Source organism: Nonomuraea sp. LP-02 (assembly GCF_036289125.1).
GTDB lineage: Bacteria > Actinomycetota > Actinomycetes > Streptosporangiales > Streptosporangiaceae > Nonomuraea > Nonomuraea bangladeshensis.
This window is the reverse complement of sequence record NZ_JAXCLK010000001.1, coordinates 394352-509694: the sequence shown is the minus strand read 5'-3', so window position 1 is coordinate 509694 and position 115343 is coordinate 394352. Positions and strand designations below refer to the sequence as shown.

At 73.2% G+C, this 115343-nt stretch carries 93 protein-coding genes (2 of these 93 running past the window's edge); 41 read left to right on the top strand and 52 right to left on the bottom strand.

The annotated features are described in order from the left end of the window. Positions 1–84 carry the 5' end (the start) of a polyprenyl synthetase family protein gene (locus SMD20_RS02345; RefSeq protein ID WP_329574352.1) on the bottom strand. 939 nt of this gene lie to the left of the window's left edge, so the window shows 84 of its 1023 coding nt (coding positions 1–84); it begins with the start codon at positions 82–84; the stop codon falls past the left edge of the window. A gap of 70 nt (positions 85–154) precedes the next feature. Then, the gene (locus tag SMD20_RS02340) at positions 155–991 is read right to left on the bottom strand and encodes a TioE family transcriptional regulator (RefSeq protein ID WP_329574350.1); all 837 of its coding nucleotides are present in this window, start codon (positions 989–991) and stop codon (positions 155–157) included. Positions 992–1063: 72 nt separating this feature from the next. On the opposite strand from SMD20_RS02340, the gene SMD20_RS02335 reads away from it, so the two are divergent. Next, entirely contained in the window at positions 1064–1948 is an 885-nt protein-coding gene (locus SMD20_RS02335; RefSeq protein ID WP_329574348.1) for a phosphotransferase enzyme family protein, read from the top strand. Positions 1949–2088: 140 nt separating this feature from the next. On the opposite strand, the gene SMD20_RS02330 is transcribed toward SMD20_RS02335, so the two are convergent. From SMD20_RS02330 to SMD20_RS02320, 3 genes are all read right to left on the bottom strand, one after another. Then, entirely contained in the window at positions 2089–3687 is a 1599-nt protein-coding gene (locus tag SMD20_RS02330) for a solute symporter family protein (protein ID WP_329592400.1), read from the bottom strand. A gap of 17 nt (positions 3688–3704) precedes the next feature. After that, a complete protein-coding gene (locus SMD20_RS02325; protein WP_091082417.1) occupies positions 3705–4034 on the bottom strand; it encodes a DUF485 domain-containing protein in 330 nt (109 codons plus the stop codon). A gap of 103 nt (positions 4035–4137) precedes the next feature. After that, positions 4138–5358, bottom strand: a complete 1221-nt coding sequence (locus SMD20_RS02320) for a trans-sulfuration enzyme family protein (RefSeq protein ID WP_329574345.1) — start codon at positions 5356–5358, stop codon at positions 4138–4140. 11 nt (positions 5359–5369) lie between these two features. Between SMD20_RS02320 and SMD20_RS02315 the strand changes: the two genes are divergently transcribed. Next, entirely contained in the window at positions 5370–6365 is a 996-nt protein-coding gene (locus SMD20_RS02315; protein WP_329574343.1) for a LacI family DNA-binding transcriptional regulator, read from the top strand. A 58-nt stretch (positions 6366–6423) separates the two neighbouring features. After that, positions 6424–8610 (top strand): helicase-associated domain-containing protein, encoded by a 2187-nt coding sequence (locus SMD20_RS02310; protein WP_329574341.1) that lies wholly within the window; start codon positions 6424–6426, stop codon positions 8608–8610. Positions 8611–8618: 8 nt separating this feature from the next. Here the strand turns inward: SMD20_RS02310 and SMD20_RS02305 are convergent, their stop codons facing one another. The 5 genes from SMD20_RS02305 to SMD20_RS02285 form a co-directional block, all read right to left on the bottom strand. After that, positions 8619–10106 (bottom strand): sodium/solute symporter, encoded by a 1488-nt coding sequence (locus SMD20_RS02305; RefSeq protein WP_329574339.1) that lies wholly within the window; start codon positions 10104–10106, stop codon positions 8619–8621. After that, positions 10103–10543: a hypothetical protein gene (locus SMD20_RS02300; RefSeq protein ID WP_329574337.1), complete on the bottom strand. Its 441-nt coding sequence runs from the start codon at positions 10541–10543 to the stop codon at positions 10103–10105. Before SMD20_RS02300 ends, SMD20_RS02305 begins: the two co-directional genes overlap by 4 nt. Further along, positions 10540–11292, bottom strand: a complete 753-nt coding sequence (locus tag SMD20_RS02295; RefSeq protein ID WP_329574335.1) for a LytR/AlgR family response regulator transcription factor — start codon at positions 11290–11292, stop codon at positions 10540–10542. The genes SMD20_RS02300 and SMD20_RS02295 overlap by 4 nt, the downstream gene beginning before the upstream one ends. Positions 11293–11325: 33 nt before the next feature. After that, positions 11326–12507, bottom strand: a complete 1182-nt coding sequence (locus SMD20_RS02290) for a sensor histidine kinase (protein WP_329574333.1) — start codon at positions 12505–12507, stop codon at positions 11326–11328. Between the two features lie 69 nt (positions 12508–12576). Then, positions 12577–12981, bottom strand: coding sequence for an HIT family protein (locus SMD20_RS02285; protein ID WP_329574331.1), 405 nt, complete (start codon positions 12979–12981; stop codon positions 12577–12579). A 55-nt stretch (positions 12982–13036) separates the two neighbouring features. Here SMD20_RS02285 and SMD20_RS02280 point away from each other — a divergent pair, with 55 nt between their 5' ends. Together SMD20_RS02280 and SMD20_RS02275 are read left to right on the top strand one after the other, a co-directional pair. Further along, positions 13037–14563 carry an MFS transporter gene (locus SMD20_RS02280; RefSeq protein WP_329574328.1) on the top strand — a complete coding sequence of 509 codons (1527 nt, stop codon included), beginning with the start codon at positions 13037–13039 and terminating at the stop codon, positions 14561–14563. A gap of 7 nt (positions 14564–14570) precedes the next feature. Next, positions 14571–15167 (top strand): TetR/AcrR family transcriptional regulator, encoded by a 597-nt coding sequence (locus SMD20_RS02275; RefSeq protein WP_329574326.1) that lies wholly within the window; start codon positions 14571–14573, stop codon positions 15165–15167. On the opposite strand, the gene SMD20_RS02270 is transcribed toward SMD20_RS02275, so the two are convergent. From SMD20_RS02270 to SMD20_RS02255, 4 genes are read right to left on the bottom strand one after another with little or no spacing between them, the layout of a single operon-like run. Then, positions 15103–15588 (bottom strand): protease inhibitor I42 family protein, encoded by a 486-nt coding sequence (locus SMD20_RS02270; RefSeq protein WP_329574324.1) that lies wholly within the window; start codon positions 15586–15588, stop codon positions 15103–15105. The two genes, SMD20_RS02275 and SMD20_RS02270, sit on opposite strands and share 65 nt — an antisense overlap. Next, the gene (locus tag SMD20_RS02265; RefSeq protein ID WP_329574322.1) at positions 15585–16565 is read right to left on the bottom strand and encodes a YihY/virulence factor BrkB family protein; all 981 of its coding nucleotides are present in this window, start codon (positions 16563–16565) and stop codon (positions 15585–15587) included. The genes SMD20_RS02270 and SMD20_RS02265 overlap by 4 nt, the downstream gene beginning before the upstream one ends. Beyond that, complete coding sequence (locus SMD20_RS02260; RefSeq protein WP_329574320.1) at positions 16566–17615, bottom strand: DUF3618 domain-containing protein; 1050 nt, start codon at positions 17613–17615, stop codon at positions 16566–16568. Further along, positions 17612–17992, bottom strand: coding sequence for a phage holin family protein (locus SMD20_RS02255; RefSeq protein WP_329574318.1), 381 nt, complete (start codon positions 17990–17992; stop codon positions 17612–17614). The genes SMD20_RS02260 and SMD20_RS02255 overlap by 4 nt, the downstream gene beginning before the upstream one ends. A 309-nt stretch (positions 17993–18301) precedes the next feature. Here SMD20_RS02255 and SMD20_RS02250 point away from each other — a divergent pair, with 309 nt between their 5' ends. Both SMD20_RS02250 and SMD20_RS02245 read left to right on the top strand, forming a co-directional pair. Further along, the gene (locus SMD20_RS02250; RefSeq protein WP_329574316.1) at positions 18302–21253 is read left to right on the top strand and encodes a DEAD/DEAH box helicase; all 2952 of its coding nucleotides are present in this window, start codon (positions 18302–18304) and stop codon (positions 21251–21253) included. A 1-nt stretch (position 21254) separates the two neighbouring features. Then, on the top strand, positions 21255–22037 hold the full coding sequence (locus tag SMD20_RS02245) for an SWIM zinc finger family protein (RefSeq protein ID WP_329574314.1): 783 nt from the start codon (positions 21255–21257) through the stop codon (positions 22035–22037). 9 nt (positions 22038–22046) lie between these two features. On the opposite strand, the gene SMD20_RS02240 is transcribed toward SMD20_RS02245, so the two are convergent. The 3 genes from SMD20_RS02240 to ctaD form a co-directional block, all read right to left on the bottom strand. Further along, entirely contained in the window at positions 22047–22985 is a 939-nt protein-coding gene (locus tag SMD20_RS02240) for a diacylglycerol/lipid kinase family protein (RefSeq protein WP_329574312.1), read from the bottom strand. A gap of 59 nt (positions 22986–23044) precedes the next feature. Further along, the gene (locus tag SMD20_RS02235; RefSeq protein ID WP_329574310.1) at positions 23045–25792 is read right to left on the bottom strand and encodes an immune inhibitor A domain-containing protein; all 2748 of its coding nucleotides are present in this window, start codon (positions 25790–25792) and stop codon (positions 23045–23047) included. Positions 25793–26016: 224 nt separating this feature from the next. Then, positions 26017–27684, bottom strand: a complete 1668-nt coding sequence (ctaD, locus tag SMD20_RS02230) for an aa3-type cytochrome oxidase subunit I (RefSeq protein ID WP_329574308.1) — start codon at positions 27682–27684, stop codon at positions 26017–26019. Between the two features lie 182 nt (positions 27685–27866). Between ctaD and SMD20_RS02225 the strand changes: the two genes are divergently transcribed. After that, the gene (locus SMD20_RS02225; RefSeq protein ID WP_329574305.1) at positions 27867–29078 is read left to right on the top strand and encodes an aminotransferase class I/II-fold pyridoxal phosphate-dependent enzyme; all 1212 of its coding nucleotides are present in this window, start codon (positions 27867–27869) and stop codon (positions 29076–29078) included. Between the two features lie 48 nt (positions 29079–29126). Here the strand turns inward: SMD20_RS02225 and SMD20_RS02220 are convergent, their stop codons facing one another. Next, positions 29127–29696, bottom strand: coding sequence for a hypothetical protein (locus SMD20_RS02220; RefSeq protein WP_143082318.1), 570 nt, complete (start codon positions 29694–29696; stop codon positions 29127–29129). A gap of 52 nt (positions 29697–29748) precedes the next feature. On the opposite strand from SMD20_RS02220, the gene SMD20_RS02215 reads away from it, so the two are divergent. From SMD20_RS02215 to SMD20_RS02170, 10 genes are all read left to right on the top strand, one after another. Beyond that, positions 29749–31113 (top strand): FAD-binding oxidoreductase, encoded by a 1365-nt coding sequence (locus tag SMD20_RS02215; RefSeq protein ID WP_329574302.1) that lies wholly within the window; start codon positions 29749–29751, stop codon positions 31111–31113. Between the two features lie 180 nt (positions 31114–31293). Then, positions 31294–33456 carry a serine/threonine-protein kinase gene (locus SMD20_RS02210; protein WP_329574301.1) on the top strand — a complete coding sequence of 721 codons (2163 nt, stop codon included), beginning with the start codon at positions 31294–31296 and terminating at the stop codon, positions 33454–33456. A gap of 185 nt (positions 33457–33641) precedes the next feature. Then, on the top strand, positions 33642–35174 hold the full coding sequence (locus SMD20_RS02205; RefSeq protein ID WP_329592398.1) for an acyl-CoA carboxylase subunit beta: 1533 nt from the start codon (positions 33642–33644) through the stop codon (positions 35172–35174). Continuing rightward, complete coding sequence (locus SMD20_RS02200) at positions 35171–37066, top strand: ATP-binding protein (RefSeq protein ID WP_329574300.1); 1896 nt, start codon at positions 35171–35173, stop codon at positions 37064–37066. Before SMD20_RS02205 ends, SMD20_RS02200 begins: the two co-directional genes overlap by 4 nt. Continuing rightward, positions 37063–37836, top strand: a complete 774-nt coding sequence (locus tag SMD20_RS02195) for an enoyl-CoA hydratase-related protein (RefSeq protein ID WP_329574299.1) — start codon at positions 37063–37065, stop codon at positions 37834–37836. Before SMD20_RS02200 ends, SMD20_RS02195 begins: the two co-directional genes overlap by 4 nt. A 4-nt stretch (positions 37837–37840) precedes the next feature. Further along, the gene (locus tag SMD20_RS02190; RefSeq protein WP_329574297.1) at positions 37841–39529 is read left to right on the top strand and encodes an acyclic terpene utilization AtuA family protein; all 1689 of its coding nucleotides are present in this window, start codon (positions 37841–37843) and stop codon (positions 39527–39529) included. Between the two features lie 59 nt (positions 39530–39588). Further along, complete coding sequence (locus SMD20_RS02185) at positions 39589–40602, top strand: phosphotransferase family protein (RefSeq protein WP_329574295.1); 1014 nt, start codon at positions 39589–39591, stop codon at positions 40600–40602. Between the two features lie 102 nt (positions 40603–40704). Beyond that, positions 40705–40965 carry a hypothetical protein gene (locus SMD20_RS02180; RefSeq protein ID WP_329574293.1) on the top strand — a complete coding sequence of 87 codons (261 nt, stop codon included), beginning with the start codon at positions 40705–40707 and terminating at the stop codon, positions 40963–40965. A gap of 57 nt (positions 40966–41022) precedes the next feature. Beyond that, complete coding sequence (locus SMD20_RS02175; protein WP_329574291.1) at positions 41023–41874, top strand: helix-turn-helix domain-containing protein; 852 nt, start codon at positions 41023–41025, stop codon at positions 41872–41874. Positions 41875–41943: 69 nt separating this feature from the next. Beyond that, a complete protein-coding gene (locus SMD20_RS02170) occupies positions 41944–42210 on the top strand; it encodes a hypothetical protein (RefSeq protein WP_329574290.1) in 267 nt (88 codons plus the stop codon). Between the two features lie 6 nt (positions 42211–42216). On the opposite strand, the gene SMD20_RS02165 is transcribed toward SMD20_RS02170, so the two are convergent. The 5 genes from SMD20_RS02165 to SMD20_RS02145 form a co-directional block, all read right to left on the bottom strand. Further along, positions 42217–44088 (bottom strand): ArnT family glycosyltransferase, encoded by a 1872-nt coding sequence (locus SMD20_RS02165; RefSeq protein ID WP_329574288.1) that lies wholly within the window; start codon positions 44086–44088, stop codon positions 42217–42219. Further along, positions 44085–45260, bottom strand: coding sequence for a dolichyl-phosphate beta-glucosyltransferase (locus SMD20_RS02160; protein WP_329574286.1), 1176 nt, complete (start codon positions 45258–45260; stop codon positions 44085–44087). Before SMD20_RS02160 ends, SMD20_RS02165 begins: the two co-directional genes overlap by 4 nt. 24 nt (positions 45261–45284) lie before the next feature. Then, positions 45285–46634: a HAMP domain-containing sensor histidine kinase gene (locus SMD20_RS02155; protein ID WP_329574284.1), complete on the bottom strand. Its 1350-nt coding sequence runs from the start codon at positions 46632–46634 to the stop codon at positions 45285–45287. Then, entirely contained in the window at positions 46631–47329 is a 699-nt protein-coding gene (locus tag SMD20_RS02150; protein WP_329574282.1) for a response regulator transcription factor, read from the bottom strand. The genes SMD20_RS02155 and SMD20_RS02150 overlap by 4 nt, the downstream gene beginning before the upstream one ends. A gap of 62 nt (positions 47330–47391) precedes the next feature. Beyond that, positions 47392–48594 carry a cytochrome P450 gene (locus tag SMD20_RS02145; protein ID WP_329574280.1) on the bottom strand — a complete coding sequence of 401 codons (1203 nt, stop codon included), beginning with the start codon at positions 48592–48594 and terminating at the stop codon, positions 47392–47394. Between the two features lie 84 nt (positions 48595–48678). Between SMD20_RS02145 and SMD20_RS02140 the strand changes: the two genes are divergently transcribed. Then, positions 48679–49239: a TetR/AcrR family transcriptional regulator gene (locus SMD20_RS02140; RefSeq protein ID WP_329574278.1), complete on the top strand. Its 561-nt coding sequence runs from the start codon at positions 48679–48681 to the stop codon at positions 49237–49239. Between the two features lie 43 nt (positions 49240–49282). Here the strand turns inward: SMD20_RS02140 and SMD20_RS02135 are convergent, their stop codons facing one another. Continuing rightward, a complete protein-coding gene (locus SMD20_RS02135; RefSeq protein ID WP_329574276.1) occupies positions 49283–50797 on the bottom strand; it encodes a phytoene desaturase family protein in 1515 nt (504 codons plus the stop codon). 168 nt (positions 50798–50965) lie between these two features. On the opposite strand from SMD20_RS02135, the gene SMD20_RS02130 reads away from it, so the two are divergent. The 4 genes from SMD20_RS02130 to SMD20_RS02115 all read left to right on the top strand — a co-directional run bounded on the left by SMD20_RS02130 (position 50966) and on the right by SMD20_RS02115 (position 56561). Then, positions 50966–51892 carry a pseudouridine-5'-phosphate glycosidase gene (locus SMD20_RS02130; RefSeq protein ID WP_329574274.1) on the top strand — a complete coding sequence of 309 codons (927 nt, stop codon included), beginning with the start codon at positions 50966–50968 and terminating at the stop codon, positions 51890–51892. After that, positions 51889–52818, top strand: a complete 930-nt coding sequence (locus SMD20_RS02125; RefSeq protein WP_329574272.1) for a carbohydrate kinase family protein — start codon at positions 51889–51891, stop codon at positions 52816–52818. The genes SMD20_RS02130 and SMD20_RS02125 overlap by 4 nt, the downstream gene beginning before the upstream one ends. A gap of 82 nt (positions 52819–52900) precedes the next feature. After that, positions 52901–55270, top strand: a complete 2370-nt coding sequence (locus SMD20_RS02120; protein ID WP_329574270.1) for a hypothetical protein — start codon at positions 52901–52903, stop codon at positions 55268–55270. Positions 55271–55355: 85 nt separating this feature from the next. Beyond that, a complete protein-coding gene (locus SMD20_RS02115) occupies positions 55356–56561 on the top strand; it encodes an MFS transporter (protein ID WP_329574268.1) in 1206 nt (401 codons plus the stop codon). A 122-nt stretch (positions 56562–56683) separates the two neighbouring features. Here SMD20_RS02115 and SMD20_RS02110 read toward each other — a convergent pair whose 3' ends face one another. The 6 genes from SMD20_RS02110 to SMD20_RS02085 all read right to left on the bottom strand — a co-directional run bounded on the left by SMD20_RS02110 (position 56684) and on the right by SMD20_RS02085 (position 65891). Continuing rightward, entirely contained in the window at positions 56684–59767 is a 3084-nt protein-coding gene (locus tag SMD20_RS02110; protein ID WP_329574266.1) for a helix-turn-helix transcriptional regulator, read from the bottom strand. A 49-nt stretch (positions 59768–59816) separates the two neighbouring features. Continuing rightward, complete coding sequence (locus tag SMD20_RS02105) at positions 59817–60251, bottom strand: GNAT family N-acetyltransferase (RefSeq protein WP_329574264.1); 435 nt, start codon at positions 60249–60251, stop codon at positions 59817–59819. 66 nt (positions 60252–60317) lie between these two features. Then, positions 60318–61454, bottom strand: a complete 1137-nt coding sequence (locus SMD20_RS02100) for an acyl-CoA dehydrogenase family protein (RefSeq protein ID WP_329574262.1) — start codon at positions 61452–61454, stop codon at positions 60318–60320. 1 nt (position 61455) lies between these two features. After that, positions 61456–62361 carry a hydroxymethylglutaryl-CoA lyase gene (locus SMD20_RS02095; RefSeq protein WP_329574261.1) on the bottom strand — a complete coding sequence of 302 codons (906 nt, stop codon included), beginning with the start codon at positions 62359–62361 and terminating at the stop codon, positions 61456–61458. Next, on the bottom strand, positions 62362–64335 hold the full coding sequence (locus SMD20_RS02090; protein WP_329574259.1) for an acetyl/propionyl/methylcrotonyl-CoA carboxylase subunit alpha: 1974 nt from the start codon (positions 64333–64335) through the stop codon (positions 62362–62364). Positions 64336–64337: 2 nt separating this feature from the next. Continuing rightward, entirely contained in the window at positions 64338–65891 is a 1554-nt protein-coding gene (locus SMD20_RS02085) for a carboxyl transferase domain-containing protein (protein WP_435874957.1), read from the bottom strand. Positions 65892–65978: 87 nt separating this feature from the next. Here SMD20_RS02085 and SMD20_RS02080 point away from each other — a divergent pair, with 87 nt between their 5' ends. Beyond that, on the top strand, positions 65979–66578 hold the full coding sequence (locus tag SMD20_RS02080) for a TetR/AcrR family transcriptional regulator (protein WP_329574255.1): 600 nt from the start codon (positions 65979–65981) through the stop codon (positions 66576–66578). A gap of 137 nt (positions 66579–66715) precedes the next feature. Next, entirely contained in the window at positions 66716–67138 is a 423-nt protein-coding gene (locus tag SMD20_RS02075) for a hypothetical protein (RefSeq protein WP_329574253.1), read from the top strand. 52 nt (positions 67139–67190) lie between these two features. On the opposite strand, the gene SMD20_RS02070 is transcribed toward SMD20_RS02075, so the two are convergent. After that, positions 67191–68561, bottom strand: coding sequence for a hypothetical protein (locus SMD20_RS02070; protein WP_329574251.1), 1371 nt, complete (start codon positions 68559–68561; stop codon positions 67191–67193). A gap of 198 nt (positions 68562–68759) precedes the next feature. Here SMD20_RS02070 and SMD20_RS02065 point away from each other — a divergent pair, with 198 nt between their 5' ends. Continuing rightward, entirely contained in the window at positions 68760–70979 is a 2220-nt protein-coding gene (locus SMD20_RS02065; protein WP_329574249.1) for a thiamine pyrophosphate-dependent enzyme, read from the top strand. A 4-nt stretch (positions 70980–70983) separates the two neighbouring features. On the opposite strand, the gene SMD20_RS02060 is transcribed toward SMD20_RS02065, so the two are convergent. Then, positions 70984–71682 (bottom strand): M50 family metallopeptidase, encoded by a 699-nt coding sequence (locus tag SMD20_RS02060; RefSeq protein WP_329574247.1) that lies wholly within the window; start codon positions 71680–71682, stop codon positions 70984–70986. Positions 71683–71716: 34 nt separating this feature from the next. Between SMD20_RS02060 and SMD20_RS02055 the strand changes: the two genes are divergently transcribed. The 4 genes from SMD20_RS02055 to SMD20_RS02040 are packed head-to-tail and all read left to right on the top strand — an operon-like array spanning position 71717 to position 74967. Further along, positions 71717–72601, top strand: coding sequence for an amidohydrolase family protein (locus SMD20_RS02055; protein WP_329574245.1), 885 nt, complete (start codon positions 71717–71719; stop codon positions 72599–72601). 1 nt (position 72602) lies between these two features. Continuing rightward, positions 72603–73076 (top strand): nuclear transport factor 2 family protein, encoded by a 474-nt coding sequence (locus SMD20_RS02050; RefSeq protein WP_329574243.1) that lies wholly within the window; start codon positions 72603–72605, stop codon positions 73074–73076. A 20-nt stretch (positions 73077–73096) separates the two neighbouring features. After that, a complete protein-coding gene (locus SMD20_RS02045) occupies positions 73097–74215 on the top strand; it encodes a magnesium and cobalt transport protein CorA (protein WP_329574241.1) in 1119 nt (372 codons plus the stop codon). Positions 74216–74226: 11 nt separating this feature from the next. Next, positions 74227–74967, top strand: a complete 741-nt coding sequence (locus tag SMD20_RS02040) for a hypothetical protein (protein ID WP_329574239.1) — start codon at positions 74227–74229, stop codon at positions 74965–74967. A gap of 105 nt (positions 74968–75072) precedes the next feature. Here the strand turns inward: SMD20_RS02040 and SMD20_RS02035 are convergent, their stop codons facing one another. Beyond that, positions 75073–75876, bottom strand: a complete 804-nt coding sequence (locus tag SMD20_RS02035; protein WP_329574237.1) for a Clp protease N-terminal domain-containing protein — start codon at positions 75874–75876, stop codon at positions 75073–75075. A 93-nt stretch (positions 75877–75969) separates the two neighbouring features. Here SMD20_RS02035 and SMD20_RS02030 point away from each other — a divergent pair, with 93 nt between their 5' ends. The 3 genes from SMD20_RS02030 (at position 75970) to SMD20_RS02020 (ending at position 81734) form a co-directional block, all read left to right on the top strand. Further along, positions 75970–77169, top strand: coding sequence for a hypothetical protein (locus SMD20_RS02030; protein WP_329574235.1), 1200 nt, complete (start codon positions 75970–75972; stop codon positions 77167–77169). Between the two features lie 200 nt (positions 77170–77369). Next, positions 77370–78587, top strand: coding sequence for a hypothetical protein (locus SMD20_RS02025; protein ID WP_329574233.1), 1218 nt, complete (start codon positions 77370–77372; stop codon positions 78585–78587). 72 nt (positions 78588–78659) lie between these two features. Then, on the top strand, positions 78660–81734 hold the full coding sequence (locus SMD20_RS02020; protein WP_329574231.1) for a chromosome partitioning protein ParA: 3075 nt from the start codon (positions 78660–78662) through the stop codon (positions 81732–81734). Here SMD20_RS02020 and SMD20_RS02015 read toward each other — a convergent pair. After that, the gene (locus tag SMD20_RS02015) at positions 81727–82962 is read right to left on the bottom strand and encodes a citrate synthase (RefSeq protein WP_329574229.1); all 1236 of its coding nucleotides are present in this window, start codon (positions 82960–82962) and stop codon (positions 81727–81729) included. The genes SMD20_RS02020 and SMD20_RS02015 overlap by 8 nt on opposite strands. A 73-nt stretch (positions 82963–83035) precedes the next feature. Here SMD20_RS02015 and SMD20_RS02010 point away from each other — a divergent pair, with 73 nt between their 5' ends. Continuing rightward, the gene (locus SMD20_RS02010; RefSeq protein WP_329574227.1) at positions 83036–84259 is read left to right on the top strand and encodes a LeuA family protein; all 1224 of its coding nucleotides are present in this window, start codon (positions 83036–83038) and stop codon (positions 84257–84259) included. An 8-nt stretch (positions 84260–84267) separates the two neighbouring features. On the opposite strand, the gene SMD20_RS02005 is transcribed toward SMD20_RS02010, so the two are convergent. Together SMD20_RS02005 and SMD20_RS02000 are read right to left on the bottom strand one after the other, a co-directional pair. Further along, positions 84268–85575 carry an NAD(P)/FAD-dependent oxidoreductase gene (locus SMD20_RS02005; RefSeq protein ID WP_329574225.1) on the bottom strand — a complete coding sequence of 436 codons (1308 nt, stop codon included), beginning with the start codon at positions 85573–85575 and terminating at the stop codon, positions 84268–84270. Between the two features lie 89 nt (positions 85576–85664). Beyond that, a complete protein-coding gene (locus SMD20_RS02000; RefSeq protein WP_329574223.1) occupies positions 85665–86957 on the bottom strand; it encodes an MFS transporter in 1293 nt (430 codons plus the stop codon). Between the two features lie 95 nt (positions 86958–87052). Between SMD20_RS02000 and SMD20_RS01995 the strand changes: the two genes are divergently transcribed. Together SMD20_RS01995 and SMD20_RS01990 are read left to right on the top strand one after the other, a co-directional pair. Then, positions 87053–87688, top strand: a complete 636-nt coding sequence (locus SMD20_RS01995; RefSeq protein ID WP_329574221.1) for an HAD family hydrolase — start codon at positions 87053–87055, stop codon at positions 87686–87688. Between the two features lie 94 nt (positions 87689–87782). Next, positions 87783–88622 (top strand): class I SAM-dependent methyltransferase, encoded by an 840-nt coding sequence (locus SMD20_RS01990; RefSeq protein ID WP_329574219.1) that lies wholly within the window; start codon positions 87783–87785, stop codon positions 88620–88622. Between the two features lie 4 nt (positions 88623–88626). Here SMD20_RS01990 and SMD20_RS01985 read toward each other — a convergent pair whose 3' ends face one another. Genes SMD20_RS01985 through SMD20_RS01975 form a run of 3 tightly spaced genes read right to left on the bottom strand, consistent with a single transcriptional unit; the run spans position 88627 to position 94364 of the window. Then, positions 88627–89517: an NAD-dependent epimerase/dehydratase family protein gene (locus SMD20_RS01985; protein WP_329574217.1), complete on the bottom strand. Its 891-nt coding sequence runs from the start codon at positions 89515–89517 to the stop codon at positions 88627–88629. A 41-nt stretch (positions 89518–89558) separates the two neighbouring features. Next, positions 89559–93248 (bottom strand): AAA family ATPase, encoded by a 3690-nt coding sequence (locus SMD20_RS01980; protein ID WP_329574216.1) that lies wholly within the window; start codon positions 93246–93248, stop codon positions 89559–89561. Further along, positions 93249–94364, bottom strand: coding sequence for an exonuclease SbcCD subunit D (locus tag SMD20_RS01975; RefSeq protein ID WP_329574214.1), 1116 nt, complete (start codon positions 94362–94364; stop codon positions 93249–93251). Between the two features lie 107 nt (positions 94365–94471). On the opposite strand from SMD20_RS01975, the gene SMD20_RS01970 reads away from it, so the two are divergent. Beyond that, a complete protein-coding gene (locus tag SMD20_RS01970) occupies positions 94472–95971 on the top strand; it encodes an alpha/beta hydrolase family protein (RefSeq protein WP_329574212.1) in 1500 nt (499 codons plus the stop codon). Here SMD20_RS01970 and SMD20_RS01965 read toward each other — a convergent pair. Both SMD20_RS01965 and SMD20_RS01960 read right to left on the bottom strand, forming a co-directional pair. After that, entirely contained in the window at positions 95944–96903 is a 960-nt protein-coding gene (locus SMD20_RS01965) for an alpha/beta hydrolase (RefSeq protein ID WP_329574210.1), read from the bottom strand. The two genes, SMD20_RS01970 and SMD20_RS01965, sit on opposite strands and share 28 nt — an antisense overlap. Before the next feature lies 1 nt (position 96904). Further along, positions 96905–97765: a crotonase/enoyl-CoA hydratase family protein gene (locus tag SMD20_RS01960; RefSeq protein WP_329574208.1), complete on the bottom strand. Its 861-nt coding sequence runs from the start codon at positions 97763–97765 to the stop codon at positions 96905–96907. Positions 97766–97906: 141 nt separating this feature from the next. Between SMD20_RS01960 and SMD20_RS01955 the strand changes: the two genes are divergently transcribed. The 3 genes from SMD20_RS01955 to SMD20_RS01945 are packed head-to-tail and all read left to right on the top strand — an operon-like array spanning position 97907 to position 100538. After that, positions 97907–99424: an LCP family protein gene (locus SMD20_RS01955; RefSeq protein ID WP_329574206.1), complete on the top strand. Its 1518-nt coding sequence runs from the start codon at positions 97907–97909 to the stop codon at positions 99422–99424. A gap of 46 nt (positions 99425–99470) precedes the next feature. Then, positions 99471–99701, top strand: a complete 231-nt coding sequence (locus SMD20_RS01950; RefSeq protein ID WP_329574204.1) for a hypothetical protein — start codon at positions 99471–99473, stop codon at positions 99699–99701. 57 nt (positions 99702–99758) lie between these two features. Further along, complete coding sequence (locus tag SMD20_RS01945; RefSeq protein ID WP_329592396.1) at positions 99759–100538, top strand: ABC transporter ATP-binding protein; 780 nt, start codon at positions 99759–99761, stop codon at positions 100536–100538. A gap of 106 nt (positions 100539–100644) precedes the next feature. On the opposite strand, the gene SMD20_RS01940 is transcribed toward SMD20_RS01945, so the two are convergent. The 6 genes from SMD20_RS01940 to SMD20_RS01915 form a co-directional block, all read right to left on the bottom strand. Continuing rightward, the gene (locus SMD20_RS01940; protein WP_329574203.1) at positions 100645–101226 is read right to left on the bottom strand and encodes a hypothetical protein; all 582 of its coding nucleotides are present in this window, start codon (positions 101224–101226) and stop codon (positions 100645–100647) included. 322 nt (positions 101227–101548) lie between these two features. Further along, positions 101549–102547, bottom strand: coding sequence for a hypothetical protein (locus SMD20_RS01935; protein ID WP_329574201.1), 999 nt, complete (start codon positions 102545–102547; stop codon positions 101549–101551). Further along, positions 102544–103203, bottom strand: a complete 660-nt coding sequence (locus SMD20_RS01930) for a class I SAM-dependent methyltransferase (protein WP_329574199.1) — start codon at positions 103201–103203, stop codon at positions 102544–102546. The genes SMD20_RS01935 and SMD20_RS01930 overlap by 4 nt, the downstream gene beginning before the upstream one ends. 117 nt (positions 103204–103320) lie before the next feature. Next, the gene (locus tag SMD20_RS01925; protein ID WP_329574197.1) at positions 103321–104325 is read right to left on the bottom strand and encodes an enolase C-terminal domain-like protein; all 1005 of its coding nucleotides are present in this window, start codon (positions 104323–104325) and stop codon (positions 103321–103323) included. Positions 104326–104347: 22 nt separating this feature from the next. Continuing rightward, positions 104348–105733, bottom strand: coding sequence for an MFS transporter (locus SMD20_RS01920; protein ID WP_329574195.1), 1386 nt, complete (start codon positions 105731–105733; stop codon positions 104348–104350). A gap of 101 nt (positions 105734–105834) precedes the next feature. Beyond that, positions 105835–106575 (bottom strand): TetR/AcrR family transcriptional regulator, encoded by a 741-nt coding sequence (locus SMD20_RS01915; protein WP_329574194.1) that lies wholly within the window; start codon positions 106573–106575, stop codon positions 105835–105837. 106 nt (positions 106576–106681) lie between these two features. Here SMD20_RS01915 and SMD20_RS01910 point away from each other — a divergent pair, with 106 nt between their 5' ends. Beyond that, positions 106682–108130: an MFS transporter gene (locus SMD20_RS01910; protein ID WP_329574193.1), complete on the top strand. Its 1449-nt coding sequence runs from the start codon at positions 106682–106684 to the stop codon at positions 108128–108130. 59 nt (positions 108131–108189) lie between these two features. Here SMD20_RS01910 and SMD20_RS01905 read toward each other — a convergent pair whose 3' ends face one another. From SMD20_RS01905 to SMD20_RS01885, 5 genes are all read right to left on the bottom strand, one after another. Next, positions 108190–109338: a VWA domain-containing protein gene (locus tag SMD20_RS01905; RefSeq protein WP_442942581.1), complete on the bottom strand. Its 1149-nt coding sequence runs from the start codon at positions 109336–109338 to the stop codon at positions 108190–108192. Between the two features lie 11 nt (positions 109339–109349). Continuing rightward, on the bottom strand, positions 109350–111809 hold the full coding sequence (locus SMD20_RS01900; protein ID WP_329574189.1) for a DUF5682 family protein: 2460 nt from the start codon (positions 111807–111809) through the stop codon (positions 109350–109352). Next, positions 111806–112870: an ATP-binding protein gene (locus tag SMD20_RS01895; protein WP_329574187.1), complete on the bottom strand. Its 1065-nt coding sequence runs from the start codon at positions 112868–112870 to the stop codon at positions 111806–111808. Before SMD20_RS01895 ends, SMD20_RS01900 begins: the two co-directional genes overlap by 4 nt. Then, positions 112867–114264, bottom strand: a complete 1398-nt coding sequence (locus tag SMD20_RS01890; protein WP_329574185.1) for a DUF5691 domain-containing protein — start codon at positions 114262–114264, stop codon at positions 112867–112869. The genes SMD20_RS01895 and SMD20_RS01890 overlap by 4 nt, the downstream gene beginning before the upstream one ends. A 163-nt stretch (positions 114265–114427) precedes the next feature. Further along, positions 114428–115343 carry the 3' portion of an SWIM zinc finger family protein gene (locus tag SMD20_RS01885; protein WP_329574183.1) on the bottom strand. Its footprint extends 383 nt past the window's final position, so the window shows 916 of its 1299 coding nt (coding positions 384–1299); its start codon lies off the right edge, out of view; it ends in the stop codon at positions 114428–114430.

Genomic DNA, 115343 nt, shown 5'->3' with positions numbered 1-115343 from the left:
CTCGCGGAGCGCGGGTTCGAGCAGGCGGCGGCAACGTTCCATGGCCGCCGTGACGGCGGCGGCCGGGGGACGGCTGACGTTCAACTGGTGCTCCTCCCCCGGTCCGATGCCCTTCCAGGACCCTATGCCAAAAGTGACTAACGGCGCGTAGCGCTCACGTGGGCAGGGACAGGTACGCGTGCAGCTCGGCGGCGGCCGACAGCATGGCGCGGCCACGGGCCGAGAGGCGGTCACGCCAGCCGTCCAGGGCGGCCCGCAGGGGTTCGACGCCGCCGGCGGCGCGTACCTGCTCGATGAGCGGGGCGATCTGCTCCAGCAGGTAGCCGCCGCGCCTGAGCTGGTGCGCGAGCCGGGCGTCGCGTACGTCGGCGGCCGAGTAGACGCGGTAGCCGGTCTTCGGGTCGCGGCGCGGGCGGACCAGCCCGGCCCGCTCCCACTTGCGCAGCGTGGCGGGGCGCAGCCCGAGCCGGCGGGCCAGGGGGCCGATGAACGTCGCGTCCGGCCCGTGCTCGCCGGCAGGGGGCGACGTGGGGCCGGCCGGGGCGCGGGTGAGGTCGGCCGGGGCGCGGGTGAGGTCGGCCGGGGCGCGGGTGAGGTCGGCCGGGGCGCGGGTGAGGTCGGCCGGGGCGCGGGTGAGGTCGGCCGGGGCGCGGGTGAGGTCGGTCAGGGCGCGTTCCACCGCTTCCAGGGTGCGGCGGTCGTCCAGGAGCTGGGCGTGGCTCTCGTCGACGCGCCGCAGCGCCTCCTCGACCGCGCCCTCGTTCACCGCCCGCATGATCGCGGTCGCCGTCGCGTGCCCGTGGGCGGGCACCAGGGCGAGGAACGCCCGCAACGCCTGCGCGTGCCGGGGCGTGTAGGCGCGGTAGCCGGCGGCCGTCCGGTCCGCGGGCGGCAGGATGCCCGCCTCCTCGTAGTTGCGTACCGCCTGGGTGGACAGCCCGTGCCCGCGCGCCAGGTCGACCGGCCGCAGCCGACGCCCGTCTCGTGACACCGCCGCTCCTCGCGAGAATCCTCCATGAAAGCTCCGACGATACCGCCGGACGACGGCATGTAGGCTGGCGGGATGATCTTCGTCAAGACGCCCCTGACCCGGGAGATCCGCGAAGCCGTGGCTCTGACCTGGGGTGTCACGGGGGAGGGTGAGCGGTTGTACGGCGGAGAGGAATCCGCCGCGTACCGGCTCGACGGGCACGTCGTCCGCGTCGGCCCCGCGTGGCGGACCGCCGCCGAGTCGGAGTGGTGCCACGCGATCGCCCGGCACGCCGCCGCCGGCCTCCCCGAGGCCGTCGCCCCGCTGCCGACCGCCGAAGGCGCGACGGTCATCGTCGTGGACGGCCGCCCGATCTCCTGCTGGCCGTACGTCGAGGGCGCCTGGCCGGACTCCGACATCCCGGCCCAGCGCGCGGCCGGCGCCCGTCTGCTCGCCAGGCTGCACAGGTCCCTGGCAGGCTGCCGTCCCGGCCCGCGCCCGGTGCCCGCCTTCCAGGAGTCCGGCCTGTACGGCGATCCGCCCCAGGACGCCACCGAGCTGGACGACCCCGGCCTGGACCGCTGGCTGCGCGCCTTCCACGCCGCGCACCCCGTGCGTCACCCCCTGCACGGCGACTACTACGCCGGCAACACCCTGGCCAGAGACGGCCGGATCGTGGCGGTTCTCGACTGGGACGAGACCTTCGTCGGCGCCCCTGAGCTGGAGCTGGCCGCCGCCGCCCTGGAATGGGGCGACGACCTGAAAGGGCCGAGCGAGGAGTTCGTGGCCGCTTACCACGAGGAGGGCGGCACGGCGGCCCGCCTGGACGAGGAGTCGCTCGCCCAGCTCGTCAGGCACAAGCTCCGCAGGGAGCACGCCTACTTCCACAAGGCCATCCGCTCAGGGGTGGAGCACGACGAGGAGGACGCCGAATACCACCGCGTCCGGGTGGAGCTGTTCCACCGGCTGCGCCCCTGACAGCCCGCCGTCCAGCGCGCGAAGAAGGGCCCGGTCTCGTCACCGAGACCGGGCCCTTCGGTGCGGAGGGCGCCCGGGCGGGGGTGGGCGGCCTTCCGCGGAGAGGCGCCCTCAGGGCAGGAGGCGCCTCACGCTCGCGGTCAGTGCGGGTCGGCCTTCTCCGCGCCGACGCCGGTGAGGGAGCGGACCTCGATCTCGGCGTACTTGGCCTCGTTGTGCTCCTTGCTCAGGATCGTGCCGAGCCAGCCGCACAGGAAGCCGATCGGGATCGACACGATGCCCGGGTTGCTCAGCGGGAACCAGTGGAAGTCCACCGTCTTGAACAGGGACGTCGGAGCGCCGGAGACCACCGGCGAGAAGATCACCAGCAGGAGGGCGGAGACCAGGCCGCCGTAGATGGCCGCCACCGCGCCGGCCGTGTTGAAGCGCCGCCAGAACAGGCTGTAGAGGATGGCGGGCAGGTTGCCCGAGGCCGCGACCGCGAAGGCCAGGGCCACCAGGAACGCCACGTTCTGTTTCTGGGCGAGGATGCCGAGGCCGATCGCGACGGCGCCGATGACGAGGGCCGAGACGCGGGCCACCGCGACCTCCTGCCGCTCGCTGGCCTGGCCGCGCTTGAAGACGTGCGCGTACAGGTCGTGGGCGAAGCTGGAGGAGGAGGCCAGGGTGAGCCCGGCGACCACGGCCAGGATCGTGGCGAAGGCCACCGCGCCGATGAGCGCGAGCAGGATCGTGCCGCCGACCGAGCCGAAGATCTCCTCGCCGATCCGCTGGGCCAGCAGCGGCGCGGCCGTGTTGCCCGCCGGGTCGCCCTCGGTGATCGCCGTCTTGCCGACCAGGGCCGCCGCGCCGAAGCCGAGGACCAGGGTGAGCAGGTAGAAGACGCCGATGATGCCGATGCCCCACAGGACGGACTTGCGGGCGTCCTTGGCGGTGGGGACGGTGTAGAAGCGGATCAGGATGTGCGGCAGGCCGGCCGTGCCCAGCACCAGGGCGAGGCCCAGGCTGATGAGGTCGATCTTGCCGGCCAGGCCCTGCGCCTCGGTGCCGTACTTCAGGCCGGGGCTGAGGAAGGACTCCGGGTTGGCCTTGGGGCCGCTCGTCGCGGCGGCCTGGCCGAGCAGCGCCGACAGGTTGAAGCCGAACTTGCCGAGCACCAGCAGCGTCACCAGCGCGGCGCCGCTCATGAGCAGCACGGCCTTGACGATCTGGACCCAGGTGGTGCCCTTCATCCCGCCGAAGACCACGTACACGATCATCAGGGCGCCCACGCCGACGATCGTCCACACCTTGCCGGCCTCGCTGGTGATGCCGAGCAGCAGGCCGACCAGCGCGCCCGCGCCGACCATCTGGGCCAGCAGGTAGAAGATGCTGACCACGATGGTGGAGACGCCGGCGGCGGTGCGGACCGGGCGCGGGCTCATCCGGAAGGCCAGCACGTCGGCCATGGTGAACTTGCCGGAGTTGCGCATGAGCTCGGCGACCAGCAGCAGCGCGACCAGCCAGGCCACCAGGAACCCGATCGAGTACAGGAACCCGTCGTAGCCGGACAGCGCGATGATGCCCGCGATGCCGAGGAAGGAGGCGGCCGACATGTAGTCGCCGCCGATCGCCAGGCCGTTCTGCACGCCGCTGAACGAGCGTCCGCCCGCGTAGTAGTCGGCGGCGGTCTTGGTCTGGCGGCTCGCCCAGAAGGTGATCGCCAGCGTCGCGGCGACGAAGGCGAGGAAGAGGATCATCCCCAGGGTGGTGGAGCTCACTTCGTCTTCTCCTCGACCTCGTGGCGCAGCTTGTCGGCGATGGGGTCGAGCTTCTTCTCGGCGTGCCTGGCGTAGGCCCACGCGATCAGGAACGTGGACACGAACTGCAGCAACCCGAAGATCAACCCGACGTTGATGTCCCCGAGGACCTTGGTGGCCATGAACCCGCGCGCCCAGCCCGACATCACGACGTAGAGCAGGTACCACACGAGGAACGCCACGGTCATGGGGAACGTCCAGGCCCGGAAGCGGCGCTTCAGCTCCTGGAACTCACTGCTCTCCTGAACGGTTTCATAGACCGATGCGTCATGTTCTTGAGTCGTCACGAGACCTCCACTGTGATGCGGATCACGCTCAACGTAGGAGCGCAACGTACCCCGCGTGGAGGTCCCGGGAGGGGTTGTTCGCCGAGCCGCCGCCGAGCGGCGATTAGTTGGGGCGGGCCTGCGGTGAAAGGTCCTTCTCGCGCGATGAGCGGTCGGTCATCCCGTTCGCCCCCTTCAGCGCCTTCAGCGCCTGATCGAGATCGTTGATCAGGGTGTCGGCCGGTTCGAGGCCGACGGACAGACGGACGAGGCCGGCCGGGATGCCCATCGTGGCGCGTACGCTCTCCTCGGTGGACAGGGCGGGGGCGTTGACCAAGCTCTCGAAGCCGCCCCAGGACACACCGATCCTGAAATGCCGCAGTTTGTCGAGAAAAGTCGCGACCTGATCGGTGTCGTCCGTCGCCAGCTCGATGCTGAACAGGCTGGAGAACCCCGACATCTGCCGCAGCGCGATCGCGTGCCCCGGATGCGACGGCAGGCCCGGATGGTTGACCTCCCGCACCCCGGGATGGCCGGCCAGGAACCTCGCCACCGCGAGCCCCCGCTCCTGGTGGGCCGGCATGCGCACGGGCAGCGTGCGCAGCCCCTTGATCACCTTGGCCGCGTCGTGCGGCGACATGGCGGCGCCGTAGAGCTGGTACTCGGTCAGCGCGAGCGGCCTGATGAGCCGGGACGGACCGATGACGACGCCGCCGACCAGGTCGCTGTGGCCGCCCACGTACTTCGACAGCGAGTGCACCACCAGGTCCACGCCCAGCGTCAGCGGCTTCTGGAACAGCGGCGTGGACCACGTGTTGTCCATCACCGTCACCAGCCCGCGCTCACGCGCCCACGCCGCGACCTCGGCGATGTCCACGATCGCGTACGCCATGTAGGAGGGCGACTCGAAGTAGAGTAGGCGCGTCCGCTCCTTGATAGCGCTGTCACACTCCGCGAGGTCGCTCACGTGCGTATGCGTGACCCCGAACTTCTCCAGGTAGCGCAGGAACTGCGTGGTCGGCCCGTACACCGCGCCCAGCACCAGCACGTGGTCACCGGCCGACACCAGCGACGAGATCGTCGCCGCGATGGCGCCCATCCCCGAGCCGAAACACTTGGCCCGCTCTCCCCGCTCCAGCGCCGCGAGCTTACGCTGGGCGAGATCGACCGTCGGGTTGGTCCCCCGCCAGTAGACGTAGCGCTCGTCCTCGTTCCTGATGGCCTCGCCCAGCTCCCCGGCCGTCGCGAACGTGAACAGCGAGTTCTCGAACACCGGCGGATTGACCGCGCCCAGCGTCCACGGCTCGTCCTCGCCCAACCGGCCACAGATCCATTCATCATCCATGGGGGCAGAGTATGACAACGCGCAAGCCGACCATGGCCGACGTCGCCAGGCACGCGGGCGTGAGCCTCAAGACCGTCTCCCGGGTGGTCAACCAGGAGCCGCACGTACGGGCCTCGCTGCAGCAGCGGGTGCAGGCGGCCATCAGCGCGCTCGGCTACCGCCGCAACGAGGCCGCCGCCCGGCTGGCGCGGGGCGCGACCATGCTGACGCTCGGCCTGGTCATGGAGAACATCTCCAACGAGTTCTACGCGCGGCTCGCGGCCGCCGTGGAGGCCGCCGCGGCCGAGCACGAGGCGCTGGTCGTCTTCGGCTCGTACGAGGAGAGCCCCGACAAGGAGCGCATGCTCATCGAGTCCATGGCGGCGCGGGGCGTCGACTCGCTCATCGTCGTCCCGTCGGCGGCCGACCACGGCTGGCTGGCCGAGCACGCGAGCCTCAGGATGGTGTTCGTGGACCGGCTGCCGCCCGGCCTCGCGACGGCCGACGTGGTGGTGCTCGACGACGAACGGGGCGGGCGGGCCGCCACCGGGCACCTGCTGGCGCGCGGGCACCGGCGGATCGCGCTGATCTCCGACGACGACGGGCTGAGCTCCGTCCACGAGCGGGCCGCGGGCTACCGCGCCGCCCTCGCCGCGGCCGGGCTGCCGGTCAACGAAGGGCTGGTGGTGCACGGGGTGTTCGACCCGTGCCGGGTGGCGGAGGAGGTGGCGCGGCTGCTCGACCTGGCCGATCCGCCGACCGCGTTCTTCGCCGCCAACAACCGGGCGGCGATCGGGATCCTGCGGGCGCTGCGGGAGCGGCCGGAGCGGCCCGCGTACGTGGGGTTCGACGACTTCGCCCTCGCCGACGTCTTCAGCCCCGGGGTGACGGTCGTCCGCTACGACGTCCCGCTGCTCGCGCGCACCGCCGTGGACCTGCTGCTGCGTCCGGCGGAGGGGGCGGCCCGGCTGGTGAGGCTGCCCGTGGAGCTGGTCCCCCGCGGCTCCGGCGAGCTCCCGCCCCCCTGACCGTCCCGGGGGTGGGAATCGGCCGCGTTCTGTCGGCGATCCTCGCTAGTCTCGTGCCGTGCCGCGCACGAACGCCGAACTCACCACCCTCCTGGAGCACCGCCCGGAGCTGGCGGCGGCTCCTTCACTCGATGTGGTCGAACGCCTGCTGGCCCGGCCCGAGCCGGCCATTCCCGTGCTGCTCGGTCTCGACGCCGACTGCCACGTGGTCAGCCAGGCCGTCCAGGCGGCGGGCGGGGCCACGACCCGGGAGCGCCTGGCGGCGGCCCTGCACGACCCACGGGGCCGCCTCGGCGAGGTGCTCGCCACGCTCGCCGCCCACGGCCTGCTCACCCTCGACGGCCCTTCCGTGCGTTCCCCGCACCAGGCCGGCCTGTGGGCGCACCCGTTCGGGCTGGGCAGGCCGCTGCGCGAGCTGGCCGTCGAGCTGACCGCCGAGATGCTGAAGACGCTGGTGAGCGCGCACGGCGGCCGGCCCAGGGGGCGGAGGGCGGAGCTCGTGGCCGAGGCCGGGCGGCTGCTGGCCGACGGCGCGGCGGTCCGGGCCCGCGCCGCCCGCCTCCCCCGTCAGGCGGCCGACCTGCTGCGCACGATGGCGGCCGGGCGGCCGGTGCTGGAGAGCGAGCAGGTCCACTTCGGCTCCGGGGTTCGTACGCATCCGGTGCGACGCCTGGTCGAGGCCGGGTTCCTGGTGCGCGACGGATGGGCTTACGAGATGCCGCGCGAGATCGGCCTCGCGCTGCGCGGCGACGACTGGCGGCCGGCGCTGACCGGGCAGCCCGGCGTTCCCGTGCGCGAGGCAGTGCCGCCCGCCGACGGGGTGGGCGCCGCGCTGCGTGCGCTCGACCTGGTCGAGGCCCTGGTCGAGCTGGCCACCGACACCCCGCTGGGCGAGCTGAAGGCGGGCGGCGTCGGCACGCGGGAGCTGCGGCGGGCGGCTAAGGCGCTGGGCGTCACGGAGCAGGAGGTGACGTTCTGGCTCGACGTCGCCCACGCCGCCGCGCTGATCGCCTCCGACGGCGGCGAGCGGATGACCGGGACCACCCTGGCGGACGACTGGCTCGCCCGCTCCCCCGCCGCCCGCTGGCGGGTGCTCGCCGCCGCCTGGCACGGGCTGCCGCAGGCGGCGACCCACCGGGTGGTGGGGTGCTGCGAGGGGCACCTGGACCCGCTGCCGCCGCCCTACCCGTTCGAGTGCGGGGCGGGGGCGATCCGCCGGGCCGTCCTGGACACCCTCCGCACCCTGCCCGAAGGCGTGGGCGCGGCGGCGTCCGGGCTGATGGCGGCCGTCCACTGGCGCACCCGCGCCGCCGCCGAGTCGCCGCCGGCCGCCGAGTCCTTCGTGACGGCCGCTCTGCGCGAAGGCGACCTCCTCGGCCTCACCGCCGACGGCGCCCTCACCCACCTGGGCCGCACCTACCTCACAACCCCCGGCGCCTCCGGTGGGGAGCCGGAGCCGCTGGCGGCGCTGTTTCCCGTGCCCGCTCTCACCGTCACCCTGCAGAACGACCTGACCGCCGTCGTCACCGGCCTTCCCGCGCCCGCCCTGGCCGCCTTCCTGGGCTCGTGCGCCGACCTGGAGTCCCGTGACCGGGCGAGCGTATGGCGCTTCTCCGAGCGGAGCGTGCGGCGCGCCCTCGACGCGGGCGCCGACGCCGAGTCCCTGCTGGCGGGCCTGGCCCGGCACAGCGCGAAGGACGTCCCGCAGCCCCTGCGCTACCTCGTCACCGACGCGGCACGCAAGCACGGCACGCTCAAGGTCGCCGCCACCCCGTCGGTGGTGATCGCCGACGACGCGGCCACGCTCACCGGGCTGTGCCGCGCGAAGTCCCTGCGCAAACTCGCCCTCCAGCAGGTGGCGCCCACGGTCGCGCTGTCCGCCCGCCCGCCCGAGGAGACCCTGCGCCTCCTCCGCGAGGCCGGGCACGCGCCCGTGGCCCTGGCGCCCGACGGCACGATCAGGGCCGAGCCGGCCCGCCGGCCCCGGCTCCCCGTCGACGCCGAGCCCGCCCCCGACCCGGCCGCCACGGCCGCCGCCATACTCAAGGGCACCGCCACCGGCACCGCCGAGGCCCTGGCCCTGGCCGCGATGACCGGCGAGCTGGTCGTCATCGTCTCCCAGCGCCGCGAGCACTACATGGACGACCTCGCGATCGCCGGCGACGCGATCACCGGCTACTGCCACGACTGCGACCGCGGCCACACCTTCGACCGGGCCCGCGTCACCAGGGCCTACCTGCCTTAGGACGAGCCCTAGGAGGAGCGGGGCCGCCAGTCGCCGCGGTTGAGGTCCAGGTTCTCGGGGGTGTGCAGGCGGACCATGACGCGCGCCACGTTCGCCGGCACCCGGTGCGGGGTCAGGAACGACACCGCCACCATCACGACGAACGCGATCGGCACCGTCCACGCCGCGGGCTGGGCCAGCAGCGCCGCCGTGAAGCCGTCGTACGGCGCCCCCGTGATCGTGGCCAGCACCGCCCCGCAGGCGAGGCCGCCGCCCACGAGCAGCCCCGCCAGCGCCCCCGTCGTCGTGAGGCGGCGCCACCAGATGCCGAGCACCAGCAGCGGGCAGAACGACGAGGCCGCCACCGCGAAGGCCAGCCCCACCACGTCCGCCACCGGAAGCTGGCGCGCCCACAGTGCCAGGCCCAGCGGCACCACCACGGCCATGAGGGTGGCGATCCTGAACGAGCGCACCCCGCCCTTGAGCAGGTCCTGCGCGATCACCCCGGCCACGGACACGGTCAGCCCGGACGAGGTGGACAGGAACGCCGCGAACGCCCCTGCGGTCAGCAGCGCCGTCAGCAGGTCGCCCAGGGTGCCGCCGATCATCCGGGCCGGCAGCGTCAGCACGACCGTGTCGGTGCGGGTCAGGTCGGGGGCGTAGAGGCGGCCGAGCCAGCCGTACATGGCGGGCATCAGGTAGAAGGCGCCGAGCAGGGAGAGCACGACGAGCGTCGTACGGCGGGCGGCCCGGCCGTCGGGGTTGGTGTAGAAGCGCACGAGCACGTGCGGCAGCCCCATGGTCCCCAGGAACGTGGCCAGGATCAGCGAGTACGTCGAGTACAGCCCGTACTCCCTGCCCCCGCTGAGCGGCGTCTGCCAGGTGGCGGCGTCCGCGGCGCTCACCCCGGGCGCGCCGTTCGCGCGCCAGGCCATGAGCAGGAACACCAGCGGCACGGCCAGCGCCGTCAGCTTGAGCCAGTACTGGAACGCCTGCACGAACGTGATCGACCGCATGCCGCCCGACAGCACGTTCACCGCCACGACCAGCGCCACGAGCAGCCCGCCCGCCCACGGTGGCGCGCCGGTGATCTCCCGCAGCACCAGCCCGGCGCTCTGGAACTGCGGCATCAGGTAGAGCCAGCCGATGAGCACGACCAGCACGCTCGCCGTCCTGCGCACGGCCATGGACTCCAGCCGGGCCTCGGCGAAGTCGGGCAGCGTGTACGCCCCGGAGCGCCGCAGCGGCGCGGACACCAGCACCAGCAGCACCAGGTAGCCGCCGGTCCAGCCGACCGGCAGCCACAGCATGTCCACGCCGAAGGCGAGGATGAGCCCGGCGACGCCGAGGAAGGAGGCGGCCGACAGGTACTCGCCGCCGATGGCGGAGGCGTTCCACAGCGGGCTGACGGTGCGGGAGGCGACGTAGAAGTCGGACGTGGTGCGCGAGACGCGGATGCCGAACGCTCCGATGAGCACGGCCGCCACCACCACGACCAGCACGGCGGTGAGGCTCATCGGCGTTCGACCAGCTCGGCGAAGTGGCGTTCGTTGCGCTCGGCCTGGCGGACGTACAGCCAGGCGCCGAGGACGAAGGCGGGGTAGATGAGCCCGGCGAGCACCGCCCACGGGAGCGGCACGCCGAGCAGCTCGACCTCGCGCAGCTCGGGGATGAGCAGGAACAGCAGCGGCAGGCCGCCGACCACGCAGGCGAGTACGGTGCAGACGAACAATGCCAGCCGGAACTGGGTGCGCAGCAGGGAGCGCATGTAGACCTCGCCGAGGCCGGTCTGCTCGTCGATCTCGCGGGTGGCCGGATAGCGGGGGCGGCGCGCGGCGGCGGTGCGCGGGCTGGTCACGGCGGTCCGCCGGGGCCGCCGGCCGGGACGCGGCTCCTCCGCCGACGTTCCCGGCGTTCCCGTGGGTGTTCCTCCAGGCGTTTCTCCGGGTGTCATTCCGGGCGTCCCTTCCGTGCGCGCCGGACCAGCACGTCGCGCAGCTCCCGCGTGTGCCTGCGGCTGACCGGGATCTCGGTGCCGGCCACCCGGACCGTGCACCTGCCCGAGTCGATGTGCAGCTCGTCGATGTGCTTGACGGCCACGAGGTGGCTGCGGTGCACCCGGAGGAACCCGGCCGGGGCCCACCGTTCCTCCAGCGTGGCCAGCGGGATGCGGACGAGATGGCTGCCGGCCGCCGTGTGCAGCCGGGCGTAGTCGCCCTGCGCCTCGACGTAGATGACGTCGGCGCTGGAGACGAAACGGGTCACCCCGCCCAGCTCGACCGGGATCGTGTCGCTCTCGCCGCCTTCGGCGGCGGGCACGTCCGCCGAGACCGCGACGCGCCGGATGGCCTCGGACAGCCGCTCCGGCCGTACCGGCTTGAGCAGGTAGTCCTCGGCCTTGATCTCGAAGGCGTCCACGGCGTGCTCCTCGTACGCCGTCACGAACACCACCCGGGGCGGGTTGGCGAACTGCGACAGCAGCCGTCCGAGCACCACCCCGTCGAGCCCGCGCATGCGGATGTCGAGGAACACGGCGTCGATCGGCCGCCCGTCGGCGATGGCGCGGTCCAGCAGCCGCAGCGCCTGCGCGCCGTCCCGCGCGGTGGCGACCTCGCCGATGCGGGGGTCGGCGCGCAGCAGGTACGACAGGTCTTCGAGGGCGGGCAGCTCGTCGTCGACCGCGAGAACCCGGAGTTGTGCCATAGACAGTGATGAAACCGACAACAAAGATCAAGGTCAACGGGCAGAGACACCGGGGTGATATTTCGGCAATCTGATGTTGACCTTGGTGCCCGCCCCTTCGCCGGTCTCGACGACGAGGCCGTACTCGTCGCCGTACACCTGGCGCAGCCGCTCGTCGACGTTGGCCAGCCCGACGCCGCCCGCCGGGACGATCTCCCCGGCGAGGATGAGCCGCAGCCGGTCGGGGTCCATGCCGAGGCCGTCGTCCTCGACGCTGATGCGGCACTCGGCCCCCGCGTCCTCGGCGACGATCGTGATGCGGCCGACGCCGTTGCGGCTCTCCAGCCCGTGCCGTACGGCGTTCTCGACCAGCGGCTGCAGGCACAGGAACGGCACGGCGACGGGCAGCACCTCGGGCGCGATGCGGAGGGTGACCTGGAGCTGGTCGCCGAACCTGGCCCGCTCCAGGATCAGGTAGCGGTCGATGGAGCGCAGCTCCTCGGCGAGGGTGGTGAACTCGCCGTGCCGCCGGAAGGAGTAGCGGGTGAAGTCGGCGAACTCCAGCAGCAGCTCCCTGGCCCGCTCCGGGTCGGTACGGACGAAGGAGGCGATGGTGGTGAGCGAGTTGTAGATGAAGTGGGGGGAGATCTGCGCCCGCAGCGCACGCACCTCGGCCTCCATGAGCCGGGTGCGCGAGCGGTCGAGCTCGGCCAGTTCGAGCTGGGAGTCCACCCAGCCGGCGACCTCCTGGGCGGCGCGGACCAGCCCGGCCGAGGCGCTCTGGCTGTAGGCGATGAGCGCGCCGACCACCCGGTCGTCGGTGGTGAGCGGCACCACGACGGCCTGCCTGATCGGGCATTCGAGCAGGTCGCAGTCGAGGGTGAGCACCTGGATGCGGCCGTCCTCCAGGGTGGCGGCGGCGTGCTCGAAGGCATGCTCGGCGTGGTGGTCGTCGCCCTCTCCGTCGTAGACGAGCAGCCGCTCGGCGTCGGCGATGGCCAGGGCGGGCGAGTTGAGCAGGGCGCGCAGGTGACGGGAGGCCCGCTCGGCGCCGTCCTCGGTGAGCCCGGCGCGCAGCGGCGGCGCGGCCAGTGAGGCGGTGTGCAGGGTCTCGAACGTGGCCCGCTCGGCCGGGCTGGTGCCCAGCTCGCGGCGGCCCCGGAGCACGCGCCAGAGCACGATCGCGGGCACGCCCACGAGCACGGCGACCACGGCGCTGCCGACGACGTACTCCACGCGGCCGAAGCCTAGCCGAGGCCGGAGCCCAAGCACACAGGGCCCGCGCACACCGGAGGGGCCGGCGGCTCAGAGCGCCGCCGCGACGCGGGCGGCGTACGACTCGGCCTCCTCGGCGGAGTCGTATTTCGTGCGGGGCCAGAAGAAGCCGCGCAGGCCGTCCTTGCGGTGCCGGGGCACCACGTGCACGTGCAGGTGGGGGACGCTCTGGCTGATGCGGTTGTTCATCGCGACGAACGTGCCCCCGGCCTCCAGCCCTTCTTCCACGGCCCGTGCCAGGGCCTGCACCCGGGTGAAGAACGGCCCGACGTCGCCGAGGTCGGCCAGCGTCTCGGCGTGGACGCGCGGCACGACCAGCACGTGACCCTTGAAGACCGGCCGGGCGTCGAGGAACGAGACCGCCACGTCGTCGGCGTGCACCAGGTGAGCGGGCCGCTCGCCCGCGATGATCTCGCAGAACAGGTCTGTGCTCACGCTCCCGACCCTATCGGCTCGACATTTGGCGACAGGTCGTTGCTATCTTAGAGACATGGTGTCGCTAAACGAGCGGACCCGGCAGAGCTGGCTCCCCCTCTTCGTGCTCGGCGTCGGCATGTCGATGATCATCATCGACGCGACGATCGTGAACGTGGCCGTCCCCGCGATCATGGCCGACCTGTCCTTGTCGGCGACCGACGTCGAGTGGGTCAACTCGATCTACTCGCTCACCTTCGCCGCCCTGCTGGTCCCGCTCAGCCGCACCGGCGACGCGCGCGGCCGGCGGCGCATGTTCGCCTCGGGCCTGGTCGTTTTCCTGGTGGCCAGCGTGCTCGCGGCCCTGGCGGGCAGCGGCGCGCTGCTCATCGGCGCCCGCGTGCTCCAGGGCGTCGGCGCGTCGATGGTGGTGCCGATGACGCTCGCCATCATCAACTCTCTCTACGTCGGGCCGCGCCGCACGATCGCCTTCGCCGTCTGGGGCTCGGTCATCGGCGGCATGGCCGCGCTCGGCCCGCTGCTCGGCGGCTGGCTGGTGACCGGCCACGGCTGGCGCTGGGCGTTCTGGGTGAACCTGCCCATCGGCCTGCTCGTGCTGCTCGGCACGCTCAAGGTGCCGGAGTCCAAGGACCCGGACGCCCGCGGCTGGGACGTGCCGGGCGTGCTGCTGTCCGTCGCGGGCACCTCGGCGCTGGTGTTCGGGCTCATCGAGGGCCAGCGCTACGGCTGGTTCGCCCCGGCCGAGGGGCACACGATCTCGCCGATCCCGTTCGCGTTCGCGCTGGCGGCGCTGGCGCTCACGGCGTTCACGCTGGTCGAGCGGGCGCGGGCGCGGGCGGGCCGGCCGGTGATCCTGGACCTGTCGCTGCTCGCCATCCCCTCCTTCCGGTACGGCTGCCTCACCGCGATGATCGTCACGCTCGGCGAGTTCGGCATGATCCTGGTGCTGCCGCTGTTCCTGCAGTCGGCGATGGCGTTCACCGCGTTCGAGGCCGGCCTGGTCATCGCCTCGCTGGCGCTCGGGACGTTCCTGGCCGGCGGCGTGGTGCCGAAGCTCCGGCTGACCCCGCGCCTCATCGTCCGGCTCGGCCTGGCCCTGGAGGCCGTCGGCGCGATCGCGGTCGGCCTGTCGGTCTCCCCGTCGCTCGGTTACTGGACGCTGGTGCCCTGGCTCGTCCTGTACGGCGTCGGCGTCGGCTTCGCCTCGGCCCAGCTCCCGAACCTCACGCTGGCCCAGGTGCCGCCCCGCCAGTCCGGCGTCGCCTCCGGCCTGCAGAGCGCGATCCGCCAGCTCGGCGCCGCGATCGGCATCGCCGTGCTCGGCTCGGTGCTGGTGACCGGCCTCGGCTCGGCCATGGCCGACCGCCTGCCCGCCGACCCGGCACTCGGCAAGGCGGTGCGCGACAGCGCGGGCGCGGCCGTCGCCATGATCAAGGACCCGGTCAGGCACGCCGCCGCGGTGGCCGCCGCCGCCGACGCCACCCGCCGGGTGACCGTCTTCACCGGGATCGTGCTGTTCGGCGGGGTCGGGGTGACGCTGCTGCTGCCCGATACTGGGGTGGGACGACGCAAGGAGGAGTGAGACAGCGGTGCCGAGGATCAGCGCGGCCACGGTGGCCGACCATCGGGCGGGCCGGCACGCCGCGCTGCTGGCGGCGGCGATGGAGATCCTGGCCGCCGAGGGCGCGGCCGGGCTCACCCCGGCCGCCGTCGGGGCCCGGGTCGGGCTGGCCCGCTCCAGCGTCTACCGCTACTTCTCCTCGACCGCCGACATCCTCGCCCAGCTCGTCGAGGACGCGATCCCGCGCTGGGCCGGCCGGCTGGCGAGCGCGGCGGCGACCGGCGACGACCTGGAGACCCGGGTGCGCGCCTACGGCACGGTGACGCTGTCGTTCGCCGCGCATCCCGACTACGCGCTGCTGCGCGCCCTGAGCGCCGTGGACCTGCCGCCCGACTGCCGCGACCGGCTCGACCAGCTCCACGAGACGATGATCGGCCCGCTGCGCGAGATCCTGGCCGAGGCCGGGCACGACGACCCCGGCCTCGTGGCCCACCTGGGCTGGAACGTGCTCGGCGAGGGCCTGCGCCGGCTCGCCGCCGGCCCGGCCGACCCCGCCGCCGTCACCCGAACGGTGCTGGAGGTGCTGGTCCGCGGGATGTCGCCGGGCCCTCCTTCGTCACCGTGAGCGTGAAGACGGCCTCGCCCGACTCGCTGCGGCTCTGCTCGCTCTCCGGCGTCCCGCCGGTCCCGCAGCGCCAGCAGTCGTACAGCCTGACCTCGGTCGTGCCCGGCTGCTTGGCGTTGAACACGAAGTAGGTGGTGCCGCCCCCGCCGACCTGGTCGCTGTCGCCCTCGTGCTCCTGGCTGATGAACGACACCACCTTCGTGTCCGGCAGGGCCTTCAGCGACCAGCTGTCGCCCACCGACGCGTTGCCGGTCACCGCCAGCGAGAAACGCTGCCCGCTGCGCAGCTCCACCGGCACGGTGGCGCCCTTGGCGCCCTTGACCACCGTGCCGAGGTCGCTCACCGCCGAGCCGGCCCCGCAACCGCCGCAGGCGGCGAGCAGCAGCAGGCCGAGCCCGGCGGCGACCGTTCGAAGTGTCATTCCGGCAGGCTATCGGCCTTCGGCTCGTCGCGGGGCACGGCGTACGGCTCCCGCTCGGCCGGGCGTCCCCCGGCGATCGAGCGCTGCCGGATCAGCTCGGCGTCGAACTCCGCGCCGAGCAGCAACGCCATGTTCGACAGCCACAGCCAGACCAGGAACACCACGATCCCGGCCAGCGCGCCGTACGTCTTGCTGTAGGACGCGAAGTTGGCGACGTACAGGGCGAACCCGCCGGAGACGATCACCCACAGCACGATCGCGAGGATGCCGCCCGGCGAGATCCAGCGCAGGCCGGGCTGGCGCACGTTGGGCGCGGCCCAGTACAGCAGCATGATCAGCCCGGTGGCGACCAGCACCATGAGCGGCCACTTGAGGATGTCCCAGGCGAGCACGGCCGCCTCGCCGAGGCCGAGCGCGCCGCCGAGCGCCGCCGCGAGGTCGCCGGTGAGGGTGACGGCGATCGCGCCGACCGCCAGCAGCACGGTGGCCAGCAGGGTGAGGCCGATCCGCAGCGGGGTCGTCTTCCAGAACGGGCGGCCCTCGTCGATGTCGTAGATCGCGTTGCCGGCCCGGATGAAGGCCGCGATGTAGCCGGAGGCCGACCACAGGGCGACCACCAGGCCGGCGATCGCCACGGCGCTCGCGGCGCCCGCGCCGTTCTGCGCCGCCTCGATGCTCGTCACCATCAGGTCGCGCACCTCGGCGGGCACCAGCACCATGACGCCGGAGAGCTGGGCCGCGGCGTCGCCCCGCCCCAGCAGCCCGAACACCGACACCAGCACGATCAGCGCGGGGAAGATCGACAGGACCGCGTAGTAGGTGAGCCCGGCGGCGAGGTCCTGAAGACGGTCGTTCTTGAACTCGACGATCGTCCGCTTCAGCACCGTCCACCAGGCCCGGCGGGGGAACTCGCCCGGACCGTCGGGCACGCCGGCAGCGCCGGCGCCCCGCTCGGAGGCGTCTCGGGAAACTGTCACCTAGTTGCTCCGGAGTTTCATCAGGCGGCGCCGCGCGGCACGGGCGGCCGTGGGACGGCCCGTCAGGCATGTCTTGACGACGGCGTCCGTGATGATGCGGCCCTTCGTCAAGCGGCTGGTCGTCAGGCGGGCCTTCGTCAGGCGGGCCTTCGTCACGCGGCCCGCCATGTCGCCCCGCATCACGCGCTCCACGAGCGTGCGGCGCGTGGTCGTGCGGCGTCTCGCCATCCGCCGTACGACGAGGACGGCCACGGCCCCGGCGGCGACGGCGACGAGCAGCGCGGGACGCCGCCTCGCCTCCACGGCGACGGCCTTCACCTGCTCGGGTGTGTGGTCGCCGACCTGGCCGGCCATCTCGGAGGTCTTGTCCTTGATCAGGCCCGCGGTCTCGGTGGCGCGGGCCCTGACCGTCCCCGCGGCCTCGGACGCCCGGGTCCTCGCCACCTCAGCGGCCTCGGACGCGCGCTCCTTCGCCACGCCAGCGGTCTCGGCCGCCCGCTCCCTGGCCACTTCGGCGCGGCCCCTGGCCACCCCCGCGGCCTCGGCGGCGCGGGCCCTGAACGTCCCGGCGGCCTCGGCCGCCCGGTCCTTGGCCACCCCGGCGGCGTGGCTCGCCCTGGACTTCACGTCAGCCTTCTCCGCCAGTGCGCTGACCGTGCGACCCAGTTGCTCGCGGGTCTCCTCGATGTCCCTGCGCACGGCGGCTCTCCCGTCGTCATCGTCCTCGTCGGCGGCGCGCCTGCGGGTGCCGTGCTCGCGGCTGGTGCCGGTGGCGGCGCCGCGGCCGCTCCGGTTCACCTCCGGCATGGAACGTTCCTCCGCGCGCAGGCTCTCGATGGTCTCGGCACGCTCGTCCCGGATGGGCCCCTCCGGGATGAAGGTCTCGTGGCCCTCCCGCTCGGCCTCCGCCCGCCTGGCGTTCTCCGTCGCGCCCGGCCTGGTAAGGGGGACGTTGATGGACTCAGGCTCGGTCGGGGCGCCCACGGTGGCCCGGTGCGCGCCCACGTCGCCGGCGTGCTGCTCGCTGTATCCGGGATCCGTCTCGCTCATCGGTGTGCCCTCTCCTTGACCATGTCGATGTCGGCCTTGACGCTCGCGATGGTCTCCTCGGGGACCGGCGGCGTGGCCCGTTGCACCTGGTTCTTGCCGACCAGGCCCAGGACGGCGGCGACGACGAGCATGACGACGCCCACGACGGCGGCCGCCACCCACGCGGGCATGACCAGGGCGAGGAGCAGGATCACGGCGGCCACCAGCGCGGCGGCGCCGAAGAAGGCGGCCGTTCCGGCCGCCCCGAACAGGCCCGCGCCGAAGCCGGCGCGCTTGCCCTTCGCGGTGAGTTCCATCCTGGCCAGGCGGAGTTCGTCCTTGACCAGCCGGGTGACCTGTTCGGAAAGGTCACTGACCAGTTTCTGGGTGTCGCTCACGATCGTTCGCCTCCTCCGTCCGAGTGAGGCGACTACCCAGGCACTTGGCCTTCTATCACGCGCTATTTCCGCCTGGCGGACTTCAGCACGAGGTCAAGGACCTTCAGCACGGGATCCTTGGGCGTGTCACACCAGTTGTCGGGCTGCTTCGGCTTGTTCCACGGAGAGGGGAGCTCGCACGACGGAGCCTGCGGCTTGGGCCGTTCACACCACGATCCGGGATTACTGGTCATATTTCCACTTTACTCTTTCAGCAGCCGCTTATATAAGCGCGAACGATTTCCTGACGGGCGACGGTAATCTGCCCTGGTGCTGGTCGTACACGGGGTCTGGGCGGAGGACGGGCTCGCCTTCTGGGCGGAGGACGTCGAGGGCGGCGGGCCGGCGGCACGGAGCGGCCGCGGCACGGGCCCCCGCCCCCATCCCTTCGCCGCCCCGGCCGCCGCCGTCGCCGCCGCGCTCGGCCTGGACGAGCCCGCCGAGCGGACGCTGGAGTTGTTGCTCCCCGGCTCGGCCGCGGAGCCGTCGCCGTCGCCGGAGACCGGGCGGCTGGCCGCGACCGCCCGGCCCCGGCTGCGGCCGTGGCGGGTGCCCGCCGTCGTCCCGCCCGCCGCCACGGCGCTGCGCCTGCTCGCCGGACGGCCGGAGACGGCGACCCTGCGTCACTGGGCGGCGGTCGCCGACCTCGCCCGCGACCTCGTACGGAGAGGCCGCGTCCTGCCCCAGCTCGCCCTGGAGGCGGGCGGGGCGCGGGCCGTGTGGCGGCCGGTCGTCAACGGGGCCGACGGCGGCTACTTCCGCGAACTGGCCCTCGCCATGCCGCCCGCGTGCCGGACCGCCGGCGCCGAACGGCCCTCCGCCGGCGTGCTGCGCGCGGCCCTGGAGACGTTCGCGGACGCGCTGGTGCGGCAGGCGGTCACCGAGCCGCTGATCACCCGCCCCGCGACCCCCCGGGACCGCTGGCTGGCGGCGCTGACCGGTCCCGACCCGTCCTGCCCCGACGTCCCTGAGCTGCGCGCCGAGCTGGCCGCCTGGCACGACGCCGCCGCGGCCGCCGAGGGCGCGGCCCGCGTGTGCTTCCGCCTCATGGAGCCCGTCGGCGACCTGACAGGCCATGGCGAGGACGCCTGGCGGGTCGAGCTGGCGTTGCAGGCCGCCGACGACCCCAGCCTGTACGTCCCCGCCGCCGCCCTCTGGGCCGGTGAACGCGCCCCCGGCCTGCCCCCGGCCCCCGAGCGCGAGCTGCTGACCGGCCTCGGCCGCGCCGTCCGGCTCTACCCCGAGCTGGAGCGCGCCCTGCGGGTGCCGGAGCCGGCCGAGCTGGCCCTGGACACCGCGGGCGCGTTCGGGTTCCTGCGCCAGGCCGCGCCGCTGCTCCAGGCGGCCGGGTTCGGCGTGCAGCTCCCCCGCTGGGCGGGCCGCGCGAGGCTCGGGCTCAGGCTGACCACCAGGACCAAGACGCAGACCGCGGCCGTGAGCCAAGGGTTCGGCATGCGGGAGCTGGTCGACTTCCGCGTCGACCTGGCGGTGGGCGACGAGACGATCAGCGAGGAGGAGCTGGCCGAGCTGGCCCGGCTGAAGGTGCCGCTGGTCCGCGTACGCGGCCAGTGGGTGGAGCTGGACGACCGGCAGCTCAAGGCGGCCCTCCGCGCCGTGGAGGGCGCACGCGCGGGCGAGGCGGCGGCGGGCGAGATCCTGGAGCTGGTGGCACGGCACGACGGCGAGCTGCCACTGCTGGAGGTGGACGCCGACGGCGCGCTCGGCGACCTGCTGTCGGGCCAGGCCGAGCGGCGGCTGCGGCCGATCGCGACGCCGCCGGGCCTGGACGCGGTGCTGCGCCCCTACCAGGAGCGCGGCCTCGCGTGGCTGAGCTTCCTGTCGGAGCTGGGCCTCGGCGGCGTGCTGGCCGACGACATGGGGCTGGGCAAGACGGTCACCACGCTCGCGCTGCTGGTCCACGAGCGTCGCGAGCGGGAGGGGCCGGGCGCGCCGACGCTGCTGGTGTGCCCGATGTCGCTGATCGGCAACTGGCAGCGCGAGGCGGCCAGGTTCGCGCCCGGCCTGCGCGTCTACGTCCACCACGGGGGCGCCCGCGACGACGCGCTCGTCCGGGACGCCGACCTGGTGATCACCACGTACGGCACCGCCCACCGCGACCTGGAGGCGCTGAAGTTGCACGAGTGGCGCCGGGTGGTGTGCGACGAGGCCCAGGCCATCAAGAACAGCGGCACCCTGCAGGCCCAGGCCGTCCGCGCGATCCCGGCCGCCACCCGCCTGGCGCTGACCGGCACGCCGGTCGAGAACCACCTGGCCGAGCTCTGGTCGATCATGGAGTTCGCCAACCCGGGCCTGCTGGGGCCGCGCTCGCGGTTCCGCACGCGTTTTCAGGAGCCCATCGAGGCCCGCCAGGACGAGGAGGCCGCGCACGCGCTGCGCCGGGCGACCGGCCCGTTCATCCTGCGCCGGCTGAAGACCGACCGGTCCATCATCACCGACCTGCCGGAGAAGATGGAGGTCAAGGAGTGGTGCCCGCTCACGACCGAGCAGGCGAGCCTCTACCAGGCGGTCGTGGACGACATGCTGGCGAAGATCGACGACAGCGAGGGCATCGAGCGGCGCGGCCTGGTGCTCGCCACCATGGCCAAGCTCAAGCAGGTCTGCAACCATCCGGCCCACCTGCTGAAGGACGGCTCCCGCCTGGCGGGCCGCTCGGGCAAGCTGGCCCGGCTGGAGCAGCTCGGCGAGGAGATCCTGGCCGAGGGCGAGAAGGCGCTGGTGTTCACCCAGTACGCCGAGTTCGGCGGCCTGCTCCAGCCCTACCTGGAGCGGCGGCTGGAACGCCCGGTGCTGCTGCTGCACGGCGGCCTGCCGAAGAAGACCCGCGACCGCCTGGTGGACCGGTTCCAGAACGACCCCGAGCCGATGTTGTTCGTGCTGTCGCTGAAGGCCGCCGGCGTCGGGCTCAACCTGACGGCGGCCAGCCACGTCGTGCACGTGGACCGCTGGTGGAACCCGGCCGTCGAGGACCAGGCCACCGACCGGGCCTTCCGCATCGGGCAGCGCAAGAACGTGCAGGTGCGCAAGCTGATCTGCGCGGGCACCCTGGAGGAGCGCGTGGACGAGATGATCGAGCGCAAGAAGGCCCTGGCCGAGCGGGTGGTGGGCACCGGCGAGGAGTGGCTGACCGACCTGTCCACCAGGGAGCTGCGCGAGGTGTTCAGCCTGACGGGCGGGGCAGCAGGCGAGGCGGGGGCGAGCTGAGATGGCCTGGTTCGACGAGTACGACCACCGCGGCCCGATCCGGGTCGAGGGCGGCCTGCGGGCCCGCTCGAAGCGCGGCTCGATCGGCTCCACCTGGTGGTCGCGGCGCTTCATCGACATCCTGGAGCGCGTCTGCGACAAGGGCCGGCTGACCCGCGGCCGGGCCTACGCCCGCCAGGGCCAGGTCCTGTCGATCGACCTGGCCGCCGGGGAGGTCAGGGCGGCCGTGCAGGGCTCGCGGCCCGAACCGTACGACGTGGTGATCAGGATCGAGGCGTTCGGCGAGCGCCGGTGGGCCGAGCTGGAGGAGGCCATCGCGGCGCAGGCCGTGCACCGGGCCCGGCTGCTGGCCGGGGAGATGCCGCCGGAGATCGAGGAGCTGTTCGCGGCGGCGGGGGCCGACCTGTTCCCGCGCGACCTGGACATGGACTGCTCGTGCCCCGACTGGGGTTTCCCGTGCAAGCACCTGTCGGCGGTGCTCTATCTGCTGGCCGAGGCGTTCGACGACGATCCGTTCCTGGTGCTGGCCTGGCGCGGACGCACCCGCGAGCAGCTGCTGGGGTCGCTGGCCGCCGACGAGGGCTCCGGCGTCCCCGAGGTCGTGGACGTGCCGTTCGCCGAGCGGCTGGCCGACTTCTACGCCCCCGGCGCCACCGCCCATCCGCCCGAGCGCCGGCCGGCCGGCTCCCCGGCCCTGCTGCTGCGGGTCTTCCCGCCGCCCGGCGACCTGGGCCCCGTGCTCGCCCCCGCCTACGAGCGGCTAAGTGGCGGCCCGGACTCCTGAAGCGGCCGGTCAGCGGTCCTCGAAGGAGTCGGGCACCATCACGCGCACCCCGTTGGGCACCACGCGCAGCCTGATCGGGGTGCGCAGCCGCACCTCGCCGTCCACGTCGGCGGCCATCGGCGGATCGGTCTCCAGCAGCATCTCCCGGCCGACCACGAACGGCCCGCCCGCGAGGCTGCGCCAGCGGCCGGTGGTGGCGCGGAGCAGGGTCTCGCCGAGCAGGCGGAGCTTCTTGCCGGAGCCGAGCTGGTAGGCGACCAGCGTGCCGTTGTCGATGCTGATGTCCCTCGCCACCTGCCAGCCGCCGTGGAAGCGGCCGTTGGCGATGTTGAGCTGGTGGGTGAGCAGTTCGTGGCGCTGGCCCTCGACGGTGATGAAGGCGCGGAAGGGCCGGTGGCCGGGCAGGATCGTCAGCGCCGTCAGCGGGTAGGCGGGCCGGCCCAGCAGGCGCTTGAGCCACGGCTTGACCGTGCCCGCGACCTCCACCGACACGCCGAAGCTGGCCAGGTTGGCGAACGGCCGGTCGTCGGCCATGCCGAGGTCGATGTCGGCCACCTTGCCGGTGGCGAAGACCCGGATCGCCCCGGCCAGGTCGAGCGGCAGGCCGAGGCTGCGGGCGAAGTTGTTGGTGGTGCCGAGCGGCAGCACGCCGAGCGCCACGTCGCGGTGGGCGACGTGCCGTACGGCCGAGGAGAGGGTGCCGTCGCCGCCGCCGACGATGAGCAGGTCGGGGTTGGTCGCGAGCGCGGTGTCGAGCAGCTCGCGCAGGCGCTTGGGGTTGTAGACCGACAGCTCCACCAGGGGCTCGAAGCCCGACTCGTGGAGCTGCTCGATGACCTCGAAGTAGTGACGGCGACCCCGGCGCGAGCGAGTGTTGACCACCACGGCCACCCGGCGATCCCGCTGGATCGCCGCGGTGTGCTCGGCTTTGGTGCGCAAGTCGCTCATGGTCACTTATGGTAGGGCCGCCGGGAGGCCCCGGCGGCCCGTGATCTCCTTCTTCGGAGCTACTTCTTCGGCGGGACGACCTGGACGATCGCGCCCAGGTTGCCCGGCAGCGGGCTGATCAGCTTGAACTGCACGCCGAGCGCCTTGCCCTCGTCACCGGGGTTGCCGGTGCCGAGCACGGAGCCGGCGACCGCCTGGCCGTACAGCTCGGGGGCGGGGGTGCCGTCCGCGTGCACCGCGCGGGTGCTGTAGGACTGGTCGCCCTTCGACGGCACGACCGCCGAGGCGTCGAAGTCGCGGTAGGCCAGGGCGCCGTTGAGCAGCTCGATGCCCGGGTACCACGTCTTGGCGTCGGTGAAGGTGGTCACGCCCTTCTGCGCGGGGAAGTCCGTGCAGTAGGCGCTGAACGGCTCGTTCGCCGCCTCGATGCACTCCTTGAAGGGGTACGTCTTGCCGAACCCGAACGCCGCGTTGGACGTCTGCACGCGCCCCTGCAGGTTCTTGTTGGCCGTCGGGTCCTTCTCGGCCGCGACCCCGGTGCGGCGCAGCGGCTCGAAGTGGGAGTCCACGACCAGCAGGCTGCCCTTGGGGCCGAGGCTCGGCGGGAGGCGCAGGTTGTTGCCGACGGAGTTGTTGGTGTAGGTCGAGTCGCGGTACCACACCAGCAGGCCGGGCGCGTTGTACTTCACCTTCTGCACCTTCCACGAGCCTTCGCGGCTGTAGTCGGTGTCGTAGGTGTAGGCCAGGCCGTTGTCGAAGCCGTCGAAGTTGCGCCACTCGGCGAGGTAGAAGCGCTGCACCTCGCGCTCGCCGTTGTTGCGGGTCCAGCCCTGGCCGCTCGTGTTGGTGAACGTGCCGCCGGTGGCCTTCCAGCCGTTGTCGCCGCCCTCGACGTCGTCGCTCCAGACGGTCTCGCCGCCGTTGGTGAGCGCGAAGTCGTCGACGTGCCAGCCGCGCGGGGTGTAGGCGGCGTCGGTGTTGTACGTCAGGCGGAACTTGACGGTCTGCCCGGCGAACGCCGTCAGGTCGACGTAGTCGTGCCGCCACTGCTCGCCGGTGTCACCGGTGATGCCGTACTTCTTGCCGCCGAACGTCTTGAGGTTCTTGTTCGGGTCCGGGTAGCCGTCGGGCGTGGTGACCTCGTTGCCGGCCTCGTCGTACATCTTCTGCTGCGCCCAGGTCTGGCCGCCGTCGGTCGAGACCTCGACGAAGCCGAAGTCCCAGTCCTGCTCGATCTCGTAGTTGTTCCACATCCACAGCCGCACGTCGGAGCCGGACGGGACGGGCAGGTCACGGGTGAGCGAGACGTTGGCCCACTCCTGGTCGAGGTTCGTCCACCAGGCGTTGGAGCCGCTGTGCGGGGTGACCATCTCCAGCGGCTCCGAGGCCAGGTTGACCCGGACGCCGTCGGCGGTCAGCTTGGGCGTGCGCGAGGACTGGCCGACGGTGACGAGCTTGGCGGCGTCGCCGGGGTCGAACGTCTTCGGGTTCGCCCAGCCGAGCACCCACTTGTCCCACAGGCCCATGTGCGTCGGCATCGACTGGAAGATCGGGCCGGAGTGCGAGCCGCTGGACATCAGGTCCCAGAAGTCGACCGCGGAGCTGGCCGAGCCCGAGGTGTCGTACAGGTCGGGCAGGCCGAGGTCGTGGCCGTACTCGTGGGCGAAGACGCCGACGCCGGAGTCCTCGGGCTGCACGATGTAGTTGGAGATCTTCTTGTTGGTGCCGGGGACGGTGTAGCCGCCGGCGACCGCGCTGGAGTGGGCCCAGATGGCGTAGGTGCCCTCGGCGCCGCCGTCGGAGGACTTGTCCTTGCCCGCGTGCACCAGCACCAGGTGGTCGATGACGCCGTCGGGCTCCTGGAAGTTGCCGTCGCCGTCGGCGTCGGAGATGTCCTCGACGTCGTAGTCGGCCCACGGGAAGTTCGGCTGGGCCTGGGCGAGGGCGTTGACCGTGTCGATGGCGAGCTGCTGGGCGCCGACCTCGTTGCTCGGGTGGCCGGACATGTCCTGGGGCGCGCCGCCGCAGGCCGCGGCGCCGTAGTACGCCTCGGAGTGCGGGACCTTGATCCAGCCGACCGCGGAGCCGGTCACCGAGTAGGCGCCCTTCGACATCTCCTCGTACATCTTCTTCATCGTGAAGCCGGAGATGTCGATGCCGGGCTTGCCGTCGCGCGGGTCCTTGAGGTCCTTGCGCACGCGCTCGGTGATGCCCTTGTCGCTGTAGAGCATCTTGTTGAAGTGATCGGTGCTGAAGTCCTTGACCCAGAAGGAGTTGTTGTCCGCGTGCGGCAGGGTGGCCGGGTCGGGGATGTTGTTGTGCAGCGGGCCGTTCTTCAGCGTGCCCGGCGGCTCGACGACGCAGTCGTCCGGGGCACTGTTGACGGTGCGCAGCCGGTTGAAGCCGGAGAAGTCGTCGTTGGCCTGCTCGTTGAACTCGACGAGGACGGTCAGGAGCTTGGCCGTGCGGGTCTGCTTGCTGTTCTTGAAGATCCACTCGGCCGGGTTGCGGCCGGTTCTCAGCGCCTCCCGCTCCCGTGCGGCGAGGATGCGCCCGGCGGCCGGGTTGCCGCTGCTGAACTTCCGGTCGTACTTCTGCGCCGGGGTCAGCGAGCGGGCCTTCTGGTCGGCGAGTCCCGGCTCCCGCGGCTCCCTCTCGACGGCCGGCGGGGCGTAGTTGATGTAGTGGTCCGCGGCCGTGGGCTCGTAATGGGCGACGGAGGCCGCCTGAGCCGTGGGCACGGACAGGGCGGCGCCAAGCAGGGCGACCGCCGGAAAAGCTGCCAATAAGCGCTTAGTGCTGGGCACCAGAAACCCTTTCTGCCCGGGATCTCCGGGCGAATGGCCATAGGGCATGCAATGCCGGACGCTAGAGCGTTTATCAACGAATCGTAAAGTGTGTTGTTGAAACGTGACCAAAACACCACAATCAGAACATCAGCGCCCCCGCGATCGCCCCTCCCGCGACCGCGCCGCCGCGCCAGAGCACCGCGATGATCAGGTCGAACCTGCCGATCCCCGGCGGTTCCCCGTCAGCCCTCCGTGTCCTCGCCGGGCTCCCGCTCCTCCCCTTCACGGGGGTAGTGCAGGTCGAAGGCGGGCCGTTCGGAGCGGATGGGCGGGATGGCGGTGAAGTTGTGCCGGGGCGGCGGGCAGGAGGTGGCCCACTCCAGGGAGTTCGCGTACCCCCAGGGGTCGTCGAGCGTGACCTTCGGCGCCCTCCGTGCCGTCTTCCACACGTTCCACAGGAACGGCAGCGTGGAGACGCCCAGCAGGAACGCCCCCACGGACGAGACCTCGTTGAGCGCGGTGAACCCGTCGCCGGGGCTGTAGTCGGCGTAGCGGCGGGGCATGCCGATCTGCCCCAGCCAGTGCTGCACCAGGAACGTGGTGTGGAAGCCGATGAACAGCAGCCAGAAGTGCAGCCGCCCGAGCCGGTCGTCCAGCATCCGCCCGGTCATCTTCGGCCACCAGAAGTAGAAGCCGGCGAACATGGCGAACACCACCGTGCCGAAGACCACGTAGTGGAAGTGCGCCACCACGAAGTAGGTGTCGCTGATGTGGAAGTCGAGCGGCGGCGAGGCCAGGATGACGCCGGTGAGCCCGCCGAGCAGGAACGTCACGAGGAAGCCGACCGCGAACAGCATCGGCGACTCGAAGCTCAGATGGCCCCGCCACATCGTGCCGATCCAGTTGAAGAACTTCACCCCGGTCGGCACCGCGATGAGGAACGTCATGAACGAGAAGAACGGCAGCAGCACCTGCCCGGTCGGGAACATGTGGTGCGCCCACACGGTCATCGACAGCCCGGCGATCGCGATCGTCGCCCCGACCAGCCCCATGTAGCCGAAGATGGGCTTGCGGCTGAAGACCGGGAGCACCTCGCTGATGATGCCGAAGAACGGCAGCGCGATGATGTAGACCTCGGGATGGCCGAAGAACCAGAACAGGTGCTGCCAGAGCAGCGGGCCGCCGTTGCCGGCGAGGAAGACCTGGGTGCCGAGCTTGCGGTCGGCCTCCAGCACCAGCAGCGCGGCGGCCAGCACCGGGAATGCCATGAGCACGAGCATGCTGGTCAGCAGCACGTTCCAGGTGAAGATCGGCATCCGGAACATCGTCATGCCGGGCGCCCGCATGCCGATGATCGTGGAGATGAAGTTCACCGCGCCGAGGATCGTGCCGAGGCCGGACAGCGCCAGCCCCATGATCCACAGGTCGCCGCCCACCTGCGGCGAGAACGGGGACGACGCCAGCGGCGTGTACGCGAACCAGCCGAAGTCGGCCGCCCCGCCGGGCGTGAAGAACCCGGCGACCGCGATGATCCCGCCGAACAGGAACAGCCAGTACGCCACCGCGTTCAGCCGGGGGAAGGCCACGTCGGGCGCGCCGATCTGCAGCGGCATCACCACGTTCGCGAAGCCGGCGAACAGCGGCGTGGCGAACAGCAGCAGCATGATCGTGCCGTGCATGGTGAAGAGCTGGTTGTAGAGGTGCTGGTTCACCAGTTGCATGCCGGGCTGGGCCAGCTCGGCCCGCATCACCATGGCCATGACCCCGGCCACGAGGAAGAACGCGAACGAGGTGATCAGGTAGAGATAGCCGATGACCTTGTGGTCCGTCGTCGACAGCCACGACGCGATCACCGTGCCGGTGCGGCGGCGCCTGACCTGCTCGATCGAGGTCTCGCGGACGGTCGTCATCGGCTGCTCCCTCCGGTGTGGAGTGGGGATGCCCCCGATCCCCCCATTGCACGCCATGGACGCCCGCTCGTGAAGCGGTTGACGGAGATTCGCCGGTGGAGATTCGCCCCCGCCGACTGCGCACGCCGCCGATTCTTCTATCCTTGGGCGGGCACCGATCCGATCCGGAGGAGAGACTTCTCGTGACCGCACAGCGTGACTACGACGCCCTCGTCCAGCGTGGGCTCTCGCTCGACCTCACCCGGGGCAAGCCGTCACCGCGCCAGCTCGATCTCTCCGACGATCTGCTCAAACTGCCCACGAGCTACCGGGCGGCCGACGGCACCGACGGCCGCAACTACGGCAACCTCCAGGGGCTCGCCGAGCTGCGCGAGCTGTTCGCGCCGCTGCTGCAGGTGCCGGCCGGGCAGCTCGTCGTGGGCGGCAACGCCAGCCTCGCGCTCATGCACGACACCGTGGTGCACGCGCTGCTCAGCCCGGTGCCCGGCGCGACCCGGCGGTGGGTGGAGGAGCCTGAGATCACGTTCCTGTGCCCGGTGCCCGGCTACGACCGGCATTTCACGATCTGCGAGCGCCTCGGCATCAAGATGGTGCCGGTGCCGATGACCGCCGACGGCCCCGACATGGACGTCGTCGAGCGGCTGGTCGCCACCGACGCGAGCGTCAAGGGCATGTGGTGCGTGCCGAAGTACAGCAACCCGACCGGCGCCGTCTACAGCGACGAGACCGTCAGGCGGCTGGCCGCGATGCCGACGGCGGCGCCCGACTTCCGCATCTTCTGGGACAACGCCTACGCGGTGCACCACCTCACCGACAGCCCGGCCGAGCTGGCCGACGTGCTGGCGCTGGCCGCCGAGGCGGGCAACCCCGACCGGGTGTTCGTCTACGCCTCCACGTCCAAGGTGACGCTGGCCGGCGCGGGCGTGTCGTTCTTCGGCTCCTCGCCGGCGAACGTCGAGTGGTTCCTGCGCAACACCGCCAAGCAGTCCATCGGCCCCGACAAGATCAACCAGCTCCGGCACGTGGAGTTCCTGCGCGACCCGGCGGGCGTCGAGGCGCACATGCGCAAGCACGCCGCGCTGATCGGGCCGAAGTTCGAGCTGGTGGACAAGGTGCTCTCCGAGCGGCTCGGCGGCCTGGCGAGCTGGACCAGCCCCGAGGGCGGCTACTTCATCAGCCTGGAGGTGCCGCACGCGGCCGAGGTCGTCGCCAAGGCCAAGGCGGCGGGCATCGCGCTCACGCCGGCCGGGGCCACCCACCCCTACGGCAAGGACCCCGACGACCGGACGATCCGCATCGCGCCGACCTACCCGGAGCTGGACGAGCTGGAGCAGGCCATCGAGGGCCTGGCCGTCTGCGTCAGGCTGGTGGCCGAGGAGCACGGGCTCGCCTGAGCCCCGGGCTCGGGCCGGCCTGAGCCCTCCGGGCTCAGCGGCTCGGGTTCAGCGGCCGGGGCGGAAGCCGAAGATGTACTCGCGCGTCTCGCTCGGATGGAACGAGACGCCCACCCCGGGCTCGTAGACGACGTTGTCGCGCGCGCAGTAGTAAAGGCGCTCCCACACGGCCAGGGCCTGCTCCCTGGCCGGCGCCTCCTGCGCGTCGCGGCGGCGCGCGCCGCGCGCGCCGAGCACGTTGAGCAGCCCGAACCCCCAGAACAGGCCCGTCAGGCAGAACGGCGCGAGCAGCACCTCGCCCCACTGCGGGTCCTGCCCCATCGCGATCACCAGCGAGACGACCAGATGCACCAGGGCCGCGCCGAGGAGCAGCAGGTAGCCCTGGTTCCTGGTCCAGGCCGTGTAGTGGCGGCTGGGGAACGACAGCCACACCGCGAGCTGGGTGCGGCTCATCACGTGTTTGGACGCGCCGAGCACGGCGGCGGTGGGCAGGTCGGCGACCTCCCTGGCCCCGGGGAGACGGGCCCGCCCGATCTTGTACGTGGTCCCGGCGGCGACCGCTCCGGGGACCGCGACGACCTGGTCGGTCTCCGAACACACCGGGCACCTGACTTCCACCCGGGCAGTTTGTCCTTAAGGGCCGCCTTGCGCAAACCGTAGGCTGCTCAGCGTGAGACCGATTGATGCCCTGGTGCACTCCCTGTCCGAAGCCCGGGTCGTGACCGACCCCGACGTGATCGACTCCTACGCCCGGGACCGGACGTTCCTGGAGCCCGGCAGGCCGCTCGCCGTCGTCCTCGCCGCCTCCCGCGACGACGTGGTGACCACGCTGCGGTGGGCGAGCGAGCACCGGGTGCCGGTGGTGCCGCGCGGCGCGGGCACCGGCCTCGCGGGCGGGGCCGTCGCCGGGGACGGGGCGATAGTGCTGTCGCTGGCCCGGATGACCGCCATCAGGGAGCTGTCGCCGGCCGACGAGATCGCCGTCGCCGAGCCGGGCGTCATCACCGCCGACCTGGACCGGGCGGCCAGGGAGCACGGCCTCATGTACGCGCCGGACCCGTCGTCGTACGAGATCTCCACGATCGGCGGCAACCTGGCGACGAACGCGGGCGGGCTGCGGTGCGTCAAGTACGGCGTGACCAGGGACTCCGTGCTCGGCCTTGAGGTCGTGCTGGCCGACGGCCGGGTGCTGGAGACCGGCCGGCGCACGATGAAGGGCGTCACCGGCTACGACCTGACCGGGCTGTTCGTCGGCTCCGAGGGCACGCTCGGCGTGATCACGGCGGCCACGCTGCGGCTGCGGCCCGCGCCGGCCGGGCCGCCGGCGACGTTCGCGGCCGAGTTCGGCTCGCTGCGGGACGCGGGGGCGGCGGTGTCGGCGATCATCGCGGCGGGCTGCGCGCCGTCGCTCATGGAACTGCTCGACCGGGCCACGCTGGAGGCCATCGACGACTGGCGTCACATCGGGCTGGAGTCCGGCACGCAGGCCATGCTCATCGGCCAGTCGGACGCGGGCGACGGGCAGGCGGCGGCCCGCCGGATGGAGCGGATCTGCGCCGACCACGGGGCCTCGTTCGTGGCGGTGTCCTCCGGTCCGGCCGAGACCGAGGAGCTGGTGGGGCTGCGGCGGCTGGCGTACCCGGCCACCGAGCGCCTCGGCGCCTGCCTCGTGGAGGACGTGTGCGTGCCGCGCTCGGCGCTGCCCGACATGATCACCGCCATCGAGGCGGCCGCCGTCCGGCACGGGGTGCGCATCTGCACCGTCGCGCACGCCGGGGACGGCAACCTGCACCCTGTCTTCGTCTTCGAGCACGGCGCCGCCGAGCCGCCCCCCGAGGTGTGGGCCGCGGCGGACGAGGTGTTCACGCGGGCGCTGGAGCTGGGCGGCACGCTGACCGGGGAGCACGGGGTGGGGCTGCTCAAGCAGCGGTGGCTGGCGCTGGAGTCGGGGCCGGTGGCCGCCGAGGTGCAGCGGGGCATCAAGGCCGTCTTCGACCCCCTGGGCCTGCTCAATCCAGGCAAAGCGATCCATTAACTGTCGGACGTTTAGAGTTTGCCAAGCCGTGACCTTGGTTTTCCGGGTGCACCACGACCTGCGGTGGGAGCTGACTGGCCGGGTCAGGATGTGGAAACTTCTGTCCGGACCGGCAGACGCCCCGAGTGTCACGCTGGTAGCGTTTTGCCCCATCTGTTGGGGTTGTAATGGGGGTCCGACGTGAATCAGTTCCAGCCGTTGGCGGCGGACGATCCGCGGCGGCTGGGGGCGTATGACATCGTCGCCCGGCTCGGCGAGGGTGGCCAGGGCGTCGTCTATCTCGGCAAGAGCGACACCGGGGAGCAGGTCGCGGTCAAGCTGCTGCACCACGCCCTGGTGGCCGACGCCGACGCGCGCACCCGGTTCCTGCGCGAGGTGGCGGTGGCGCAGCGGGTCGCGCGGTTCTGCACCGCGCCCGTGCTCCACGCCGACCTGGACGGCAGCCGGCCGTACATCGTGAGCGAGTACGTCCCCGGGCCGTCGCTGCGCGAGCTCGTGCTCACCGAGGGGCCGCGACGGGGCGCGGCGCTGGAACGGCTGGCCATCAGCACGGCCACCGCGCTCGCCGCCATCCACCGGGCCGGGATCCTGCACCGCGACTTCAAGCCGGCGAACGTCCTCATGGGGCCCGAGGGGCCCGTCGTGATCGACTTCGGCATCGCGCGCGCCCTCGACTCGCCCGGCGCCACGGCCACGGGCATGGCGATGGGGACGCCGTCGTACCTGGCGCCGGAGCAGCTCAGCGGGGCGGCGGTGTCGGAGGCGGCGGACGTGTTCGCCTGGGGCGTCACCATGGTCTTCGCCGCGACCGGCAAGCCCGCCTTCGGTGCCGACTCGATCCCCGTGGTCATGAACCGGATCCTCAACGAGGAGCCGGAGCTGGGCGGGATGGAGGGCGAGCTGGGGGAGCTCGTCGCCGCCTGCCTGTCCAAGGACCCGGCCCAGCGGCCCACGGCCGACGGCCTCATCCTCCGGCTCACCGGCCAGCCCGTGCCCAAGGCCATCGAGCCGGTCACCGGCCAGCACCTCACCGGCGCCCCCGGCCCGGGACAGCCTGGGCATCCGGGCCAGGACGCCGGCGCCTGGGCGCAGGGTGGCGGGCCGCAGCCCATGTACCCGCCGCAGCAGGGCCCCTTCCCGCACCTTGCCGCGGCCATCCAGAACGGCCCCGGCCAGCCCTCGGGGCCCGGCGCTCCTAGCGGACCCCAGGCCGGAGTGCCCGGTGCTCCTTCGCAGGCGGGCATGCCCGGCCAGCCGGGACCCGGCGTCCCGCCGCAGGCCGGTGCGCCCGGCCAGGCAGGGCCCGGCGTCCCGCCGCAGGCCGGTGCGCACGGTCAGGCGGGACCCGGCGTCCCGCACCAGGCCGGTGCGCACGGCCAGGCCGGAGCGCCCGGTGTTCCGCCGCAGGCGGGCAGGCCTGGTCAGGGGGGCCACGGGCCGTACAACGGGCCCCGTTCGCAGCCTCCCGGCGCGGCCGGTGGGCAGGGCGGCGGTGACGGTGCGCCGGCCAAGCAGCGGCGGACCATGACGCTCGCCCTCTCCGGCGCCGCCGCGGCGGCCCTGCTGGTGGTCGCCGGCGCCGTCGTGGTGCAGGCGAACAGCAAGCAGGTGCCGGTGGTGGCCGTCGGCGACGCCTCGCAGCGCACCGAGGACGGCGGTTCGGCCGCGGGCAAGCCCGTCGAGCCTCCGTCCACGCAGCCGACCGCCGATCCGGTGCTGCCCACGGACAGCCCCGTCCCGGTCGGCACCCTGGACATCGAGGAGCCGGAGAAGAGCGACAAGAAGCAGCGCTCCGAGCAGCCGGTCGCCCAGATCCCGACCCCGCCGGCGACGGCGCAGCCGCGCCCGCAGACGAACAACACCCAGCGCCCGCAGGCCACCCCGACGCCCAAGCCGACCAAGACGAAGAAGAAGGAGAGCCTCGGCGTCGACCCGGAGGCGGAGCCGACGGACGCGCCCACGCACAACCCGGACGAGACCACCAAGACGCTCCCGCCGACCAAGCTTCCGGCGAAGCGGAACCCGTACACGGCGGCCGGCGTCTGCGGCGCCGGCTACAAGGTGATCAACTCTCACGCCCTGGGCAGCTACGCGACCGTCTACCTGCTCTGGAACGCGGGCGCGGGCAAGAACTGCGTGGTGACGCTGTCGCGCTACGTCTATCCCAACAAGGTCGAGATGAACGCGATCCTGCAGGTCAAGGGCGGCTCCAGCGGCAGCAACCCGGGCTCGTTCAGCACCTATGCCGGGCCGATCCGGCTGCCGGCCGCGAAGAAGTGCGTGATCTGGGGCGGCTCGATCTCCAACGTGAGCTGGAAGTCCGGCTGGAGCCACTGCAAGTAGGCCGCGCCGTAAGTAGACCGCGCGGCAAGTAGGCCGCGCCGTTCGTGGCGAAGCGTCCGGCTCTTCCGCATCGGGGGGCCGGACGCTACCGTACTTGGCGTGATCGTCAGGGCTCCGGCGGGACAGCCGTGATCAGAAGCAGGCTCGATCCCGGGGGCGAGGATTACCTGGCGCGCCGCGAGTCCATGCTGGCCAAGCTGCGCGAGCTGGACGCCGAGCACGCCAAGGCGGTGGCCGGCGGCGGCGAGAAATACGTCGAGCGGCACCGGCGGCGCGGCAAGCTGCTCGCCCGCGAGCGGGTGGAGCTGCTCGTGGACGCCGACTCGCCGTTCCTGGAGCTGTCGCCGCTGGCGGCGTGGGGCAGCGACTACCCGGTCGGGGCGAGCGTGGTGACCGGCATCGGGGTCATCGAGGGCGTCGAGTGCGTGATCACCGCGAACGATCCGACGGTGCGCGGCGGCGCGACCAACCCGTGGACGCTGCGCAAGACGTTGCGCGCGGCCGACATCGCGCTGCGCAACCGGCTGCCGTACGTGAACCTGGTCGAGAGCGGCGGCGCGGACCTGCCGACGCAGAAGGAGATCTTCATCCCGGGCGGCCAGGTCTTCCGCGACCTGACGCGGCTGTCGGCGGCCGGCGTGCCGACGGTGGCGCTGGTGTTCGGCAACTCGACGGCGGGCGGCGCGTACGTCCCCGGCATGAGCGACCACGTGGTGATGGTCCGCGACCGCGCCAAGGTGTTCCTGGGCGGCCCGCCGCTGGTGCGGATGGCGACCGGCGAGGAGTCCGACGACGAGTCGCTGGGCGGCGCGGAGATGCACGCGCGGGTGAGCGGCCTGGCCGACTACCTGGCCGAGGACGAGTACGACGCGCTGCGCATCGGCCGCCGCGTGGTGCGCTCGCTGAACTGGCGCAAGCGGGGCGTCACGCCGCTGCCCGCCGAGGAGCCGCGCTATCCGGCGGAGGAGCTGCTGGGCATCGTCCCCGAGGACCTGAAGGTGCCGTTCGACCCGCGCGAGGTGATCGCCAGGGTGGTGGACGCGAGCGCGTTCGACGAGTTCAAGCCGCTGTACGGCACCTCGCTGGTGACCGGGTGGGCGCGCGTGCACGGCTATCCGGTGGGGGTGCTGGCGAACGCGCGGGGCGTGCTGTTCAGCGAGGAGTCGCAGAAGGCGACGCAGTTCATCCAGCTCGCCAACCAGTCGAGGACCCCGCTCGTCTTCCTGCAGAACACGACCGGCTACATGGTCGGCAAGGACTACGAGCAGCGCGGGATCATCAAGCACGGCGCGATGATGATCAACGCGGTGTCCAACTCGACGGTCCCGCACCTGACGATCGTCATGGGGGCGTCGTACGGCGCCGGCAACTACGGCATGTGCGGCCGGGCCTACGAGCCCCGGTTCCTGTTCGCCTGGCCGAGCGCCAAGTCGGCGGTGATGGGGCCCGCGCAGCTCGCCGGGGTGCTGTCCATCGTCGGGCGGGCGGCGGCCGAGGCCAGGGGGCAGGCGTACGACGAGGAGGCGGACGCGGCGATGCGCGCGACGGTGGAGGCGCAGATCGAGGCCGAGTCGCTGCCGTTCTTCCTGTCGGGGCGGCTGTACGACGACGGGGTGATCGATCCGCGCGACACCCGTACCGTGCTGGGGATGTGCCTGTCGGCGGTCAACAGCGCGCCGGTGCCGGAGCGGGCGGGGTTCGGGGTGTTCCGCCCGTGATCAGCCGCCTGCTCGTCGCGAACCGGGGCGAGATCGCCCGGCGCGTCTTCCGTACCTGCCGGGCGCTCGGGATCGAGACGGTCGCGGTCTTCGCCGACCCCGACGCGGACGCGCCGCACGTGGCCGAGGCCGACCTCGCGGTACGCCTGCCGGGCGACCGTCCGGCCGGGACCTACCTGGACGCCGGCCGCGTCGTGGCCGCCTGCCGCGCCTCCGGGGCGGACGCCGTGCACCCGGGTTACGGGTTCCTGTCCGAGAACGCGGAGTTCGCGCGGGCGGTGCTGGCGGCCGGGCTGGTGTGGGTGGGCCCGCCGCCGGAGGCGATCGCCGCGATGGGCTCCAAGATCGAGGCCAAGCGGCTCATGGCGGCAGCCGGGGTGCCCGTGCTGCCCTCGCTCGACCTCGCGGCGCCCGGCGAGTTCCCGCTGCTGGTCAAGGCGTCGGCCGGGGGCGGCGGGCGGGGCATGCGGATCGTACGCGGGCCGGAGGAGCTGGCGCGCGAGGTCGCCTCGGCGCGGCGGGAGGCGGAGGCGGCCTTCGGCGATCCCGCCGTGTTCGCCGAGCCGCTGTGGGAGCGGGCCAGGCACGTCGAGGTGCAGGTGCTGGCCGACGCGTACGGCACGGTGTGGACGCTGGGCGAGCGCGAGTGCAGCGTGCAGCGGCGGCACCAGAAGGTCGTCGAGGAGTGCCCCTCCCCCGGGATCGCGGCGGAGGTGCGTGAGCGGCTGTGCGAGGCGGCCCGGCGGGCGGCGGCCGCGATCGGCTACGTCGGGGCCGGGACGGTCGAGTTCCTGGTGCGCGGCGACCGGGTGGCGTTCCTGGAGATGAACACCCGGCTCCAGGTCGAGCACCCGGTCACGGAGCTGGTGCACGGGGTGGATCTCGTACGGCTGCAGCTGGAGGTGGCCGAGGGCGGCGCGCTGCCCGCGGAGCCGCCCCGGCCGTCCGGGCACGCCGTGGAGGTGCGGCTCTACGCGGAGGACGAGCACTACCTGCCGCAGTCGGGGGTGCTGCGGCGCTTCGAGGTGGAGGGTGACGTCCGGGTGGACTCGGGGGTGGAGTCCGGGTCGGTGGTCTCGCCGTACTACGACGCGATGCTGGCCAAGGTGATCGCGCACGGGGCGTCGCGGGCGGAGGCGGTCAGGAAGCTGGTGACGGCGCTGCGGCGGGCACGGCTGCACGGCCTCACCACGAACCGCGACCTGCTGCTGCGGATCCTGACCCATCCGGACTTCGCGGCCGGGAACACCCACACCGGCTTCCTCGACCCGGACGGCCCCCTCGCGGCATCCGCGCCCGAGCCGACCGGGCCCGGCGAGCTGGCCGGGCTGGCCGCCGCGCTCGCGCTCGCCGCGGACAATCGCCGCCGCGCCCCCGTGCTCGGCGGCCTGCCGAGCGGGTGGCGCAACGTCCGCTCCCAGCCCCGCCGCACGGCCTTCACCACCGCTGACGGGGGCACGATCGACGTCGTCCACGACCCGCTGCCCGCCGGCGTCGCCGTCGTCAGCGCCACGCCCGACCGGGTCGTCCTGGAACGGGACGGCGTCCGCCACGCCTTCGCCGTCGCCCGCTACGAGGCCGGCGGCCCCGTGTACGTGGACCACGCGGGCGGTCACGCCGAGCTGACCCCGCTCCCCCGCCTGCCCGAGCCCGTCGAGCACGTCGTCCCCGGCTCCCTGCTCGCCCCGATGCCGGGCAGCGTGCTCCGCGTGGAGGTGGCACCCGGCGACCGCGTCGTCAAGGGCCAGGCGGTGCTGGTGCTGGAGGCGATGAAGATGGAGCATCGGATCACCGCCCCGGCCGACGGGGTGGTCTCCGGGCTGCACGTCGAGCAGGGCCGGCAGGTCGAGGCGGGGGCCGTGCTCGCCATCATCCACGAGGGGGAGTCATGACGAGTCTGGTGCACGGAAGCCTGGCGAACGGTGTCGCGACCGTCACGCTCGACTCGCCGCCCAACCGCAACGCGCTGTCGACCCGCCTGCTGGCCGACCTGAAGGAGCGGCTGACGTGGGCGCTGGCCGAGCCCGAGTGCCGGGTGATCGTGCTGACCGCCACCGGCACGGTGTTCTGCTCCGGGGCCGACCTGAAGGAGCAGCGCGCCGCCGAGGGGAAGCCGGGTGCCCCGGTGACCGCGTCCCTGCCGGAGATCTTCACGCTGCTGTGGGAGAGCCCGAAGCCGGTCGTGTGCCGGCTCAACGGCACCGCGCGGGCGGGCGGGCTCGGGCTGGTGGCCTCGTGCGACTTCGCGGTGGCGCCGCTGACGGCGTCGTTCGCGTTCACCGAGGTACGGCTGGGCGTGGTGCCAGCGATGATCTCCGTACCGGTGCTGCGGCGGCTCGATCCGCGGGCCGCGGCCGAGTACTTCCTGACCGGCGAGGTCTTCGACGCCGCGCGGGCGGCCGAGATCGGGCTGGTGTCGCGGGCGGTGCCGGAGGAGGAGCTGGACGCGGCCGTCGCGCACTACACCGAACTGCTGGTCAAGGGCGGCCCCGAGGCGCTGGCGATCACCAAGCGGCTGGTGCGGGAGGTGCCGGCGCTGCCGTTCGAGGAGGGGCTGCGGCGGATGACGGAGCTGTCGGCGGAGCGGTTCACCTCGGAGGAGGGGCAGGAGGGCATCGCGGCGTTCTGGGAGAAGCGCCCGCCGAAGTGGGTCTCGGGATGAGCCCATGACGCTGAGGATCGCCAACTGCAGCGGGTTCTACGGCGACCGGCTCTCGGCCGCGCGCGAGATGGTCGAGGGCGGCCCGATCGACGTGCTGACCGGCGACTGGCTGGCCGAGCTGACGATGTTCATCCTGGCCGGCAACCGGCTGAAGGGCCGGCCCGGCTACGCGCCGACGTTCCTGACGCAGCTTGAGCACGTCCTCGGCACGTGCCTCGACCGGGGCATCAGGATCGTCTCGAACGCGGGCGGCCTCGACCCGGCCGGCTGCGCCGAGGCGGTGCGCGAGCTGGCCGCCCGCCTGGGGCTGTCCGCGACCGTCGCGCACGTGACGGGCGACGACCTCATCGGCCGCGACCTCGACCTGGTCAACGCCGACACCGGCGAGCGCCTGACCGCGACGCCCCTCACCGCGAACGCCTACCTCGGCGGCCGGCCCATCGCCCGGGCCCTGTCGGCGGGGGCGGACGTGGTGGTGACCGGCCGGGTGACGGACGCCGCCCTGGTGACGGGCCCCGGCATCTGGCGCTACGGCTGGGGTCCCGACGACCTGGACCCGCTCGCCGGGTCCGTGGTGGCCGGGCACGTGATCGAGTGCGGCTGCCAGGCGACGGGCGGCAACTACGCCTTCTTCCAGGACGTACCGGACCTGGCGCACTGCGGCTTCCCCCTCGCCGAGCTGCGCGCCGACGGCTCCGCCGTCATCACCAAGCATCCGGGGACAGGCGGGCTGGTGTCGGTGGGTACGGTGACGGCGCAGCTCGTGTACGAGCTCGGCGGCCCCCGCTACCTCGGGCCGGACGTCGTCGCCAGGTTCGACACGATCACCCTCGCCGACGACGGGCCGGACCGGGTGCTGATCTCGGGCGTGCGCGGCGAGCCGCCGCCGGACACCCTCAAGGTCGCGGTCAACCACCTCGGCGGCTACCGCAACACGATGACGCTGGTGCTGACCGGGCTGGACGTCGAGGCCAAGGCGCGGGCGGCCGAGGAGGCGATCTGGGCGCGGATCCCGAAGGAGTCCTTCGACGCGGTGGACGTGACGCTCACCGGCTCGGGCCTGCTGCGGATCACGGTCATGGACGCCGACCGCCGCACGGCCGGCCGTGCCTTCTCCTCGGCGGTGGTGGAGACGGGGCTGGCGAGTTATCCGGGCTTCCACGCGCTCTCGCCGCCGGGCGACGCCTCCCCGTACGGGGTCTACTGGCCGGTGCTCGTCCCGGCCGCCGAGGTGCGCCCGCGGGTATGGCTCGACGGCGAGGAACTGCCGTACACGGCCTCCTCCGCAACCTCGGGGGAGCCGATTCCCGTGCGCCCGGCGGAGAGGCGGGCCGCCGCCCCCTCGGGGCCGTGCGTACGGCTGCCGCTCGGCCGGGTCGCGGGGGCGCGCTCGGGCGACAAAGGGGGCGACGCCAACCTCGGCGTCTGGGTGGACACCGACGAGCGGTACGCCTGGCTGGAGGCGTACCTCACGGCCGGACGGCTGGGCGCGCTCCTGCCCGAGCTGGCCGCGTACCGGGTCGAGCGCCATGAGCTGCCCGGCATCAGGGCGCTCAACTTCGTCATCCACGGCCTGCTCGGCAGGGGCGTGGCCGCGAGCCCGCGCATGGACCCGCAGGCCAAGGCGCTGGGCGAGGAGCTGCGCGCGCAGGTGGTGGACGTCCCCGCGGCCCTGGCGCGACAGCCGGGTTGACCGAGGGGTAAGGCTCTCGTAGGGTCCCCGCTAGAACATCATTCTGTCGAGAGGTGATCATGACCTCCACGCACATCGACGTCGGCGCGATCGACTTCGGCGCGCTCGGCGCGTGGATGGACGCCCAGGGACTGCCCGGCGGCCCGATCACCGGCGTGGCCCCCGTGATCGGCGGCACCCAGAACGTCATGGTCCGCCTGGAGCGCGGCGGCCGGTCCTACGTCCTGCGCCGCCCGCCCCTGCACGCCCGCAGCAGGAGCAACGAGGTGCTGCGCCGCGAGGCGCGGGTGCTGGCGGCGCTGCGCGGCACGCGGGTGCCCGCGCCGGCGCTGGTGGCCGCCCAGACCGAGCGGGAGCCGGTCTTCTACCTCATGGAGCCCGTGGACGGGTTCAACCCCTCCACGGGGCTCCCCGAGCCGCACGCCTCCGATCCGGCGATCCGGCACCGGATGGGGCTGGAGGCCGCCGCCGCGCTGGCCGAGCTGGGCCGGGTCGATCCCGGCGTGCTGCCGGGGTTCGGGCGCCCCGAGGGCTTCCTGGAACGACAGGTGCCGCGCTGGCTCAAGGAGCTCGACTCCTACGGCGACCTCGACGGCTATCCAGGCCCCGACATCCCCGGCCTGCGCGAGACCGCCGACTGGCTGAGCCGGCGGCTGCCCCGTTCGTACACGCCGGGGATCATGCACGGCGACTACCACTTCGCCAACCTCATGTTCGCCTGGGACGGCCCGCGGGTGGCGGCGATCGTGGACTGGGAGATGTGCACGGTCGGCGACCCGCTGCTCGACCTGGGCTGGCTGCTGGCGACCTGGCCGAGCGGCAACGGCCACGTGCCGGGCCTCCCCTCGCCCCAGGAGCTGGTGTCCTACTACGCGGCGCTGTCCGAGCGCGATCTGTCGGCCGTCGACTGGTACGCGGTGATGGCCTGCTTCAAGCTCGGCATCGTGCTGGAGGGCACGCACGCGCGGGCGTTCGCCGGCAAGGCGCCGAAGGACACCGGCGACCTGCTGCACGCGATGACGCTGGGCCTTTTCGAGCGGGCCAGGGAGTTCATGGAGGGCGCCCTGGACTGAGTGTCACTTCCCAAAAGGACAATTTCCGGAAAAACGATCACAAAACACTCCCCGAGTCGTACAATTGCGCGCAATTGCACTTTGCATCGGGGAAGGATCGTCATGCGCATGAGGTTCCTCGGCTCCACCTCGGAGGCCGGCGCCTGTCCCACCCTGTACGAGACCGACCGCGGCACCATCGTGGTCCAGGGCCTCGAGGTCACCGACGCCGAGGCGCTCGCGGATCTCCGCGACGTCCTCGCCGGCGAGACCGCGGTCGAGGTCCCCCGCGAGCTCATCACCGAGATCGCCCGCCGGGTCCTCCCCGACGGCGTAGCAACCGCTTTCCCGACCAGCGGCGGAACACCCTCGGCTACCACCTGATCACAATTGCGGCGGGCCCTGGCATGATCCGAGCAACCAGGGCTAGCCTCTTGCGGCGTGACGTCGTTTCAGCAGGCGCGCATCGACCTCGGCGGTCAGCTGCGCCAGCTTCGGGAAGCCGCCGGCCTGTCGGGCAAGGAGCTGGCCGAGCGGGTGCGCTGGCAGCCGTCCAAGGTCTCCCGGCTGGAGAACGCCAGGCAGACCCCCACGGAGGACGACGTGGTCACGTGGGCGCAGGCGGTCGGCGCCGCCGCGGACACGACGGACGACCTGATCAGCCAGGCCCTCGCGCTGCAGGAGCGGCACGACAGCTGGAAGCAGCGCTACCGCAGCGGCCTGGCCGCGATCCAGGAGGACATGCGCGACCTGGAGGCGCGGACCAAGCTGTTCCGCGCCTTCGAGCCGGGCATCATCATGGGCCTGCTCCAGACCTCCGAGTACGCCCGGCACGTCTTCCGCAAGGTCAAGCGCCTCTACAGCGCCGCCGACCAGATCGACGCGGCCGTACGGGTGCGCATGCAGCGCCAGGAGATCCTCTACGACCGCGGCCGCACGTTCCGTTTCGTGGTGCCGGAGGCCGCGCTGCGCACGATGCTGGCCCCGGCCGACGTGATGCGCGGCCAGATCGACCGGCTGCTCGCGGTCAGCACGCTGCCCAACGTCGAGTTCGGCGTGATCCCCGCCGAGACCGAGCTGCCGTCCGCGCCGATCAACGGCTTCTGGATCTACAACGACGCCATGGTGGGCGTGGCCACCATGACGAAGGACCTCGTCCTGCGCGAGCCCGACGACCTCGCCTTCTACGTACAGGCCTTCGATGATTTCGCGAAGGTCGCCGAGTTCGACGAGAGCGGGCGGGAGGTGATGATTCGCGTTCTTCACACCTACCGGAAACAAACTCCACATTAACCGCAGCAATTGCTTGCCTCCCGCCACAAGATCGTGCAATTCTGTCGCGAGAAGTTGCGGAGGTGACGCATGATGCTTGATACGGCGCTCAGCCTCGAGCGGTTCGCCTGGCACGCGGGTCGTCACGCCGACCTGTCCGTGCAGAGTCTCGCTCTGGCCAGCGATCCTGCCTACGTGTCGGTCCGCAACCGCTTCTCCGCCACGCTCGCGGAGACGGTCACCTGCTCCGACGAGGGCGCGTTCGTCACCTCGTGGGGCTACCGTCTCGGCACGACGGACGACGTCGAGTCCGCCGCCGCCCGTCTCGCCTTCCTCCTCGCCGCCCTGCCCGCCTGAGCTTCATCAGGCCGCGCAGTCGCGGAGGCCGTCCTGGCCGTCCACGGCGGCGCAGTTCTCCTGCACCCAGCTCGACACCTCGCCGCCGCCCCGGCCGGGGCCGCCGCCGGTCATGACGTACCTGAGCCGGCCCGAAGAGACCAGCTCGCGCAGCCTTTCCACGGTCATGGCCGGGTCGCCGCCGGTGAAACCGCCCATCGCGATCACGGGCTTGCCGGTGGCGAGGATCAGGCCGGACGCCTGCTGGGCGCTGTTCACCGCGACCAGCCAGGTGGCCGTGCCCTGGTTGGCGACGAGGTACGCGGCCACGGCGTCGCTGACACCGCCGCCGGGACCGTCCCGCAGTGGACCGCGCGGCCCGCCTTCCGGCCGGCCCGGTTGTCCCATCCCGCCCGAGGAGGGCCCGGCGGTCGGGTTGGTGCCGTTCACCGGGGACGCGAGCGGCGTCACCGCGTACGCGGCCGGCCCGCCCAGCGTGGCCACCAGCGTCGCCGCCAGCGCGAACGCCGCCACCTTCACCGTCACCTGCGCCCGTGCCCGCGCCAGGACCAGCGCCGCCACGGCCACCAGGGTCGCCCCGAGCACGACCCAGGCCGCCCACGGCGTCCAGTCCGGCGTCCGGCGCAGCACCGTGAACGCCCACGCCCCGGTCGCGGCCACCGCGACCGGCAGGAGCCACGCCCAGGCCCGCGAGTTCCGGTACGCCTGCCACATCACGACCGCCCCCATACCGGCGAGCGCGGCGACGGCGGGAGCCATCGCGGTCGTGTAGTACGGATGGAACGTGCCACTGGAGAAGCTGAACACCACGTAGTGCACGACCAGCCAGCCGCCCCACACCAGCCAGGCAGCCCCCGAGGGAGCCTCGCCGACGGGGAGCCGCCGCGTCCGCAGCAGCACCGCGACGGCCAGCGCCGCCACGCAGAACGGCAGCAGCCAGGAGATCTGCCCGGCCAGGACGTCGTTGAACAGCCGCCCGGCCCCCGGGTCGCCGCCCCAGCGGGCCCCGCCGCCCCCGAAGCCACCGCCCTGGCTCTGGCCGAAGATCCGCCCGAGCCCGTTGTAGCCGATGACGAGGTCCCGGACGGTGTTGTCGGTCGAGCCGCCGACGTAGGGCCGCGAGCCCGCCGGCCACAGGTCGACGATCACCATCCACCACGCGCTGGACACCGCCAGCACCGCCCCCGCCGACAGCAGCCGCCCCAGCCGCTTCGGCCAGGACATCCCGGCGCACGCCAGGTACGCCACCGCGAACGCCGGCACCACCAGGTACGCCTGGAGCATCTTGGCGTTGAAGCCCAGCCCCACGAAGAACGCGGCGAGCAGCAGCGGACGCAGCCGCCCGGTCCGCAGCGACTCCAGGCAGAACCAGCCCGCCAGCGTGAGCAGCAGCACGAGCACGGTGTCGGGGTTGTTGTCCCGGTTGATCGCGACGGTGATCGGCGTCAGCGTCATGACGACGGCCGCGACCAGCGCGGCCGCGTGCGCGTTGCGGCCGGGCGGGAAGGACCGGCGCACGGCCGAGTGCACGAGCGCGACGGCGGCCACGCCGGCCAGGGCCTGCGGCAGGAGCATGCTGTAGGTGCCGTAGCCGAAGATCCGGGCCGACAGCCCCATCACCCACAGCGCCAGCGGCGGCTTGTCCACGGTGATGAACGACCCGGCGTCGATGGCGCCGAAGAAGAACGCCTTCCAGCTGCCGGTGCCCGACAGGACGGCGGCGGCGTAGTACTCGTTGGCGTCGCCGCTGAGCGCCCAGGCGTACAGGAAGAAGGCCGCCGCGAGCACCGCCCACAGGGCGGGGCGTGACCAGCGCGGCGCGGGCAGGGCATGGCTGCCGGCGGCCCGGTGCGCGGGCCGCGGGATGGTGAGGTTCATCGTGCCGTCCTCCGCCGGGGGTTGAACACCCACACGCGCAGGAGCAGGAAGCGGACGAGCGTCGCGGCGGCGTTGGCGGCGATGACCGCGGCCAGCTCGACGCCGTGCGGGACCTGCGCGGGCAGCAGCGCGAGGGTTCCCGAGGTGAGCGACAGCCCGACGAGGAAGGCGATCAGCCCCTCGAACTGGTGCCGCAGCGCTCCGGCCGAGCCGGTGACGCCGAAGGTGAAGCGCCGGTTGGCGGCGGTGTTGGCCACGGCGGTGATCAGCAGCGCGAGCGCGTTGGCGGCGAGCGGTGGGATGACCGGCCGCAGCAGCGAGTACAACGCCAGGTACGCCAGGGTGCTGACCACCCCGACGACCGCGAAGCGGGGAAGCTGGCGGGCCATGCCGCGCGGCAGCTCGGCCCGCTGGATCCGGGGCGGGACGGGGATCCCGGCGGCGCCGGAGAGCGTCTTGCGCGCCACCCTGACCATGCCGCGCAGGTCGTCCAGGGCGGTGCGGACGATGTCGACCCGGCTGTCCGGGTCGTCCACCCAGTCGACGGGGACCTCGTGGATGCGCAGGCCGTACCGTTCGGCCAGCAGCAGCAGCTCGGTGTCGAAGAACCACTGCTCGTCCTCGACACCGGGCAGCAGCGCCTGGGCGACCTCGGTGCGCACGGCCTTGAAGCCGCACTGGGCGTCGGAGAACCGGGCGCCCATCAGCGACCGCAGCAGCAGGTTGTAGGAGCGGGAGATGAACTCCCGCTTCGGTCCCCGCTCGACCCGCGAGGCCCGCGCCAGCCGGGTGCCGATGGCGAGGTCGCTGTGTCCGGACAGCAGCGGCGCGACCAGCGGCAGGAACGCGTCCAGGTCCGTGGAGAGATCGACGTCCATGTAGCTGACGACGTCGGCCTCGCTGCGCGACCAGACCAGGCGCAGCGCCCGCCCGCGGCCCTTCTCGTCCAGGTGCACGGCGCGGACGTGCGGCAGTTCTTTCTCCAGCTCGGTGGCGATCTGCCAGGTGTCGTCGGTGCTGGCGTTGTCGGCGATGGTGATCCGGAATCCGTAGGGGAAGTTCCTGGTGAGGTACCCGTGGAGGCGGGTGACGCTCGCGCGGAGCGCCCGCTGCTCGTCGTACACGGGGACGACCACCTCGACCAGGCGGGTCCGCACTGCTGTCGTGTCCATGCACCCAGCTCACGATTCGGATCTTTAACCGGACTTATCCGATTCTGAGCCACGAATGAGAGTTCCGGGAAGGTCCATTGTTGCGACCGCGCCGCCACCGGGCGCGTTCGCCAGGCTCACTTGACCGCCCGCCTCCGCCACGGCCTGGGCCACGATGGCCAGGCCGAGCCCGGATCCGGGCAGGCCGCGCGCGGACGGCGAGCGCCAGAACCGCTCGAAGACGTGTGGCAGCTCCTCCTCGGGCAGCCCCGGGCCGTGGTCGCGGACGGTCAGCCGCCCGCCCCGCAGCGACACCTCGACCCCGTTGTCGGAGCTGAACTTGGCCGCGTTGTCGAGGAGGTTGATCACCGCGCGCTCCAGGGAGGCGGCGTTGCCGACGACGTACCAGGGTTCGAGGTCGGTGACGACCTCCGCGCCGCGCAGCCGGGCACGCTCCACCGCGGCCGTCACGACCTCGTGGAAGGCCAGCTCGATGTGCGGCTCGTGGTCGTGGTCGCCGCGGGCGAGCTGGAGCAGGTCGGCCACCAGCGTGGTCAGCTCGGCGAACTGCGCCTTGACGTTGACCAGCAGCCGCCGCTTGGCGTCGGGGTCGATGCTGCGGCCGGTCTGCTCGCTGCGCAGCAGCAGGTCGATGTTGGTCCGCAAGGTGGTGAGCGGGGTGCGCAGCTCGTGGCCGGCGTCGGCGACGAGCTGTTTCTGGCGTTCGCGGGAGCCGGCCAGGGCGGAGGTCATCGCGTTGAAGGACGACGACAGGCGGGCGATCTCGTCGGTGCCGCGTACGGGGATGCGGGTGTCGAGGTCCTCGGTCTGCGCGATGTGCTCGACCGCCCTGGTCAGCTCGCCCACAGGACGCAGGGCGGCGCGCGAGACGGCGAGGCCCGCCATGGCCGCGCCGAGCGTGCCGAGCGCGGCGATGCCGCCGAGCCCGACGGCGGCGTAGCGGAGGGTGCGCTCGACGTGCCAGAGCGGCCGGGCCGCCATCACGGCGAGGCCCGGCTCCACGTTGACGGTCACGACGCGCACCCGTTTGCCGTCCGTCGTCACCCCGTTGCGGTAGATGGGCTCCGGAATGGGCTCCAGCGCCTTGCGGTCCTCCTGGGTGGGCACGATGGCCCGGCCGAGCGAGCAGGTGGTGCCGTCGGGACGGAGCACCGTCGCCATGCCCTCGAAGTAGGGGCCCTGCGTGCCTTCGGGGCGGCACTCGTTGAGCAGGTACTTCACGTCCCCCTGGTTCTCCAGGATGCTCTGGTCCACCTGCGCGAGGACCAGCATCTGGATGATGAACCACGACAGCACCGCGCACAGCACGACGGCGGACGACACCGCCCCGGTCACGAGGAGCGTCAGCCGAGCCCGGAGGCTGCGGGGTCTCACGCGCCGGCCCGCAGGACGTAGCCCACCCCGCGGACGGTGTGGATGATCCGCGGCTCGCCTCCCGCCTCCGTCTTGCGCCGCAGGTACATGACGTAGACGTCGAGGGAGTTGGAGGTGGGCTCGAAGTCGAAGCCCCACACCTCGCTCAGGATCTGGTCGCGGGTGAGCACCTGGCGCGGGTGCGACAGGAACAGCTCCATGAGCAGGTATTCGGTCCTGGTGAGGTCGAGCCGGCGCTCGCCGCGGGTGACCTCGCGGGTGGCGGGGTCCATGCGCAGGTCGGCGTACGTCAGCGTGTCGCCCTCGGGCCCGCCGGTGCTGAGCGCGCCGCGCCGCAGCAGGGCGCGGACCCTGGCCAGCAGCTCGTCCAGCTCGAACGGCTTGACCAGGTAGTCGTCGGCCCCGGCGTCGAGCCCCGAGACCCGGTCGCCCACCGCGTCGCGCGCGGTGAGCATGAGGACCGGGATGTGGTTGCCCGAGGCCCGCAGACGGCGGCAGGCGGTCAGCCCGTCGAGCCGCGGCATCATGACGTCGAGCAGCACCGCGTCGTAGGAGGTGCGGGCCAGTTCGTCGAGCGCGGCCTGCCCGTCGTTCGCGGTGACGACCTTGTAGCCCTCGAACTCGAGGCTGGACTGCAGCGCCTCGCGCAACGCGGGCTCGTCGTCGACTACCAGCAACCGTGCGGCCTCACTCATGCAGCAAACGCTAAGGGAACATCATGAGAACCCTATGAACGGGCCGTCCGTGTCCCCTGGGGTCACCAGGTGACGGGAAGCGCCTGGAGGCCGAAGATGGCGGAGTCGTACTTGGCGGGCACCTCCTCGTCGCTCACCGTGGCGCGCAGGCCCGGCAGGCGCTCGAACAGCGTGCGCAGGGCGATCTCCAGCTCGGCGCGGGCCAGGTTCTGGCCGAGGCACTGGTGTACGCCGTAGCCGAAGGCCACGTGATGGCGGGCGCCGCGCCGGGCGTCGAAGTCGTCGGGGCGCTCGAAGGCCCGCTCGTCGCGGTTGGCGGAGGCGCCGAGGACGAAGATGCCCTCGCCCCGGCGGACGGGCTGCCCGCCGATCTCCTGGTCCTCGGTGGCGACCCGGTCGAAGGCCACCCAGTCGACGACGGAGAGATAGCGCAGCAGCTCCTCGACCGCCATGGGCCAGCTGTCCGGGTCGGCGCGCAGCGCGGCGAGCTGGTCGGGATGGCGCAGGAGGGTGAGCACGGCCAGCGGGATCATGTTGGCGGTGGTCTCGTGGCCGGCGACGAGCAGCAGGAAGATCACGCCGACGATCTCGTCGTGGGTGAGCCGGCCGCTGGTGATGACCCGGCCGAGCAGGTCGTCCTCGGGGCCCTTCTCGGCGGCGGTGACGAGCGCGTCGAGGTAGTTCCTGATCTCGGACACGGCGGTGTACCGGACCTGCTCGTCGCCGAGCGCGCCGAGCATCGCGCGGGTGCGCGACTGGAAGAACTCGTGGTCGCCGTACGGGACCCCGAGCAGCCGGCAGATGACCAGCGACGGCAGCGGCAGCCCGAAGTCGGCGACGAGCTCGGCCTCCGGCCCCTCGCGCAGCATGTCGTCGATGAGCCGGTCGGCGATGTCCTGGATGCCGGGGCGCAGCTCCCGTACGCGGCGGACGGTGAACTCGGGGATGAGCAGCTTGCGGAAGCGGGTGTGGTCGGGCGGGTCGAGGTCGATGAAGTGCCCGGGGGCCATCTCGGTCAGGAGCGCCTCGCCCTCGGGGGTGAGCCCTCCTGGGTGGAGGACGTGGTGGGGATGGCCGGGTGTGGCGGGGCTGGTGCTGATGCCCGTCCCGGACAGGACCTGCTGCGCCTCGGCGTGCCTCGTGACGAGCCAGACGACGCCGCCGGGCAGCTCGGCGCGGACGAGCGGGGCCTGCTCGCGCAGGTCGGCGTACTCGGGGGGCGGCGCGAAGGGGCACCTGCGCTGGACGGGGAAGATCTGAGCCATAGTCTGCTCCCTACAGACGGGACCGCATTGATTACTTACACGAAAGTAAGCAATGCGGGAGTGTGCGTCAAGGATGGGAGAGGGATGGCAGGGCGGCGGACGGACACACGAGAGCGGATTCAGCAGGTCGCGCTGGAGCTGTTCGCCGAACGCGGATACGACAAGACCACGCTGCAGGAGGTCGCCGAACGCCTGGAGATCACCCGGCCGGCGCTCTACTACCACTTCCGTACGAAGGAGGCGATCCTCGCCAGCGTCGTGGAGCGGCTCGTCGAGTCGATGGACGAGCTGGTGGCGTGGGCCGGGGAGCAGCCGGCGACGGCGGAGGCCAGGAAGGAGATCCTGGCGCGCATCTCGGGGCTGCTGGAGGACCAGTGGCGGCCGCTGTTCCAGTTCGCCCAGGTGAACCAGGGCGTGATGCGTGAGCTGCCGGCCGGGGAGCGCATGCAGCGGGGACTGATCGCCATGATCTCGGTGCTGGCCTCGCCCGGCGACGATCCGGTGCGGGGGTTCGAGGCCCGGCTGGCGGTGCTCGCGGTGGTCCTCGGCAGCGTGCCGTTCCTGTTCGACCTGGAGGTGCCGGACGAGCGGCGTACGGCCGTGGCGCTGGAGGTGGCCGGCAAGCTGGTCACCGGCGGCTACTAGCGGGCGGGCGGTTACGCGGGCGGGCGGTTACCCGTTCAGGCGGTTACCCGCGGGCGAGCAGGGCCATCGCGGCGTTGTGGCCGCCGATGCCGCTGACGCCGCCGCCCCGGCGGGCGCCCGCGCCGCACATGAGGATGCGCTCGTGCTCGGTCTCGACGCCCCAGCCGCCCCGGCCGTCCTCGTCGTACGGCCAGCTCAGGTCCGTGTGGAAGATGTGGCCGCCGGGCAGCCCGGCGTCCCGCTCCAGGTCCACCGGGCTCTTGGCCTCGACGCACGGCGTGCCGTCGGGCGCGAGGAGCAGGCAGTCCTCGATGGGCTCGGCGAGCACGGCGTCCAGCGAGGCGGACGTGGCGCGCAGGGCCGCCGCACGCGCCCCCTCGGGGTCCTCGCGGAACAGCCGGGCGGGCATGTGCAGGCCGAACAGCGTCATCGTCTCGGCCCGGCCGCGCAGCTCCGGCCCCAGGATCGACGGATCGGTGAGCGAGTGGCAGTAGACCTCGGCGGGCGGCAGCTCCGGGATCCGCCCGGCCGCCGCCTGCGCGTGGGCGCGGGCGAGCTGGTCGCGGGTCTCGTTGATGTGGAAGGTGCCACTGAAGGCCGCGCGCGGGTCCACGGAGTCGTCCTTGAGCCGGGGCAGCCGGCTCAGCACCATGTTGACCTTGAGCTGCGCCCCCTCGGGGACGGCGGGCTCGCGGCCGAGCAGCCGGTCGAGCACCGCGGGCGGCAGGTTGACCAGCACGTGCCCGCCGGTCACGGTGTGCTCCCCGCGCTCGTCGGCGAACGTGACCTCCCCGGACGGCGCGATCCCGACGATCTCCGCGCCGGTCCTGATCTCCGCGCCCGCCCGGCGGGCCGCCGCCTCCAGCGCGCCCGAGACCGCGCCCATGCCGCCGACCGGGACGTTCCACTCGCCGGTGCCGTCGCCGATCACGTGATAGAGGAAGCAGCGGTTGGCGAGCAGGTCGGCGGACGGGTCGGCGAAGGTGCCGATGAGCGCGTCGGTGAGGACGACCCCCCGGACCGTGTCGTCGGCGAACCGCGCGTCCACGGCCCGGCCGATCGGCTCGGCGAACAGCGCCCGCCACGCCTCCGGGCCGACCAGGCGCTCGATCTCGGCGGGCGCGCGGAGGGGTTCGAGGAGGGTGGGGGCCAGGGCCTCGGCCACCCGCCCGGTCATCGCGTAGAAGTCCTGCCAGGCCTTGTGGTCGCTCTCGCCGCCGGTGACCGCGGCGAAGGAGGCCGCCGTGCGGGCGGCGTCCTCGTTGTCGACCAGCAGGCCCGCGCCGCCCACCGGCGTGTACGAGGCGTAGCGGCGGCGGCGCAGCTCCAGGTCGAGGCCCAGGTCGCGGACGATCTGCGCCGGGAGGAGGCTGACGAGGTAGCTGTAGCGGGACAGCCGCACGTCCACGCCGGGGAAGGCGCGCGTGGAGATCGCCAGGCCGCCCACGTGGTCGTACCGCTCCAGCACCAGCACCCGCCGGCCGGCCCGGGCCAGGTAGGCCGCGGCCACCAGCCCGTTGTGCCCCGCTCCCGCCACGATCACGTCATACGCGCCCATCCCCGCACTTTACGTGTCATACCACACCCCGCGTCAACGCCGGATGTGTGATCATCTCGGCCGGGATGACCGAGTCGGGGAATGGCCGTAACCTGCATTGTCGGCGAGCGATGCCGTAGAGTTCGCCGTTCCCCGCCCCAGGATTTCGCAAGGAGCACGAGACCCACCATGCGCAGCACCGCCGACTCCGTCCTGCAGCCGTCCGACGAGGTGGCCGAGGCCCTGGCCAGTGGCGCCCCGGTCGTGGCGCTGGAGTCCACGATCATCTCCCACGGTCTGCCGCAGCCGCGCAACCTGGAGGTCGCGCGCGAGCTGGAGGAGATCGTCCGCGCGGCGGGAGCGGTGCCGGCCACGATCGCCGTGCTCGACGGCGTGCCCCGCGTCGGGCTGGACGCGGCCGGGCTGGAGCGCATCGCGACCGAGTCCGGCCTGCGCAAGCTGGGCCAGCGTGACCTGCCCATGGCCGCCGCTCTCAAGGCGAGCGGCGCGACCACGGTGTCGGCCACGTCGTTCCTCGCCGCGCGGGCCGGCGTACGCGTCTTCGCCACCGGCGGGCTCGGCGGCGTGCACCGGGGCTGGACCGAGGACCAGGACGAGTCCGCCGACCTCGACACGCTCGCCCGCACCCGGATCACCGTCGTCTGCGCGGGCGTGAAGTCGATCCTCGACGTGCCCGCGACGCTCCAGCGCCTGGAGACCCGCGGCGTGAGCGTGGTGGGCTACCGCACCGACGCCTTCCCCGGCTTCTACCTGCACACCTCCGGCCTGCCGATCGACTGGCGGGTCGAGTCGCCCGAGGAGGCGGCCGCGATCATGCGCGGCCAGGACGCGCTCGGCGGCCAGGAGACCGCCCTGATCGTCGCCAACCCCGTCCCCGTGGACCAGCAGCTCGACCCCGACCTGCACGACCGCGTGCTGGCCGAGGCGCTGGCCGCCGCCGAGCGCGACGGCGTCAAGGGCCAGGCGATCACCCCGTTCCTGCTCGGCTACCTGGTCGACGGCACGGGCGGCGCCTCGCTGGAGGCCAACCTGGCCGCCGTGCGCGGCAACGTCGCCCTCGCCGCCCGGATCGCCGTGAGCTGGGCGGACTCGTGACCGACCGCGGTCTCCTGGTCGTCGGGGACGCGGTCACCGATGTGGTGGCGCTGCACGGCTCCCCCGTCCTGGCGGGCACCGACACCGCGGCCGACATCATGCTGCGTCCCGGCGGCTCGGGCGCGAACACCGCCGCCTGGGCCGCCCACCTGGGCGCCGACACCCGCCTGCTGGCCAGGCTGGGCTACGACAGCAGCGACTGGCACATCGCCGAGCTGACCAAGAGCGGCGTACGGCCCCAGGTGACCGTGGACCCCGACCACCCCACCGCCGTCGTGATCGCGATGGTGGACCCGAGCGGCGAGCGGTCCATGCTCACCAACCGGGGCGCGGGCGGCCTGATCTCCGCACGCGACTGGGACCCCGCCCTGCTGGAGGGGGTGGCCCGGCTGCACCTGTCCGGATACGTGCTGTTCGCCGCGCCCGGTCTGGGCCTCGCCAGGGCCGCCCTGGCGGACGCGGCGGCGGCCGGGGTCGCGGTCAGCGTGGACCCGGCCTCGACCAAGCCCCTGCTCGACTTCGGCGCCGAACGTTTCATGGCCGAGACCGCCACCGCCGATCTCGTCATCCCCAATCTCGACGAGGCCCTGCTGCTGTCCGGCGCGCGGACGCCGGAGCGGGCGGCCGAACTGCTGAGTGAGAGATACGGCACAGCCGTCGTGAAACTGGGCGCCGACGGCGCGCTGGCGGCGGTGAACGGCACGATCACCGCGCGGGTTCCTGGGCTGCCCAGCCAGGTCGTGGACACGACCGGAGCTGGGGACGCGTTCGCCGCCGGGTTTCTCGCGGCAACCTTGCGGGGATGCGGGGAAAGAGCCGCTCTTGAGGAAGGATGTCGTGCGGGTGCCGCATGTGTGGCCCAGGTGGGGGGTCGTCCACGGTACGGTTTGGATCTGAACCGTCTTTACCCTATTCACACTGATTGATAGCTTGCCGCGTAGGCTGCACCATTAGCCACATGCGCAACGGGCAGCACACGCGGCACACTGGGGAGGATAAGGTCCGCCGATGGAAGTCGAGTCATCGATCTGCCTGAGCGACCTAGTCCCAGCTCTTCGCTGGAGCCGACCACAGCAGGTGGCCGAGGCGCTGGGCGACCCGCGCCTGCCCGCGGGATGGTGGTCCTCCCTCCCCCTGTCCAAGGCGCTCGGCACGGCGGGACTCGACTGGATCTGCGAACGCCTGGGCCGGCTGGCCACCGCCCGCTGGGACCACCTGCCGCTGTCCGACCTGGTGCCCGCGCTGACCGTGCACCCCGTCGACCCCGCGTTGCCCGGCTGGCCCGAGGCCACCCGTACGGCGGTCATCGGCCTCGGCGGCTGGCAGCGGCTGCGCCGCCTGTCCCCCAGCGATCTCAGCACCCCGTCCGCCACGCCTGAAGTGGTGGTCGGCGCGGTCCTCCGCGAGATCCTCGGCCGCATCCCCGCCCTTCCCGCCGCCGGTCCGGCCGAGCTGACGCGGCCGGTGCCGCGCGGCGCGGACGGCGCGGAGGAGGCCAGGAACACCGGCTCCTTCCCTGCCGTACCCTCGGGCGGCCCCTTCGTCGCCCCCTCCCCCAACGGCCAGAGCGGCCCCTTCCCCGCCCCCGCGGACGGCCGCGACGCCCCACTCGCCGCCTCCTCCGGCCAGAGCGGCCCGTTCCCCGCTCCTGCAGACGGCCGCAGCGCCCCACTCGCCGCCTCATCGGGCCAGAGCGGCCCGTTCCCCGCCCCCGCGGACGGCCGCGACGCCCCACTCGCCGCCTCCTCCGGCCAGAGCGGCCCGTTCGCCGCGCAGCCGGGCGGGCAGAGCGCGCCCGGCGCGGGACAACCGGGCGGGCAACCGGGCGGACAGGGCAACGGGCTGCCGCAGCGCCCCGCGGCGGCGTTCCCGGGGCGGCCCCCGGAGCCGCCAGCGGGCGGGCAACCCGGCGAGCCGCGCCAGACGGGCTCGTTCCCTGCGCAGAGCGGCGACCGGCACACGGGCTCCTTCCCCTCCTTGCCCGGCGACCGGCAGGCGGGCCCCCTACCCGGCGGCCAGCAGACGGGCCCCTCCCCCGTCGTGCCGGGCGAGCCACGCCAGACGGGGTCGTTCCCGGCGCAGAGCGGCGCGTTCGCCGCCCAGCCGCAGAACGGCGCCCTGCCGCAGCGCCAGACCCCCGGCCAGCCGCCGCAGCCCGGCCAGCAGAGCCAGCCCGGTCAGCCCGGTCAGCCCGGCGCGGGAGGGCTGCCGCAGCGCCCGGCGGCCCGGCAACCCGGCCGCGAGGAGACCGGCTCCTTCCCCGCCGCCCCCGGCGCGGCCCCGGCCAAGACCGGCGCCGGCTCCTCCCCGGTGCCGTTCGACGCCGACCACGCGATGGTCCGCGTCGTCGACAACCTCTTCCGCGGCCTGGACAAGCTGGAGCTGGCCGTGGCCGTGCACCGGCTGTTCGCCGAGGACCCGATCAGCCTCCGTACGCTCGCCCACAAGCTGCTGGTCGAGCGCGAGTCCCTCTCCCACGCCCAGCGCACGGCCGAGGAGCGCGTGCTGACCTGGCTGCGTTCCTCGGAGTCCGCGCCGGTGACCGGGCACATGTTCCGCCTGACGGAGTGGCTGGGCGCGGCGGCCACCGAAGAACAGCTCATCGGCGCCGACCCGGCCCACCCGGTGATGGTGCCCTCCCTGCGCACCCCGCTCTGGCGGGTGCTGGTCACGCTCATGCCCGACCGCCGGCTCCAGGACGGCTGGCTCGTGGTGGGCGACATCCACGGCCTCCAGGCCCGTACGCGCCAGCTCCTGGCCTCGGCCCCGCCGGACGCCGACGTGGTGGAGCTGATGGCCGAGCTGGGCATCCGCGCCCATTCCGCCAAGGCGTGGCTGGACGCCCTGCCGCCGGAGTCCGCCGACCCGATGGCCTCGGCCCCGTCCCCGGCCCAGCCCCTCCCCCGCCGTACACCCGGCGCGAACGGCCACCACCACCGCGGCGGCCAGCCGATCCCGTCCGCGACGTCCGGCTCCATCGACCCGTCGGCCGCGCTCGCCACGCTGTCGGCGCTGTCCGGCGGCCGGTCGGGCATGCTGCCCGCCGGCCTGGCGGGCGCCCCGGCGACGCCGCCCCCGCCGCTGCCGAGCCCGTCCTCCGACCCGCGCCGCTGGCAGCGGATCGAGGTCACGCCGGAGCACCTGCGCGGCGGCCCGGTGCCGGTCCCCGAGGGGTACGCCGCCCAGCTCGGCATGCGCCCCGGCACCCTGCTGTCGGTCACCGGCCCGGGCGACAATGCGATCGTCCTGGTCTGGCAGGGCCACCAGCCGGTCTTCGACTCGCTCCTGCCGGTGCTCATGCGCCTGAACGCCCGCCCCGGCGACCAGGTGTACGTGACGGTGGACGGCTACCGCCTGGAGGCCCAGCTCACCGGCTAGCGGCGCCCGAACCCTTGATCACCACCTCCTACGCGACGATGCTCTAACCCGGACGAACCTGTGCGGAGCAACGCGAAGGAGATCCATGAACGCCGGGACGACCCCCGAAACCTCGGCCCAGCCACGCACCCCCTGGGGCACGATCACCGTCGTCTACCTCGGAGGGGTCGTCGCGGCCATGAGCCTCGGCAAGTTCAGCCCCGTCGGGCCGGCGGTGGCGGCCGAGCTCGGCCTGTCGCTGGCGCAACTGGGCTGGGTCATCTCCACGGTGGTCGGCGTCGGGGCCGCCGTGGGCCTGCCCGCCGGCTACCTGATCCGCCGCTTGGGCGCCGAGCGGTCGCTGGTCGCCGGGCTCGCCCTGACCGCGGTGGCGAGCGCGGCGGGGGCGGTCGCGAGCGGCTACGCCTGGCTGCTGACCGCCCGGGGCATCGAGGGCGTCGGATACCTCCTGGTCACCATCGCCTGCCCCGCGCTGATCGTACGGCTGGCCAGGGAACGCGACCGCGGGACCGCGCTGTCCATCTGGGCCACGTTCGTCGCGGTGGGCCTGGGCGCGAGCACGCTCGCCGGGGGCGCGGTCGGCGCCGCGATCGGCTGGCGCGGCTGGATCGGCGTACTCGCCGGGCTGACGCTCGTGATGGCGCTGGTGGTGTGGGTACGGCTGCCGCGCGGCTCCGCCCTGCGCCCGGAGGCCGGGCCGGTGCCCCGCGTGCGGGCGCTGGCCTGGCCGGGCCTGCTGGCCGCGGCCTTCTGCCTGGCCGTGCTCGTGACCATCCCGGTGCTCGTCCTGCTGCCCACGCTCCTGGTCGAGCGGTACGGCCACTCGGCCGCCTCCGCGGGCGCGGTCACCGCCGTAATCTCGCTGCTCAGCGCGCTCGGCGGGGTGACCGTGGGGATGCTGCTGCGCCGGGGCACGCCGGTCGGTGTCCTGGCCTCGGCCGGGCTGCTCACGCTGCCGGCCGCCTGGCTCATGTTCGGCGGTCACGGCTCGTCGCCGGCCGCGCTTACCGGCGCGGCCGTCATCTCGATCGAGAACGGCTTCCTCGGCGCCCTCGTCATCGCGGCCCTGCCGCTGGTGCTGGAGCGGCTCGACCACGCCGACGTCGGCAACGGCGTCGTCGCCCAGGCGGGCAGCATCGGCTCACTCCTCGGCCCGCCGCTGTTCGGCCTGGTGGCCGAGGGACTCGACCTGCAAGCCCTGGTGCCGGTCATCGCCGTGGGCATCGTGATCTCCGTCGGGGTGCTGCTGCTGGTCGGCCGGAGAACGTCCCAGACACTGCCCACCGTCTGACCGCCCGGAGGCGAGGCCGTGGACCTGCGGACGCGATGAGTCAGGGCAGTAGGTCAGGGGCCGCGGGACAGGAGCTGCGGGTCAGGGCCGTGGTTCAGGGGCCGTGGTTCAGGGGCCGTGGTTCAGGGGAGGTCGTCGAACAGGTGGAGGCGGTGTGCGGTGGCGGCGGCCTCGCCTCTGCCGGCGACGCCGAGCTTGGCCAGGATGTTGGAGACGTGCACGCTCACCGTCTTCACCGAGATGACCAGCGCCTCGGCGATCTCGCGGTTGCTGCGCCCGTTCGTCACCTCGCGCAGCACCTCCAGCTCGCGCGCCGTCAGTCCGAGTGGCTGCCCGTCGCCGGTGGGCTCGTCGGCCGCGCCGCCGCCGAGGCGGGCCCGGCGGCGGACGACGTCGAGCTGTTCCAGCAGCGGCGCCGCGCCGAGCCTGGCGGCCAGCTCGCGGGCCCGTTCCAGCCGCGCCGCCGCCTCCTGCCGGTCGCCCGCCGCGAGCAGCGCCTGCGCCGACCCCAGCAGGGCGCGGGCCTCCGGGTAGGGCTGCCCCAGATCGACCCAGGCCCCGACCGCGGCCTCCCACGCCTTGACCCGCCACCCGACCCGCGCCTCCGCGTCGTCGGCCGACGCCCCCGCCCCCAGCCGCGCATCCGCTCCCGCCCCCGGCGGCTGCGCCCCCACGAGCGCCTCCGTGCCGCCGCCGGGCGACTCCGACCTCCGCAGTGCCTCCACGCCCGCGACCGGCGGCTCTGGCCCCAGCAGTGCCTCGAAGGTGAGTCGCTGTGCTTCCTGCAGCTCGCCCTCCGTGCCGATGCGCCGTGCCACCTCCCGCAGCCGGGGCAGCGACGCCGCCGCCTCCTCCGCCACGGACGCCCGCCCCGGAGCCGCCCTGCCCCCGGCCGCGGCGGCGGCGGTCAGGAGGTGGGCGAAGGTCACCAGGAGCTGCCACACGTAGCGTGGGCTGGACACCAGGTCGCGCTCCGCCAGCGCCTCGGCCACCTCACGCACCGCCTCGCCGGCCTGGCCGCGCGCCTCCAGCAGCTCCACCTTGCGCCGCAGGTGCGGCAGCAGCGTCTGGTCGCGGAAGGTGCCCCGCGCCAGCACCCCGCGCGAGGCGTCGAACAGCTGCTCGGCCCGGTCGAGCTGCCCGCGCGCGAGCGCGATGTCGGTGACGAACCCCTGCAGGCTCGCCCGATAAGGCGCGGGCGGCGTGAGGTCGAGGGCCTGCTCGATGACCTCCAGCGCCTCGTCCCACCGCCCGAGCGAGACCAGCGGCTCGGCGAGGTTGATCGCGAGGAAGGTGCCGGAGGTGCGTGCCAGGCCGTAGTGGGCGGAGTCGGCGATGCCCGCCCGGGCGACCTCGGCGGCCCGCTCGTGCCACCCCGCGCCCTCCAGCGCGTCGGACTCGGAGATCGCGCAGCGCATGAGCGCGTTGTAGGCGTCCGCGGCGGCGGCGATGCGGCGCGCCTCGGCGAACGCCTCCATCTGCGCCTCGACCTCGTGGAAGCGGTAGCGCGCCCAGGTGGCGGTGATCAGGGAGTTGGCCTCGACGTTGACGTCGCCGACCGCGCGGGCGATCTCCCGGGCGATCTCGGCGGTGGCGATCTTCTCGTCCTTGTCCTCGGGACGGAAGAGCATGCGGGAAAGGCTCTCCAGCACCTGGGCGCGCAGCCGCGTGGGCGGCTCGGCGGGCACCAGCGCGGCGGCGCGGCGCAGGTCGTCGAGGTGGCCGGGGCGGCCCAGGTCGTAGCGGGTCAGGCCGCGCTGGCGCAGGACGACGGCGGTGCGCACCGGGTCGGTCTCGGGGTCGAGCTCGGCGAGGAGTGCGCCGGCCAGGGCGATGCTGCGTTCGTACTCGCCGGCCAGGTGGGCGACCACGGTGGTCTGCCGGAGCACCTCGAGCCGGTCGGCGCCGATGCGCCCGGCGGCGTCGGGCACCTGGTCCCACAGCTCCAGGACGCGGGAGAGCATGCGGAGCTGCTCGTCGTAGGCGGTGGAGGTGCGCGCGGCCTCGGCCGCCCGCCACGCGCTCACCAGCGCCCACGTGGAGTCGTGGGCGGCGTGCCAGTGGTGGGCCAGCTCGATCGCGCCGCGCGGGGCGGGCAGGATCGACGGGTCGCGCTCCAGCGCCTCGGCGTAGCGGGTGTGCAGGCGGGTGTGCTCGCCGGGCAGCAGGTCGTCGTGGAGCGCCTCGCGGATGAGCGCGTGCCGGAAGCTGTAGCCCTCGCCGTCGACCACGAGCACGTTGCCCGCGACGGCCGGGCGCAGCGCCCGCGACAGGGCGTTGTCGTCGAGCCCGGCGACGGCCGACAGCAGGTCGTGCTCAAGGCGCTGGCCGCCCGCGCTGGCCACCCGCAGCAGCTCCTGCGTCTCCTCGGGCAGCCGCTCGACGCGGGCGAGCAGCAGGTCGCGCAGCGACTCGGGCAGATCGCCCCGGCCGCCGCCCTCGCTCAGCAGCGCCTCGACGAACAGCGGATTGCCCTCGCTGCGGGCGTAGATGAGGTCCATGTCGGCGTCCGCCGGCCGGCGCTCCAGGATGCTGGCCGCCTGCGCGACGGCCTCCCTGCGGGTCAGCCTGCGCAGCTCGACCCGGGTGACCCACTCCACCCGGCCCAGCTCGGCCAGCATGGGCCGCAGCGGGTGCGTACGGTGCAGCTCGTCGCTGCGGTAGGTGACCACGAGCAGCAGCCGCCCGGCGGTGCGCTGGTAGCGGACCAGGAACGACAGCAGGTCGCGGGTGGAGCGGTCGGCCCAGTGGGCGTCCTCGATGACGAGCGCGACAGGGCGCTCCTCGGCCAGCCGCTCCAGCAGCCCGAGCACCAGCTCGAACAGGCGCGCGCGGGCCTCGGCGCCCTCCCTGCCCGGCTCGCCGAACTCGGGCAGCAGCCTGGCCAGCCCGCTGGTCGCGCCGCCGGGCACGAGCGCCGCGACGCCGTCACGGCCGAGCCGCCGCACCAGCCCGCGCAGCACGGCGGTGAACGGCGCGAACGGCAGGCCCTCCGTGCCGAGCTCCAGGCAGCCGCCGACGAGCACCAGGGCGTCGTCGGCGCGGTCGGCGAACTCGCCCAGCAGCCGCGTCTTGCCGACCCCGGCCTCGCCGCCCACCAGCACGGTGGCGGACACACCGGCGCGCGCCTCGCCGAGCGCGTCGCGCAGGACGGCGAGCTCACGGGCACGCCCGACGAACAGCGGGCTGACGGCGTGTACGGTCACGTACGCAAGGATGCCATCGCACTCCGACAGAAGCGCCCGCTGATCGCGCTCAGCGCAGCACCTTGCGGAAGAACGTGGCCGACGCCTCGTAGCCGAGCGCGTGGTAGAACTCCGGCGCCCGCCGGGTGGCCATGGCGACGTAGCGGGCCTCCCGCGAGCGGGCCCACCGTTCGAACTCCTCCAGCAGCGACCGCCCGATGCCCTGCCGGCGCGAGCCCGACTGGACCATGGCCTCCTCGACCCAGGCGACCGGCCCGTTGGCGAACAGCGTGAGGTGCGTGAAGCCCAGCAGGTAGCCGCGGACCCTGCCTTCGGCGACGGCCACGAGCAGCAGGGCGGAGTCGTTCGCCAGCAGCTCGGGGAGGGCGGCGTCGAAGGCCTCGCGCTCGGGCCGGAACGTCAGCCCGAAGTCGCGTGCCAGCGCGAACACCTCGTCCGCGTCCGCCTTCTCCGCCCTCCTGATGAGAAGATCGTCAGCCGTCATGACCCCTGACAGTAGATCCTCGCGCGCCGGTGGCGCAAACATGGAAGCTCTCGCGGGCCGGTGACCTCACAGGTCGGCCAGGCCGAGCTGGCGGGCGATGAGCATCCGCTGCACCTCGCTGGTGCCCTCGCCGATCTCCAGGATCTTGGCGTCGCGGTAGAAGCGGCCGACGGGGAACTCGTTCATGAAGCCGTAGCCGCCGAACACCTGGGTGGCGTCGCGGGCGTTGTCCATGGCGGCGTTGGAGGAGACCAGCTTGGCGATCGCGGCCTCCTTCTTGAACGGCAACCCGGCCAGCATGCGCTCGGCCGCGTGGTAGTAGGCCAGGCGGGCGGTGTGGGCGCGGGCCTCCATGTCGGCGACCTTGAACTGGATGGCCTGGTAGTGGCCGATCGGGTTGCCGAAGGCCCGGCGCTCCCTGACGTACTTCAGGCACTCGTCCACGCAGCCCTGGGCCAGGCCCACGCTGAGCGCGGCGATCGCGATGCGGCCCTCGTCCAGGGTCTGGAGGAACTGGGCGTAGCCGCGGCCGCGCTCGCCGAGCAGGTTGGCGGCGGGCACGCGGCAGTCGGAGAAGGACAGCTCGCGGGTGTCGGAGGCGTTCCAGCCGACCTTGGAGTACTTCTTCGACACGGTGAAACCGGGCGTCCCCGCCGGTACGAGGATCGTGGAGATCTCCCGTTCGCCGGTGAGCGCGGCCACGCCGACGACGCTGGTGATGTCGGTGCCGGAGTTGGTGATGAACGCCTTCGACCCGTTGATCACCCATTCGTCGCCGTCGAGCACGGCCGTGGTGCGCATGCCGCCGGGCACGTCGGTGCCGCCGCCGGGCTCGGTCAGGCCGAACGCGCCGAGCTCGGTGCCGGAGGCGAGCCTGGGCAGCCAGTGGGCGCGCTGCTCCTCGGTGCCGAAGCGGTAGATCGGCATCGCGCCGAGCGAGACCGCCGCCTCCAGGGTGATCGCCACGCTGGAGTCCACGCGGGCCAGCTCCTCCAGGGCCAGGCACAGGGCGAAGTAGTCGCCGCCCATGCCGCCGTACTCCTCGGGGAAGGGCAGGCCGAACAGGCCCATCGCGCTCATCCTGCGCACGATGTCGTACGGGAACTCCTCGCGCTCGTAGTAGTCGCCGATCACGGGGGCGACCACGTCGCGGGCGAACGTCTCGACCGTCTTGCGCAGCTCTTCGTACTCGTCCTTGAGCATGTCAGCCTTTCGCGAGCGCCTGTACGACGCGGGATGGGCTGGGCCGGCCGAGCAGCCCGGCCAGCCAGGTGCTGGTGGCGACGAGCTTGCCCAGGTCGAGCCCGGTGTCGATGCCGAGTCCGCGCAGCATCCAGACGAGGTCCTCGGTGGCGAGGTTGCCCGTGGCGGACTCGGCGTAGGGGCAGCCGCCGATGCCGCCGGTGGAGGCGTCCACAGTGGTCACACCGGCGCGGAGCGCGGCCAGAGTGTTGCCGAGGGCCTGGCCGTAGGTGTCGTGGAAGTGCACCGCCAGCCGCTCAGGGGAGCGGAACGCCTTGATCAGCGCGGTGACGTGGCCCGGCGTGCCGACGCCGGTGGTGTCACCGAGCGACAGCTCGTGGCAGCCGAGCCCGAGCAGCCGCTCGCCCACCCGGACGACCTGCGCGATCGGGGTCGGACCCTCCCAGGGGTCGCCGAAGCACATCGACACGTACGCGCGCACCCGCACCCCGTTGTCGAGCGCCCTGGCGACGACCGGCTCGAACATCTCGAACTGGCTCTCCAGGCTGCGGTTGAGGTTCTTGGCGGCGAAGGTCTCGGTGGCGCTGGCGAACACGGCGATCTCGGCCACGCCGCGGTCGAGCGCCCGGTCCAGGCCGCGCTCGTTCGGCACCAGGACCGGGTAGCGGACGCCCGGCCTGCGGTGCAGCCGGGTCAGCAGCTCGTCGGCGTCGGCGAGCTGCGGCACCCACTTGGGGTGCACGAAGCTGGTGGCCTCGATGATCTTGTGGCCGGCGTCCGCGAGCCGGTCGATGAACTCGGCCTTCACCTCGACGGGCACGATCGCGGCCTCGTTCTGCAGCCCGTCGCGCGGTCCGACCTCGTAGACGGTGACCTGCTTGGGAAGGCCGTCCATGGGATGCGGCATCTAGTCCTCCTCGGGGGTCACGACGGCCAGGACGGCGTCCATGTCGACCGGCTGGCCGGGCTGGACCGGGAGGTCGGCGAGCACGCCGGCGCACGGGGCGGTGACGGCGTGCTCCATCTTCATGGCCTCGACGACGACCAGCGGCTGGCCGGCGCTCACCCGGTCGCCCGGCTGGGCCTTGACGATGAGCACGGTGCCCGGCATGGGGCTGCGTACCACGCCGTCGCCGGAGGCGGCGGCTCCGGGGCGGTCGCCGGGGTCGCCGATCAGGTGGCGGGTGAACGCCCATGCCCGGCCGTCGCGGCCGAGCCAGAGCGTGTCGCCGTCGCGCGCGCACAGGTAGCGCACGGTCCGGTCACCGAGCGTGACGGCCACCTCCGGGCCCTCCGCGCGCAGGCGGGCGGGCACCGGGCGCTCGTCCAGCAGCACCTCGGCCGACTCGGCGGGCAGGCCGCGGACCCGTACCTCGTGGACGCCGTCCCTGGACGCGAGCCGCCAGGTCGTCCAGGCCCGCTCGCCGACCCGCCAGCCGTCGGTGACCTCCCACGGGTCGTCGCCCTGCGGCAGCGCGTGGAAGACCAGCCCGGCCGCGGCGAGCACGTCGGCGGGGGCGGCGGCGTCGGTGACCAGCTCGGGCAGCGCCCGCTCGACCAGGCCGGTGTCCAGCTCGCCCGCGCGTACGGCTGGATGAGCGGCCAGGGCGCGCAGGAACGGCACGTTGGTGACCACCCCCAGCACGGCGGTGGCGGCGAGCGCACGGTCGAGGGCGCGCAGCGCGGCCTTCCGGTCCGGGGCCCAGGCCACCACCTTGGAGAGCATGGGGTCGAACTCGCTGCCGACGACCCCGCCCTCCGCCAGCCCCGAGTCCGTACGGACCAGCGGGCCGGAGCCGGCCGGGTGAGCGGCGGGACCGGGGACGCCCGGCTCGCGGAGCAGCAGGACCCGCCCGCCCGTCGGCAGGAAGCCGCGCGAGGGGTCCTCGGCGTAGACGCGGGCCTCGACGGCGTACCCGCTCAGCCGCACGTCGTCCTGCCCGAACGGCAGCGGCTCCCCGGCCGCCACCCGGAGCTGCAGCTCCACCAGGTCGAGGCCGGTCACCAGCTCGGTGACGGGGTGCTCGACCTGGAGGCGGGTGTTCATCTCCATGAAGTGGTAGGCGCCGGTGGCGCCGTCCACGATGAACTCGACGGTGCCCGCGCCGACGTAGCCGACCGCCCGCGCCGCCTCCACGGCCGCGGCTCCCATGCGGGCCCGCAGCTCGGGGGTGACGAACGGCGACGGCGCCTCCTCGATGACCTTCTGGTGCCTGCGCTGCAGGCTGCACTCGCGCTCGCCCAGGTGCACCGCGCCGCCGAGGGAGTCGGCCAGCACCTGGATCTCGATGTGGCGGGGGCTGTCGACGTACCGCTCGATGAGCAGCGTCGCGTCGCCGAACGCGGCCCGCGCGGTCCGCCGCGCCGACTCCAGCGCGTCGGGCAGCTCCGCGGCCGAGCGCACCAGCACCATGCCCTTGCCGCCGCCGCCCGCGGACGGCTTGATCAGGGCGGGGAAGTCGCGCCACTCCTCCAGCACGTCGTCGGGCTCGGCCCCGCCCGGCACCACCGGCACCCCGGCGGCCGACACCGTGGCCTTGGCCCGGATCTTGTCGCCCATGGCGTCGATGGCCTCGGCCGGCGGCCCGACGAACGCGGCCCCCGCGGCGGCGCAGGCCCGCGCGAAGGCGGCGTTCTCGGCCAGGAACCCGTAGCCGGGGTGCACGGCCTGCGCCCCGGACGCGAGCGCCGCCCCCGCGATCGCGTCGGCGTCCAGGTAGCTCGGCACCTCCAGGGCGAGGTCCGCCTCGCGTACGTGCCGGGCGCCGGCGTCGGACGGCGTGTGCACGGCCACCGCCGTGACGCCGAGCCGGCGCAGCGTGCGGGCGATCCGTACGGCGATCTCGCCCCTGTTGGCGATGAGAACACGGTCGAACAGCATGATCACATCCGGAAGACGCCGTATCCGGCGGGTTCGAGCGGGGCGTTGGCCGCCGCGGACAGCGCCAGGCCGAGGACGGTGCGGGTGTCGAGCGGGTCGATCACGCCGTCGTCCCACAGCCTGGCCGTGGAGTAGTACGGGTTGCCCTGGTGCTCGTACTGGGCCCTGATGGCGTCGGCGTCGGCGGTGCCGACGGTGGTGAGGACGTTCGCGGCCTGCTCGCCGCCCATCACGGAGATGCGGGCGTTGGGCCACATCCACAGGAAGCGCGGCGCGTACGCCCGGCCGGCCATCGCGTAGTTCCCCGCCCCGAACGAGCCGCCGATGACCACGGTGAACTTGGGCACCCGCGCGCAGGAGACGGCGGTGACCATCTTCGCGCCGTGCTTGGCGATGCCGCCCGCCTCGTACGCCTTGCCGACCATGAAGCCGCTGATGTTCTGCAGGAACACCAGGGGGATGCGGCGCTGGTCGCACAGCTCGATGAAGTGGGCGCCCTTCATGGCCGACTCGCTGAACAGGATGCCGTTGTTGGCCACGATGCCGACCGGGTGGCCGTGCAGGTGGGCGAAGCCGGTGACGAGGGTGTGGCCGTACTCGGCCTTGAACTCCAGGAAACGCGAGCCGTCCACGAGGCGCGCGATGACCTCGCGCACGTCGTACGGCTGGCGGGTGTCGGCGGGGACGACGCCGTACAGGTCGCGGGGGTCGTGGCGGGGCGGCTCGGGCGTGACCACCGGCCAGGGCCGCTCGGCGCGCGGCGCGAGCGTCGAGACGATGTCGCGGACGATGGCGAGGGCGTGCGCGTCGTCCTCGGCGAGGTGGTCGGTGACGCCGCTGACCCGGGCGTGCAGGTCGCCGCCGCCCAGCTCCTCGGCCGTGACCTCCTCGCCGGTGGCCGCCTTCACCAGCGGCGGGCCGCCCAGGAAGATCGTGCCCTGGCCGCGGACGATGACCGCCTCGTCGCTCATCGCGGGGACGTACGCGCCGCCCGCCGTGCACGAGCCGAGCACGGCGGCGATCTGCGGGATGCCGCGGGCGGACATGGTGGCCTGGTTGTAGAAGATGCGGCCGAAGTGGTCGCGGTCGGGGAACACCTCGTCCTGCCGGGGCAGGAACGCGCCGCCTGAGTCCACGAGGTAGACGCAGGGCAGGTGGTTGTGCAGGGCCACCTCCTGCGCGCGCAGGTGCTTCTTGACGGTCATCGGGTAGTAGGTGCCGCCCTTGACCGTGGCGTCGTTGGCGACGATCACGCACTCGCGGCCCGAGACCCGGCCGACGCCCGTGATGATCCCGGCCGCGGGCGCCTCGTCGTCGTAGAGGCCGTTCGCGGCCAGCGGCGACAGCTCCAGGAAGCGCGAGCCGGGGTCCAGCAGGCCGTCCACGCGGTCGCGCGGCAGCAGCTTGCCCCGCTCGACGTGCCGCCGCCGCGACCGCTCGGGGCCGCCGGGCGCGGCGGCGGCGAGGCGGTCGAGCAGGTCGGCGGCCAGGCGTTCGTTGATCTCGGTGTTGCGCTTGTACGCCTCCCCCGCCGGGTCGGCGGCCGAGCCCAGCACCGGCCAGTCGCTGCTCATGCGTCCCCTCTCATGTCCTCATGCCTCGAATGTTAGCCAGCGTTAACGTCATCGTCTAGCATGTGAGACGTGACCAGCACCTCCGCCACCCCTGCCCGCTCCCGGCGCAACAGGCGCGCGGAGATCCTGGAGGCGGCGGCCCGGCTGTTCGCGGCACGAGGCTTCCATGGCGTCCCGATCGAGGAGATCGGCGGCGCGGTCGGCGTCTCCGGCCCCGCGCTCTACCGGCACTTCAGCGGCAAGGAGGCGCTGCTGGCCGAGATGCTGCTCGACGTCAGCTCGCGGCTGCGCGAGTCGGCCGTGGCCGTCGTGACCTCCTCCCCCGGGCCGGAGCAGTCCCTCGACGCGCTGCTCGACGTGCAGATCACCTTCGCCACCGAGCAGCCGGCGCTGATCATCGTGCACGACCGGGAGCTCGGCAACGTGCCCGAGCCGCACCGGCGGCAGATCAGGCGGCTGCAGCGGCTGTACGTCGAGGAGTGGGTGACCGTGCTGGCCGAGCTGCACCCCACGTGCCCGGCCGCCCGGCTGCGGGCCGCCATGCACGCGGTCTTCGGGCTGCTCAACTCGACCCCGCACAGCGCGGGCGAACTGCCCGGCGGCGACATGCGGCCGCTGCTGCGCGCGATGGCCCGCGCGGCGATCGACGCCGCCGTTAACGCACGCTAACACTCGGCGGATCGCGCGACGGCCGACTAGGACTGACTTTCGTATCTCCCTGCGCTCGATCATGTACGGAGGGTAACTTTCCCGATGTGGCCGCGCGGCTTCCCTCCGTCCTCCCTCCGCAGTAAGGAGCGCACCGAATGTTGGATCTCCAGAAGAAGTACGATGACCTGGAAGTCCGGGTCACGGCCCTGGAAGCGGCTACTGTTAGCGGCGTGCCACAGCTCACCATCGCCGACCGGATCGACACGCTTCACCGGCGCGTGGACGACGTCGCCGACAACCTCCTCGACAAGATCGACCGCGAGGTCGGCGCACTCAGGTCCGAGATGAGGGCGGGCTTCGCCAGAATCGACCAGAGATTCACCCAGATCGACCAGAAGTTCGCCCAGATCGACGAGCAATTCGTCAGCATCGACCAGAGGTTCGTCGAGATCGACGCGCGCTTCGCCAAGGTGGAGGAAAGGCTCGACAGGCTCGAGAAGCGGCTCGACTCGCATGACGATCGCTTCGATCGGCTGGAGTCGATCCTCGGCCGGATCGAGAGCAAGCTCTCCAACTAGCCGGCGACACACACGAAAAGGCCCGGAGCCGAAGCTCCGGGCCTCCTCCTGCTTACCTGCGGGTCACCCGGACATAATCCGTACGGCTCGAAGACCCGTACGTGTCGTCGTCACCCTTGAACACGAACTTCCAGCGCCCCGAGTCCCAGGCCCTGGCCTTCACGTAGAGGCGCCCGCTGTCACTGGACCGGAACACCTTCACGTACTCCCACTTCTTCGACCCGGCCTTCTTGAAGTACAGCCCGACCTTGCCGCTGTACCCCTCCCAGCCGTCGTCGTCGGCGATCTGCAGCCTGCCCTTGAACCTCAGATACTTGCCGCGCTTCACCGGCTCCGCGTAGGCGTTGAACCCGGTGATCCGGCTGTCCGCCCTGCTCACCGCGGGCGGCGGGGCGGGCTGTTCGACCGTCACCCAGTCGGCGTCGCTGACGCTGCCGTTCACGCCGCGGGTGCCCGCGTACTCGGCGCGCCACCAGCCGGAGGTGACGGCGGTGGCCGACGCCCAGAAGCGGCCGTCCCTGCCGGTCACCGCGCTGGTCACGTCCTCCCAGCGGGAGGAGCCCGCGGCCCTGAAGGACACGGTCACGCGCTGCCCGGCGAGCCCGTCGCGGCGGTCGGCCTTGAGCGTGCCGGTGAACGTCAGCCGGTCGCCCTTGTCGACCGGCTGGGGCCGTACGTCGAAGCCGTCGATCCGGCTGTCGGCGTTCCGGTGCCTGACGGCCACGCCGGCGGGGTCGCTGACGGAGCCCTTCGCGGCGGCGGTGGCGGCGAACACGGCACGGAACGTGCCGCTCGTCCGGATCCGCACTCCGTCGCCGAACCAGCCGTCGTTCCCGGTCGTGGTCTTGGCGACCTCGCGGAAGTCGCCGGAGTGGCGGCCACGGAACTGGATGGAGACGCTCTGTCCCGCGTACCCCTTGCCGTCGGCGAGCAGGCGCCCGAAGACCTTGACCACATCACCGCGGTCGGCCACGCGCGGCCGGACGCCGAAGGAGGCGAACTTGGTGTCGAGCGCCTTCTTGACAACCACGTCGAAGGTCCCTGAGGCGGACTTCTCCTGGCCGCCGCCCGTGGCCGTGGCGAGGTAGCTCCACGTGCCGGTGGGCGAGGTCTCGAACTTCCTGGTGCCGGTCCACTTGACCCAGTCGCGTACCGGCGTCCTCGTCAGCTCGCCCACGGAGGTGTAGACCCCCGCGGGCGGCTTGAGCTGGAGGGTGGCCTTGTCCGCGTTCTTCGTGAAGACGGTGAAGGTGGCGGTGACCGGCCCGCCGGTCACGTCGAGCGGCGATGCGGGGCTGATGAGCACCCGGCCGATTTCGACGGGTTTCTGTGGGGCCGCCGACGCGGTTGCCGGCGCGAGGGCGACCAGGGCCCCTGCGCCGATCATGACGGCGAAGGCGGTGACACGAATGCGTTGTAACATGCGGGTTCCTTTCTGGATACCCCAGTGCTTCAACGCGGCATTGAGGGTGCCACGTGTGTCTCCTTAAGAGACGCCCAGGAGAGCGGCGAGGTTCAAATACTGACAAACGGTTATGAATCAGGGTCTATAACGACCGGACCGCAACCTGTCCCCCCGCGTCGGGCAGACGCCGGGCCCGATGGCAGACATAATCGGGGTGTGGCGCGGGACACTGTTGAAACACATTTCACCGAAGCCGTCGCGACCCTTGAAGCGGGTCCCCCGCGAGATCCGGCCCAGCCGGTCCGCGAGGGGACGACGCTGACCGGCGAGCGATGCCGGGCGTTGTTCCGGCGCCAGCTCGACAGCCGGCTGCTCGACATCGCCGCCCGCTGGCTGCGCGAGCAGAACGAAGGCTTCTACACCATCGGCTCGGCCGGGCACGAGGGCAACGCCGCGGTCGCCGCCGCGCTGCGGCCCACCGATCCCGCGCTGCTCCACTACCGTTCCGGCGCGTTCTACCTCACCCGCTCCGAGCAGAAGGGCCGGCTGCCCGAGCAGGGGCTGCGCGACGTCCTCATGGGCCTGAGCGCGGCGGCCGACGAGCCGATCGCGGGCGGCCGGCACAAGGTGTTCGGCCATCCCGAGCTGGCGGTCATCCCGCAGACCTCGACCATCGCCAGCCACCTGCCGCGGGCCGTGGGCGTCGCCTTCGCCGTCGAGCGCGCCAAGGCGCTCGGCGCGCCCTGCGCGTGGGAGCCCGACGCGGTCGTCGTGTGCAGCTTCGGCGACGCCTCGATCAACCACGCGAGCGCGCTGTCGGGCTTCAACCTCGCCTCCTACGCCACCTTCCAGGGGCAGGCGCTGCCGATCCTGTTCGTGTGCGAGGACAACGGGCTCGGCATCAGCGTGCGCACGCCCAAGGGCTGGGTGGCGGCGGCCGCGCGGCGGCCCGGCATCGAATACTTCGCGGCCGACGGGTGCGACCTGGCCGACGCCTACGACGCGGCCGCGCGCGCGGTCGAGCACGTACGCACCCGCCGCTCCCCCGCCTTCCTGCACCTGTCCTCGGTGCGGCTCATGGGGCACGCCGGGTCCGACGTGGAGGCGGCCTACCGCACCCAGCGCGACATCCGCGCCGACCTGGCCCGCGACCCGCTGCTGCGTACCGCCGCGATGCTCGTCGAGGCCGGCCTGGAGACCCCGGACGAGCTGCTCAAAAGGTACGAGAGCGCACGCGAGCACGTGCTGCGCATCGCCCTGGAGACCACCCGCCACCCGCGGCTCGGCACCGCCAAGGAGATCAAGGAGCCGCTCGCGCCGCGCGACCCCGACCTGATCGCCCGCATCAGCCCGGCGGCGGCCCCGCCCGCGGCCAGGGACAAGGCGTTCGCCGGGGCGCTGCCCGAGCTCGACAAGCCGCTCACGCTCTCCCAGTCGATCAACCGCACGCTCGCCGACGCGCTCGCCGTCCATCCCGAGATGCTGGTGTTCGGCGAGGACGTCGCGCGGAAGGGCGGGGTCTACGGGGTGACGCGGGGGCTGCAGAAGCGGTTCGGCGCGGGGCAGGTGTTCGACACGCTGCTCGACGAGCAGGCCATCCTGGGGCTGGCGCTCGGGTCGGGGGTGTCGGGGCTGCTGCCGGTCCCGGAGATCCAGTATCTCGCCTACCTGCACAACGCGCTCGACCAGATCCGCGGCGAGGGTGCGACGCTGTCGTTCTTCTCCCGCGGCGCCTACCGCAACCCGATGGTGGTGCGGGTGGCGGGCTACGCCTACCAGAAGGGGTTCGGCGGGCACTTCCACAACGACAACTCGGTGGCGGCGCTGCGCGACATCCCCGGCCTGGTCATCGCCTCGCCGGCGCGGCCGGACGACGCCTCCGCGATGCTGCGCACGTGCCTCGCGGCGGCGCGCGCGTGCGGGACGGTCGCGGTGTTCCTGGAGCCCATCGCGCTCTACCACACGCGCGACCTGTTCGAGGAGGGCGACGGGGGCTGGCTGGCGCCGTACGCGCCGCCGTCCCGCTGGGCCGAGACGCACGTGCCGATCGGGCGGGCCCGCTCCTACGGCGACGGGCGCGACCTGACGATCGTGACGTTCGGCAACGGGGTGCGGATGAGCCTGCGGGCCGCCGTGCGGCTCACCCAGGAGGGCTACGGCTGCCGCGTCCTCGACCTGCGCTGGCTCGCGCCGCTGCCGGTGGAGGACCTGGTGCGGGCGGCGGAGCTGACCGGGAAGGTGCTGATCGCCGACGAGACCCGGCACTCCGGGGGCGTCTCCGAGGGCGTGCTGGCGGAGCTGGCGGACGCCGGGTTCACCGGGCCGGTGGCGCGGGTGACGTCGGACGACAGCTTCATCCCGCTGGGCGGTGCGGCCGATCACGTGCTGCTGTCGGAGGCCGAGATCGAGCAGGCGGCCCGCAAGCTCCTCGGATAGGGAACTAGAGCGGGTTCATGAGGTAGGCCCCGAACGCCGCCGCCGTCACCGCCACCAGGAAGAAGAAGAACACGAAGAAGCCGCCCGGCAGGATCGTCAGCCGGGCGAGCTGGTCGGCGTCGGAGTCCCTGGCCTGCCTGCGGCGCCGCTTCTGCTGCAGCTCGATGATCGGCCGGATCCCGCCGAGCAGCAGGAACCACACGGCGACGAAGGCGACGCCCTGCTGGACGGCGGCGGGGGCGTACATGACGAGCGCGAACACCGCGCCGCCGGTGGCGAGAAGGATCAGCGCGCCGTAGAGGTTGCGGATCAGCAGCAGCATGCAGACCAGGAACAGCAGCACCGTCCAGATCAGCAGCGTGATGCGGCCCTGCTCGGTCAGCCAGGCGGCGGCCAGCCCGAGCAGCGGGGGCGCGAGGTAGCCCGCCATCGCGGTCAGCACCATGCCGGGCCCGGTCGGCCTCCCCCTGGTGAGCGTCACGCCGGAGGTGTCGGAGTGGAGGCGGATGCCCTCCAGCTTGCGCCGGGTGACCAGCGCCATGAGCGCGTGGCCGCCCTCGTGGGCGATCGTGATCAGGCCCCGGGAGACCTGCCAGGGCATGCGGAAACCGACGATCGCGAGCGCGACCAGAGCCGAGACCACCACGACCCAGGGGTGGGGGTCAGGCTGAACCTTGATCAGGTGGGCCCAGAGCTTGTCCATCGAGACAGAACCCTATCCAGGTAAAGTCACGGCCGTGGTCACGGAACAACATTCTGACCAGGGGGTGCCGCAGTGGTGGCGGCGGCTGGGGCTGCCCGGCCTGGTCGACCTGCACGTGCACTTCCTGCCGGAGCGGATGGAGCGGCGGGTCTGGCACCACTTCCGCCACGGCGGGCCGCTGATGGGCGAGGGCTGGCACATCGCGTACGAGTGGCCGGTGGCGGAGCGGGTGGCGCACCTGCGGGCGATGGGGGTGCGGAGCTTCCCCGCGCTGGCGTACGCGCACAAGCCGGACATGGCGGCCGACCTCAACGCCTGGACCATGGATTTCGCCCGCCGTACACCGGGTTGTCTCCCGTCGGCGACCTTCTACCCGGAGCCTGGGGTGGTGGCGTACATGCGGCGCGCCCTGGACGACGGGGCCCGCGTCTTCAAGGTGCACCTGCAGGTCGGCGGGTTCGATCCGCGGGTCCCCGAGCTGTCGGAGGTCTGGGGGCTGCTGGCGGAGTCGGGCGTGCCCGTCGTGGTGCACGCCAGCTCGGTCCCGGTGCCCGGCGGGCACGTCGGCGCGGAGCCCATCGGCGAGGTGCTGCGCCGCCATCCCCGGCTGCGCCTGGTGATCGCCCACCTCGGCATGCCGGAGTACGACCCGTTCTTCGAGCTGGCCCTGCGGTACGAGCGGGTGGCGCTGGACACCACGATGGCATTCACCGACTTCAGCGAGCGGGGCATGCCGTTCCCCGGCCGGCTCCGCCCGGCGCTGCTTGATCTGGGACTTGCGGGGAAGGTGATCCTCGGCAGCGACTTCCCGACCATCCCCTACCCCTACGCCCACCAGCTCGACGCGCTCGCCCGCCTGGACCTCGGCGAGGACTGGCTCAGGGCCGTGTGCTGGGGCAATGGGCGGGCCGTGATCTGATATGAAGGTGAACGAACGTCACATGGCGCTGATCAGTGCTTTCTACGACGCGTTGGGGCGCAACGACCTCGCGGCCATGGAGAGCTGCTACCACCCCGAGGTCAGCTTCGGCGACCCCATCTTCCAGGAGATCGAGGGCCGCGACCGGGTGATGCGGATGTGGCGGCTGCAGCTCGGCGTACGCGACGGGTTGCGGTCCGCCTACACGGACGTATGGGCCGACGACCACAGCGGCACCGCGCGCTGGACCGCCCGCTACACCTTCTCCAGCACGGGGCGGGAGGTGGTCAACGAGGTGGAGGCGCTGTTCAGGTTCGAGGACGGGCTGATCGTGCGGCACCACGACGACTACGACTTCAAGCGCTGGTCGAGGATGGCGCTCGGCCGCCCGCACGGGCTGCTGTTCGGGTGGACGCCGATGTGGCGCAAGACCATCAGGGACCGGGCGACGCAGCAGCTCGACGCGCTCGCCTAGGAGGAAAGGATCGGAGGGGCATGGCCAGGGTCAGGAGTCTGCGCCGCGGCGGTGACGCGCGCGAGGAGCCGCCCGAGCACTCGATGGACCCGCGGGCCACCGAGGAGCCCCCCTACCAGCCCACCGTCATCGACAACGCCATCTACCGCGACGGCGAGCGGGTCGACAACCCCGGCTCGCTCGCCGACGCCTTCGAACGGCTCAAGGACATGCCGGGCAGCATGGCCTGGATCGGCCTCTACCGGCCGAAGGAGTGGGAGCTGGTCAAGCTCGGCGAGGAGTTCAAGCTGCACGAGCTGGCGCTGGAGGACGCCATCGTCGGCTCCCAGCGCCCCAAGGCCGACCGCTACGGCGACACGCTCTTCGTGGTGCTGCGCGCCGCCCGCTACCTCGACGAGGCGGAGGAGGTCGCGTTCGGCGAGCTGCACGTCTTCGTCGGTCCCGACTTCGTGATCACCGTACGGCACGCGGAGGCCCCCGACCTCCAGGGCGTGCGCAAGCGCATGGAGTCCGACCCCGACCTGCTGCGGCAGGGCCCGCAGGCGGTGCTGTACGCGATCGTCGACGCGGTCGTGGACGGCTACGCGCCCGTGGTGGCCGGGCTGCAGAAGGACATCGAGGAGATCGAGGTCCAGGTCTTCAGCGGCGACCCCTCGGTCTCGCGGCGCGTCTACGAGCTGTCCGGCGAGGTCATCGAGTTCCAGCGGGCCACCGCGCCGCTCGTCGGCATGATCCACGCCTTCATCGCCGGAGCCCCCAAGTACGGGCTCAACGACGAGCTGCAGAGCTACCTGCGCGACGTGGCCGACCACGCGATCACGGTGTCGGAGCGGGTGTCGTCCTTCCGGCAGATGCTCCAGAACATCCTGGTCGTCAACTCCACGCTGGTCACCCAGGCGCAGAACGCCGAGATGGCCCGGATGACCGAGGCCAGCATCCAGCAGGGCGAGGAGGTCAAGAAGATCTCCGCGTGGGCCGCCATCCTCTTCGCGCCGACGCTGGTCGGGACGATCTACGGGATGAACTTCGACTTCATGCCGGAGACGCACTGGGCGTTCGGCTATCCGTTCGCGATCGTGCTGATGGCGGCCGTCTGCCTGGTGCTCTACATGGTCTTCAAGCGGCGCGACTGGCTCTAGTATCCCACCTCATGATCACTCGTTTACCGGCGGCCGCGCTCGCCGCCGCCGCCCTGACCCTGCTGTCCACGGCGACCCCCGCGCATGCCGCGCCCGTGACGGGCGCCCCCGAGCTCACGCACAACGCCCTCTACAAGGCGGCCAAGCTCCCCAAGGTCGGCTGCGCGCTGAAGAAGGGCACGACCGCCGCCTCCACGAGGAAGTACGTCACCACGCTCGTCGGCTGCCTCAACAAGGCGTGGAAGCCGGCGATCAAGGACTTCACGCCCGTGGAGGTGCAGTTCAAGGAGTCCAAGGACAAGACGTCCTGCTCCACGGGCCTGGAGGTGTCCGGCTCGTTCTCGGAGATCTGCGCCACGGCCATCCGGGTGCGCCTCGCCGACGACTGGATCAAGGCGAAGGACGACAGGAAGGTGTTCACGTCCGTGGTCAGGACGTGGAGCGGGGTCGTGACTGGCCAGACCGGCATCGGCCGGGCCTGGTGGGCGCTGGAGAACGGCGGGGTCGAGACCGTCATGGACGAGCACAACCGCCGCTACTACCTGCAGCTCGACTGCTTCTACGGGGTCTCGGCCAAGAGCCTCGGCCGGGTGGTCAAGGACTGGAAGCCCGTCCTCGGCATCCCGGACATCTGGAAGAACCGGTTCCACGGCAAGACCGCCAACCGCCTGTCCTGGGTGCGGGCGGGATACGAGACGGGCAAGCCGGGGGCCTGCAACACCTGGAAGGCGAGCTCGGCCAAGGTCGCCTGACGTCCCGGGGACGTCACAGAGCCCCGACGACCAGGCCGACGAGGATCAGGGCGACGAGGGCGAGGCGTAAGGCGATGAGCACGCGCCGGTTGTCGTCCACGACGGTCAGGGCTGCAGGCCGGCGTGCGTCTCCAGGCGTTCCAGGCGCTCCACGATCGGCCGCAGCTCGGCCTTGAGCTGGGCCTTGAGCGCGGCGGCCAGCTGTTCGGCCTGGCCGGGCGCGGGGGCGGCGGCCTGCTGGGTGCTGGCGCGCAGGTGTACGTACCCGGCCAGGGCCGCCGACACTGCGCGGCGGGTGAGGCGCGGCTCGGCGCCCAGGGCGCGCAGCACCTGCCCGGCCGTGCCGTCGGGCTCGGCGACCAGGCCGAGCAGGAGGTGCTCGCAGCCGACGTAGTTGTGGCCGAGCGCGATCGCCTCGGTGACGGCGAGTTCGAGGGCGTTGGCGGCGGGCGAGCTGAGACGCCTCGAACCGGCCCCTGCCGGGTCGGCGGGGTCGGCCGGGGCCGGATCGGTGGGGCCGGCCGGGTCGGTGGCGGGCGGGACGTGCCGGTCGAGGTCGCGGCGCACCTGGTCGAGGCCGATCTCCATGGCGCACAGCACGCGCAGGGCGAGGTTGGTGCCCTCGGTCAGCATGGCGTCAAGCAGGTGCCCGGTGCCGACCTCGGCGGTGCCCTGCGCGCGGGCGGCCTCGGCGGCGAGCTTGAGCACCGTACGGCTCCGGGCCGTGAGGTGGGTCAGCGCGCCGGTCGGCTTGTCCAGGTCGAGATCGCCGAGCGAGGTCTCCCTGATCGCGGTCACCCGGCGTACCGCCTGCTCCAGCGCCCGCTGGCAGACGGCGGACACCGGCACGCCGGCCTCCTTGACAGCCTCGGCGAGGTCGTCGGGCAAGTACACATTGATCTTCGGCATACCCCCAACCATAACCCTATTGGGGTTACACGTCCAGGGCGCCAGCGGCGTCGAGTTCTCCGACTGTCGGTGGGAAGCCGTACCTTAGAGCGCGTGTCCGAACAGCCCCTGACCCTCGACGCCGTCCTCACCGACGAGGCGGTCCTGTCCACCTACCGCCGCATGTTCGCCGCGCTGGCCCGCGACAGCGGGGCCGTGGTCGACGACCCGGTGCTGGTCGACATCGCCGAGACGCTGTTCGCGGCGTTCGCGGAGGCGGGCGAGGAGTGGCTGACGCACGAGCAGATGCGCTTCGCCTGCCGCGCCTATCCGGGCGAGCAGTTCGACAACCGGCTGCGGGTGCTCAAGGGGCTGGGCGCGATCCGCGAGGTGTTCCCCAAGCCCAACCAGCTCCGCTACCGCGCCTCGTTCACCAGCGTCGTCGGGCTGATGTTCATCCGGCGCATGATGGACGACGGCGGGCAGTCGGAGATGCACCGGCTGCTCGCGCTCGAAGACCTCAACGTCGCCGACCCGCGCACCACCATGGAGGAGGCGCGGCAGAGCGCGGTCAACCTCGCGCGGGCGTTCCGGCTGTGGGCGCTGGAGCTGATCACGCTCACCACCGGCACCATCGAGGAGCTGCGCGAGCAGGCGCCCAAGCTGTGGGGCACCGAGGAGATCGCGCGGCGGGCGCAGGGCCTGCACGGCACCATCCTGACCCGCTGGCCCGAGCTCGACCGGGTCTGCACCGATCTGCGGGCCGCCATCTACGCCTACAGCGACGCCTCCCGGCGGGCGGCCGGGCGGCTGGCCGACTCGGCGGGCACCACCCGCAACCTCACGCTGCTGCCGACCGAGACATGGCGCACGTTCTCGCAGACCGCGTCCAAGGAGCGGCTGGCCGCCGTGCTCGACGGGTTCGTCTTCGACGCGCCCGCGCCGTGGCACGATCCGGCCGCCATAGCGCGGGCCGTGGACGAGGCGCCGCGCCCGGCTCCGGCTCAGCCCACGCCGCCGCGCTCCACCCTGCCCGATCCCGGGCCGTCCGACTCGCTCGACACCTCGCCGGGGGCCGCCGTCGAGCGGCTGCGGGAGATGGCCGAGTCAATGCTCGGCGGGTCTCAGCGGGTCGCGCTCTCCGACGTGCTCGGGCCCGACTGGGTGACCGCCCGGCGGGTGCTCGCCGACCTCACCAGCATCGATCTGCGGCCGGAGCTGCCCTATCGGCTGACCTGGAGCGACGAGCTGTCGGTCGATCCCGGCCGGGAGCCGGCCTGGCTGTCCTGCGGCCACCTGGAGCGTACGCGATGAGCACTGGTCAGGAGCAGAGGGCCGCCGGGGAAGAGCGGGCCACAGCGGGCCCGGCGGCCGTGAAGGGCCCGGCCGTGGATGGCCCGGCCGCGAAAGGCCCGGACACGAGGGGGGCAGTCGTGGAGGGGCCGGTTGCGCATGTGCGGGCTCGGTCGGGCGGGCCGTTGCCGCTCGGGCCTGGGGTGCCCGCTCCGGCCGGGATGATACGGCTGACCTGGCCCGACTCCACCGGGCAGGCGCTGCCGGTGTGGCCAGACGGGGTGACGCCGGCGCTGCTGGAGGAATACCAGGTGGCGCCCGCGCCCGTGGAGCGGGCCGGGGAGACGCGGCGGGTGCTGGCGGCCGTGCTCAAGTGCTGCTGGACCGACCTGTCGGTCGACCCGTGGCCGGGTACGCCCGCGCCGGTGGAGCTGGTGCTGGACACCTACCGGGCGTTGATCGGGCGTACCGACGATCTGATGCGCAACTGGGCCGTCGGAGCGCTGCGGCGGCTGCACGACTCGGCGTGGGTCGTCGTGGACGACGGCGTGGTCGTGCTCGGGCCGAGGTGCGCGCTGTGGCCGGTGGAGGCGCACGCACTGCTCCAGGAGCTGGTGCGACGGCTGCCCTCACCGGACCGGGCCGAGCTGACCGTGGTGGGCGACGCCGACATCGTGGCCGCCGCCATGCCCGCAGAATCCGGCATGACCGCCGTGTCCGCTCCGGCCGCCGCCACCGGTGGGCGAGCCGAGGGCGGGGGTGCCGGGTTCGACGATCTGCTCGGCGCGTACGACGAGCGGCGGCGGGCGGAGCTGGTGGCGGCTTACATGGTGGTGGAGCACGCGGCGGAGCCGGTACAGGAGGTGCGCTTCGCCGCCCTGCGGGATCCGGCGCTGCGCCACACGCTGAGCGAGATGCTGGCCCGGCGCGGCCGGGTCCTCGTTCAGCACCGGGACCGCTGGATCACGGGGTACGACGACGCCTGCGCGGCGGCGGTCCCGGCCGCCTCCGGCCGGGACGATCCCGCAGCCGCGAGTCCGCCTACCGCCGGCGAGGGTTCCATGGGCGGGGGGCGGCTCGGGGTGGCGGAGCGGGCGGTGCTGACGCTGGTGCTGGTGCACTCGGTGGCGATCCCGCGGGCCGAGGGGCTGCTGCCGGAGGACTCCTGGCTGTCGCCGCACCCCACTCCGGCCGACGAGCTGCGCCGGCACACGCAGTTGCCCATCGGGGAGCTGGAGGCGGCGCTCCGTACGTTGCGCCACGCCGGGCTGCTCGCGCAGGTGAAGGCCGGTGAGGAGGCGGGCGGCTACGTCCCGGGCCCGCAGTTCCACCGGCTCACCCCGGCGGCGCGGCGGCGGCTCCAGGAGGAGCTGATCCTCGCGGCCGGGCCCAACACCCCGCTTGCGGCGGCCGTACGGGCCCGCAGGTCGGCCAGATGACACGAACAGACACAGGCAGAGCCAGAGCAGCCACAACGGGCGGAAGGGTTACGGGGGTCACAGGTGTCGCAGGTGGAGAACGTCGTCGGAGACCGGGTGCTGATCGCCGTGCAGGCGGTCAACATCTCGCGGCTGTCGACCCATCCGGTGCCCACGGTCCCCGGCACGCTCATCGTGGTGGCGGGGGCCGGGCCGAAGGACTCCAACGGGGCGGGCAAGTCGTCGTTCATCGCCTCGATCACGGCGCTGCTGGGTGACGAGCAGTGGCGGTTCGCCTCGGGCGCGAAGGCGGTCTCCGAGCTGCTGTTCAACGCCGAGCTGGCGAGCGGAGCGGGCGGCCGGCAGTGGGCGAGCGCCGACCACGGCTACATCGTGGGCGTCTTCGCGCCGCCCGGCATGAACGGCTTCCCCGCCGACGACGCCCAGCCGGCCCCAGTGGACGAGCCGGACGCCGTGCCCGCGGACGAGCTGCTGCTGGTGGACTCGGACGAGGCGGGCGGTGAGCTGTTCGAGGTGCCCGACACCTCCGGCGGCGCCCTCACGGTGTGGCTGCGCGTCAACCAGGAGGCGCCCCACCTGGAGATCCGCTGGCGCGAGGGCGTCCATCTGGCGGCGTCGCCGTCGGAGGCCGAGCGGGTGGCGCGGGCCGACGAGATCTGGGCGTCGCTGCCGAAGTCGGCGGGCAAGCGCGACGTCGTGGCGCGCGACCTGACCAAGGCGCTCTACGGCGACCGGATCCGGTGCGTGTCGTTCCTGTCCACGTCCGTACGCAGCAAGGTCGCGACGAACCTGCTCTCCCAGCCGCTCAACGAGATCTCGCCCGAGCGCGTCTTCGAGGCCATCGCCGCCCTGACCGGCCTGGACGCCGAGCTGGAACAGGAGCGGGAGGCCCGCAGGGACGAGCACGCCAAGCGGGTGCGCGCGGCGCAGGCGGGCGAGCGGCTGGCGGAGTTCGAGGCAGAGTCGAAGGCGCTGCTGGGGACGTTCGACCGGCGGGACGAGGCGCGTGTCCGGCTGGCGGAAGCGCTGCGGTGCTGGCGGGGGCGGCAGGCGCGCAAGCTGGCCGACGCCGCCGCCAAGGACGACGCGCTGGCCGCCGAGCTCGACCGGCACCGCGCGGCCGGGGAGGCGGCGGGCGAGGCGATCGCCCTGGTCAGGGCCGAGATCGGCACGCTGCGCGAGGACACGCTCGACCGGCAGGTGTCGGAGGCCCGCAAGGAGCTGGCGGCGCTGCAGGCCAGGGCCGCCAAGCTGGACGCCGACCGGGCCGTGGCCGACAACTCCGCCGACGAGCTGCGCGGCCGGATCCCGGCGCTGGAGCAGAGCCGCAGGTTCGCCGACGGGCGGGACGTGCCCGCCGCCGAGCTGGAGCTGCGCGAGGCGCGGCTCCGGCTCAACGAGGCGCTGAAGGCGCTCGGCGTGGCCGACCAGGAGGTGGCGTCGGCGCAGGCGGCGCTGGACGACGCCGAGGGCGGGCCGGCGGCGGCCCAGCTCAACGCGCTCGCCGCCGCGGGCGTCGGCGCGACCGGCCTCCTCGACGCGCTCGACGTGGCCGAGCAGGCCCGCGACAACGCCACCCACATGCCCGCGCAGGCGGGGCTGCCGGGTGGCGGGCAGGCGGTCGGGCAGGTGGTCGGGTTGCGGGGGTGGCCGCATGAGCATGCGGTCATCGTCGATGCCGCCCGGCTCGGCGAGGCGGCCGAGGCGTTGGCGGGGCTGCCGGGGTCGGTGCTGGTCAGCGCGGCCGGGGTGAGCGTGGTGGGGGCGTTCGAGGGGGTGGCGACCGGGCGGGAGGCCCGGATCAAGGCCGCCGAGCAGCGCCTGCACCGGGCCAAGGACGCGCAGGAGACGGCGGCCCAGGCCGTACACGACGCCGAGGAGGCCGTCGCCGAGGCGCAGCGGCGGCTGGACGGCGCCCAGGCCGGGGTGCGGCTGGCCGAGGTGGAGGCGAAGCTGGCCGAGCGGCGCGCCCGTCTGACCGAGCTCAACGCGGCCGTCGAGGAGCTGGCCCCCAAGGTCGCCGAGGCCGAGCGGCTGGCCGGCGCGCTCGACTTCCGGGCCCGCACCCGGGACATGGAGATCGAACGCCTGGAGGGCCGCAGGCAGCGGCACGAGAGCGAGCGGGCGCAGGCCCGCGACCAGGAGGCGAAGGTCGCCGCCGAGCGGGAGGCGCTGCGCCTGGACGCGCTCGCCGCCGACTGGGGCGGCACGGTGGAGACCGCCCGGCAGTGGCTGGAGGCGCTGCCGGAGGAGGAGCGGCCGCGCACCGCGGACGAGTGGTGGCGGGTCGCCGAGCGCCACTTCGACCAGGCGCTGCGCGACACGTTCCCCGAGGAGGACGCCGAGATCCCCGAGGAGCTGGCCTTCCTGCTCAACGAGCGGGGCGGGAGCACGGCGCGCGAGCAGGCGACGTTCGCGGCGGTGTGCGGGGCGCTCGCGTCCTATCTGCGTGGCCAGGAGGAGTACGAGCGGCACCAGCGGCGGCAGATCGAGGCGCAGCTCGGCTCCCGGCAGCGCGACCTCTCGGCGGCGGCCCGGGGCGCCGAGGAGGCGGCGCAGTCCACGGCGGTGCACCGGGCGGCGCTGACCGCGGCGATCAGGGCGCGGCTGACGCGGGTGGCGGAGGAGTTCGACAAGCTCGACACCTCCTACGGCGGCTACGGCGCGACCCTGGAGTTCCCGGTGCCGCCCGCGCCCGCCGATCCGGAGCAGCGCTGGCAGTGGCGGGTGACGCCGAAGTGGCGGCGCGGCGAGGGCCAGGGGTTCGTGCCGTACAACCGGCGGGCCAACACCGCGCTCATGGACGAGAAGGCGGTCAAGCTGGTGTGCGCCGCCGCCATCGCCTCGTCCGGGGGCGGGCACCTGTGCCTGGTCCTCGACGAGCTGGGCCGCAACCTGGGCAAGGAGCACCGGCGGGAGGCGGTGGCGCTGTTCCGGCGGATCGGCGAGACCTATGGCATCACGGTGATCGGGGCGTTGCAGGACGACATGGAGCCGTACGCGATCGACGCCTGCGGCCAGTACGTCAAGCTGCGCCGGTCGTCGGACGCGATGCCGTACAACGAGCCGCCGGTGATCGTGGGCCACGACCAGCACGCGGAGCGGGTCCGGGCGCTGGCCGCGTACGTCGAGCGGACCGCTATCTGATCGGCGGGCCGGTGTAGGAGGCGCGCAGGCGGAGGAGGGCGCCGCGCTCGTACTCCTCCATGGCGTGCGCCAGCCAGCCGGTCACCCGGGCGACCGCGAAGATCGCCTCGCCGGCTCCGGGGGTCATGCCGGCGACGGCGGTGAGGACGGCGAGGGCGAAGTCGACGTTGCGCTCGGGGAGCCGGCGCCGGCGCATCTCGGCGGCCAGGGCCGTGGCCGCGGCGATCCTGTCGTGGCCGGGGGCGGCCCGTTCGACCAGGTCGAGCAGGACGGTGCCGCGGCCGTCGCCGTTCTTGTAGACGCTGTGGCCGAAGCCGGGGACGCGCTCGCCGCGCCGGACCCGCTCGGCGACGGCGCGGGCGGCCTGACTCGGCTCGGCGACCTCGCGGAGCAGCCGTTCGGCGCCGTACGACGCGCCGCCGTGCAGGGGTCCGCCCAGCACGCCGAGGCCGGTCAGCACCACCGCGTACGGGTCGGCCTTGGCCGAGGCGGCGACCCTGGCGGCCAGGGTGGAGGCGGCCAGTTCGTGGTCGGCGAGCAGGACCAGCGCGGCCCGCAGCGCGTCGAGCGGGGCGGGCGTGGCGGGGTGCGGGCACAGGCGGGACCAGAGCCGGGCGGGGATCGACTCGCCGGCGGGCTCGCTCAGCTCGGGGAGGGCGTCCACCAGGCCGGCGATGAGGCGGCGGCCGGTGGCGGCGACCGAGGCGCGGTCGAGCTGGAAACGCAGCGAGTCGGACGCGCCGAGGACCGTGGTGATCACCTGGAGGCGGTCGAGCGGCAGGAGGTCGGCGGGCAGGCCCTGCTGCGCCGCCACCGCCGCCCGCAACGCCCCTTCCTCGCACCGCCACGGCCATCCGTCGCCGCCACCTGTCCGAGCATCGGACGCAGGAGGGTCGGAGAGGGGCGCGGGGGCGGGGGTGGCGGTCCAGAGCCAGGTGGCGACGGTTTCGAAGGGGTGCCTGCCGGCCAGCTCCAGGGCGTCGGCCCCGCGATAGTACGGCCGGTCCACGCCGAGCGCCGTCACCGCCGACTCGATGACCAGCTCCGGCGGCTGGCTGCGCGGCCGGCCGCGGCGGGCGAGGCGTTCGACCTCCTCGGCGGAGAAGAGGCTGCGCCGCCCGTCGTCGGCGTGCCGCCGCCGCAGCACTCCTCTGCTCACGTACGCGTACAGAGTGGCTGGTTTCACGCCGAGCCGCTCGGCGGCCGTGGCCGCGTCGATCCACTCCATAGGGCTCTTCCACCCTCCACATTGATGAAAATCAATATTGATCCATGTTGAGCAGGAGTGTCAACGTGGACGCATGCCCAAAGTTCACTTCCTCGACGTGACCAACCGGGACGGCGTGCAGACCGCGCGTACCGGCCTGTCGAAGTTCGGCAAGACCATGGTCAACTTCTATCTGGCCAAGCTCGGGGTGGCGCAGTCCGAGATCGGTTTCCCGTTCCTGTTCCACGAGGTCCCGTACGTACGGGCGCAGCTCGCGCTCGCCGAGGCCGGCGCGTTCGGGGAGCTGCGGCTGTCCGGCTGGTGCCGGGGCGTGCCGCAGGACGTGGAGCGGGCCGCCCCGCTCGGGCTGAAGCACTACAACCTGTCCATCTCGACGTCCGACTACATGATCCAGAACAAGTTCCGCGGCCGGCTGGACCGGGAGGCGATCATCAGGGAGATGACCGCCGCGGTGCGGGCGGCCAAGGCCGCGGGCGCGCTGACCGTGGGGGTGAACGCCGAGGACGGCTCGCGTACGGACGACGCCTTCCTGCTGGAGTTCGCGCTGGCGGCGAAGGAGGCGGGGGCCGACCGGGTGCGGTACTGCGACACGATCGGCGGCGACACGCCCGGCCGGATCCGCGAGCGCTTCGCCAAGCTCGCCTCGGCCGCCGCGATGCCCGTCGAGACGCACTGCCACAACGACCTCGGCATGGCCGTGGCCAACTCGGTCTCCGGCGCGCTCGGCGACCTCGACGCCGGCCAGGACGCCTGGATCAACACCTGCGTGAACGGCATCGGCGAGCGTTCCGGCAACGCCGACCTGCTCTCCACCATCCTGGCCTTCCGGCACGGCTTCGGCCTGGACGCCGAGATCGGCGACGCACTGGACCTGTCGTGGGCGCGGCGCTTCGCGTTGTGGGCGGCGTACGCGTTCGGGCAGCCGCTGCCGTACAACCAGGTCGGGGCGGGGCGGAACGCCTTCGCGCACGAGTCGGGCATCCACGCCGACGGCGCGCTGAAGGACCACGGCAACTACGAGCTGTACGACGAGGCGACGCTCGGCCCGTTCCCGCAGGACTGGCACGCCCGCTCCGGGCGGGTGGTCCTGACCGGCGAGTACGGCGGCAAGGCCGGCTTCCGGCACGTCATGGACGGTCTCGGCGCCGAGCTGGCCGCCGGGGACGAGGAGCTGGCGTTCCGCCTGGTCCAGCTCTGCAACGCGATGACCGGCAAGCCGCTCACGGACGACGAGCTGCGCCTGATCGCCGCCCACCCGCGCGAGCTGTCCCTGCTCTTCCCCGGCCTCGCGGAGTAGGGCGGCGCTCAGGCCGCCCGGGGCAGGTCGGCGGCGGCGCGGAAGTCGGCGTCGGCGTGCTCGATCGCCTGGAGCGGCACGGTCTCCCTGCGGAAGATCGCCGACAGCGTCCAGTCCGTCAGCACCCGGGCCTTGTTGCCGAACGTCGGCACCCACGCCAGATGGTACGCCCGGTGCGCCAGCCACCCGAGGAACCCGGTCAGCCGCAGCCGGTACACCTGGGCGACCCCCTGGTGGTGCCCGAGCCCGGCGACCGAGCCGAGATAGGCGTGCCGGTACGGCCGCAGCCGCCGCCCCCGAACGTGGGCCACCACGTTGCGGGCGAGCAGCTTGGCCTGGCGGACCGCGTGCTGGGCGTTGGGGGCGGTGAACTCGCCCGGCCGGGTCAGGTCGGGCACGGCGGCCCCGTCGCCGGCCGTGAACGCGTCCGGCACCCCGGCCACCGTCAGGTATTCGGTGGCGACGATCCGCCCGAGCCGGTCCACGGGCAGGCCGGCGGCCGCGGCGAGGGGGTTCGGCCGGCCACCGGCGGCCCAGACCAGTGTGCCGGCGTCCAGGCGGGTGCCGTCGCTCAGCTCGGCGACGCCGTCCGCGGCCGAGACCAGCCGGACGCCGACGCGGACGTCCACGCCGCGGGCGCGCAGCGCGCCGGCGGTCCACCGGCCGAGTGCGGCGTCCAGCTCGGGCAGGATGCGCTCGCCGGCCTCGACCAGGGTCCAGCTCAGGTCGGCGGGCTCGACGCCGGCGTGGTGCCGGACGGCCTCGTCGGCCAGGCCCTGCATCTCGGCGAGCGCCTCCACGCCCGAGAACCCGCCGCCGACCACGACGAACGTCAGCGCGCGGCGGCGTACCTGCTCGTCGTCGGTCGAGACGGCGGCGGCGAGCTGGGCGAGGACGCGGTTGCGCAGGTGCACGGCCTCGCCGACGGTCTTGAAGCCGACGGCGTGCTCGGCCAGCCCGGGGATGGGCAGCAGGCGGGTGACCGAGCCGGCCGCCATCACGAGGATGTCGTACGTGAGGGTCCTGGCCGGCCCCTGGACCGGCTGGAACTCGGCGGTGCGGGCCGCGTGGTCGACGCCGGTGACGCGGCCGGTCAGCACCCGCGCGCCGGGCAGCGCCGGGGCGAGCGGCGCGACGACGTGGCGCGGCTCGACCGCGCCGCCGGCCGCCTCGGCGAGGAACGGCTGGTAGGTCATGTAACCGCGCGGGTCCACGACGGTGACGCTCGCCTCTCCCGAACGGATCAGCTTGCGCAGCCCCAGAGCGGTGTAAAAGCCGACATATCCGCCGCCGACGATCAGAATGTGCTTGCTCACTGTCCCCAGCTCCTCTCGGGTCTCACCATGAGGACGGGACAGCGCCGCCGGATGTGACAACCCGGCGCGGAGAACTCACGATGTCCGGCTCACAGGGTCCGGTCGCCGGTCTCCGGCAGGGCGCGCAGGCAGAGCAGGCTCAGCAGGGCCATCGCGGAGACGTACACCCCGACCGACGCCGCCCCGAGCCCACCGGCCTGCATGCCGGTCGCGACCAGCGGCGGCACGGCGCCGCCCAGCACGCCGCCGAGGCTGTAGGCGACGGAGGCGCCGCTGTAGCGGTATTCGGTGCGGAACAACTCCGGCAGATAGGCGCCCATCGGGCCGAAGACCAGCCCCATGAGGCCGAGCGCGCCCGCCAGCGCCACGCCGACGAGGACCACCGACCGGGTCTCCATGAGCGGGAACATCACCAGCCCCCACGCGATCGCCAGCCCGCACCCGGCGATCAGCGTGCGCCGGCGGCCCAGGCGGTCGGACACCATGGAGGAGGCGACCGTCCCCGCCGCCATGAAGAGGACGCCGATCATGGTGAGGCCGAGCATGGTGGTGCGCGGGATCTCCAGCGTGCCGGTGCCGTACGACAGGCAGTAGGTGGTGGCGGTGTAGAACAGCGTGTACGCGACCGTCATGGCGCCCGCGCCGAGCAGCACCCGCCGCCACTGGTGCCGCATGAGGCCGACGAACGGCACCTTGGCGATGCGCCGCTCGTCCATCGCGGCCTGGAAGACCGGCGTCTCGGAGATCTTGAGCCGGACGTACAGTCCGACGATCACCAGCAGCAGGCTGGCCACGAACGGCAGCCGCCACCCCCACCCGTCGAACTGCTCCTCGCTCAGCGCCTCGCCGAGCACGAGGAAGAGCCCGTTGGCGGCCAGGAACCCCACCGACGGCCCGAGCTGCGGGAACATCGCGTACAGGCCGCGCTTGCCGGGCGGCGCGTGCTCGGTGGCGAGCAGCGCGGCGCCGCCCCATTCGCCGCCGAGGCCGATGCCCTGGGTGAAGCGCAGCAGCACCAGCAGCACGGGCGCGGCGACGCCGATGGCGGCGTAGCCGGGCAGCAGCCCGATCAGCACCGTCGACAGGCCCATCACCAGCAGCGACACCACGAGCATGGACTTGCGGCCGATGCGGTCGCCCCAGTGACCGAACACGGCCGAGCCGAGCGGCCGCGACACGAATGCCACCGCGAACGTCGAGAAGGAGGCCAGGGTGCCCGCCACCCGGTCCATCTCGGGGAAGAACGCCGTGTTGAGCACCAGGGCGGCGGCGGTGCCGTAGATGTAGAAGTCGTAGAACTCGATCGCGGTGCCGGCGAGGCTGGCGACCGCGATCCTGGACCGGCTCGGGGCGGCCGTGTCCGGCCGGGGGGTTGTCTTCATGGGGGCTCACTCTGGGGCTGACGTGCGGTCACTCGACCCGTCAACGCTACCTGCCGATAGGGTCGGGACGGAAAACCAAGGGGAGGCAAGGCGCGTTGGGTGTCGAACTAGTCATATTCGACTGCGACGGGACATTGGTGGACAGCGAGGCCATCTCTGTCCGCGTGGGGACCGCCGCGCTGCGACGCCTGGGCTGGTCGATCGACGAGGCGGAGTACGTCGAGCGCTTCGTGGGCTGCACCAACGAGTTCTGGGCCGAGCAGGTCGGCGAGACCCCGCCCGGCTGGCGGGAACGGCTCGACGCCGAGTACGAGGCCGCCATCACGGCCGAGCTGCGCGTGATCGCGGGCATCGAGACGGCGCTCGACCAGCTCGACGTGCCGAGCTGCGTGGCCTCCAACGGCCGTCACCGGACCATCCGCCGCAGTCTGGAGATCACCGGGCTGGCCGAGCGGTTCGCGGGCCGGGTGTTCAGCGCCGAGGACGTCACGCGGGGCAAGCCGGCGCCCGACCTGTTCCTGCACGCCGCCGCCACGATGGGGGCCGATCCCGAGCGGTGCGTCGTGGTGGAGGACAGCCCGTTCGGGGTGATGGCGGCGGTGAGCGCGGGCATGCGGTGCCTGGCGTACACGGGCGGCTTCCACCCGGCCACCCGCCTGACCGGCGCGGGCGCCACCCACCTGTTCCACGACCCGGCCGGCCTCCCCGAACTGCTCACCGGCCTGGACTGAACGCTCCCATTCGGGTTTTCTCTTGTTATCGTGAATTGACTTTGATGTGTTATGCTGTTTGCATTCCCATAAATGCCGTGGCTAATATCGCCGCGTGTTCAGCGAGAAACCCAGCCAAACCGCGATGATGGCCGCCGCCGCGCGCGCCGCCCACCTCGTGGTCGACGAGCCCCCGCACATCTTCGCCGACCATCTGGCCGCCCCGCTGCTCGGCGAGCGGGCCGGCGAACTGCTCGGCTACCACCGCCTGCACGGCGGCCATCTCATCCTGTCCGGCACTCGCGCGCAGGTCACCGCCCGCAGCCGGCACGCCGAGGACCGCCTGCTCGGCTCCGGCCTCACCCAGTACGTCAGCCTCGGCGCGGGCCTCGACACCTTCGCCTACCGGCAGTCCGGCGGCGGGATCCGGGTCTTCGAGGTGGACCATCCGGCCACCCAGGAATGGAAGAAAAGACTCCTCGCCGACGCCGGCATTTCCGTGCCGGAATTTCTCACGTTCGTCGGCGTGGATTTCGAGAAGGAGGACCTGAATTCCCGGCTGGGGGCGGAGGGATTCACGTTCGGCCGCCCCGCCTTCGTGAGCTGGCTCGGGGTGAGCATGTATCTCACGGCGGAGGCGGTGTCGGCCACGCTGGCCGCGTTCGCCGCCTTCGCGCCGGGCTCGGAGCTCGTCATGGAGTACGCCCTGCCGCCCGAGGCCCGGGACGCGCTGAGCGCGGAGATGGCCGGCTACGCCCTGCCGGCCGCCGCCGAGCGCGGCGAGCCCTGGCTGACGTTCCACACGCCCGAGTCGGTCACCGCGCTGCTGGCCGATCATGGGCTGCGGGTGGTCGAGCACGTGCGCCAGCCCGACCTCCCGGCGGTGGCCGCGCGGACGGCGGCCACGCCGGTCGGCGTGGACCTGTGCCGCCTGGTCGTCGCCGCCCCCGCCTGAGCCGTCAGCCCTCCTTGACGCGGGCGCGGCCGTTCTCGTCCAGGTAGTCGCGCCACGACCGCTTCGGGGTCCAGCCCAGCAGGCGGTGCGCCTTGGCGCAGGAGACGCCCGAGGCGTCGGGACGGGCGAGCGGCCGCAGCTCGATCGTCTCGCTCACGTGCTCGCGCAGCGCCGCCGCGAAGTCGTGCCCGCCCGCGTTGTCGGGGGCGGCGATGTAGAACACCTCATGACCCGGCAGATCGGACTCCACGGCCAGGACGATCGCGTCCGCCAGGTCGTAGGCGTCGGTGTAGCTCCACAGCCCCGCCCCGGCCTGGCTGACGTCGCGCACCTGCGGGCCGAGGTTGCGCTCGTAGTTGCCCTCGTGCTGCACCCAGCTCGGCCGCAGGGAGATGCACCTCAGGTCGGAGCGGCGCACGGCCGCGTCCATGAGCTGCTCGCCGACGTGCTTCGACAGCGCGTACGGGTCCTGCGGCCGGATCGGGTGCTCCTCGTCCACCGGCACGTAGTCCGGCAGGAACGGCCGCTCGGGGAAGAAGAACCCGGGCACCGTCTCGCTGGAGATGTTGACGAACCTGGTCACGCCGAACCGCACGGCCGCCTCGACCAGGTTGAACGTCGCCATGACGTTGTTCTGGAACACCACGTGCGGCGGATTGTGCGTGGGGTCGGGAATGGCCGCCGCGTGCACCACCGCCTCCGCCCCGCGCGCCACGGCGAACGCCTGACCGGCGTCCGTCAGGTCGGCCTGCAGGTAGCGGGGGGCGCCCGGCTCCTCCCGTTCCCAGACCGGACGGGTGACATCGGAGGCGGTCACCTCGTGACCGGCCGCCAGCAACGCCTGGACGGCCGCCCGCCCCACCTTGCCGTGGGCCCCCGTGACGACGACACGCATGGGTTTGTCTCCTTCGCCGCATAGTGGTGGATCGGGGCAGATCATCCCACCCCGGAGGTGGCGAGCGCCGAACCTCTGCGGGTCTTGGTGACCTTGAGCTGGGCGGTGATCCGGGACCGCAGCTCGGCGACGTGGCTGACGATGCCCACCGCCCGGCCGCCGTCCCTGAGCCCGTCGAGGATGTCGAGAACGCCGTCGAGGGTGTCCTCGTCCAGGGTGCCGAAGCCCTCGTCCACGAAGAGCGCGCCGATCTCCGCGCCGCCCGCCTCCGCGGTGACCACGTCGGCCAGGCCGAGCGCGAGGGCCAGGGAGGTGATGAAGCTCTCGCCGCCCGACAGGGTCGCCGGGTCGCGGTCGACGCCGGTCCAGCCGTCGGACACGCGCAGCCCCAGCCCGCCGCCCGAACGGCCGCGCGAGCCGGCCGTCTTGCGCAGGTCGTGCTGGAGCAGGTAGCGGCCGGCCGACATGTGGTCGAGCCGCTCGTTGGCGGCCTCGACGACCGCGCGCAGCCGCTCGCCGAGCACGTACGACGACAGGCTCATGCTCCACCGGTTGTCGCCGGAGGTGCCGCCGGTCAGGGCCGCCATACGCTCGGCCAGGCGGTGCCGCTCCTCCGCCGGGCGCCAGCGCTCGACGCACGCCGACAGCTCGGCCTCCAGCTCCGCCAGCCGCCGGGCGCGGGAGGCGGCCCGGTCGCGTACGCTCGCCAGGCTCGTGTGCGCCTGCTCGGCCGCCTCGCGGGCGGCGGCGGCCCCGGCCAGGTCGGGAGCCGGCTCGGCCGCGGCGGCGGCCAGCTCGGGATCGGCGAGGGCGGCGGTGACGGCGGCGTGCTCGTCGTCGAGCCGCCGCAGGGCCTCCGCCTTGCGCTCCCGCTCGGTGGGGCCGCGGTAGGCGGCCTCGGCCTCCGGGACGTCCGCGAACCCGGCCTCGGCCGCCGCTTCCCGCGCCTGGTTTCTCGCGCGGGCGAGCTCGTCGTCCGCCGCCAGCGCGGCGCTGGTGGCCTCGACCGCCTCGCGCAGCAGCTCGGCCTCGTCGGTGAGCCGGGAGAGGCGGTCGGTCAGGGTCGCGTCGCCGCCGCGCGCCGCGTCGAGCCGCGCGGCCAGCCGGGCGGCGTCGGCGCTCAGCTCCTCGTGCCGGGCGCGGCCCGCCGCCAGCCGCGCGGCGAGCGCGCGAGCCCGCTCCTCCTGCTCCCGCGACTCCTCCCGCCGCCGCGCCACCTCCCGCGCCGCCCCACCCTCCAACTCCGCCGCCCGCCGCAACCGCCCGAGCTCCCTCTCGACCTCCGCCAGCACCGCGACGACGGTATGGAGCGCGCCGTGATCGGGCGCAGCGGGACCGGACACAGCTGCATCGGGCGAGGTGGCATCGGGCGTGAGGGGCGTGCCCGCGGCGATCTCGGGCGTGCCCGCAGCGGCCTCGGAGGTGCATGCGGCGACTTCGGGCGTGCGCGTGGTTGGCGCCGCGAGGTGGGTGCGGAGGCGGGTGTGGTCGGTTTCCAAGCGGGTGCGGAGGCGGATGTAGTCGGCCTCCAGGCGGGTTCGGAGGCGGGTGCGGTCGGCCTCCAGGCGGGTGCGGTGGGCGTGGTGGGCGGCGAGTTCCTCGGCGACCCGCGCCGCCTGGTCGCGTACGCGCTCGCGCTCGGCCTCGACCCGCTCCAGCGCCGCCGCCAGGGCGGCTTCACGCCCGGCGACCGCCCGCAGGCGGGACAGCTCCTCCTCCGCCTGGCGTACGACAGCGGCGGCGGTCTCCGGGTCGAGGTCGCCGGTGGCCTCGACGGCGTCGGCGTGCCGGGACCCCAGGGAGGCGAGGTGGCGTTCGGACGCCTCCCGCTCGGCCAGGGCGTTCTCGTGGGCGTCCTCGGCAGCCCGTTCGTCATCGGCGGACGGCGCGCTCGGGGCCGGGGACGCCGGATGGGGATGGTGCTCGGAGCCGCAGACCGCGCACGGGCGCCCGTCGGCGAGGTCGCGGGCCAGCTCGGCCGCCATGCCGTCCATACGGGCCTGGCGCAGGTCGAGCCAGCGTTCGCGGAGCGCCTGGGCGCGGTCGACCAGCACCTGGTGGGCGGCGGTGACGGTCTCCAGTTCGGCGGCCAGGGCGTCGCGGCGGCGTACGGCCTCCAGCGCCGCCCGCGCGGCGTCGAGCCCGGCGGACGCGGCGGGGACGGCCGCGGCCTGGGCACGCACCTCCTCCAGGGCGGCGCTCGCTTCGGCCAGGCGGGCGGGCAGCTCGGCCTCGGCGGCCGACGCCTCCGCCTCGCGCCGCTCCAGCGTCTCCAGCTCCGCCGCGAGCCCGGCCAGCTCCCTGTCGATGCCGATGAGGTCGGTGGCGGCGTCGCGTACGGCCTCGGCGGCCGGGATCCTGGTGGCGTCGGCGCGGCACCGGGCCAGCTCGGCCTCGGCCTGCTCGATCAGGGCGGGGAGAGCGGCCAGCCGGGCGGCCACCCGCTCGTCCTCGGCCACCAGCCGGGTCAGCTCCTCCTCGACGCGGAGCAGGTCGCGCCGTACGCCGGAGAGCCTGGCCTCCTCGGTCAGCAGCTCCGACAGGCGCGCGATCTCGGCCCGCCGGTCCCGCTCCAGCGCGGCCAGCTCATCCGCCGAAGGCAGAGACACCGAAGACAGGGACACCGAAGACAGGGATGCCGAAGGCAGGAGGGGGTGGGCGCGGGCGAGGGCGTCGGTGGCCAGGGCGCGGGCCTTGGCGGCGGTCTCCTCGCGTTGCCGTACGGCGGTGACGAGCGGGATGACCCGGTCGGCGCGGGCGGCGTCGTCGAGGACGGCCTGGAGGTCGGCGCGCTCGTCGGCACGCTCGTCCAGCGCGCGCCGGGCGGTCAGCGCGTCGGCGTGCCGACGCTGCCGGTCCGCCAGGGCGGCGGCCTGGTCGAAGCGCAGTCGGGCCTCCCGCAGCGCCCGCGCGGCGGCCTCGTGCTCCTCCTCGGCGCGTACGGCCACCGCCTGGGCGGCGGCGAGCAGCGCCCCCGCCCAGCGCAACGGATCGTCGTCCCGCGACGGCGCCTCCTCACCCTGACCGGGGGCCGCAGGAGCGGCGGGCAGCGGGATCAGGGGGTCGAGGGTGGCCTCCTCGACGCGCTGGACGGCGAAGTCCACCTGCCGCCGCAGCTCCTGCGCCTCCCGCCAGGCCAGTTTGCGCTGCTCGGCCAGCCATCCCTCCGCAGCCGTGAACACCTTGACGGTGAACAGCCGCTCCAGCAGCTTGCCGCGCTCCTCGCCGTCGGCGCGCAGGAACTTGGCGAAGTCGCCCTGCGGCAGCATCGCCACCTGCCAGAACTGCTCGGCGTTCATGCCGAGCAGCCCGCCCACCAGGTCGCCGGCCTCGTCCAGCCGGGTGGTGAGCCCGTGCCAGGCGCCGTCGCGCCGTTCGGAGACGATGACCTTGGACTTCTCCTCGGTGACGCCGCTGCCCCGCAGTTTGGGACGCAGCCACGCCGGCGAGCGCTGGACGCGGAGTAAGCGACCCCGGATGGTGGCCTCCAGGGTGACCGACGGCCCGGTGCCGGCCGGGGCGTGGTCGCAGCGCAGGCTGCGGGCGCTGTTGCGCTGCCCGGGAACCTGCCCGTAGAGGGCGAAGCACAGGGCGTCGAGGATGGTGGTCTTGCCCGCGCCCATCGGCCCGTGGATGAGGAACAGGCCCGCCTCGGCCAGGGCGTCGAAGTCGACCGTCTCGGTGCCGGGGAAGGAGCCGAACGCCGTCAGCGTCAGCCGGTGAGGACGCATCTACGCCATCGTCTCCTTTGTCCTCGACGCCTCGATGGCCCGTCTTAGCAGGTCTTCCTCCTCGGGCGCGGCAGGCTCGCCGCGCACCTCGCGGACGAAGTCGAGGGCGACCTCGGCCTCGGGCCGCCCGCTCAGGCGGGCCGGCTGCGCGGCCGGGGCGGCGTCGGCCGGGTCGAAGGAGAGCGCGAGGGTGTGCGGGAAGCGGGCGCGCAGCCGGTCCATGGCCGCCTTGGGGCGTACGGAGTCGGTGAGGGTGACCTGGAGCCAGTGGTCCTCGACGGCGGCGTGCCGGGGATCGGCCAGCAGCCACTCCAGCTCGCCGCGCAGCCGTCCGACGGGACGGGGCACCGGCGCGGGGACGAACTCGGCGCCGCTCCCCTGCCCGAGCGTGACCAGCCACGAGCCCTTCACCTGGCCCGTCTCGGAGAAGGAGTAGGCGAGCGGCGAGCCCGAGTAGCGCACGGTCTCGGACATGCGCTGGCGGCCGTGCAGGTGACCGAGCGCGACGTAGTCGACGCCGTCGAACGCGGCGAGCGGCACGTGCGCCACCCCGCCCACGCTGATGTCGCGCTCGCTGTCGCTGGCCTGCCCGCCGGTGACGAAGCAGTGGGACAGCACGACGGCGGCGCGGTGGCGGGCCGCGTCGGCCCGGACGCGGTCCATCGCGTACGTGATCGCCGCCGTGTGGCTGCGGTCGGGCAGCTCCCACGGCGCCCGCACCAGCTCCGGCTCCAGGTAGGGGATGCCGTAGAAGGCGACACCGTCGACGAGCACCGGCTCCCAGGCGCGCTCGGGCGCGCAGCGCACGTGCACCCCGGCGGACTCGAACAGCGCCGACCCGAACCGCAGCCGCAGCGCCGAGTCGTGGTTGCCGCTGATGAGCACCACCCGCGCGCCGGCACCGGTCAGCCGGGCGAGCGCCTCGTCGAGCAGGGCGACCGCGTCGACCGGCGGCAGCGCCCGGTCGTAGACGTCGCCGGCGACCGCCACGACGTCGACTCGCTCCTCCCGCACCGTCTCGACCAGGTGGTCGACGAACGCGGCCTGCGCCGCGAGCAGGCTCTCCCGGTGGAAGGCGCGCCCGAGGTGCCAGTCGGAGGTGTGCAGGATCCGCATGTCGCAGGAAGCTAACAGCTCTCACTGACAAATGTGGCCCCACTGGTCCCACGAGCCGGGAGTACGCTAGAAGATCGGCGGGCAAACCAACGCACATGGGGAGGCCGATGCGCACGGGCCGGGGCACCTTGAGCATCGCCGCCGGTCTGGTGCTGGTGGCGCTCGCGACGGTCGGCTACGTCCTGCCGCCCGCCTTCGACCCTCCGCCGCTGAAGGCGGACCCCGCCTTCCAGGCGATCCCGCCGCAGCCGCGGCACGAGTTAGAGCCGCCGGCGGCGACGGCCGCGATCCGCCGGCAGGAGATCTCGGTCGCGGCGGAGGGCCAGCGCCTCTACGGGACGCTGCGCACGCCGCTGACGCCCGGGCGGCATCCGGCGATGGTGTTCGTGTCGGGGTCGGGCAACGGCTCGCGCACCGAGTTCACGCCGCAGGCGGAGTTCCTGGCCAAGGCGGGCGTGGTGACGATCGCCTTCGACAAGCGCACGGTCGGCTACGACTTCCGCGAGCGCGACTTCGGCCTGCTCGCCGACGACGCGCTGCGCATGGTGGAGTACCTGCGCGCGCTGCCCGAGGTGGACCCGGCGCGGGTCGGTGTCTGGGGCGTCAGCGAGGGCGGCTGGGTGGTGCCGATCGCGGCGGCCAAGAGCGCGGCGGTCGGGTTCGTGGTGCTGGTGTCGTCCCCGAACGTCTCCCCGCTGCGCCAGGTCGCCTGGGCGCTGAACGAGCAGTTGCTGCGGCTGCGCGCCCCCATCGGCGCGCGCGACCTGCTGACCAGGGCGATGGGCGGGGTCGGCTTCACGTTCCTGCGCTACGACGCGATGCCCGCACTGAGCGGGATCAAGGTGCCGGTCCTCGCGTTCTACGGCACGACCGACCCGTCGATCCCCTTCGTGGAGTCCACCAAGGCGCTCGTCACCGCCATGGGCAGGGCCGGCAACGACGACTACACGATCCGCTTCATCGGCCAGGGCGACCACGCCATGCGGGTCGGCGGCGGGCCGTTCGCCAAGGGCTACCTGGAGACCCTCGGCAACTGGATCAGCGGCCTGCCGGCCACGGCCAAGCCCGCGGCGCACCTGGCGGGCGCGACGCCGGTGCAGCGGTTCGAGGCGAGCGACGTCCCTGCGGCACCCTGGTACGCGGGCGGCACCATGCTCGGCCTGACGATCTGCTTGGCGGCCGTCGGCTACGTGGCGGGGCCGGTCGCCGCGGTGGTCGTCCGGCTGCGGGGCCGCGGCCATCCGCTCGTCGTCGCCGAGGCCAACGCCCGGCTGTGGCCACCGATCCGGCGCCGCCTGGTCAGGATCGCGTGGACCAGTCTGGGGCTGCTGGCGTCGGTGGTCGCGTTCATCACGCTGCTGGTGCTGTTCTCCATCAACCAGGCGGGCGCCTGGCCGGCGGTGCTGGCCGGCTGGCTCGTGGTGCGCATCCTCGCCGTGCTCATGCTGGTGCAGGAGGTCACGGCGGTGGCGGCGGTGCTGTCGGCGCTGCGCGAGGGCATGCGGCCGGGCCGCTGGCAGCACGTCGCGGTGGCGGGCGTGCTGGGCGGCACCGGCCTGCTGATGGTGGCGGCGGCCTACTACGGCCTCTTCGCGTTCCCCTGGTGAGCGTTCCCCTGGTGAGCGTCTCCCTGGTGGATGTAGGTGCTCATCCAGCGGTCCAGCTCGGCGAAGACCTGCTTGCGCGCCGGCTCGGCCGACAGCACGAGGTCGTGCACGCCGTCCTGGATCCGTACGCAGGTGACGTGCGGACCGACCGAGGTGGACCAGCGGGCGATGTGGGCGGGGTCGAGCACGATGTCGGCCGAACGCGCCTCGGGGACGAAGTCGCGTACCCGCAGGCCGTTCGAGGAGGCCAGCACCAGCACGGGCACGTCCACCGCGAGCCCCTTGTGCAGGCGGCGCTGGGCCCGCCGGATGGCGGCCAGCCACATGGCGTGCACGGAGAACCCGCCGAGCGGCTTGAGCTCCAGGTCGTAGTCCCATTCGCCGCCGTGGTCGCGGTGCAGCGTCTGCCCGTAGACGGTGCTGACGCCCAGCGGGAGCGGCCGGCGCGTGTACGACAGCGGCGTCCCCAGCAGGTCGGCGGCCATCCGCAGCGGCGCGGGCACGTTGAGGTCGAAGAACGGGCTGTTGAGCGCGAGCCCCTGCACCAGCCCCCGGCCGCGGACCCGGTCGGCCCACAGGGCGGCGACCAGGCCGCCGGTGGAGTGGGCGTTCACGGTCAGCTCGTCGTGGTCGCGCCGGATGAGGCGGACGGCCTCGTCGATCTCGGGGAAGTAGTCGGTGACGCTCCTGATCAGGCCCCTGGTCTGGTGCGGGAGCAGGGAGCGGCCGTACTTGCGCAGGTCGAGGGCGTAGAAGTCGATGCCGCGCTGGACGTAGTGCTCGGCCAGGTGGTCCTGGAAGAAGTAGTCGGTGAAGCCGTGCAGGTAGAGCACCGCCCTGCGGGACGCGGCGCCCGCGCTCCTCGCCACCAGGGTCGCGACGACCTCGCCCTCGAAGTCGTCGGGCAGCCGCAGAGTGGTGATTTCGTACATGTCAGCCACCATAGGGATTGTCGGGCCAGGACGGTACACCCGGCGGCAGGTCCTCACTGACCTTCATCGGGAAGTCGGCCTGCCGCTTCTCCAGGAACGCGGTCACCCCCTCGACCGAGTCGGCCCCGCCGCCCAGCTCGGCCATGAGCCGCGAGTCGGCGGCGTGCGCCTCCCACGGCGAGCTCGCCGACAGCCCCGACCACATCAGGCGGCGGATCGCGGCGACGGAGACGGCCGAGGTGTTGTCGGCGATCTCCCGGGCCAGCGCGTACGCCGCCGGCAGCAGCTCCGCGTCCGGCAGCACCCGCGACACCAGCCGCCCCGCCAGCGCCTCGGCGGCCGGGAAGACGCGGCCGGTCGCCGCCCACTCCATGGCCTGCGCGATGCCGACGATCCGCGGCAGGAACCAGCTCGACGCGGCCTCGGTGACGATGCCGCGGCGGGCGAAGACGAACCCGAAGCGCGCCGACTCGGCCGCCAGCCGCACGTCCATCGGCAGCGTCATCGTCACGCCGACGCCCACGGCCGGGCCGTTGATCGCGCCGATCACCGGCTTGAGCGAGCGGGCGATGCGCAGGGCCACGGTGCCGCCGCCGTCGCGCGGCGCGCCCTCGACGGTCTCACCCCGCTCCCGGTGGCCGAACGTGCCGCCGCCCCCGCCGAGATCCGCCCCCGCGCAGAAGGCCCGGCCCGCGCCTGTCACCACCACCGCGCGGACCTCGTCGTCGGCGTCGGCCCGGTCGAACGCCTCGATGAGCTCGGCGCGCATGGTGAGCGTGAACGCATTCAGCCGCTCAGGGCGACACAATGTGAGGGTGGCCACGCGGTCGGCCACGTCGTACGCGATCTCGGTGAAGGCCATGAACCGAATCTTATTCGGTCGTTGGTGTTCACCTGCCGATAACGACATCATTCGTTTTCGGTGCGTATGCTGCCGCCTCGGTCCGGTGGCCTATGGAGACCTTTACGGGGAAACGGGGATGTCGTGCAGGCAAAGGAACCGGTGAGCACCGGCGCGGTTCTCGGCTGGCTGGCGCTGTCGGCGCTGGCGCCGGGCGCGGCGCACCTGCGCGCGGGCCGGCGCAGGACGGGCCTGGTCCTGCTGTCCTGCTACGCGGTCCTGCTGCTGGCCGCGCTCGGGGTGTGGCTCGCGGTCGACACCGGCGATCTGGTCGGCGCCCTGATCGACAACACCGCCATGACGGCGGTCATCGCCGGGACGATCGCGCTCGGGGTGGCCTGGTTCGCCCTGATCGTGCACTCGTTCGTGGTGCTGCGGCCCAGCGGGCTGTCGCAGGGCGGCCAGATCCTCACCGGCACGATGGCGGGGCTGATGGCGGTGCTCGTCGTGGTGCCGTTCGGCGCGCTCGGCAACCTGGCGTGGACCGCCCAGGCGACGATCAACGACATCTTCCAGGGGCCCGCCGACGCAGCCGCCGACCCGGGCACCGGGCTCCGCGCCGACGCCGGCACCCCGGCCACGGCCCAGCCCTCGCCCGAGGACCCGTGGGCGGGACGCAAGCGGGTCAACATCCTGCTGCTGGGCGGCGACGCCGACGACCACCGGGTGGGGGTCCGCACCGACAGCATGAACCTGGCCAGCGTGGACGTGGAGACCGGCAACACGGTGCTGTTCAGCCTGCCGCGCAACCTGGAGGACGTGCGCTTCCGCCCCGGCACGCCGATGGCCGAACGCTTCCCCGGCGGCTTCCGACTGCCGGCCGACCCCGGCGGCGGCCGCAGCGACCTGCTCAACAGCGTCTGGGAGTACGCCGACGCCCACCCGGAGATCTTCGGCGGCAAGCAGCACCAGGGCCCCGAGGTCCTGATGGACACGATCGGCTACACCCTCGGCCTCAGGGTCGACTGGTACGCCCTGGTCAACATGTGGGGCTTCGCCCGGCTCATCGACGCCATCGGCGGCATCACGCTCACCGTCGAGACGGACGTCGTGTTCGGCCGCTACAACGAGGGCCTGGTCAAGGCCGGCACACGCCGGCTCAAGGGCGCCGACGCGATGTGGTACGCCCGCTCGCGCACCAACAGCGATGACTTCACCCGGATGCGCCGTCAGCGGTGCGTGCTCGGCGCGCTGCTGACCCAGGCCGACCCGGCGACCGTGCTGACCCGCTTCAACCGCATCGCCCTGGCCACCAAGGAGCTGATCAGGACCGACATCCCGCGTTCGATGCTGAAGAACCTGGTGCCGCTGGCCCTCAAGGTGAAGAACGCGAAGGTGTCGAGCGTGCAGTTCGTGCCGCCGCTGATCAACACGGGCTACCCCGACTGGGACAAGATCCGCGGCATCACGGCCAAGGCCGTTCGCGACTCCTCCGCCGCGAGCCCGGCCGTCGCGGCCACCGGGCCCGCCACGCCGGCGAACGCCGACAGCGGCGCGTCGGCCGACCCCTCCCCGACGAAGACTCCGGAGAAGAAGGCCCCGAAGAAGAAGCAGCAGCAGTCCGGGACGGACGACGACCCGGTCAAGGGCCTGACGGAGGGCTGCGGCGGCGCTCTCTGAGCGCCCCTGGCATGAAGATCCTCGTGGTCGTCTCCGGCTGCGTGTGGTGCTGGGCGACACCGCCCGCAGCTACCGGACGCGCCGCCGCTCCCGGCTGATCCACCTGGTGCTGCCCGGCGCCGGCCCGCAGATCGCCGCCGGAGCGCGGCAGGCGCTGTGCATCGGGATCATCCTGCTCGGGCTCGTCGGCATCGCCCTGTCGATGGTGTTCCGGGCGGTGGAGGCCCGGCTGCCGCGGTGGTACACAGGTTTGCGTACGGCACAGCGAGAGGGCTGACACATGACCGCCGACCCCACGGGCGCCCCCGCCCGCCCCCGCTCCGCCACGACGGCCATGCTGGACGTCCGCGGGCTGCAGAAGGTCTACGAGGGGCGGGGCCGCAGTGTCGAGGCCGTCCGCGACCTGACGTTCACGGTCGCCGCCGGCGAGCTGGTCTGCATCGTCGGCCCCTCGGGCGCCGGCAAGACCACGCTGCTGCGGTGCGTCGCCGGGCTGCTCGAGACGACCGCGGGCGAGGTCGTGCTGGAGGGCGAGCGCGTCACCGGCCCGCCGCCCGGCATGGCGGTCGTCTTCCAGGAGTACGGCCGCAGCCTCTTCCCCTGGATGACCGTACGCCAGAACGTCGAGCTGCCGCTGAAGGAGAAGAAGGTCCCGAAGGACCGCCGGCGCCGGCTCGTCGAGGACTCCCTGGAGGCCGTCGGTCTCGCCGAGGCCCAGGACGCGCACCCGTGGCAGCTCTCCGGCGGCATGCAGCAGCGCGTCGCCATCGCGCGGGCGGTCGCGTACGAGCCGCACCTGCTGCTGATGGACGAGCCGTTCGCCGCCGTGGACGCCCAGACCCGCGCTGACCTGGAGGACCTCGTCCGCTCGCTGTGGCGGCGTCTCGGGGTCACGGTGCTGTTCGTCACCCACGACATCGACGAGTCGGTCTATCTCGGGCAGCGCGTCATCGTGCTGTCCAACTCGCCGACGGTCGTGCTGGAGGACGTCCCGATCGACCTGCCGGCCGAACGCGACCAGCTCACCACCCGCTCTCTCCCCCGCTTCGCCGAGCTCCGCTCCCAGGTGTACGAACTGATCCAGCTCGCCAAGTCCGGCCACCGCCCCACCTGATACGCGCGTACCGCAGTTTGCTGGGGTCATGGCCGAGACGATGGCGCGCCGGCTCCTGCATCAGCTCCTCGGCGCCGACCTCGTCATCAGCGCCAACGCGTACGGCTCATAGCCGTCTGGCCGGCTCCGCCGCGGCGCCGGCGCCATCGCGCAGCTGTTCCCGCAATGCCCTGAGCTTGCCCAACCTGGCAGGCGTCGGATCGCCCTCGGCCACATCGGGGAGAAGCGACCTCAGCAGTTCCATTCTGCTGGAAGCGTCCGCAGGGCGGGGTGCGGTTGCCTCCTTCTCCGCCTCCTGCAGCAGCTTCCCGACGGCCTGATGGGAGATGCCCAGGAGGTAACCGATGTCGCGGTGGACATAGCCTCTTCTTGCCAGGTCGGCCACGGTCGTCTGCGTCACCTCCGCGGCCTGCTGCTTGGCCACCCTGGCGGCGAGGCGGGCCAGCAATGTGGCCTCCAGTTCGGTGGCCACGTCCTCGTCGGCCACCGTCAGCTCGAAATCGGCGTCAACCTCGGAGACATCGACGTCGAGCATCGTGGCCACGAGATCGCGGGCCATCTCCTCGGCGTGCTCCAGGCGTTTCACCTGAGTGTGGTAGTCGCGCTTGAGGCCGGGCCCGCAGACGGTCAACGCCCACCAGGGGCCGCTCCTGCCGGCGGTGATGGTGTACGTGTCGCGTTCGCTCACTGACCCTCCTGCTCCTTCGCGGCCTCGACGAGGATGCTCTCTCAGTTCTCCAAGATTCCTTTCGCCGTCCGCTCGTTGACCTCCGCATGGCGAGGGACGGGCATCGCCTCTGAACCGACATGCCACTTCGTGTGGCTGCCGCCTTCAGTGGAGTGCACAGGCACGCCGTATTCCTTTGCGAGCTTGCGCATGCGGCGTTCTAGATCCCGCTTCCTCATCACACAGCTTAGGCTACTTAGGTTGCAGAACTATAGGCAACCCAGGTTGCAGAATGTCGGCAATTGCCCGACCGAAGCAGGAGCAGCAATGAGGAAGTGACACGTCAGGCCGGGGTGACGGTTTCTGTGGCCTCGTTCCAGCGCCACGGCACCTGGTGGCCGTGCAGGTGCACGCCGCCGATCCACCGGTCGACGCCGTTGAGCGTGACCTGGTCGGCCTGGCCGGCGAGCACCCGCGCGCCGGTCTCCGTCAGGCGCAGTCGCGTCGCCGGCGTCACCGGGCCGCCGGCCGGATCGAGGTCGAGCAGGGGGTGAGGGCCGCGCGCCAGCCGCTCCATCCGCTCGAAACAGGTGAGGTCGCCCATGAACGGCCGCGTCTCGCGGGCCGCGGCCCGTACGAAGGCCGTGCCCGCGTCGGGCGCGCCGGCGGCGACGGCGGCCAGCACCCGCCGCTCGGACAGCGACAGCCCGTCCCGGGTGGAGGGGTATTCGCGGCCGAGCCGGTCGAACGCCTCGCCCAGGAAGCGCAGCTCCCCCAGCCGGGCGGCGGCGATGCCGGCCAGGCCCTCGGGCGTCGGCGCGCGGAAGGCCGCCCACGCGCGGGTGGCCAGCTCCAGCGCCGCCGGGGTCAGCCGGGCGCACGCTCCCGTGCCGGGCAGCTCGCGCAACTGCTCGGCGGTGAGCTGGCCGAGGCCGCCGAACCGGGCGATCCCGGGGTATTCGCCGATGCAGATCAGCGTCACCCGCCCGGCGGGGACGCCCAGGGCGGCCAGGCGGGCGAGGATCTCGACGATCTGGAGCTGGTCGTACAGGTCGGCCTCGAACCACAGGACGTACTCGCCGTCGCGGTTGTCCTCCAGGGCCTGGTCGCGCTCGGCGAAGGCGCGCAGCGTCGCCTCGCGCTCGGCGCGCTGGTGGGCCGTGAGGTAGCCGGCACGGACGCGGCGCAGCTCGGCCGGCGCGACCTCCGGCACCGGGCCCTCGTGCAGGACGTCGCGCCAGTAGACCACGCGCCGGGCGAGGCCGGTGCCCGGCACGTCGGTGGCGTCGCCGTTGCTGAGGTGCAGCGCCTTCTCGGGCAGAGAAGCGCTCGGCCCGTTCATGGCGTGAGCGAGCGGTGGAAGGTGGCCCGCCAGCGGTGGCGCCCGCCGTCGCGCAGGTCCTCGACCGTGCCCCGCTCCAGGCCGTCCGTCGCGAACGCGGCGATCTCGGACGGCGTCAGCGGCCACGGCGGCGCGAACACCGGCCCGCCCTCCTCCCGTCCAGTGGCGACCACCAGCAGTGTGCCGCCGTGGCCGACGAACCCGGCGACCGCCTCGGTGGCGGCGGCGTGCAGCGGCTCCGGCAGCGCCTGTACGGTCATGATCTCCACCACCAGATCGTACGCCCGCCGCCACTCCTCCGGCGGGTGCAGCAGGTCGGCCACCTCGTAGCGCACCCGGCTCGCGGGGAACCGCTCGCGTGCCAGCCGCACCGCCGACTCGCTCACGTCGAAGGCGACGGTGTCGTAGCCGAGCCCGGCGAGGTGTTCGGCGTCGTCGCCGAGCCCCGCCCCCACGACGAGCGCCCGCCCCTTTCCGGCGGCGTGGGCTTCGGCCCACTCGGTGAGCAGGGGGTGCGGGGCGCGCGAGTCCCAGGGCACGATCGCCTCGCCGGACGCCGACTCGGCGTAGAGGCGTTCGAACCAGCCCAGCGGATCGCCGGCCGCCAGCGACTCTCCGGCCAGCCGGATCGCGTCCTCGTCGGTGTCCCTCGCCATCAGCCCACCTCCGGCAGCAGCCCGGACGTCCCGCCGCGCCCGGCTCTCCGGCCAACTCCACCATGTCCGCGCGACCGCCGGGCGGCCTGGCCGGTACGCGTTCGGCGAACACCGGCCTCAGGCGTGGAAGGTCTCCTTCGCCATCCGGCGCAGGCGGCTCTCGTCGATGTCGTGGCCGAGCCCGGACTGCGTCAGCGGGACGGCGATGACGCCCGCGTTCGCCCCCACGATCGGGGTGACGAGCTGGTTCTGGCGGGGCGGCTGGGTGACGTCGCACGGCAGCGTGCAGCCGGGCAGGCTGGCGACGGCGACGGTGGCCGCCCTGGCCAGCCCCATCCCCTGGCCGCCCGCGCACTGGATGTCCCAGCCGGCCGCCGCCGCCCGGTCGTGGGCGCGGCGGGCCTCGCTCAGGGAGGGGAACGCCGTGGGCCGCAGCAGCAGCACCCGCGCGGCCCGTACGGTGAGGAAGTCGTCGAGCTCGGCGGTGGAGGCGACCTCGACGGCCACGGAGGCCGTCACCTGGTCCTGGAGCGCGGCGTGGGCGTAGACGTCGCCGGTCGCGAACGGCCGCTCGATGACCTCCAGGCCGTAGGAGTCGAGGGCGACGAGCTGGCCGTGCTCGGTGTAGGCGTTGCCGCAGTCGACGGCGAGGGTCAGCGCGGGGTAGGCGGCCCGGACGGCGCGTACCGGCTCGACGTCCCAGCCGGGGCGCACGTCGAGCGTGACGTGCCCGTAGCCGGCGCAGACCTGCTGGTTGACCCGGCTGACCAGGCTCTCCGTGGACGGGTCCGGCGAAAGGCGGACGGTGGCCATGAGGGAGGTGCGGGTGCCGCCGATCGCCTCGGCGAGCGGCACGCCGCGCATCCTCGTCCACAGGTCCCAGCAGGCCATGTCGACCGCCGGGTCGCCGCTCGGGACGGCGTCGGGGTGCTCCCAGTCGACGCCGATGATCAGCGCGGCCAGTGTCTCTTCCAGCTTCGACCAGGTCTTGGGCTGAGGGGAGAGCGCTTCGCCCCACCCGGTCATGCCGCCGTGGTCGGTGAGCTTCACGAGCAGGGTCTCCGACCTCCTGCCGTACGGCAGGACGAGCCGGAAGACCTCGAGCTCACGGACTCGCGGCATGTACCCCCCTCTTATGGCCCACTCAGGGCTCGGTCACTTCCATAGTGCCTGCTGCGCGGGACCGGACCAAACGGGGGGCCAGCGCGAACGCCAGCACGGCCAGCGCCACGGCGGTGAGCAGACCGGCCGCGTAGCTGCCGCCGGAGGCGGTGAAGATCGCGCCGCTGGCCGCGACGGCCACCACGGTGAAGACCGACTCGCCGACGCCCACGGCCGCGCTGTTCTGGCCCTCCTCCCCCGGCGCGGACATCTCCAGCACCAGCACCGACACCGTCGGGTGCAGCATGCCGATGCCGAGCCCGGCGATCGCCATGGCGACGTGCGCGAGCGCCAGCGGCACCGTGTCCACCAGGACGAGCGTGACCAGCGCGAGGCCGGTGGCGAGCAGGGCTGCTCCGCCGCGGACGGCGAGCAGGTTGCTGATCCGGCCGCGGCCCTTCAGCCAGGAGCCGGTGGACCAGCCGAGCGCGCCGACCGTGAGGACGATGCCGGCTGCGGTGGCGCTGAGCCCGCGCTCGTTGATCAGCATGAGGGGGATCAGCACCTGGGCGGCGGTGAGCGAGCCGAACGCCAGTCCGCGCAGCACCGGCGCGCTCGGCAGGCCGGGCGCGGCCCGCAGCGAGCCGGTCGGCAGCAGCCTGGGCAGGGCCACGGCCAGCAGGACGACGCCCGCCGCGAGCAGGGGCAGGCCGGCCAGCTCCAGGGCGCTGCCGTACTGGATGAGCGCGGCGGCCACCGCCGTCACCGCGGCCCAGACCAGCTTGCGGCCGAGCGCGGGAGCCGGTGCGGCCTCTCCCGAGCCGGTGCCGAGGTCGCGACCGGTGGTGCCGCGCCAGAGCAGCAGCGCCGACGGGACGACGATGAGCGAGACGCCGAGGAAGATCCACCGCCAGTCGGCGTTCTGCACCACGAACCCGGCGATCGCCGGCCCCACCATCGACGGCACCACCCACGCGGCCGAGAACAGCGCGAACACCTTCGGGTGCAGCGCGGCGGGGTAGACGCGGGCGACCAGCACGTACAGGGCGACCTGGGTGGCCCCGGCGCCGAGCCCCTGCACGAACCGCCCGGCCACGAACACCTCCATGGTCGGCGCGAACCCCGCCAGCAGCAGCCCGGCCACGAACGTCACCACTCCGGCCGCGATCGGTTCGAGCGGCCCGCGCCGGTCGCTCCACCGCCCGCCCAGCACGGTCGCGATCACACTGGCCGCCAGAGTGGCGCTGAAGGCCAGGTTGTACAGGCGCATGCCGTCCAGTTCGCGGGCCACCACCGGCATGGCCGTGGCCACCGCCATCGCCTCGAACGCCAGCAGGGTCACGATGGCCACGAGCCCGAAACTCAGCGCCCGGTACGGCGCCGACACCACGCCGGTCGGGGCCGGCTTCTCCTCAACGATCGTCGTCATGCCGGTCACGCTAGGGCGAAGGCACAGCTCAGCGCATCGGCCGCTGGGCCTAGGCGCCTCTCGGCACTTGGTCCTAGATCAGGCTCCGGGCCGGGGCTGGATCAGGCGCCGGGCATGCGGTTCTCGAGGCCGTCGAGCATCAGCTCCAGTCCGTACATGAAGCGGTTCTCGCCGTCGTCGGCGACCAGCTCGTCGATGTGCTGGTGCAGGTGCGGGAAGGTGGAGGCGGGCAGTGCGCGGTAGTAGGTGGCGATCTGGCCGGAGAACCGCTCGAAGTACTCCTGCGGGTCGGTCAGCCCGGCGGCGCGCATCCTGGCCCGGTGCAGGGAGCCCTCGTAGGCGTCGCCGATGAGGTAGAGCGAGAGGCGGTCCATGACCAGCGACGCCTCCCTCGGGTGCATGCCGGCCTCGATGAGCAGCCCGTAGACGAACTCGCCCGCGCGCAGGGAGTTGGGGCCGGTGGGGATGCTCGCCAGCGCCGCGCGGGCCACGTCGGAGTGGTGGCCGAGGACGCGGTGCACCTCCAGGCAGTACGCGCGCAGTTGCTCCTTCCAGTGGGCCGAGTCGCGTTCGGGCAGCCGGATCTCGCCGAGCACCCGGTCGTAGATCAGCTCCAGCAGCTCCTCCTTGTTCGCGACGTGCGCGTACAGGGACGCCGGGCCGGTGTCGAGCTCCTGGGCGACGCGTCGCATGCTGAGCGCGTCGAACCCCTCGTCGTCCAGGATCCGCAGCCCGGCCTCGACGATGAGGTCCTGGCTGAGCTGGCGCTTGGGCTGCGGCTGCCGGCGTGACTTGCGCCAGGGAGGCACGGGCACGCCGTCGGTCGTCCTCGTCCGGTCCATACCGAACACTGTACTTGACACGAACGGTGTTCGCCTCTAAAACGGTGTTCGTGACGAACACCGTTCGTTCGCTAGAACACCGTTTTATCCGTCAGGAGTTATCAAGATGACCGTCACCGCCTCCCAGGAGACAGGCGAGGCCCAGGGCTACCGGTGGCGATGGGTCGCGCTCTTCGTGATCCTCGCCGCCGAGGTCATGGACCTGCTCGACGCCCTGGTCACCACCATCGCCGCCCCCACCATCCAGCGCGATCTGGGCGGGAGCGACAGCCTCGTGCAGTGGCTCGGCGCCGGCTACACGCTCGCCATGGCCGTCGGCCTCATCACCGGCGGCCGGCTCGGCGACCTCTACGGCCGCAAGCGCATGTTCCTCATCGGCGCCTTCGGCTTCACCGCGGCCTCGCTGCTGTGCGGCATCGCCGTCAGCCCGGAGATGCTGATCGCCGCACGCGTGCTGCAGGGCCTGTTCGGCGCCGTGATGCTGCCCCAAGGGCTGGGCCTGATCAAGGAGATGTTCCCGCCGCACGAGATGGGCAAGGCGTTCGGCATGTTCGGGCCGGTCATGACCATCTCGTCGGTCGGCGGCCCGGTGCTGGCCGGCTGGCTCGTCGACGCCGACTTCTTCGGCACCGGCTGGCGCATGATCTTCCTGATCAACCTGCCGCTCGGCCTGGCCGCCGCGCTCGCCGGGATCCGCTTCCTGCCCGAATTCCGCCTGTCCAACGCCACCCGGCTCGACCTCGGCGGCGTCGGGCTGGTCTCGCTCGCCGCGCTGCTGCTCATCTACCCGCTCATCCAGGGGCGCGAGCAGGGCTGGCCCTGGTGGACGTTCGCGTCCATGGCCGCCTCGATCGTGGTCTTCGCCGTGTTCGCCCGGTACGAGTCCCGCCGCGCCGCCTCCGGCAGGGACCCGCTGGTCGTCCCCGGCCTGTTCCGCAAGCGTGCCTTCACCGGCGGGCTCGTCGCCGGGCTCGCCTTCTTCACCGGCATGATGGGCTTCGGCCTGGTCTTCGCCCTCTACACCCAGATGGGGCTCGGCTTCACGCCGCTCAAGGCGGGCCTCGCCGGGCTGCCGCAGGCCATCGGCGGCGTGGTCGGCTTCGGCCTGGCGATGTCCGGGCTGCAGGAGAAGCTCGGGCGCGGGCTGCTGCAGATCGGCGCGACCGTGATGGCGGCGGGCGCGGCCGTGCTCGCGCTCACCATCCACTTCGCCGGGCTCGACGTCACCGTCTGGCAACTCGCCCCCGGCCTCGGCCTCGTCGGCATCGGCATGGGGCTCACCATGGCGCCGTTCTTCGACATCGTGCTCGCCGGCGTCGAGCCGCACGAGTCCGGCTCGGCGTCCGGGACGCTGACCGCCGTGCAGCAGCTCGGCGGCGCGCTCGGCAGCGCCGTGCTGGGGACGCTGTTCTTCAACCTGCTCGCCGACCAGTGGGGGTTCGGCGACTCGATGGAGATCACGGTGTGGGTCGAGGTCGGGCTGCTGGTGCTGACGTTCGCGCTGTCGTTCCTGATGCCGCGGCACGCCCGTCCCGACCAGGAACCCGCCCACTGAGCCCCGCCGGCCATGGGGACGGCAGGGCGGACGGCAGGGCGGACGGCAGGGCGGCGGGATCAGGCTCCGAAGGTGTGCTCCGCCCACCGGCCGATGTCGCGGCGCTCGATCGCCGCCGCCATCAGGGCGGGGAAGGCGTCGGGGGTGCAGGCGAACGCCGGCACCCCCATCGCGGCCAGCGCGGCGGCGTTCTCGTGGTCGTAGAAGGGCGCCCCCTCGTCGGACAGCGCCAGCAGCACGATCACCTGGACGCCGGCCTCCGTCATCGCCGCGACCCGGCGCAGCATCTCCTGCCGTACGCCGCCCTCGTACAGGTCGCTGACCAGGACGAAGATCGAGTCGGCCGGACGGGTAATGAGGCCCTGGCAGTAGGCGATGGCCCGGTTGATGTCGGTGCCGCCGCCGAGCTGGGTGCCGAACAGCAGCTCCACCGGGTCGTGCAACTGGTCCGTGAGGTCCACCACCGCCGTGTCGAACACCACGAGTGACGTCCGCAACGACCTCATCGAGGCCAGCACCGCACCGAACACGCTCGCGTACACCACCGACGCCGCCATCGACCCGCTCTGGTCCACGCACAGCACGACCTCCCGCTGCACCGCCCGCCTGCGCCGGGCGTAGCCGACCAGCCGGGACGGGACCACCGTGTTGCGGTCGGGCAGGTAGTGCTTGAGGTTCGCCCGGATCGTACGGTCCCAGTCGATGTCGGCCGCCCGCTTCGGGCGGTGCGTGCGCGCCGAGCGGTCGAGCGCGCCCGCCACCGCCGCCCGCGTCCGCTGCGCCAGCCGGCGCTCCAGCTCCGCCACCACCGTGCGGACCACCGCCCGCGCCGACTCCCTGGCCTGGTCGGGCATCACCTTGTTGAGCGCGAGCAGGGTGCCGACCAGGTGCACGTCGGGCTCCACGGCCTCCAGCATCTCGGGCTCCAGGAGGAGCCTGGTGAGGTTGAGCCGCTCGATCGCGTCCTTCTGCATCACCTGGACGACCGTGGCGGGGAAGTACGTCCGGATGTCGCCGAGCCAGCGCGCCACGCGCGGGGCCGACGCCCCAAGCCCGCCCTCCCTGCCGCCGCCGGTCCCGATGCCGCCGCCCTCGCCGTGGTCGTAGACGGCGGCGAGGGCGGCGTCCATGTGGGCGTCGTTCCCCTGCAGCCCGAACCCGACCCCGTCGGCGTCCCCGCCTCCCAGCACCAGCCGCCAGCGCCGCATCCGCTCGTCGTTCAACGTTCCCCCTTGGTCGTGCGGGCGGGTGTACGGCCGATGATCGACAGGACGGTGGCGACGGCGCCGGCCGCGCGGCGGTCGTCCAGGTCGTGGGCGTCGTCCCCGCCCTGTCCGCGTCCCGCCGAGCGCAGGCGCTCGCCGATCGAACGGCGCTCCGGGGCGGCGAACGCACCGAACGTACGGCGCAGCAGCGGCAGCACGTCGGTGAACTGGTCGCCGGACAGCCCGGCGAGCCAGCCGTCCACCAGGGAGAGCAGCCGCGGGTCGTGCACCAGCAGCAGGCCGCCCCCGCTCAGGAAGCCCTCCACCCAGGACGCCGCCCGCGCCGGCGCCTGCCCGCGCGACATGGCCCGGGACATGCGGTCGCCGGCGTCGTCGAGCTCACCGCAGTCGAGGAGGATCCGGGTGAGCCGGCCCTCGATGAGGCCGTGCAGATCCTGCCGGTCACTGAGCCCTCGCAACGTCGCCAGCCAACGTTCCCGCTCCCGCCCGCCCTCCGCCCGCCCGGCCGCCCGCTGAACGCCCTCCGCCCGCCCGGCCTCACTCTGCGCACCCTCGGGCCACTCGGCGGGCTTCGCGTGTTCGGCGTGTTCCCCCTGGTCCGCCTGGTCCATGTGTTCGGTGAGGAGGGCGACGGCGGCGTGGACGGCGTCGATGTGTTTGAGCAGGTCGGCTGCGGCGTCGTCGTCCAGGCCGGTCACCGCGACCGGCAGCCCGATCCGGATCCGGTCCAGCATCGAGCGGACGATCACCGCCAGCCCCTCGGCCGGGGTGCCGCGTACGTCGCCGTACCGGTGGGCGCGGACCATCGCGGGCAGCGCCGCCATGAGGTGCGTGACGTCGGTGTCCAGGGCGGCCCGCGCCGACAGCGCCGCCAGCACAGCGGGCAGCGCCTCCGGCAGGTCGGCCAGCAGGCACTGCTCGACCAGCGCCGTCAGCTCCGCCAGCGCCGCCGAGCCGCCTCCGGCGCGGTCGGCGGCCCGCCGCGTCGCCGCCGCGGCGACGGTGGTGCCGAGCGCGGCGTGCTCGATGAGCGCGAGGTCGTGCTCCGGCCGCCACCGCAGGGTCCACGTCTCGCGGAAGGTGCCCTTGCCGCGCGCCTGCCCCGGCGTGCCCCAGCCCACCTCCAGCAGCCGCAGCCGGTGCAGCAGGTGGCTGCGTTCGAGGTCGAGGGGCTTGCGCAGGTCGAGGTCGAGCTCGCGGTCGAGCGCCTCGGGCCGCAGCCTCAGCCGCCGCTGCTGGTCGCGCAGGTCGCGCTGGAGCGGCACCATCGGCACGCCGTCCGGTACGTGGCCGAGCCGGTCGCCGACGACCAGCCGCCGCTGGATCAGCTCCACCGCGAGGTCGTCGCCCTCGCAGAGGACCGCCCGCGCCGCCTCGGTGACCTCGCTCAGCCCGGCCAGGGGCCGGCCACGGAGCGCGGCCAGGCTCTCGGCGAGCCGTACGGACTCGATGACGTGCGCGGACGACACCGCGAGCCCTTCGTCGCGCAGCACCCCGGCCGCCTCGGCCAGCCACCGCTCCACCGGGTGGTCGGGCACGGTGAACAGGTGGTGGTACCAGCCCGGCGAGGTGACGCCCGCGCCGTAGCCGCTCCAGGAGGCGAGCCGGCCGTACGTCCACGGCACCCAGGTCAGCTCCACCTTCACCCTGGGCAGACCGCGCAGCAGCGCGTTGTCGGCCGAGGCGGACGGCTGCGGGCCGGCGAGCGCGGGCACGTGCCAGGCGCCGCAGACGACCGCGACGCGGGTGTGGCCCTGTTTGAGCGCGGCGCGGACGGTCCGGCGCATGTAGGCCTCGCGCCTGGCCTCCCGCTCGTCGGGCACGTGGCCCTCGCGTACGGCGGCCATGGCTTCGGCGATCACCTCGAACCAGGGCGCCGACCCAAGTGCCGACGCCGGCTCCGGCCCATGTGCCGGCGCCTGTTCGGGCGCGGGCGCAAGCCCGTGTTCCGACCCGTGCGCAGGTGTGTCAGCGGCGGGACCGGACCGGTGCTCGACGACGTCCTCCCACCAGCGTTCCGGGTCGTCGTAGCCGGCCGCGGCGGCCAGCGTGCCGATGGGGTCGGCCGGTCGCGCGCCGGGCGGCTCGTCCTCGCCGCCCCGCGGGTCCTCGGCCAGGGTGTGCGCGGCGGGCAGGTCGCAGAAGCGCACCGGCACGCCGGCCGACACCCCGTACAGGATCGCCTGCCACTCCGGCGAGAACCCGGCGAACGGCCAGAACGCCGCACGGGACGGCGCCCCCGGCACGTGCGCCAGCAGCGCGACGGGCGGGTCGAGGCCGGGCGCGAGCTGGACGAGCGCGTCGGCCTCGGGCGGCCCCTCGATGAGGATCGCGTCGGGACGCAGGCGTTCGAGCTCGGCGCGGACCGCCCTGGCCGAGCCCGGCCCGTGGTGGCGCACGCCGAGCACCGTCACGCGCGCCTCCCCCACCGCGAGGACTCCGGACGTCGTCATGTGGCCTCGCGGCAGGCTCGGTAGAAGTCGCGCCAGTCGGAGCGCTCGCGGACCACGGTCTCCAGGTATTCGCGCCACACCACCCGGTCGGACACCGGCTCCTGCACCACGGCCCCGACGATGCCCGCGGCGACGTCGGCCGGGCGCAGGACGCCGTCGCCGAAGTGGGCGGCGAGCGCGATGCCGCTGGTCAGCACCGAGATGGCCTCGGCCGTGGACAGCGTGCCGCTCGGCGACTTGAGCTTGGTGCGCCCGTCCTCGGTGACGCCCATGCGCAGCTCGCGGAAGACCGTCACCACCCGCCGGATCTCCTCCAGCCCCGTGGCCGTCTCCGGCAGCTCCAGCGAGCGCCCGAGCTGGGTGACGCGCCGGGCGACGATGTCGACCTCCTCCTCGGCGGTCGCCGGCACCGGCAGCACGACGGTGTTGAAGCGGCGGCGCAGCGCGCTGGACAGCTCGTTGACGCCGCGGTCGCGGTCGTTGGCGGTGGCGATGACGTTGAAGCCGCGTTCGGCCTGCACCTCGCGGTTGAGCTCGGGGATCGGCAGCGTCTTCTCCGAGAGCACGGTGATCAGCGCGTCCTGTACGTCGGACGGCATGCGGGTCAGCTCCTCGACCCTGGCGATGCGCCCCTCGGCCATGGCCCGCATGACGGGCGACGGGGTGAGCGCGTCGAGCGAAGGGCCCTCGGCCAGGAGGCGGGCGTAGTTCCAGCCGTAGCGTACGGACTCCTCGGCGGTGCCGGCCGTGCCCTGCACGAGCAGCGTGGAGTCGCCGCTGACGGCGGCGGCGAGGTGCTCCGACAGCCAGGTCTTGGCGGTGCCGGGCACGCCGAGCAGCAGCAGCGCGCGGTCGGTGGCGAGCGTGGCGACGGCGACCTCGACGATGCGGCGGGGGCCGATGTACTTGGGGGTGACGCGGTCGCCGTCGCCCAGCACGTACGTGGTGACCGCCCACGGCGACAGCCGCCAGCCGGGCGGTCGTGGCCGGTCGTCGTCCTTGGCGAGGAGGGCGAGCTCCTCGGCGTACTGGTCTTCCGCGTGCGGGCGCAGAACGGTCATGGATGCTCCTTCGTCGGTCTCATGACCGGGGCGCTGTCGGACATCTCGGGCAACAACTCCTTGTGCAGGTCGGCGCGGAACCGCAGCAGGGCCGCGACCTGCTGGATCGGCTCGACCGGCGAATAGCTCTCGGCCAGCGGGAACAGCGCGGGGTCGATGTGCTCGCCGGCCAGCTTGACCAGCTCGCCGAGGTTCCACGGCTGCGTCGCCGCCACCTTGACGATCTTGTGGAGGACGGCCGTGGCCAGCTCCTCCTTCCACGGGGACGACACGCCGCCGAGCACCATGATGAGCTGGCTGTCGGGTTCGTGGCCGCGGACGAAACCGGCCGCCAGGTCCTGCTGCTCCTGCGGCGGCAGCGACACCAGCAGGTCGGCGATCGGGTCCCAGCCGAACATCGCCCGCGCCCACTCGGGGTCGCGCTGGAGCACGGCGGCGCGTACCCAGGCGGTCCTGACCTCGGCGTCCCAGTCGGGAACGCGCATGGCCAGCAGCCGCTCCGGCGGGTGGCCCCATGCCGCGAGGGGGGCGCGGGAGATGAGCTGCTGGAGCCACCAGGCGCGCTCGCCGAGGCCGCGCGGGGGCTTCGGACGGATGCCGTCGCGTTCCATCGCCTTGTCGCACGCCTCGGGTGCCTCGATGACGATGAGGTCGCCGGTGACGGTGACGCACGCCCGCAGCCGCTCCGCCATGCGCCGCGCCATGCGGGAGCCGGGCAGGCGGGTGAGGAGGTTGGCGGCGGTCTGGCGTACCTCGCGGCGGCGGTCGTCGAGCGCGGCCTCCAGGAACGGCTCGTCGGCCATGCTCAGCCCGTCGGCCAGCAGCGCGACGAACTCGGCCCGGTCGTCCGGGGTCTCGCGCTCCCACGTGCTCTCCAGCAGCAGCCTGGCCTCGCCGGGGTCCGCCGCGCGCAGCGCCCGCAGGTGAGCGCGGCGGTCGGCGGGGCCGCCGAGCTCCCAGGTCTCGCCCGTGGGCTCGGCCAGCAGGTATGCCCACGCCGGGTTGAGCGCGGCCAGCCACCTGCCACGCCGGCCGGCCAGCACGCCGAGGTGCGCCCGGATGGAGCCGTCGCGGCGGCCGCGGTCGAGCAGGTCGGGCAGCATGCGCGGGGGGACGCGGCGCTCGGTCGCCGCCGCCGCGGCCAGCCACTCGGGCAGCAGCCGCTCGTGCTCGCCGCCCAGGATGCGGGCCAAGCGCTCGGCGGCCCGCCGTCCGACGGCCGGGCGGTCCTCGCCGGGCGCGGGCTCCGGAGGCGCGAGCGGGCCGAGCCGCCGCCCCGCCCGCAGCCGCGCCACCTCGACGGCCGCGTCCTCCAGCAGCACGCCGTGGTACGGCCGCCGGTCGGTGCCCACGAGCGCCGCCGACGTCAACTCATCCCACCTGCTGCTCACCACGCCCCCTCCCTCACTGATCGCACCCGCTCACCGTCCGGCCCCTCACTCATCCCACCCGCTCACCGTCCGGCCGCTCACTCGCCCCACCACTCGCCGTCCGGACCCTCTCCCCCTCGTCTCACCCGCTCCGCCTGTTCCGGATCGCACCGGCCCTCGTACGTGCTCACAGGATCACCGCCGCGCCGTCGTCGTCCCAGGTGGTGAGGGGGCGCAGGCCACGCGGCGTCCACTCGGCCGCCACCGTGAGCGGGTGGCCGCCCGACACCGCGAGCAGCCGCCAGGGGTCGCGGGCGGCTGGGTGCAGCGGGAGCCCGCCGATCGCGGACCGCTCGGGAACGACGTCCGCCAGCACCACCGGCCACGACTCCACCCACGGGTCCTCCGCGACGGCGCGGGCGACCTCCTCCAGCGCCTCCTCGGGCGGGCCGCCGGGCGGTGGGCCGGCGGCGGGGACGGTGCCGTGCCGGTCGGCGACCAGGGCCCGCAAGGGGGCCGCGCCAGGGTAGAAGGCGACGTCGGCGTCGATGGTGACGCCCGTGACCAGGGAGGCGTCCAGCGGCTGGCCCTGCGGCGCGAACGACAGCACCAGCGCCGCCCGCCCGCTCCGCCGCCCGCGCAGCCACACCCGGCGCGCGGTCAGGCGGTCCTGCACCTCGTCGCGGCGGCCCAGGACGTCCCAGTGGTCGCGGAGGGCCGGGCCGGCCAGCACCTCCTCCCGCGTGACGGGGAACCCGGCGCGGATGAGGACAGTGCGGGCCAGCGGAGCGGGCAGCTCGGCGCGCCGCCGGTAGGCGACGGCGAGCAGGTTGATCAGCGCGTACTCGGCCAGCAGCCGGCCCGGCCAGTCGTCGCCCGCCCGCACCTGGGCCAGCCGGGACACGAGGCCTGCGACGCCGGGGGCCTGGGCGTCGATGAGGCGCTTGGCCAGGCCGTCCCACTCGTGCTCGGCCGCTCCCGCGAGCCCCTGCCTGACCTGGTCGGCCAGCCACCGCTCCACCTCGGCCAGCCCCGCACCCACCCGCCCATGCCGCACGGACTCCGCCCCGGCGGCCCGCCGCTCCGGCCCGGCCCCGGCGGGC

What these genes read in the sequence shown, in the direction of transcription:
- SMD20_RS02335 (WP_329574348.1), top strand. Translation starts at nt 1,064, where the DNA reads ATGATCTTCGTCAAGACGCCCCTGACCCGGGAGATCCGCGAAGCCGTG.
- SMD20_RS02330 (WP_329592400.1), bottom strand. Translation starts at nt 3,687, where the DNA reads ATGATCCTCTTCCTCGCCTTCGTCGCCGCGACGCTGGCGATCACCTTC.
- SMD20_RS02320 (WP_329574345.1), bottom strand. Translation starts at nt 5,358, where the DNA reads ATGGATGATGAATGGATCTGTGGCCGGTTGGGCGAGGACGAGCCGTGG.
- SMD20_RS02315 (WP_329574343.1), top strand. Translation starts at nt 5,370, where the DNA reads ATGACAACGCGCAAGCCGACCATGGCCGACGTCGCCAGGCACGCGGGC.
- SMD20_RS02305 (WP_329574339.1), bottom strand. Translation starts at nt 10,106, where the DNA reads ATGAGCCTCACCGCCGTGCTGGTCGTGGTGGTGGCGGCCGTGCTCATC.
- SMD20_RS02300 (WP_329574337.1), bottom strand. Translation starts at nt 10,543, where the DNA reads ATGACACCCGGAGAAACGCCTGGAGGAACACCCACGGGAACGCCGGGA.
- SMD20_RS02295 (WP_329574335.1), bottom strand. Translation starts at nt 11,292, where the DNA reads ATGGCACAACTCCGGGTTCTCGCGGTCGACGACGAGCTGCCCGCCCTC.
- SMD20_RS02280 (WP_329574328.1), top strand. Translation starts at nt 13,037, where the DNA reads ATGGTGTCGCTAAACGAGCGGACCCGGCAGAGCTGGCTCCCCCTCTTC.
- SMD20_RS02270 (WP_329574324.1), bottom strand. Translation starts at nt 15,588, where the DNA reads ATGACACTTCGAACGGTCGCCGCCGGGCTCGGCCTGCTGCTGCTCGCC.
- SMD20_RS02260 (WP_329574320.1), bottom strand. Translation starts at nt 17,615, where the DNA reads ATGAGCGAGACGGATCCCGGATACAGCGAGCAGCACGCCGGCGACGTG.
- SMD20_RS02245 (WP_329574314.1), top strand. Translation starts at nt 21,255, where the DNA reads ATGGCCTGGTTCGACGAGTACGACCACCGCGGCCCGATCCGGGTCGAG.
- SMD20_RS02240 (WP_329574312.1), bottom strand. Translation starts at nt 22,985, where the DNA reads ATGAGCGACTTGCGCACCAAAGCCGAGCACACCGCGGCGATCCAGCGG.
- ctaD (WP_329574308.1), bottom strand. Translation starts at nt 27,684, where the DNA reads ATGACGACCGTCCGCGAGACCTCGATCGAGCAGGTCAGGCGCCGCCGC.
- SMD20_RS02205 (WP_329592398.1), top strand. Translation starts at nt 33,642, where the DNA reads ATGCTGGCCAAGCTGCGCGAGCTGGACGCCGAGCACGCCAAGGCGGTG.
- SMD20_RS02195 (WP_329574299.1), top strand. Translation starts at nt 37,063, where the DNA reads ATGACGAGTCTGGTGCACGGAAGCCTGGCGAACGGTGTCGCGACCGTC.
- SMD20_RS02190 (WP_329574297.1), top strand. Translation starts at nt 37,841, where the DNA reads ATGACGCTGAGGATCGCCAACTGCAGCGGGTTCTACGGCGACCGGCTC.
- SMD20_RS02185 (WP_329574295.1), top strand. Translation starts at nt 39,589, where the DNA reads ATGACCTCCACGCACATCGACGTCGGCGCGATCGACTTCGGCGCGCTC.
- SMD20_RS02180 (WP_329574293.1), top strand. Translation starts at nt 40,705, where the DNA reads ATGCGCATGAGGTTCCTCGGCTCCACCTCGGAGGCCGGCGCCTGTCCC.
- SMD20_RS02170 (WP_329574290.1), top strand. Translation starts at nt 41,944, where the DNA reads ATGATGCTTGATACGGCGCTCAGCCTCGAGCGGTTCGCCTGGCACGCG.
- SMD20_RS02165 (WP_329574288.1), bottom strand. Translation starts at nt 44,088, where the DNA reads ATGAACCTCACCATCCCGCGGCCCGCGCACCGGGCCGCCGGCAGCCAT.
- SMD20_RS02160 (WP_329574286.1), bottom strand. Translation starts at nt 45,260, where the DNA reads ATGGACACGACAGCAGTGCGGACCCGCCTGGTCGAGGTGGTCGTCCCC.
- SMD20_RS02150 (WP_329574282.1), bottom strand. Translation starts at nt 47,329, where the DNA reads ATGAGTGAGGCCGCACGGTTGCTGGTAGTCGACGACGAGCCCGCGTTG.
- SMD20_RS02145 (WP_329574280.1), bottom strand. Translation starts at nt 48,594, where the DNA reads ATGGCTCAGATCTTCCCCGTCCAGCGCAGGTGCCCCTTCGCGCCGCCC.
- SMD20_RS02140 (WP_329574278.1), top strand. Translation starts at nt 48,679, where the DNA reads ATGGCAGGGCGGCGGACGGACACACGAGAGCGGATTCAGCAGGTCGCG.
- SMD20_RS02135 (WP_329574276.1), bottom strand. Translation starts at nt 50,797, where the DNA reads ATGGGCGCGTATGACGTGATCGTGGCGGGAGCGGGGCACAACGGGCTG.
- SMD20_RS02130 (WP_329574274.1), top strand. Translation starts at nt 50,966, where the DNA reads ATGCGCAGCACCGCCGACTCCGTCCTGCAGCCGTCCGACGAGGTGGCC.
- SMD20_RS02120 (WP_329574270.1), top strand. Translation starts at nt 52,901, where the DNA reads ATGGAAGTCGAGTCATCGATCTGCCTGAGCGACCTAGTCCCAGCTCTT.
- SMD20_RS02115 (WP_329574268.1), top strand. Translation starts at nt 55,356, where the DNA reads ATGAACGCCGGGACGACCCCCGAAACCTCGGCCCAGCCACGCACCCCC.
- SMD20_RS02105 (WP_329574264.1), bottom strand. Translation starts at nt 60,251, where the DNA reads ATGACGGCTGACGATCTTCTCATCAGGAGGGCGGAGAAGGCGGACGCG.
- SMD20_RS02100 (WP_329574262.1), bottom strand. Translation starts at nt 61,454, where the DNA reads ATGCTCAAGGACGAGTACGAAGAGCTGCGCAAGACGGTCGAGACGTTC.
- SMD20_RS02095 (WP_329574261.1), bottom strand. Translation starts at nt 62,361, where the DNA reads ATGCCGCATCCCATGGACGGCCTTCCCAAGCAGGTCACCGTCTACGAG.
- SMD20_RS02090 (WP_329574259.1), bottom strand. Translation starts at nt 64,335, where the DNA reads ATGCTGTTCGACCGTGTTCTCATCGCCAACAGGGGCGAGATCGCCGTA.
- SMD20_RS02075 (WP_329574253.1), top strand. Translation starts at nt 66,716, where the DNA reads ATGTTGGATCTCCAGAAGAAGTACGATGACCTGGAAGTCCGGGTCACG.
- SMD20_RS02070 (WP_329574251.1), bottom strand. Translation starts at nt 68,561, where the DNA reads ATGTTACAACGCATTCGTGTCACCGCCTTCGCCGTCATGATCGGCGCA.
- SMD20_RS02060 (WP_329574247.1), bottom strand. Translation starts at nt 71,682, where the DNA reads ATGGACAAGCTCTGGGCCCACCTGATCAAGGTTCAGCCTGACCCCCAC.
- SMD20_RS02050 (WP_329574243.1), top strand. Translation starts at nt 72,603, where the DNA reads ATGAAGGTGAACGAACGTCACATGGCGCTGATCAGTGCTTTCTACGAC.
- SMD20_RS02045 (WP_329574241.1), top strand. Translation starts at nt 73,097, where the DNA reads ATGGCCAGGGTCAGGAGTCTGCGCCGCGGCGGTGACGCGCGCGAGGAG.
- SMD20_RS02040 (WP_329574239.1), top strand. Translation starts at nt 74,227, where the DNA reads ATGATCACTCGTTTACCGGCGGCCGCGCTCGCCGCCGCCGCCCTGACC.
- SMD20_RS02035 (WP_329574237.1), bottom strand. Translation starts at nt 75,876, where the DNA reads ATGCCGAAGATCAATGTGTACTTGCCCGACGACCTCGCCGAGGCTGTC.
- SMD20_RS02025 (WP_329574233.1), top strand. Translation starts at nt 77,370, where the DNA reads ATGATACGGCTGACCTGGCCCGACTCCACCGGGCAGGCGCTGCCGGTG.
- SMD20_RS02015 (WP_329574229.1), bottom strand. Translation starts at nt 82,962, where the DNA reads ATGGAGTGGATCGACGCGGCCACGGCCGCCGAGCGGCTCGGCGTGAAA.
- SMD20_RS02010 (WP_329574227.1), top strand. Translation starts at nt 83,036, where the DNA reads ATGCCCAAAGTTCACTTCCTCGACGTGACCAACCGGGACGGCGTGCAG.
- SMD20_RS02000 (WP_329574223.1), bottom strand. Translation starts at nt 86,957, where the DNA reads ATGAAGACAACCCCCCGGCCGGACACGGCCGCCCCGAGCCGGTCCAGG.
- SMD20_RS01985 (WP_329574217.1), bottom strand. Translation starts at nt 89,517, where the DNA reads ATGCGTGTCGTCGTCACGGGGGCCCACGGCAAGGTGGGGCGGGCGGCC.
- SMD20_RS01980 (WP_329574216.1), bottom strand. Translation starts at nt 93,248, where the DNA reads ATGCGTCCTCACCGGCTGACGCTGACGGCGTTCGGCTCCTTCCCCGGC.
- SMD20_RS01975 (WP_329574214.1), bottom strand. Translation starts at nt 94,364, where the DNA reads ATGCGGATCCTGCACACCTCCGACTGGCACCTCGGGCGCGCCTTCCAC.
- SMD20_RS01970 (WP_329574212.1), top strand. Translation starts at nt 94,472, where the DNA reads ATGCGCACGGGCCGGGGCACCTTGAGCATCGCCGCCGGTCTGGTGCTG.
- SMD20_RS01965 (WP_329574210.1), bottom strand. Translation starts at nt 96,903, where the DNA reads ATGTACGAAATCACCACTCTGCGGCTGCCCGACGACTTCGAGGGCGAG.
- SMD20_RS01960 (WP_329574208.1), bottom strand. Translation starts at nt 97,765, where the DNA reads ATGGCCTTCACCGAGATCGCGTACGACGTGGCCGACCGCGTGGCCACC.
- SMD20_RS01945 (WP_329592396.1), top strand. Translation starts at nt 99,759, where the DNA reads ATGCTGGACGTCCGCGGGCTGCAGAAGGTCTACGAGGGGCGGGGCCGC.
- SMD20_RS01935 (WP_329574201.1), bottom strand. Translation starts at nt 102,547, where the DNA reads ATGAACGGGCCGAGCGCTTCTCTGCCCGAGAAGGCGCTGCACCTCAGC.
- SMD20_RS01930 (WP_329574199.1), bottom strand. Translation starts at nt 103,203, where the DNA reads ATGGCGAGGGACACCGACGAGGACGCGATCCGGCTGGCCGGAGAGTCG.
- SMD20_RS01925 (WP_329574197.1), bottom strand. Translation starts at nt 104,325, where the DNA reads ATGCCGCGAGTCCGTGAGCTCGAGGTCTTCCGGCTCGTCCTGCCGTAC.
- SMD20_RS01920 (WP_329574195.1), bottom strand. Translation starts at nt 105,733, where the DNA reads ATGACGACGATCGTTGAGGAGAAGCCGGCCCCGACCGGCGTGGTGTCG.
- SMD20_RS01915 (WP_329574194.1), bottom strand. Translation starts at nt 106,575, where the DNA reads ATGGACCGGACGAGGACGACCGACGGCGTGCCCGTGCCTCCCTGGCGC.
- SMD20_RS01910 (WP_329574193.1), top strand. Translation starts at nt 106,682, where the DNA reads ATGACCGTCACCGCCTCCCAGGAGACAGGCGAGGCCCAGGGCTACCGG.
- SMD20_RS01905 (WP_442942581.1), bottom strand. Translation starts at nt 109,338, where the DNA reads ATGCGGCGCTGGCGGCTGGTGCTGGGAGGCGGGGACGCCGACGGGGTC.
- SMD20_RS01900 (WP_329574189.1), bottom strand. Translation starts at nt 111,809, where the DNA reads ATGACGACGTCCGGAGTCCTCGCGGTGGGGGAGGCGCGCGTGACGGTG.
- SMD20_RS01895 (WP_329574187.1), bottom strand. Translation starts at nt 112,870, where the DNA reads ATGACCGTTCTGCGCCCGCACGCGGAAGACCAGTACGCCGAGGAGCTC.